Origin of the sequence: Levilactobacillus suantsaii (assembly GCF_004115745.1) — a bacterium.
In the GTDB taxonomy this organism is placed as follows: domain Bacteria; phylum Bacillota; class Bacilli; order Lactobacillales; family Lactobacillaceae; genus Levilactobacillus; species Levilactobacillus suantsaii.
Genome location: NZ_QXIL01000002.1, coordinates 57,672 through 173,014, shown reverse-complemented (window position 1 = coordinate 173,014; position 115,343 = coordinate 57,672). Strand labels below are relative to the sequence as shown.

Sequence of the window (115,343 nt, the reverse complement as noted above, 5' to 3'; positions counted from 1 at the left end):
GACCGGTCAATCTTTGAAGATTCCCTGTTGTTCCATCTGAACGCGGACCTCGGCCGAGCGACCAACACGGAAGTTGATATTTACGACTCTTTGTTGCAAAACATGATGCAAGAATTACCAGAGGGGACTTACCAAAAGAACCCAGACCTGTTGATTCACATCAACATCTCGTTTGAGACCATGCTAGAACGCATCAAGAAGCGGGGGCGGTCGTACGAGCAGATTGCTAACGACCCGAGCCTATATGACTATTATAAGCAGTTAGACCAACGCTATACGGCTTGGTATGCTGACTACGACAAGTCGCCGAAGATGCAGATCAACGGGGATGAACTGGACTTTGTCGAGGATCCCAGTGCCCGGCAACAGGTCTTACACTTAATCGACGAGAAAATTGCGTCGCTCTAGGACTTGTTTCCTAACAAAAAGTGGGGTATGATAACGGTACTTCAAACACGAGGTGCCTAATCCTAGTAGACGACCAGAGAAGCGGGGAAAGCTGGAAACCGCGACGTCGAATCATTCCAGCACTAATCACGTGGGCGGGTAATGCCGCACGGTGCAAACCGTTATCATGTTCAAGGGTGTTATTGAGGCGACTTAATGACGAACTTGGGTGGTACCGCGAAGGTCTTCGTCCCATGTGACGGAGGCTTTTTTTGTACCATTTGATCAGTAGAAGGGAGAACTAAAATGTTAGATTTAAAGATGATTCGCCAAGAGACCGACATGGTCAAAGAAAAGTTGGCAACTCGCGGTATTCCGGCTAAGGAAATTGATGACTTATTGGCCTTAGATGCCAAACGGCGGGAATTGATTGCGAAGAGTGAGACCATGAAGGCCCAACGTAACCAGGTATCCGATGACATCTCTAAGATGAAGCGGGCGCACGAATCAGCTGACGACCAAATTGCCCAAATGCGACAAGTCAGTGCAGCCATCAAGCAAGCAGACGCCGAACTAGAAACGTTACAAACACAGGTTCACGATGCAGCGGCACAGTTGCCGAATATTCCTAACGATAACGTTCCGGTCGGTCTGGACGAAACAGGGAGTGTGGAAATCCGGAAGTGGGGCGAAAAGCCGAACTTGGACTTCACGCCGAAGGCCCACTATGAACTGGGTGAAGACTTGGACATCCTGGACTTCGAACGGGGAGCCAAGGTCTCTGGTAGCCGGTACCTTTACTATTTGGGTGCTGGGGCGCGCTTAGAACGGGCCGTGTACAACTTCTTCTTGGACCAAAACACCGCAGCGGGCTTTAAAGAAGTTCTGCCACCATACATCGTCAATGACGACTCGATGTACGGGACGGGGCAATTCCCGAAATTCAAGCAAGACGTTTACTCCTTGGAAGGCCAGGACATGACGTTGATTCCCACGGCCGAAGTTCCGTTGGTCAACTATTACCGTGATGAAGTCATCCCGGAAGAGAAGCTACCCGTCTGGTTTACGGCGTTAACGCCCGCTTTCCGGTCTGAGGCTGGGAGTGCCGGCCGAGACACCCGAGGGTTGATTCGGTTGCATCAGTTCAACAAGGTCGAAATGGTGAAGTTCTGTAAGCCGGAGGATTCTTGGAACGAATTGGAATCCTTAACGAAGCACGCTGAAATGTTGTTACAGAAGCTAGGCTTGGCCTACCATGTGATTACCCTGACTACCAGTGACATGAGCTTTACGGCGGCCATGACGCATGATCTGGAAGTTTGGTTCCCTGCACAACAAACGTACCGGGAAATCTCTAGCTGCTCCAACACGACGGATTTTCAAGCCCGGCGCGCGCATATCCAGTACCGAGATGAAAATGGTAAGCTCCAATACGTACACGCTTTAAATGGGTCTGGCTTAGCTGTCGGCCGGACTGTTGCGGCAATTCTGGAAAACTACCAAAACGAAGATGGTTCCATTACCGTTCCAGAAGTCTTAGTCCCTTACATGGGCGGAATGACAAAAATTACGAAGTAAGACAAGAGCTTAAGGGCTGCGGCGTGAGCCGCGGCCCTTTTGCCGTCTATTTAGGGCTCAGTTACGGGCAAATAACGAAAAAAGGGGGGGATTTAGAAGATGGTGCACAGTTTTTTGCAAAAAAATGCAAAAAAGGGGTAGCTTTTTTGCGATGGTTACGCTATGATATTAAATGTTGTTAAGGCAGTAGTTATTCAGCAAACGAATAATTATTCAAAAAGTTTTCAAAAATAAGTTGACAACATTTCCACGACATGGTAAATTGTAATAGTTGTCACGGCGATGTGAAAGTGACAAGCAACGGATTGAATTGAAGAACGGATATTTATTCAAAAACATTTCAAAAAGTTGTTGACAATTCCCGAATCAAATGTTACATTATAATAGTCGCTTCAAACGAGTTATCAAAAACTTGATTGAACATATGGAGGATTAGCTCAGTTGGGAGAGCGTCTGCCTTACAAGCAGAGGGTCACAGGTTCGAGCCCTGTATCCTCCATCGGGACTCCGGTTCCCAAGGGAACTATCGTCACTACGCAGGTGTGGCGGAACTGGCAGACGCGCTAGATTTAGGTTCTAGTGTCTTATGACGTGGGGGTTCGAGTCCCTTCACCTGCATTCATCATCGTAATTGCAAAATCTTAAATGATTTTGCCGACTTAGCTCAGTTGGCAGAGCATCTCACTAGTAATGAGGAGGTCGGAGGTTCGAATCCTCTAGTCGGCATGGCACCATTAATTGAATTTGCCAATGCGGAAGTAGTTCAGTGGTAGAACATCACCTTGCCATGGTGGGGGTCGCGGGTTCGAATCCCGTCTTCCGCTTTTGCCCTTTTGCCGGGGTGGCGGAATTGGCAGACGCACAGGACTTAAAATCCTGCGGTCAGTGATGACCGTACCGGTTCGATCCCGGTCCTCGGCATTTAACTTAATATTGACTATGCACCCATAGCGCAATTGGATAGAGTGTCTGACTACGAATCAGAAGGTTGTAGGTTCGACTCCTACTGGGTGCATTTTTGTCGCTTGTAAATCTAGTTTATGGGCAGACTCGGGAAGTAGCTCAGCTTGGTAGAGCACCTGGTTTGGGACCAGGGGGTCGCAGGTTCGAATCCTGTCTTCCCGATTAACCGGTGATTGCCGATTAATCAATAGCATAGTAAGGCTTATTATCGGGAAGTAGCTCAGCTTGGTAGAGCGCCACGTTCGGGACGTGGAGGTCGCAAGTTCGAATCTTGTCTTCCCGATTTTTTAGTCTTATAATTCAGAAAAGCCCCCTTAATCATTAATGTTATGCGTCAAGGCACCGACCTTCCATCGAATTGTTTGGAAGCCGGGGCCTTTTTTGGTATCATAGACTACCAGGGCAAAGCCCGTTTAGTCCGTTAAGTGGACCAGCGGGTAAGGATTAGTAAAGACTAATCCATTGCATTTTTATGGGAAGTTCGTATAATATTAGTCAACATTAGTCAAAAGAACTGCTGAAGGGGGATGCGAATAATGGAGAATCAAAATATTTCGGATATTATTGAAGCTTACCTCAAGCAGATTCTCGCCGAATCGCAAGAAGTTGAGATTCGGCGCTCGGAGATTGCGAATCAGTTCAATGTTGTGCCCTCACAGATTAACTACGTGATTAAGACGCGGTTTACGATTCAAGATGGGTACGTGGTTCGGAGTAAGCGTGGTGGCGGTGGCTATATTCGGATTGAGAAGGTCAAGTTACTGGATAACCTAGACTTTATCGACTCGTTGGTCACGGCTGTGGGTGATCGCATCACCCGCCACGATGGCTTGGCAGTGGTGCGCAGCCTATTTGAAGCGGGCACCATCAATCGCCGAGAGGCCAATATCATGTTAGCGGCCATTGACAAAACCGCAATCAATACTGGGAACCGTGATTTGGACGAACAGTTACGGGCGCGGATCTTAATCTCAGTTTTAGACCATTTACGTTACGAGAGTTAAGAAAGTGAGGAGTTGCAATGGATAACCTATTTACGCCAAGTGCTAAGAGCGTGTTAGTCTTAGCCCAAGAACAGGCAAAGTATTTTAAGCATCAAGCGGTGGGTACAGAACACTTGCTGCTGGCCCTCACCATTGAAAAAAACGGAATCGCCAACAAGGTCTTACAACAATTTTCTGTCAGCGACGATGATGTTCGTGAGGAAATTGAACGCTTTACGGGTTATGGCACTCTAGATAACACCGACAAGGACAGCTATTTACCGTACTCCCCGAAGGCTAAGGCGATGCTGGCCATTGCTGGTGACGAAGCGAAACGCTTAGGCGCCACCAAGATTGGGACGGAACACCTGTTATTAGCGCTGCTCAGTGACGAAACGATTCTGTCTTCACGGATCTTGAAGAACTTGAACGTGGAACTGACAACGGCACGTAAGGTCGTTCTGCGGAAGCTCGGAGTCACTGAGACACCTAAGCGGCGCAACGAGACCCGTTCTCGGCGCGGTCCGGCTCAAGGGACGCCAACGCTGGATTCCTTGGCCCGGGACCTGACCCAGTCGGCTCGTGACGGTAAAATGGATCCTACGGTGGGCCGTGACAAGGAAGTTAAGCGGGTCATCCAGATCCTGAGTCGGCGGACCAAGAACAACCCCGTCTTGATTGGGGAACCCGGCGTTGGGAAAACGGCGATTGCCGAAGGCCTGGCGCAACGGATCATCAAAGGTGACGTTCCGGAAGACATGCAACGCAAGCGGTTGATGATGCTCGATATGGGTTCATTGGTCGCAGGAACCAAGTACCGGGGCGAGTTTGAAGACCGCTTGAAGAAAGTTATTGAAGAAATTTACAATGATGGGCAAGTTATTCTGTTCATTGATGAACTGCACACCTTGATTGGTGCGGGAGGCGCAGAAGGTGCTATTGATGCATCGAACATCTTGAAGCCTGCCTTGGCTCGGGGTGAACTGCAAACCATCGGGGCCACGACGCTGGACGAATATCAAAAATACATTGAATCCGACGCAGCGTTGGAACGGCGGTTTGCGACGGTCCAAGTCGATGAACCAACGAGTGACGAAGCCTTGGAAATCTTGAAGGGGCTGCGGCCACGGTATGAAGACCACCATCACGTGAATATCACGGACGAAGCGTTGTCCCAGGCGGTCAAGTTGTCCGTTCGCTACATTAGTGATCGGTTCCTGCCTGATAAGGCTATCGATTTGATGGACGAAGCGTCAGCCAAGGTTCGTATCGACCAGATGGATAAACCAACGCCTGAAAGCAAATTGTCTCAGCAACTGACTCAGTTGGCTAAGGACAAGGATACAGCTATCGAACAACAAGACTTTGAAAAGGCAGCCCAACTGCGGACGGAAGAGATTACGTTGCGTAATAAGCTGGAGACGCGTAAGGCCAAAGTAGCGGCTGCTAAGCCGGATGAAGGCCAGCAATACCAGTTGGACGTTACGGGTGAGGACGTTGCCCAGGTCGTCGCAGAATGGACCGGTGTGCCGTTGACGCAGTTGAAGCAGACGGATGCCGAACGACTGGTCAACCTGGAAAAGATCTTGCACGAACGCGTTATTGGTCAAGAAGAAGCCGTTTCGGCGGTTGCCCGAGCGATTCGGCGGGCCCGTTCCGGGTTGAAAGACCCGAACCGGCCAATTGGGTCGTTTATGTTCCTGGGCCCAACCGGGGTCGGAAAGACTGAATTAGCCAAGGCTTTAGCGGCCGCGATGTTTGGTTCTGAAGACAACATGATTCGGGTCGATATGAGCGAATACATGGAGAAGTACTCCACGAGTCGTTTGATTGGGTCGGCCCCAGGTTATGTTGGGTACGACGAAGGTGGTCAGTTGACCGAAAAAGTACGGCAAAAGCCATACTCCGTCGTTCTCTTTGACGAAGTGGAAAAGGCGCACCCGGATGTCTTCAACCTATTATTGCAAGTCTTAGATGATGGGTATTTGACCGATTCCAAGGGTCGACGCATCGACTTCAGAAACACGATCTTGATCATGACATCAAACTTAGGGGCCACGAAGCTACGGGACGAAAAGACTGTGGGCTTTGGGGCTGAGAACGAAGCGAACGATTACCGGGCCATGGCGACGACGATTCGTCAGACCTTGAAGCAATCTTTCCGGCCAGAGTTCTTGAACCGAATCGATGAGACCGTCATTTTCCACGCCTTGAAGAAGCCTGAATTGCACCAGATCGTGAAGCTGATGGCGCAACGCATTACCAAGCGGGTGGCTGACCAAGACATTAAGTTGAAGTTCACGCCAGCAGCCTTGGATGCGGTGGCCCAAGCAGGTTATGACCCAGAGTACGGGGCCCGGCCGTTACGGCGGGCGTTGCAGACACAAGTCGAGGATAAGCTGAGTGAGGCTCTGTTATCGGGTGAGGTAAAACCACACGAACAGGTTACTATTGGAGCGACTCGCGGTAAGATTACGCTGAACTCTAAAGCATTGACGCCTCGGAAGGCCGTTACCAGCAAATAAGTAAGGATTAATCAGACACAACGAGAGCAGTGTGGTGGGTGTAAGCCTACTAACACTGCTCTTTTGGTCAGTGTTGAGGTGTGGTAAACTGACATTATTGAGAAACGAAAGGAACGAATGGCGTCATGAAGAGAAAAGAGCAACTGACCCAAACCCATGCGGCAATATTAGCGGCGGCCCGCGAACAATTCTTGACCCAGGGCTACCAGGCAACGTCGACCCGGGAGATTGCTCGGCAGGTGGGGATTACCCAACCAGCTTTGTATCACCATTTCAGCGATAAAGAGGCCATCTTCCTAGCGGTCGTGGCAGAAGTGGGGCACGAGACGCAGACCGGTATCTTGGCGGTCAATGCCCGGGTCAAGGCAGAGAAGCTGACCGACCCGGTCGAGGCGCTAGCCGCTGTGACTGAAGTTTTATTGACCGTTCATCCTCGCGATGTCTTCACCGTGTTGCACGCTAGTTTTCGTTACCTGGCGCCCAGCAATAAAGGTCAACTCGGCAAGATCATGATGCAGGATTACCTGGGACCACTGGCAGCGTTCTTTGACCAGGGCCTCGTCACCCTCCAGCCGCACCTGACGTCACAGGAAGCAGCCTCGTTTTATTTGACCAGTCTCAGTCCACTGTTTAATAATTTTCATCACGTAGGACCGGCCGACGCGTCGAAACACGATCAAATCGTCATTTTGCTGCGATTAATTTTATTTGGCATCGCCACAAAGAATTAAGGGTTAAGTATTGACAGATAGACAATAGTTTTGTATTATATCATCTGTATGCAACTGTGAACTGAAATTGGGGTAACCGATCTATTGTCCGGGGCACCCACTATAAGAAGCCAAAAGCAAATTTTGATTTTGTTTTTGGGTTTTTTTTGCCAAAAAACCGTTAAAAAGTGCATTTGTAATCAAAATGTAACATTCGGTTTGGCCAGTCACAGAATAAATAGGAGAGGTGAACAACTTGGCAGGACACTTAGTGAAATACGGGAAACACCGTACGCGTCGTAGCTATTCACGGATCAAGGAAGTTCTTGACTTACCAAACTTGATCGAGATCCAAACCAATTCTTACAACTGGTTCCTCGATGAAGGGTTACGTGATATGTTCGATGACATCATGCCAATCGAGGATTTCCAAGGAAACCTTTCGTTAGAGTTTGTGGATTATCAATTATTGGAACCCAAGTATACGGTCGACGAAGCACGGGAGCATGATGCTAACTACTCCGCGCCGTTACACGTCACCTTACGGCTAACGAACCACGAGACGGGCGAAATCAAGTCACAAGATGTCTTCTTCGGCGACTTCCCATTAATGACCCATCAAGGGACGTTCATTATTAATGGGGCAGAACGGGTAATCGTTTCTCAATTAGTTCGTTCGCCAGGCGTTTACTTTAATGAAGATACCGATAAGAATGGCCGGACTATTTTTGGTGCCACGGTCATTCCTAACCGCGGGGCTTGGTTGGAATTCGAAACCGACGCCAAGAACATTTCTTACGTGCGGATTGACCGGACACGGAAGATTCCAATGTCCGAATTAGTGCGGGCCTTAGGATTTGGTTCTGACGACGAAATCTTGGATATTCTAGGTGACAACGAAAGTCTGATGGCGACGTTGGAAAAGGATATTCATAAGGATACCGACGACTCCCGGGTCGAAGAGTCCTTAAAGGATATTTACGAACGCTTGCGGCCAGGTGAACCGAAGACGGCGGATTCTTCACGGAGTCTGTTAACGGCCCGGTTCTTTGACCCGAAGCGTTACGACATGGCCCCTGTTGGTCGTTATAAGACCAACAAGAAGCTCAGCTTAAAGACCCGGCTGTTAGGCCTGACTTTAGCTGAAACGTTAGCGGATCCAGACACTGGTGAAGTCATTGCGCAAAAGGGAACGACGGTCGACAAGGACGTCATGAAGACTTTGGCACCTTACTTGGACCGCGATGACTTTAAGATGGTCACTTTCCAACCATCCGATGAAGCCGTTGTAACGGAACCGTTGAAGTTACAAATCGTGAAGGTGCAATCACCGGATGACCCTGAACAAGACGTTCCGGTTATCGGTAACGGCAATATCGATTTGAAGCTGAAGCATATTCGCCCAGCTGACATCATTGCCTCGATGAACTACTTCTTCGATCTGCAATTAGGTATCGGCAACACTGACGATATCGACCACTTAGGGAACCGGCGGATTCGTTCTGTGGGTGAATTGCTTCAGAACCAATTCCGTATCGGGTTATCCCGGATGGAACGGGTCGTTCGTGAACGGATGTCGATTCAAGATGCTGCGACGGTGACGCCACAACAATTGATCAACATTCGTCCAGTTGTGGCTTCCATCAAGGAATTCTTTGGGTCCTCACAATTGTCACAATTCATGGACCAAACCAATCCGTTAGGTGAACTGACGCATAAGCGGCGGTTGTCTGCCTTAGGACCTGGTGGGTTAACGCGTGACCGGGCCGGTTATGAAGTCCGAGACGTGCACTACACCCACTATGGTCGGATGTGCCCAATCGAAACCCCTGAAGGCCCGAACATTGGGTTGATCAACTCGTTGTCCAGCTATGCGCGGGTCAACAAGTACGGGTTCATCGAAACGCCATATCGGCGGGTTTCATGGGACACTCACAAGGTTACCGACAAGATCGATTACCTGACCGCTGATGAAGAAGATAACTATGTTGTAGCGCAAGCTAACACGCCGTTGAATGATGATGGTTCTTTTGCCACGGATACAATCATGTCCCGGGCAAAGTCCGAAAACATTGAAACGACGCCAGACCGCATCGACTACATGGACGTTTCGCCAAAGCAAGTTGTTTCTGTGGCGACAGCCTGCATCCCATTCTTGGAAAACGATGACTCCAACCGGGCCTTGATGGGTGCGAACATGATGCGTCAGGCGGTGCCATTGTTGAACCCACACGCCCCATTGATTGGGACTGGGATTGAATACAAGGCGGCCCATGACTCCGGTGTTGCGCTGATTAGTGAACACGCCGGAACCGTTGAATACGTTGATGCTCGTGAAATTCGGGTGCGGCGTGAAGACGGTGCTTTAGATAGCTACAAATTAATGAAATTCCGCCGGTCAAACGGTGGGAAGAACTACAACCAACGGCCAATCGTTAAGGTGGGCGACCACGTTGACAACGACGAAGTCATTGCCGATGGTCCTTCCATGGAAGGTGGAGAATTAGCCTTAGGGCAAAATCCACTGGTTGCCTTCATGACTTGGCAAGGGTACAACTTCGAAGATGCCATCGCCATCAACGAACGGTTGGTTCGCGATGACGTTTATACGTCAATTCATATTGAAGAGTATGAATCCGAAGCCCGGGATACTAAGCTCGGACCGGAAGAAATGACGCGTGAAATCCCTAACGTGGGTGAAGACGCCTTGAAGAACTTGGACGAAGATGGGATTATCCGCATCGGTGCCGAAGTTCAAGACGGCGACATCTTAGTTGGTAAAGTCACGCCTAAAGGGGTCACGGAACTCTCCGCTGAGGAACGGCTATTACACGCTATCTTTGGTGAAAAGGCCCGTGAAGTTCGGGATACTTCCCTGAAGGTTCCTCATGGTGGCGGCGGTATCATCCAAGACGTTAAGATCTTTACGCGTGAAAACGGGGATGAATTATCACCAGGTGTCAACATGATGGTGCGGGTCTACATCGCGCAAAAGCGGAAGATTCAAGTTGGTGACAAGATGTCTGGTCGGCACGGGAACAAAGGGACCGTTTCGGTCGTTATTCCTGAAGAAGATATGCCATACATGCCAGACGGTACACCAATCGACATCATGTTGAGTCCCATGGGTGTGCCTTCCCGGATGAACATCGGGCAAGTGCTCGAATTGCATTTAGGGATGGCTGCCCGGAAGTTAGGCATCCACATGGCCACGCCGGTCTTTGATGGGGCCCGTGATGCTGATATCTGGGACGCCGTTAAGGAATCTGGCATGTCTACGGACGCTAAGACGATCCTTTACGATGGCCGGACTGGTGAACCGTTCGATAAGCGGGTTGCCGTCGGGGTCATGCACTACTTGAAGTTGGCCCACATGGTCGACGACAAGATGCATGCCCGTTCGATTGGACCTTACTCCTTGGTTACGCAACAACCCCTTGGTGGGAAAGCGCAATTTGGGGGCCAGCGGTTTGGTGAAATGGAAGTCTGGGCCTTGGAAGCTTACGGGGCTGCTTACACCTTGCAAGAAATCTTGACTTACAAGTCTGATGACGTTGTGGGTCGGGTGAAGACTTACGAGGCCATTGTTAAGGGCGAACCAATTCCTAAGCCGGGTGTTCCAGAATCCTTCCGGGTACTGGTTAAGGAACTTCAATCCCTTGGTTTGGATATGAAGGTCTTAAACGGTAACAACGAAGAGATCGAATTACGCGACATGGATGATGAAGACGATGACGTGGTGAACGTTGATGCGTTGAGCAAGTATGCCCAACAACAGGAAGAACAACGGAAGGCCCAAGCTAGTGATAGCAAGGAAACCAAACCCGCGGCAACGACAAATCAAAACGAGAGTCAACCGAATACGCAAGATTAATTCATAAGGGAGGTCGCTTCTTTGGTCGATGTCAATAAGTTCGAAAGTATGCAAATCGGACTCGCCTCACCAGATAAGATCCGCAGTTGGTCTTATGGTGAAGTCAAAAAGCCAGAAACCATCAACTACCGGACGTTGAAACCGGAAAAAGACGGTCTGTTCGACGAACGCATCTTCGGTCCTACTAAGGACTGGGAATGTGCTTGTGGGAAGTACAAGCGCATCCGTTACAAGGGTGTCGTTTGTGACCGTTGTGGGGTCGAAGTTACCCGCTCCAAGGTACGTCGGGAACGGATGGGCCACATTGAACTGGCTGCGCCAGTAACGCACATCTGGTACTTCAAGGGAATCCCAAGTCGGATGGGCTTGGTCCTTGATATGAGTCCCCGGGCGTTGGAAGAAATTATCTACTTCGCTTCCTACGTTGTCTTAGACCCAGGTGACACTGCGTTGGAACGCAAGCAATTGCTGTCCGAACGCGATTACCGGGATAAGGTTGCCGAATACGGCTCCAAGGCCTTCAAGGCTGAAATGGGCGCCGAAGCCATTAAGAAGTTATTGATGGCTGTCGATTTGGATAAAGAAGTTAAAGAATTAAAAGAAGCTTTGAAGGAAGCCACTGGCCAAAAGCGGACGCGGGCCGTTCGTCGTTTGGACATCTTGGAAGCCTTCGTGACGTCGGGTAACCGTCCGGAGTGGATGGTTATGGATGCCATTCCGGTCATTCCGCCTGACTTACGGCCGATGGTTCAGTTGGAAGGTGGCCGGTTTGCCACGTCCGACTTGAACGACCTGTACCGTCGGGTCATCAACCGGAACAGTCGACTCAAGCGGTTGCTTGATTTGAATGCCCCCGGCATCATCGTGCAAAACGAAAAGCGGATGTTGCAAGAAGCTGTCGATGCGTTGATCGATAATGGTCGGCGCGGTCGGCCAGTGGCTGGACCGGGTAACCGGCCGTTGAAGTCACTGTCCCACATGCTAAAAGGGAAGCAAGGTCGGTTCCGGCAAAACTTGCTGGGGAAGCGGGTTGACTACTCTGGTCGTTCCGTTATCGACGTTGGGCCTTCTTTGAAGTTCAACCAAATGGGCTTGCCCGTTCCGATGGCGCTGGAACTCTTCCGGCCGTTCATCATGAAGAAACTGGTTGCTCGGGGTTTGGCGTCGAACATCAAGAACGCTAAGCGGCAAATCGACCGGGAAGACGATGACGTCTTTAACGTTTTGGAAGATGTTATCAAGGAACACCCCGTTCTGTTGAACCGGGCCCCTACGCTTCACCGGTTAGGGATTCAAGCCTTTGAACCCGTCCTGGTCAGTGGAAAAGCGATGCGGTTGCACCCGTTGGCGTGTGAAGCTTACAACGCCGATTTCGATGGGGACCAAATGGCCATCCACGTGCCGCTGTCTGACGAAGCCCAAGCGGAAGCACGGTTGCTGATGCTTGCGGCGCACCATATCTTAGCCCCAGCTTCTGGGAAACCAGTTGTGGCGCCTTCTCAAGATATGGTTATCGGGAACTACTACCTGACGATGGAAGAATCCGGTCGGGAAGGTGAAGGCATGATCTTCACCGACTTGAACGAAGCCGTCTTGGCTTACCGTAACGGGTTAGTGCACTGGCACACCCGGGTTGGGGTTCAAGTTTCCTCCATGCCAGACAAGCCGTTCACCGACGAACAACGGCAAAAAATCATGGTGACGACCGTTGGGAAGTTGATTTTCAACAACATCCTGCCGAAGTCGTTCCCATACTTGAACGAACCGACGGACACGAATTTGAACGGTTACGTTCCGGACAAGTACTTCTTGGCACCGGGCGAAGACATTCATGATTACCTGCAAAATGCAGAACTCATCGGGCCATTTAAGAAGGGCTTCTTGAGTGACATCATTGCGTCGGTTTACCAACAATACAAGGTTACCGCGACGTCCGAACTCTTGGACCGGATCAAGGACTTAGGGTACGATGAATCTACTAAGTCTGGGTTGACTGTGGGGATTTCCGATATCACTGACTTGAAAGAAAAGCCAGTCATCATCGACGAAGCCCACAAGAAGGTCAAGACGGTCACGAAGCAATTCCGGCGTGGTTTGATTACCGACCATGAACGTTACGAACGCGTTATTGGCATCTGGAACGACGCCAAGGACGACATTCAAAACGCCTTGATTCACAGTTTCGAGCAACAGAACCCAATCTTTATGATGAGTGATTCTGGGGCTCGGGGGAACATTTCTAACTTTACCCAGTTAGCCGGGATGCGTGGTTTGATGGCGGCGCCAAATGGTGAAATCATGGAACTGCCTATCACCTCTAACTTCCGTGAAGGACTCTCCGTCATGGAAATGTTCATTTCGACCCACGGGGCTCGTAAAGGGATGACCGATACGGCCTTGAAGACTGCCAACTCAGGTTACCTGACGCGGCGGCTGGTTGATGTGGCCCAAGACGTGATTATTCGGGAAAAGGACTGTGGGACTGACCGTGGTTTGAAGATTCGGGCCATCACCGATGGTAACGAAATGATCGAACCATTGTACGACCGGATTCTTGGTCGTTACACCCAGAAGTCCGTCATTGATCCACAAACTGGTGATGTGATTGTACCGAAGAACCAAATGATTGTTGAAGACACCGCCCAGAAGATCGTTGATGCTGGGGTTCAAGAAGTCACGATTCGGTCTGCCTTTACTTGCAACACAGAACACGGGGTTTGTGAACGCTGCTACGGTCGGAACATGGCTACTGGTGATGAAGTTGAAGTTGGTGAAGCTGTCGGAACGGTTGCCGCGCAATCTATCGGTGAACCAGGGACGCAGTTAACCATGCGGAACTTCCATACCGGTGGTGTGGCTGGTAACGAAGATATCACCCAAGGGCTTCCCCGGGTTCAAGAATTGTTTGAATCTCGGAACCCTAAAGGTAAAGCTGAGATTACTGAAGTCACCGGGACGGTTGAAAAGATCGAAGAAAATCCGGCTGAACGGACTAAGGAAGTCACCATTAAAGGTGAATCCGATACGCGGAGCTACACGTTGCCAATTACGGCCCGGATGCGGGTTTCCGAAGGCGACTTTGTGCACCGTGGGGCAGCCTTGAACGTCGGGTCTGTCGATCCGAAGGAACTGCTCCGAGTTCGGGACGTCTTGTCTACTGAGACCTATATCTTAGGTGAAGTTCAACGGGTTTACCGGATGCAAGGTGTGGCTATCAGTGATAAGCACGTGGAAATCATGGTTCGGCAGATGCTCCGGAAGGTTCGCATCATGGATCCAGGTGACACCGATGTCTTACCAGGTACCCTGATGGATATCCAGGACTTCCGGCGCGCTAACTACCAGACGTTGATTTCTGGTGGCATTGCGGCAACGGCTCGTCCGGTGATCCTCGGGATTACCAAGGCTGCGTTGGAAACGAACAGTTTCTTATCTGCAGCTTCCTTCCAAGAAACGACGCGGGTTCTGACCGACGCGGCTATCCGCGGCAAGAACGACCCGTTAGTTGGGTTGAAGGAAAATGTTATCATTGGGAAGATTATTCCTGCCGGGACTGGGATGCCAGATTACCGACAGATCAAACCCAAGGAAGTCGGCAGTGCTTCAACGGAGGGCGTTTACTCAATCAGCGACCTCGAAAAGCAAATGCAAGAAGACTCCCAAGCTTAATTGAACAATTAAGTGAAAGATAAAAGAGCAGGTTGGCCTTACGGCTGACCTGCTCTTTGTCTTATAATGGGGACGGAATCCAGGTTGACCAGCCCCACCAAAACCAAGCACTAAGGGTCAATGCTGGAATGAATGCAAAACGTGCACGTGGCGTCTTGCGGGTGGTTGCTAGAGCGAGCCCGCAAGCGACCACTAACCACTGACTGGTCGCCCAAAGTCCCCAAGTAATCAAATAGCTGATAATGAATTCGAGATCACCATCCCCAATCCAGGGACGAGGCCACCGGGGCCAAAGTACGTGAATCAAGAAGTAGCTCCCCAACAACCAGGCGCCAGTACTAAATGACCAGATGTGCGGTGCCACTAAAAGGTTCGCGACCCCAATCCAGGCGGGAAACGTCAGGTTGGTTCGGTCACAAAGGGCGGCGTAGCCCCAAAGAAGGAGCCACGCGATGGGGTGCCAGTCAGTGGGGGTGTGGTAGGTCGTAAGGAGTAGCCCACAACCTAACTCGACCAACACGGTCGTTGGGGGGATTGGACTATGACAGTAGAAGCATCGGCCGCGAAGTAGCCAGTAGCTGACTCCCGGTACCAGTTGCCAAGCGGCTAATGGCGTTTGACACCAGTCGCAGTGTGAAGCCGGAAAGAGTAGTGATTCGTGGGTTGTGTAGCGGTGGGCGGCTGCCACGATAAAGGAGCCCATGCAACACCCGTAGATAAAAAGAATTAACGTCATGATTATCACCTCAGAATCATTTCCGCAAACTCCGACGAAAAGTTTGAGGGATTTTGAAAACGGCAAGTTGACAGTCTTTGACGTGCGTGGTATTCTATTCAAGGTGCTTTTCGCAGACAGGTCTTTGGTATTATTTTTACCGGACATGCTGACTGGACGGCGAGGAGGACACTTCAATTGACAGACACCATTGTGGTGGCTTTTTCTTTAAAGAAAAATGAACCACCTGGATGTGTGGACTTAAAAATCTAGCAAAGATATGGAAAGGAGGACTATTTAGATGCCTACTATCAACCAATTGGTACGTAAAGGTCGTAAATCTAAAAGTTCGAAATCAGATGCCCCAGCTTTAAACTATGGGTATAACAGTTACAAGAAGGCGCAAGTTAAGAATCCTGCTCCGCAAAAGCGGGGCGTGGCCACTCGTGTTGGAACGATGACGCCAAAGAAGCCTAACTCAGCTTTACGGAAGTACGCGCGTGTGCGTTTATCTAACTTAATTGAAGTGACTGCTTACATTCCAGGGGTTGGACACAACTTGCAAGAGCATAGTGTTGTCTTAATCCGTGGTGGCCGGGTAAGGGATTTACCTGGGGTTCGTTACCACATTGTTCGTGGTGCGCTTGATACGGCCGGTGTGACTGACCGTCGTCAAGGCCGTTCCAAGTACGGTACTAAGAAGCCTAAGAACTAAAAGAATCATGTTAGCAGCTGCACGGTTGCCGTCAGCTTCTAAACAAGTTACTTCAAGGAGGATATTGAATAATGCCTAGAAAAGGAAACGTACAAAAGCGTGAAGTCCTTCCTGATCCAATCTACAACTCAAAGCTGGTTACTCGTTTGATTAACCACACGATGATGGATGGGAAACGTGGAACTTCCACTAAGATTATTTATGGTGCATTTGACATCATCAAAAACGAAACGAACAACGACCCCGTAGAAACGTTCGAAGAAGCAATGAAGAACGTTATGCCTGTCTTGGAAGTCAAGGCACGGCGGGTTGGGGGTTCTAACTACCAAGTCCCAATCGAAGTTCGCCCAGACCGGCGGACGACGTTAGGCTTGCGTTGGATCGTGCAATACGCACGGCTCCGGGGCGAACATACCATGGTTGAACGGCTTGCTCGTGAAATCATGGATGCCGCTAACAACACTGGTGCTGCGGTTAAGAAGCGTGAAGACACTCACCGGATGGCTGATGCTAACCGGGCCTTCGCCCACTACCGCTGGTAAGCGAGCAGTTTTTAAACTGCACGTCCGTCAGTGTGCTAGAATACTGGGGCAAAACGTGCTAGCCACGTTTACCGCTCTAGTTTAAAGGAGTAATCCTTTAATTTAGAGGTGGCTACAATCTATAGATGATGGTAGCCACCTTTTGTTCAAACGACGATCATTTTGAGAGGAGTTACACATTAATCATGGCTAATACTCGTGAATTTCCGCTTGAGAAGACGCGTAACATCGGTATCATGGCCCACATCGATGCCGGGAAGACGACGACTACTGAGCGTATCCTGTATTACACTGGTAAGATCCATAAAATTGGTGAAACCCACGATGGGGCTTCACAAATGGACTGGATGGAACAAGAACAAGAACGTGGGATCACGATCACGTCTGCCGCAACTACGGCGGAGTGGAAGGAACACCGGATTAACATCATCGATACCCCAGGACACGTGGACTTCACCGTTGAAGTTGAACGTTCATTACGGGTCTTAGATGGTGCCGTTGCCGTTCTGGATGCTCAAGCCGGAGTTGAACCACAGACTGAAACGGTTTGGCGTCAAGCGTCCGACTTTAGTGTTCCCCGGATTGTGTTCGTCAACAAGATGGATAAGATCGGGGCTAACTTCGACTTCTCCGTTCAATCCTTACACGACCGTTTGGATGCCAACGCCGTAGCCTTACAAATGCCAATCGGGGCCGAAGACAACTTTACTGGGGTCGTCGACTTGATTGAAATGAAGGCCTACGTTTATGACATGGACGACTTAGGTTCCAAGTGGGACACGGTCGACATTCCAGATGACATGAAGGAAGAAGCTCAAAAGCGCCATGAAGGCATCATCGAAGCCGTTGCTGACGTCGATGACGAAATCATGGAAAAGTACCTGGAAAACGAAGAAATCACTAAGGATGAATTGAAGGCTGCCATTCGGCGGGCAACGTTATCCCTAGAAATGTTCCCAGTTTTCGCTGGTTCTGCCTTTAAGGATAAGGGTGTTCAGATGTTGATGGACGCCGTTGTGGACTACTTACCATCTCCATTGGATGTTAAGCCTTACAACGCCACGGATCCTGATACTGGTGACGCCGTTGAACTTCGGGCTAACGACGAAGATTCCTTCGCTGCGTTGGCCTTCAAGGTGGCCACTGACCCATTCGTTGGTCGGTTGACTTACATCCGGGTTTACTCCGGAACCTTGGAAGCTGGTTCTTACGTGCTGAACTCCACGAAGGACAAGCGTGAACGGGTTGGACGGTTGCTGCAAATGCACTCCAATCACCGTCAAGAAATCCCTGAAGTCTTCTCCGGTGATATTGCCGGGGCCATTGGGTTGAAGAACACCACTACTGGTGATTCTTTGACTGACCCTGATCACCCACTGCACTTGGAATCCATGGACTTCCCAGATCCAGTTATCCAGGTTGCCGTTGAACCGAAGACTAAGGCTGACCAAGACAAGATGAACACGGCCCTCCAAAAGCTTTCTGAAGAAGACCCAACTTTCCAGGCGGAAACTAACCCTGAAACTGGTGAAACTCTGATTGCCGGAATGGGTGAACTTCACTTGGACATCATCATTGACCGGATGAAGCGTGAATTCAAGGTTGAAGCCAACATTGGTGCGCCACAAGTGGCTTACCGTGAAACCTTCACCAAGGACACGTCCGTTCAAGGTAAGTTCGTTCGTCAATCTGGTGGTAAAGGTCAATATGGTGACGTTTGGATTGAATTCACCCCTAACGAACGTGGTAAGGGTTACGAATTCGAAGACGCCATCGTTGGTGGGGTTGTTCCACGTGAATTTATCCCATCTGTCGACCAAGGGTTACAAGAAGCGATGGCCAACGGGGTCTTAGCTGGTTACCCATTAGTTGACGTTAAGGCTAAGCTCTATGATGGGAGTTACCACGAAGTCGATTCTAGTGAAGCAGCCTTCAAGGTTGCCGCTTCTCTGGCTTTGCGGAACGCCGTTAAGAGTGCCGGTCCAGTGATCTTGGAACCAATCATGAAGGTTGATATCCAAGTTCCTGAAGAATACATGGGTGATATCATGGGTCAGGTTACCGCACGTCGGGGCCGGGTCGATGGTATGGAAGCCCGCGGTAACGCACAAATGATTCACTCATTCGTGCCGTTAGCCGAAATGTTCGGTTACGCCACTACTTTACGGTCTGCTTCGCAGGGTCGTGGGACGTTTACCATGACGTTCGACCACTACGAACCAACGCCTAAGAGTGTTCAAGCTGACATTATCAAGAAGAATGGTGGCACTCCAGTCGAAGACTAAGCGCTAATTGTTCTTAGTGCGAGGAAACTCGGACGCAAAGCGTCGTCAAACCCAATTTGGGCTTGGCGACGTTTTTTTGCTATTTTTTAAAATAATTTATCCATTGCCGATAAAGTGATTAAAGAGCTGGAAAATCCTGCTACCAGCTTCGTCCTTGATGAAGTGGTGCCGCTTATTGATGGCGAACGTCTTGTGAATTGTGTAGATGAACTGTGGGGCGGGTGACGCCCATGTTCATTCAAGAACCATTCGGAGCGTCCGGGGCGTATGCTATGATGGTCAAGCGGGATTACCAGTTCTTATCCCGGCAGATTGAAAACAAAGGCCAAGTCATCAAAGGCGATATCGACTAGATTTTAGCCGACGTTCGAGCGGTGCTTTAAGTCTAATAATGATTAACTTGAATCGGAATGTAAAACCGTAGGGATTTTAAAAATAATTAGTGGCGTGAAAGCTTGATTTCACGCCATTTTTTGCGCCTGATACGGGAAAAAGTAGCTAAAATGATTTACAAATCGCGCAACATTACTATAATAATGAAAGCAATAAACTAATGGGGGTGCAGATTTGGCATATTTTGAAACGGAACGACTCGTGCTACGGCCGATTCAGCCGACCGACCACGACCAGTTACAGGCATTGATTTTAGATCCACAAGTGGTCGCGTACGTGCGCTACCGGTCGATTCAGACCCCGGCCGCTTTTGATGCGGCGTTCACGACGCACTTTTTAGCGGAACCACGGACCGTCTTTGGGCTGGAAACGAAGCGTGACCATCAACTAATCGGCTTTTATGAATTTCACATGACTCAAACGACCGGTGAACTGACCTATGCTTTGCGACAGTCCGCGTGGGGCCACGGGTACGTGGCGGAAGCGGGGACGACTCTAATGGCCTATGGTTTTGACAGCTTGGCGCTAGAGCGGATTGAAGCGCACTATGCCAGCGTGAATCCCAATTCTGGCCGGGTCATGGCCAAGATGGGTATGCACGATGAAGGGGAATTACAGACCCACACCCTGGATAATGGGGAGACCGTGCACGTGATGATGTATGGGTTGAGCCGTTCGGACTGGCGGGGGCAACGTCACAGTCAAAGTGCCTAAGCCGACTAAATTGAATAGGAAGTCGAGTCATAAAAAACGCGTTAGCAAGAAGCTAGATTTTTGCAGCGCGTTTTTGTGGTTAAAGACTGGCGGGATGGGAGTTAAACGGACAGTTGATCGAATAAATGAGAAACTTTGCTACCATAATAATAGACTTCACTTAAGGTAAGCAGGAGCTTGGCCGTTTGACTTACTAAATCCAAGTAACGAAATGATTGACAAACACCTTAATTTCGCGGTATTCTAAAACGCGAATTTATAAAAGTTTTTGCGGACCCTAACACGGGAGAATCCCCAAAAAGTTTGAGGAATTCTACGAATGCCCTTGTCATACGGCGCTTTATTTAGTATGATATTTAAGTGCTGATCTTCAGGGGTGTCTTTTTGTACGCCTGTTAGCGGCCCAAAAGTTTAAGCGATGATGTGGGAGATTGCGACACGCCCGGCCGCATTGCCATGAGGGCGTGGCGGGAATTCACACGGAGTTAGTCTTATTTTTAAAATAGACGAAGGAGGGAACACAATGGCAAAACAAAAAATTCGGATTCGGTTGAAGGCTTACGAACACCGTATCTTGGATCAATCAGCAGAAAAGATTGTTGAAACGGCGAAGAGAACTGGTGCTGGCATTTCTGGCCCAATCCCATTGCCGACTGAACGGACGGTCTACACTGTCTTACGTTCACCGCATAAGTTCAAGGACTCGCGTGAACAGTTCGAAATGCGGACGCACAAGCGTCTGATTGATATCGTTAACCCAACGCCAAAGACGGTCGACTCATTAATGAAGCTTGACCTGCCTAGCGGTGTGGACATCGAAATCAAGTTATAATTTAGTACCAAAATCTAAAAAACATTAAATCGGAGGTGTACTCATGACCACTAAAGGAATCTTAGGGAAAAAGGTCGGGATGACGCAAGTCTTCACTGATGCTGGTGAATTGATCCCCGTGACTGTTGTCGAAGCAACGCCCAACGTTGTGTTGCAAGTTAAGACGATGGAAAACGACGGTTACAATGCCATTCAACTTGGCTACCAGGACAAGCGTGAAGTTCTTAGCAACAAGCCCGAACAAGGTCATGTAGCAAAAGCAAACACGACTCCTAAGCGCTTCATTCGTGAATTCAAAGATGTTGAGCTGGGAGATTACAAGGTAGCTGACGAAGTTAAGGTCGACGTCTTCCAGACGGGCGACATCGTTGACGTCACTGGTGTCACTAAAGGTCATGGATACCAAGGTAACGTCCACAAAGACGGTCAAAGCCGGGGCCCTGAAACCCACGGTTCTCGTTATCACCGTCGTCCAGGTTCTCTGGGTGCCATCATCAACCGGGTTTTCCCTGGGATGAAGCTTCCAGGTCGGATGGGTAACAAGCGTGTTACGATCCAAAACCTGCAAATCGTTAAGGCTGACGTTGACAACAACGTTCTGCTGATCAAGGGTAACGTGCCAGGTGCTAACAAGTCACTCGTTGTTGTCAAGAGTGCTGTTCGTCCGCCACGTCCTAAGCAATCTGAAAAATAAATCGGAAGGGAGGATAATTAAATGACAAGCGTAGCATTATACAAACAAGATGGTAGCCAAAACGGCGACGTAACCTTGAATGCTGATATCTTCGGCATCGAGCCTAACGAAAATGTCGTTTTCGACACGATTTTGATGCAACGAGCTTCCTTACGTCAAGGAACCCACGCCGTTAAGAACCGGAGTGCTGTTCGTGGCGGTGGTAAGAAGCCATGGCGTCAAAAGGGTACTGGTCGGGCACGTCAAGGTTCCATCCGTTCCCCACAATGGGTCGGTGGTGGTGTGGTCTTTGGCCCTACCCCTCGTTCCTACAGTTACCGCCTTCCTAAGAAGGTTGGTCGTTTAGCACTTAAGTCCGTTCTTTCCCAAAAGGTTCTGGATGAAAGCTTGGTCGTTGTTGACGGCTTGGCCTTCGATGCACCTAAGACGAAAGAATTTGCTGCTGTGCTGACTGGTTTGAATGTCACGACCAAGACGTTAGTGGTCTTAGAAGACGACAACACGACGGCTGCTTTAGCTGCTCGTAACTTGGCTAACGTTAAGGTTATCCCAGCGAAGAGTTTAAACGTCTTAGACGTTGCGAACGCGGATAAGTTAGTGATTACTCAACCAGCTCTTTCTCAAGTAGAGGAGGTGCTCGCATAATGGAAGCACGCGACATTATCTTACGTCCCGTTGTCACTGAAGCAACGATGGCAACCATGGACGACAAGCGTTACACTTTCGATGTTGATGTCCGGGCAACCAAGACGCAAGTCAAGCACGCCATCGAAGAAATCTTCGACGTGAAGGTTGTTAAGGTCAACATCATGAACTTAAAGGGTAAGAAGAAGCGTCAAGGACGTTACGAAGGCTACACTAAGAAGCGTCGTAAGGCCATTGTCAGCTTATCTGCCGACTCAAAAGAAATCAAATTATTCAACGAAGAATAATATCCTGATAAATATAGGAGGGAAATAACGTGGCGATTAAGAGATACAAACCAACAAGTAATGGTCGTCGGAACATGACGAGCTTGGTTTACAAAGACGTCATCACTAAGACGACTCCTGAAAAATCATTGCTTGCTTCACAAAGCCACACCGCTGGCCGGAACAACGCCGGTCGGATGACGGTTCGTCATCGTGGCGGTGGTAACAAGCGCCAATACCGGATCATCGATTTCAAGCGAATCAAAGATGATGTTCCTGCAACGGTTAAGGCCATCGAATATGATCCTAACCGGACGGCTAACATTGCTTTACTGGTCTATGCTGATGGGGTAAAATCCTACATCTTAGCACCTAAGGGCTTAAAGGTGGGCGACCAAGTTCAATCTGGTCCCGAAGCTGATATCAAGACTGGTAACACGTTACCATTGAAGAACATTCCGTTTGGAACGGTTATTCACAACATTGAATTGAAGCCAGGTAAGGGTGGCCAATTGGTCCGCTCCGCTGGGACTTCCGCACAACTTTTAGGTAAGGCCAACGATGACAAGTATGTCTTGGTTCGTTTATCTTCCGGTGAAGTTCGGATGATCTTAGGCGCTAACCGGGCAACCATCGGTGCAGTTGGTAACGAAGAACACGAATTAATCAACGTTGGTAAAGCCGGCCGGACTCGTTGGGCTGGTCAACGTCCTCACGTTCGTGGGTCTGTTATGAACCCTAACGATCACCCTCATGGTGGTGGTGAAGGTAAAGCACCAGTCGGGATGCCATCTCCTCTGTCCCCATGGGGTAAGAAGACGGTTGGTAAGAAGACTCGTAAGAAGAAGAACCGGACCGACAAGTTTATTGTTCGTCGTCGTAAGGGTTCTAAGATGTAATTATCCGTTTCAACGGATAATTGATACCGGGTGTCATCGTTTAAACGATGCGCCACAAGTAGAGGAGGTTTCATAAATGGGTCGTAGTTTAAAAAAGGGACCTTTCGCCGATGCGCACTTGCTGAAGAAAATCGATGCGCAAAAGGATCAAGATAAGAAGGCCGTCATTAAGACCTGGTCCCGCCGGTCTACTATTTTTCCTAGCTTCATTGGTTACACCATTGCTGTTTATGACGGACGGAAGCATGTCCCAGTTTACATCCAAGAAGACATGGTGGGCCACAAGTTAGGCGAGTTCGTACCAACGCGGACCTTCCATGGTCACGGTGGCGACGACAAGAAAACTGCACGATAAGGAGGATTAACTAATGGCTGAACAAGTTACATCAGCACAAGCGACTGCTAAAACGGTGCGCATTGCTGCTCGTAAGGTCCGTCTGGTTATCGACCTTATCCGCGGTAAGAGCGTTGCTGAAGCACTAGCTATCCTTAAGTTCACACCCCGTGGTGCTTCACCGGCTGTGACTAAGGTTTTAAACTCTGCAATTGCGAATGCAGAAAACAATTTTGACTTAGATCGTCAAGATTTAGTTGTTAGCGAAGCCTATGTCAACGAAGGACCAACCCTCAAGCGGTTCCGTCCTCGTGCCAAAGGTTCTGCTTCACCAATCAACAAGCGTACGAGTCACATTACGGTTGTTGTATCTGAAAAAGAGGAGGGATAACGCGTGGGTCAAAAAGTAAATCCAACCGGATTACGGGTCGGTATTATTCGTGACTGGGAAGCAAAGTGGTATGCTGAAAAAGATTTTGCTGCTTACTTACGAGAAGACCTTCAAATTCGTAAATTCATCGAAAAGCGTCTTGAAGATGCTTCCGTTTCAACTGTTGAGATCGAACGGGCTGCTAACCGGGTCAACATCTCGATTCACACTGCCAAGCCAGGAATGGTCATTGGTAAGGGTGGTTCCGAAGTTGAAAACCTGCGGAAAGAATTAAACGCCTTGACTGGCAAGCGAGTTCACATTAACATTGTGGAAATCAAGAAGCCAGACTTGGATGCCAAGTTAGTTGGCGAAAACATTGCTCGTCAATTGGAAGGCCGGGTTGCTTTCCGTCGGGCAATGCGTCAAACGATGCAACGCACGATGCGTTCTGGTGCTAAGGGTATCAAGACGCAAGTTTCAGGCCGGTTAAACGGTGCTGATATGTCCCGTGTTGAATCCTACGCTGATGGTACGGTTCCGTTGCACACGTTACGGGCCGACATCGATTACGCTTGGGTAGAAGCGCACACGACTTACGGTTCCATCGGGGTTAAGACCTGGATCTACCGTGGTGAAATTTTACCTGAAAAGAAAGATAACGGACAAGGAGGGAAATAAGCATGCTGGTACCTAAGCGAGTAAAGTTCCGTCGTGTCCACCGTGGTAAGCTTCGTGGTGAAGCTAAGGGTGGCAAGAGTGTTGCCTTTGGTGACTACGGTTTGCAGGCTCTGGATTCCCATTGGATTTCCAACCGTCAAATTGAAGCTGCCCGTGTTGCGGTCACGCGGTATATGAAGCGTGGTGGGAAAGTTTGGATCAAGATTTTCCCTCACAAATCCTACACTGAAAAAGGTGTTGGGGTTCGGATGGGTAATGGTAAAGGTGCGCCAGCTGGCTGGGTTGCCCCAGTTAAGCGTGGTAAGGTAATGTTCGAAGTTGGTGGCGTTGATGAAGCGACTGCCCGCGAAGCCTTACGTCTGGCTGCCATGAAACTTCCCGTTCGTACTAAGATTTTAACCCGAGAGGAAGTAGGTGGCGAATCTAATGAAGACTAAAGACATCAATGAATTAACCACTGCTGAAATGCTCGATAAAGAAAAGAGCTACAAGGACGAATTGTTTAACTTGCGGTTCCAATTAGCCACTGGTCAGTTGGAAAACACCGCTCGGTTGAAGCAGGTTCGGAGAAACATTGCACGCATCAAGACTGTTCTGCGTCAACAAGAGCTGAACAAGTAGAATACGATAAAGGGAGGCCAATAATACATGAGTGATGTACGTAATCACCGTAAGGTATACCGCGGTCGCGTTGAATCCGACAAGATGGACAAAACGATCACGGTCGTCGTTTCAACGACGAAGACTGATGCACGGTACGGCAAGCGGGTCAAGTACTCCAAGAAGTACAAGGCACATGATGAGAACAACGAAGCCCAAACTGGCGACATCGTTGAAATCATGGAAACGCGGCCACTGTCTGCCACTAAGCGGTTCCGTTTAGTTGACATTGTTGAAAAAGCAGTCATTATTTAAGTGTCGTTTTTATCGTATTCTGAACTAGAACTGAAGGGAGGACACTAGCTGTGATCCAACAAGAAAGTCGCTTAAAGGTTGCCGATAACTCCGGCGCCCGGGAAATCCTGACGATCAAGGTTCTGGGTGGCTCTAAGCGTCGCTACGCCGGAATCGGTGATGTCATCGTTGCTACTGTCAAACAAGCAACACCAGGTGGCGTTGTCAAAAAGGGTGATGTGGTTAAGGCTGTTATCGTACGGACGAAGTCTCGTGTTCGGCGGACTGACGGAACTTACATCAGTTTTGATGAAAATGCTGCAGTGCTGATTAAAGACGACAAGAGCCCACAGGGGACTCGGATCTTTGGCCCAGTTGCTCGTGAATTACGGGACAACGACTACATGAAGATCATCTCATTAGCACCCGAAGTACTATAATCAAGAAACGTGTAAACAAGGAGGTGCCTACAGGAATGCTTATTAAAACTGGTGACAAGGTCCGCGTGATCGCTGGCAAGGATAAGGGCAAGGAAGGAACTGTGTCCAAGGTCTTATTTGCTAAGAACCGCGTGATTGTCAAAGGCGTCAACATGATTAAGAAACACCAAAAGGCTTCACAAACGAACCCTCAAGGCGGAATTCTTGATGTTGAAGCACCAATTCACGCATCCAATGTTATGTTTATCGATCCATCGAACAACGAACCAACCCGGCTTGGCGTTCGCATCGAAGATGGTCACAAGGTCCGGTTTGCTAAAAAATCCGGCGAAACCATCGACAAATAAATCCACGGAAGGAGGAATAACATTTCATGTCAGCTCGTTTAAAAGAAAAGTACGTAAATGATATCACACCATCTTTGGTGGAGAAATTCAACTACAGTTCTGTGATGCAAACCCCTAAGATCGACAAGATCGTCTTGAACATGGGTGTTGGTGACGCGGTTGCCAACGCTAAGAACCTGGACGAAGCCGTTGAAGAACTCGGATTGATTTCTGGTCAAAAGCCATTGGTTACTAAGGCCAAGAAATCCATCGCGACCTTCCGTCTTCGTGAAGGTATGTCCATTGGGGCCAAGGTTACCCTTCGTGGTGACCGGATGTATGAATTTCTGGATAAGTTGATCAACGTGTCATTGCCACGTGTTCGTGACTTCCACGGTGTTAGCACCCGTTCTTTTGATGGACGTGGGAACTACACGTTGGGGGTTAAGGAACAATTGATCTTCCCAGAAATCAATTTCGACAACGTTAACCGTGTTCGTGGTTTGGACATCGTTATCGTTACGACGGCAAACACTGATGAAGAGTCTCATGAATTACTGGCTCAATTCGGCATGCCGTTTGCACACTAATATAAGGAGGTTCACACAAATTGGCTAAGAAATCTCAAATTGCTAAGAACAAGCGTCCTGCGAAGTTCTCTACTCAGAATTATACTCGTTGCGAACGTTGTGGACGTCCACACTCTGTTTATCAAAAGTTCCATCTTTGCCGGATCTGCCTACGCGAATTAGCCCACAAGGGTCAAATTCCTGGCATGAAGAAGGCTAGCTGGTAAACCGATTTTTAAACAAAGGGAGGGAAAACGTTAATGTCCATGACTGATCCAATTGCAGACTTCTTGACGCGGATTCGTAACGCCAACATGGTTCGTCACGAATCACTCGAAGTACCTGCATCAAAAATTAAACGTGACATCGCTGAAATCCTGAAGCGTGAAGGATTTATCCGCAACGTCGAATACATCGACGACGACAAGCAAGGCATCATTCGTGTCTTCTTGAAGTACGGTAAGGATAACCAACGCGTCATCAGTGGTTTGAAGCGTATTTCGAAGCCAGGTTTACGTTCATACGTGAAGTCTGACGCCGTACCAAAGGTATTGAACGGTTTAGGTATCGCCATTATCTCCACCTCTGAAGGGGTTATTACTGATAAAGAAGCGCGGGCCAAGAAAATCGGTGGCGAAGTTCTCGCCTACATTTGGTAAAAATCTTATAAAGACAGGAGGTGCCTTATAGTGAGTCGTATTGGTTATAAAACAGTTGTCATTCCTGCTGGTGTAGAAGTTAAGCGCGATGGCGACGAAGTTACGGTCAAGGGTCCTAAGGGTTCCTTAACGCGGACTTTCGCAACTGAAATTTCGATGAAGATCAGTGACGGTGAAGTTAACTTTGACCGTCCTGATAATGACAACAAGACGCGGGCTATGCACGGAACTCAACGTGCGAACTTAAACAACATGGTCGAAGGAGTCGTTAACGGCTTTGCCAAGACCTTGAAGCTTGTCGGTGTTGGGTACCGGGTTCAATTGAAGGGTTCAGACCTGATCTTGAGCGTTGGTTACTCCAACCCAGTTCACATGGAAGTTCCAGAAGGCCTGGACGTTAAGGTTCCAGACAACACCACCATCAACATTGCTGGTATCAGCAAGCAAGGTGTTGGTGACTTCGCTGCCGAAGTTCGTGCCGTTCGTTCCCCAGAACCTTACAAGGGTAAAGGGATCCGTTACGAAAACGAATACGTTCGGATTCGTGAAGGTAAGACCGGTAAGTAAACTTAAAGCAGCTTAATTGCTGAAATTTTTCAAAGAGGTGACTATTTTGATTACGAAACCAGATAAAAACAAGACGCGTCAAAAGCGTCATGGACGTGTCCGGAACAAAATTTCTGGTAATGCAGAACGCCCACGCTTAAACGTTTTCCGCTCTAACAAAAACATCTACGCTCAAGTAATTGATGACGTAGCGGGTGTAACGCTTGTTAGTGCCTCGACGTTAGATGACGGTGTTAGTGGCGACAACAAGACCGAACAAGCTGCGGCTGTTGGGGCTTTAGTTGCTAAGCGTGCCGTTGAAAAGAAGATTGAAAATGTTGTGTTTGACCGTGGCGGGTACTTGTACCATGGCCGTGTTCAAGCGCTTGCGGAAGCTGCTCGTGAAAACGGGCTTAAATTTTAATAGGTAAGGAGGAATAACCACACATGGCAAAGTTTATTGATCCCGATAAGTTGGAACTAGAAGACAACGTTGTTGCTATCAACCGGATTACTAAGGTTGTTAAAGGTGGTCGGCGTCTGCGTTTTGCTGCCCTGGTCATTGTCGGCGACAAGAACGGTCACGTTGGCTTCGGTACTGGTAAAGCACAAGAAGTTCCCGAAGCAATCCGGAAGGGCGTTGAAGCCGCTCGGAAAAACTTGATCGAAGTTCCAATCGTGGGAACGACCATTCCTCACGAAGTTATTGGAAACTACGGTGGTGGGAAGACGTTATTGAAGCCTGCTGCTGAAGGTTCTGGAGTTGCTGCTGGTGGTGCCGTTCGTTCCGTCATGGAATTAGCCGGTGTTTCCGATGTAACGTCCAAGCGTTTAGGATCCAACACGCCAGTTAACGCTGTTCGTGCAACGTTTGAAGGCTTGGCCCAATTAAAGCGTGCTGAAGAAGTAGCTGCCCTCCGGGGTGTCTCCCTTCAACACTTAGCTGAATAAGGAGGAGTTTTAAGATGGCTCAATTGAAAGTTACTTTAATTCATAGTGCTGCCCACCGCCTCCCTAAGCAGCGGAAAATCGTTGAGGCTTTAGGTTTGAAACGAATCAACAGTTCTGTTTTACAACCTGATAACGAAGCGACTCGCGGTGCGCTTTTCCCAATCGCACATTTAATTAAGGTTGAAGAAGTTAAGTAGTATTCATATCATTAAATAAGGAGGTGCGCAATAGCATGAAGTTGAATGAACTAAAACCTGCTGAAGGCTCACGGAAGGTTCGTAACCGAGTTGGCCGTGGTGATTCTTCTGGTAACGGTAAGACCTCTGGTCGGGGCCAAAAGGGTCAAAAAGCGCGGAGCAAGACTCGTTTGGGCTTTGAAGGTGGCCAAATGCCATTGTACCGTCGGATTCCAAAGCGTGGGTTTACCAACATTAACCGTAAGGAATTTGCTGTCGTAAACCTGTCTGCTTTGAACGTTTTTGATGACGGCGCTGAAGTTACGCCAGCTGCCTTAGTTGAAGCTGGTATCGTGAAAAACGAAAAGGCTGGCATCAAGGTCTTGGGTAACGGAGACTTGACGAAGAAGTTGACGGTTAAGGCCGCTAAATTCTCCAAGTCCGCCGCTCAAGCCATTGAAGCTGCTGGTGGTAAGACTGAGGTGATTTAATGCTATCAAGCTTGAAAAACGCCTTTAAGATTAAAGACATTCGTAATAAGATTCTCTTTACTCTACTGGTTTTGATCGTCTTTCGTCTCGGAACGTATATTACGGTTCCGGGCATCAATGCGGAGGCCCTTCAAAGCGTTGCGTCTTCTGGATTGGTTAGTATTTTAGATACCTTTAGTGGTGGTGGGTTGACCAACTATTCCATCTTTGCGATGGGGGTCTCCCCGTACATCACGGCACAAATCGTTATTCAATTGTTACAAATGGACATCGTTCCGCGTTTCGTGGAATGGAGTAAGCAAGGTGACGTGGGTCGCCGGAAATTAAATCAAGCCACGCGATACCTCGCGATTGTCTTGGCTTTCTTTCAATCTATTGGGATCACGGCCGGTTTCAGTGCGTTAAGCTCACTGAAATTGGTTGAAAGCCCCAGCGTGACAACGTACGTTTCTATCGGGATCATTTTGACCGGTGGGACGATGTTGACCACTTGGATGGGGGATATGATTACCGACCGCGGATTAGGTAATGGGATTTCGATGATTATCTTCGCCGGGATTATTGCCCGGACACCGAAGTCGGTGTACCAAATTTACCAAACTTACTTCGTCGATGCCGATAAAGGAACGTTATGGAAGAGTGTCTTGTTCATTGTTGCTATGATTGTTCTGGTCTTGATCATCGTGACGTTTGTCACCTGGGTCCAACAGGCCGAACGGCGAGTGCCAATTCAATACACGCGGCGGGTGTCTGGGTCACCAGATAGCAGTTACCTTCCATTAAAGGTCAACGTGGCCGGAGTTATCCCCGTTATCTTTGCGAGTTCGTTTATTGCCACGCCGCAAACTATTTTGATGGCGTTCCAAAATGCACACTCTCAAGACACGTGGTACCAAGTTCTTTCCGACGTCTTCAACATGCAAACGTTAGATGGTGCGATTTTGTACACCGTTCTGATCATTGTGTTCACGTTCTTCTACGCGTTCGTTCAAGTTAACCCCGAGAAGTTATCTGAAAACTTGCAAAAGCAAGGCAGTTACATTCCTGGTGTTTGGCCTGGTCACGAAACGCAATCATATGTTTCCAGTTTGTTGATGCGCCTGAGTACCGTTGGGTCGCTCTTCCTTGGATTCATATCCTTAATTCCGTTGTTAGCCCAAAACCTATGGGACTTAGATGAGTCGATTGGGTTAGGGGGTACTAGCCTCTTGATCGTGGTTGGTGTGGCCATCGAGACGATGCGTCAAGTTGACGGATTGATGATGAAGCGCGAATACGTTGGCTTTATCCAAGGTCCAGAACCAGCTTAATGAGTTTCCAGCGGGTGTGTTGAATCCTTTTGGCACACCTGCTTGTGTTTTTCAGGCTAAGTTAACGAATAAGGAGAGCGAACATGACAGCAATGAACTTAATTCTAATGGGTCTGCCGGGTGCCGGTAAGGGCACACAGGCTCAAAAGATTATCGATGAATTCCATTTACCCCACATCTCAACGGGAGATATCTTCCGCGATGCGATGAAGAATGAGACCGAGATGGGTGTGGCCGCGAAGAAGTACATCGATAAAGGTGAATTGGCTCCCGATGAAGTGACAAATGGAATCGTGCGTGATCGGTTAGCCCAGGATGATACCCAAGCAGGTTACATGTTGGATGGCTTCCCGCGTTCCCTGGCTCAAGCTCAAGCCCTTGACAGCTTTGGTCCTGAATTGGACCGGACCGTCAACGGGGTCATCAACATTCACGTTGAACCTGACGTGTTAGTTGAACGCTTGTCCGGACGGTACATTTGTCGGACTTGTGGGGCCACGTACCATAAGCTCTACAATAACCCGAAAGTTGCAGGCACGTGTGATGTTTGTGGCGGACATGATTTCTATCAGCGCGAAGATGATAAGCCGGCAACGGTGAAGAATCGCTTGGCGGTAAACCTGAAGGCCAACACGCCGTTAGTTGATTACTACACCAAGAAGGGGTTACTCTACACGGTTGATGGTAACCGCGACATCGATGACGTTTACGTCGACATCGAAAAAATCCTTAAAGCGTTGAAGTAAACCTGAATCTTGCTTTGTTAAAGCATGTATGGTAAGATTATTCAGGTTTAGCCTGTAAATGGCGCACTGCCGCAATTCGCAGGTGCTCGGTGAGGGCAAATTGGTGTTCTCACCGCTTTTCCGCGTAGTTGATACGCAATTATTAAGGGAGGTACTTTCGTGGCGAAAAGCGATGTCATTGAGGTTGAAGGTAAAGTTACCGAAACATTACCTAACGCGATGTTTCGGGTAGAATTAGAAAACGGTCATGAAATTCTCGCTCACGTTTCGGGTAAGATTCGGATGCATTACATCCGCATTCTGCCTGGTGATCGAGTAACTGTTGAAATGTCACCGTATGACTTGTCTAAGGGCCGGATTACGTATCGTTTTAAGTAACCGGTAGGACAAAAGTAGGAGGGTTATTCATGAAAGTAAGACCATCAGTTAAGCCAATGTGCGAACACTGCAAGGTTATCAAGCGTAAGGGTCGAGTAATGATTATTTGCTCTGCCAACCCAAAGCACAAACAACGTCAGGGTAAGTAATTTAATTTAATAGGAGGTGCAAGTAATGCCACGTATTGCAGGAGTGGATTTACCACGTGATAAGCGTATCGCTTATGGTTTGACCTACATTTTCGGAATCGGAATCAACACGGCACATAAGATTGTTGCTGATGCTGGGGTTGCCGAAGACGTTCGGGTTCGTGATTTAACGCCGGACCAAGAAGATAAGGTGCGGGCCGAAGTTGATAAGTACCGTGTTGAAGGTGACTTACGTCGTGAAGTTAGCTTGAACATCAAGAACTTACAAGAAATCGGGTCATACCGGGGTATGCGTCACCGTCGTGGATTGCCCGTTCGCGGTCAACACACGAAGAACAACGCGCGGACTCGTAAGGGTAAAGCCGTTACGATTGCCGGCAAGAAGAAGTAATTCAGTAAGTAAGGGAGGTCAAACACTTTTATGGCAACTAGAAGAACTAGTCGCAAGCGTCGGGTCAAAAAGGATATTGAATCCGGGGTTGCGCACATTCATGCTACGTTTAACAACACTTTAGTGATGATCACTGACGTTCAAGGGAACGCAATTGCTTGGTCATCTGCAGGTGCTTTAGGTTTCAAAGGTAGTCGGAAGTCAACGCCATTTGCTGCTCAAATGGCTGCTGAAGCCGCTGCTAAGGCTTCGATGGAACACGGGGTTAAGTCCGTGGAAGTCGCTGTTAAGGGTCCAGGTTCAGGACGTGAAGCCGCTATTCGGGCTATCCAAGCAGCTGGTATCGAAGTTACGGCTATTCGTGATGTGACGCCAGTGCCACATAACGGTACTCGTCCTCCAAAGCGTCGTCGGGTCTAACGTGAGCGTTTCATTTATGAAGATTGCCTTCATGATGGGATTGACTTATAGGAGCTCAACGCGGTTTGAAAGGGGTAAACGATAAGAATGATTGAATTTGAAAAGCCTAACATTCATAAAATTGACGAGAGCAGTAACTACGGCAAGTTTATTGTTGAACCGTTGGAACGGGGCTATGGGACGACCTTAGGGAACTCATTGCGTCGGATTCTGCTTTCTTCATTACCTGGTGCAGCCGTCACCAGCATTCAAATCGACGGGGTTCTGCATGAATTTTCGACTATCGAAGGTGTCGTTGAAGACGTTACGCAGATCATCTTAAACGTCAAGAAGATCGCGCTGAAGCTTAACGGGGCCGATGATCAAGAAGAAACCATGGAGATCAACGTTAAGGGGCCTGCACAAGTTACTGCTGGTGACATTGTTGCGGGAGCGGATGTCGATGTGTTGAACCCAGACCTGTACATTGCGACGGTCGCTGACGGGGCAACCTTCCACATGCGCATGACGGCCGATAAGGGTCGCGGTTATGTTTCTGCGGACGAAAACAAGACGCGGAATACGGAAATGCCAATTGGCGTTTTAGCCGTTGATTCGATTTACACCCCCATCGAACGGGTTAACTACCAAGTAGAGAATGCACGGGTCGGCCAACGGGCTGACTATGATAAATTGACCCTGGATGTTTGGACAAACGGTTCAATCAATCCGAGCGAAGCCATTTCTCTGGCTGCAAAGATCTTGACTGAGCATTTAGCGATGTTCGTTGATTTGACCGACGAAGCCAAGAACGCTGAAATCATGGTTGAAAAGGAAGAAACTCATAAGGAAAAGATGCTCGAGATGACCATCGAAGAGCTCGACTTATCCGTTCGTTCTTACAACTGTTTGAAGCGGGCTGGCATCAACACGGTGCAAGAATTGACTAACAAGACCGAAGCGGACATGATGAAAGTTCGTAACCTGGGTCGCAAGTCTCTGGAAGAAGTTAAGACTAAGTTAGCTGATTTAGGCTTATCACTTCGGAAAGAAGACTAATTTTAGATACTCAAAGGAGGGTTTCTGGTTATGAGTTACCGTAAATTACAACGGACTAGTTCTCAACGGAAGGCTTTGTTGCGTGATTTGACCACTAGTTTAATTTTAAATGGTCGGATCGAAACGACTGAAGCACGTGCCAAGGAAGTTCGCAAGTCGGCGGACCAAATGATCACCTTGGGTAAGCAAGGCGACTTGCACGCACGGCGTCAGGCGGCAACGTTCATTCGTAACGTGGTTGCCGATGTTAAGGAAGATGGCGATGACATCAAAATCACTAGTGCATTGCAAAAGCTATTCAGCGAATTAGCACCGAAGTACGCGGATCGTAACGGTGGTTACACGCGGATCTTAAAGACGATGCCTCGTCGCGGTGATGGTGCTGCAATGGCAATTTTGGAATTTGTTGACTAATTTTTAATTAATCGCGAGTCCGGGCTGGTCACGCCACCGTAGTGTGTGACAACTGGTAACACATAAATCACTAGAACCATGTGGTATAGAGCGCTATGATGATGGAGTTTCCTAGTCTAGCTTGAATGGGGGCGAAAGCCTCAGCGCCGCTGGTTTGTTAGTGATTTTTTTTGTACGCTTTTTTATGATGCGGGCAAAAATTGCGTTGATGAAGAATTCTTTGGTATAATTAGCGGTGACTTTTTCAAAGGGAGCGACGGACCAACGGATGGAAAATATAATTGAAGTACATCAGCTATCATATCAGTACCCCGATGCCAGTGAGCGCCCCGCCTTGAATCAAATCAGTTTTGACGTTCGGGCGGGGGAGTGGTTGGCCATCGTCGGCCATAATGGGAGCGGCAAGTCCACCCTGGCCAAGGCAATTGACGGGCTCTTACCGTTCACGGAAGGAGAAGTTATTGTCGGCGGGGTCGCACTCACGGCGGACACGGTCTGGCAAGTTCGTCACCAAATTGGGATGATCTTTCAAAATCCAGATAACCAGTTCGTGGGGGCCACGGTCGAAGACGACGTGGCGTTCGGGCTGGAAAACCGGCAGGTCCCGCGTGATCAGATGATCAAACAAGTGGCCGAGGCCTTACAACGGGTCGGCATGGCCGACTTTGCCCAACGGGCGCCCAGTTCGCTTTCGGGGGGGCAGAAGCAACGGGTGGCTTTAGCGGGAATTGTGGCCGTAGCGCCGAAGATTTTAATCTTAGACGAGGCGACAAGTATGTTAGATCCGCAAGGTCGCCAAGCGATGCTAGCGTTGGTACGCGAGTTACACGAGACGCAACATTTGACCGTGATTTCGATTACCCATGATATTGATGAAGCGGCGAGTGCCAACCGAATCCTAGTGGTCGATGACGGTCGACTGGTCCAAGAGGATTCCCCGGCCGCTATCTTCGCTCAAGGGGAACGCCTCATCGAGTTGGGGTTGGACGTCCCCTTCACCGCAAAATTAGCCACGGCATTACGACAACGTGGCATCACGCCGCCCAGTGGCTATCAGACAACTGCAGAAATGGAGGAATGGTTGTGGCAATCACTTTCGAACACGTCGGCTACACCTACCAAGCCAACACACCCTTAGCGACTCCGGCTTTGACTGACGTGTCATTCACGGTCCCTGACCATGGCTATTTGGCCATCATTGGCCATACTGGGAGCGGGAAGTCGACTTTGATCCAACAGCTCAACGCGCTGTTGAAACCCACCACGGGGCAACTCACGGTCGACCAGTTCACCGTGACGCCTACGACCACCAACGCCGATTTAAAACCGTTGCGGCGGCACGTGGGCATGGTCTTTCAATTTCCTGAAAGTCAACTCTTTGCGGAAACCATCCGCCAAGACATTGCCTTTGGGCCACAGAACTTCGGCTTAGACCCGGATAAAGCGTTAAAGTTAGCCGATGAGATGTTAGCCTTAGTGGGTTTAGACGCTAGTTATGCTCAACGTTCGCCCTTTGAGCTATCGGGAGGACAGATGCGGCGGGTCGCTATCGCCGGTGTTTTAGCGATGCATCCCAAGGTGTTGGTCCTCGATGAACCCACGGCGGGCCTTGATCCCCAGGGGCGGCAAGAAATGATGTCTCTGTTTGAACGCTTGCACCGTGAACAGGGGTTGACCATTGTTTTGGTGACCCACCAAATGGAAGACGTGGCTCAGTACGCCGAACAGGTCGCCGTGATGCAACACGGGACCTTGTTACGGGTCGGAACACCACAGGAGATTTTTAGCGATGTGGCGTGGTTACGGACTGCTGATTTGGATCTTCCTCGAGCGGCGCAATTTGCCCAAAAATTGGCACAACGTGGCGTAAATTGGCCGCAGGGGCTACCGTTAACTGCGGACGATTTAGCAGCTCAGCTGGCCGCGCAGTGGTCAACCAAGGGGGTGGACCATGTCTAAGTTTCTTTTTGGGCGGTATTTACCGCTCAACTCCATCGTTCACCGCTTAGACCCCCGGAATAAGCTATTATTGAGTTTTTGTTATATTATTCTGGTTTTCCTGGCGAACAATTGGTTAAGCTACTTGATTTTGATTGCGTTCACCCTGGGGGCGATTCGGGCCTCGACGATTCCATTACGGATCTTTGTCCGGGGGATTCGGCCGTTGATTTGGTTGATTCTCTTTACCGTGGCGCTGCAATTGCTTTTTAGTCCAACGGGGGGCCACGTCTACTTTCATTGGACCTTCATCAACGTTACGCAATACGGGGTCGTCAATGCGGGGTACATCTTCATTCGGTTCTTACTGATTATCACGATGTCCACGCTGCTGACCCTGTCGACGCAACCGTTGGACATTGCGACTGGCTTAGCGTCACTGATGAAGCCATTACGGTGGGTACGCGTCCCAGTCGATACACTAGCGATGATGCTGTCGATTGCTTTGCGGTTCGTGCCTACCTTGATGGATGAAGCCCAAAAGATTATGAACGCTCAGCGGGCCCGCGGTGTCGATTTCGGTGAGGGAGGCTTGATCAAACAGGCCAAAGCCCTATTACCCTTGATGGTCCCGCTGTTTATCAGTGCTTTTAACCGCGCTGAAGATTTGTCGATTGCGATGGAAGCGCGGGGATATCAAGACAGTGAGCATCGCAGTCAGTACCGTATTTTAACTTGGCAACGACGGGATACGGTGACCTGGCTGATTTTTGCCTTAGGCTTAGCCTTGATTTTGATTTGCCGTCGTTGGTAGGAGAAAAAATGCAACGTTACAAAGTGACATTAATGTATGACGGGACCGCTTTTGCGGGGTTCCAACGTCAACCAAATAAACGGACCGTGGAAGGCGTTTTGACCAAGGTCGTCAATAAGATGGCCAAGAACCCGACCCCCGCCATTGGCGTTTATGGGTCTGGGCGCACCGATGCGGGTGTCCACGCCTTAGCGCAGGTGGTCCACTTTGATTTGCCGTTTAATATTCCGGCAGAGAGTATGCGTAAAGGACTCAACAGTCTATTACCGATGGACATGGAAGTGACCCACGTTGACCTCGTGGCTGCCGATTTTCACGCCCGTTATGATGTGTCGGGGAAACGCTACCTGTACCGGATGGATTTGGGTGAATTTCGTAATCCGTTCAAACGTAACTACACCGGTCACTGGAAGTTTCCCATTGATTTGGCGAAAATTAACACGGCCCTCCAGGATTTAGTGGGGGAACACGATTACACCAGTTTCGTGGCATCGGGGGCGCAGACCCGGACCTTCGTGCGCACCATTTACGAAGCCACCTGTCACGTAGATCAGCACAACAACGAATTGATTTTTGAGTTCTACGGGAACGGCTTCATGTACAACCAGATTCGGATCATGGTGGGTGTGTTGGTCGAGATTGGATCCGGGACCCGCCCGGTGCACGATGTGTTGCGACTGTATCAGGTCAAGGACCGCAAACAGGCGCAACGGACCGCCCCGGCGGCGGGCTTGTATCTCAAACATGTCTATTACATGGGTGAGGACCCGCAACACCCAACGAAATTACCGCCACACCAACGCTAAATTTAGCTAAGGGACCAAACAATCATTGACTTTAAGGTGAAAACTTTGTATCATAGTCGTTGGTATTGTTTGCCCCACGATAAGCCCCGGAAAGTTTACTTGGTGTCAGACAAACACAGATTTATGGAGGAATTTAACGTGCGCACAACATATATTGCAAAACCCGGCGACATTGACCGTAAATGGTATATCGTCGACGCAACCGACGTTAGCTTAGGTCGGCTTGCTTCCGTCGTCGCAACTGTCTTACGTGGTAAGAATAAGCCAACGTTCACCCCTAACGTGGACACTGGTGACAACGTGATTGTAATCAACGCCAGCAAGATTGCCTTGACTGGTCGGAAAGCAACTCACAAGATCTACTACCACCATACGCAATTTGCTGGTGGCTTGAAGTCACGGACTGCCGGTAACTTCCGGGATGAAAACCCAGAAAAATTGATCGAAACTTCTGTTCAAGGCATGCTTCCTAAGGGTTCATTAGGTCACCAAATGGCATTAAAGCTTCACGTGTATGCTGGTGAAGACCACAAGCACGAAGCCCAAAAGCCAGAAGTATTAGACATTACGAACCTAATTTAAGGAGGAAACCCAATTGGCACAAGTTCAATATCGCGGCACTGGCCGTCGTAAAAACTCTTCTGCCCGTGTACGTTTAGTACCCGGTTCAGGTAAGATTGTCATGAACAACAAGGCAATTGAAGACTACATTCCATTCGCAAGTATCCGTGAAGTGGTTTTACAACCATTCAACGTAACGGAAACGCTTGGTAACTACGATGCATTAGTTACTGTTCGCGGTGGTGGATTCTCCGGTCAAGCCGGTGCAACCCGTCACGGTATCGCTCGGGCATTGCTCGAAGTTGATCCTGATTTCCGTGGTCCGCTGAAGCGTGCGGGTCTCTTGACTCGTGACGCCCGGATGAAAGAACGGAAGAAGCCAGGTCTCAAGAAGGCCCGGAAAGCTTCACAATTCTCCAAGCGTTAATCTTTGGATTTATCTTGGATTATGGAAAGACACTCACAGCAATGTGGGTGTTTTTTTTATGGGTAAAAAGTGACACGACAGGGAAAACGAATGGATGAAGAATTTTGAAAGCGTTGTCTGAGCTGTCTAAAAATGGTAATCTTAGAGTATGGTTTTATAAAATAACTAATTATCGTCTGATATTTTAAATTTTGTAATTAAAGATAGTAAGTGAAGGAGATGGATTCTTGGAGAATTATCGACGTTATCCGTTAGGACCCGATATCGCTAAATATGGTGGAATTGTGTTAGTCTTCTTGGTTACAGGAATAATGTTAGCGGTTTCTTATATGCGACAGTACCCGGCGCTATTATCTATGGCAGTCGTAGCCTTTACGTTAGGCTTACAACATGCTTTTGATGTAGATCATATCACGGCTATAGATAATATTACGCGAAAGATGATTAATGAAGGACGGAATACGCACGGCGTAGGTTTTGCTTTTTCTCTGGGTCATTCATCCGTCGTTATGTTGATGGCCGTAGCAACTATTTTATTTGTGACCTGGTCGAAACGACGGTTACCAGATTTTCAGCGTCTCGGCGGTGTGATTGGCACAACTTTTGCAGGAATCACCTTAATTTTATTAGCAGTGGTTAACTTAGTTCTTTTGCATCACATTTGGCACGATTTTCGGCGAGCCAAACATCCACAGGCTTCAGTTCAGGTAAAAAAATCGATTATTTATCGAATTTTTGAGCGGGGATTACATTTGATTAATCATAATTGGCAAGTAATCGGTATTGGCTTTTTATTCGGATTAGGGTTCGATACGGCATCGCAAATTGCGGTATTGGCGACGTCTGCCATTACGACTAGTCAGGGGGTTCCTTGGTATGCGGTCCTCTCCTTTCCCTTATTGTTTATGGCGGGGATGTGTCTTTTGGATACTAGTGATGGCCTATTTATGAGTACTGCTTATGCCTGGGTATTCGCGTCTCCAATACGGAAAGTCTACTATAACTTGGTTTTAACAGCGGTGTCCGTCGGAGCAGCGTTGTTTGCAGGCAGTGTGAATCTCTTGTTAGCGGCTAAGCTAGTGTTTAAAGTCCATAGTCCATTAATTTCTTGGGTATCAGGGCTTAACTTCTTTCACTTAGGAGTAGGCCTTGTCAGTTTGTTTATTGTTTTGTGGGTGGTTGCACTACTTGGGTGGCATTACCTTGGTGTTGGGAAAAAGGATGATGCAATACAAAATTAGTACAGATTAAGGAGATGGTTTTTTGCAAATTAAAGTGCCTTATGGAAAATCAGATGCTTTTCACGTTGACATTGCTGACAATCAACTGACGGGGGTGTTTAACCCGAATCATGTGGATAAGGTTGATGCTGATACCGCAATCGATCAAGCCTTGGCTAATCCATTTGAAACGGATTCCTTCGAGAAATTCATGGATACGAATGAACGAGTAGTTTTTATTGTTAATGATGGTACGCGGCCGACCCCTACAGCACAAGTTTTACGGCATATTTACCCCAAGATTAAGGATAAAAACATCTATTTTATTGTTGCGACTGGGGTGCATCGGGAACCGACTGAAGAGGAGTATAATTTCATTTTTGGTGCTGATATTTACCAGGACTTAAAGGCAAAAGGTCGTATCCATAGTCATGATTGTCATCATGATGCTATGACGTACTTGGGGAAGTCTTCGAATGGTACAAAAATGTTGCTAAATAAAATTGTGGCAGATGCGGCTAAGGTGGTTCCCATTAGTTCGATTGAACCTCATTATTTTGCTGGTTATACTGGCGGGCGTAAATCATTTTTGCCCGGAGTAGCGGCTTATGAAACGATTTCAGAGAATCATTACCTGGCTCTAAAGAATTCCGCTAGAGCGTTAAAACTCAAGGGAAATCCAGTTCATGAAGATATGATGGATGCCATGCAGGTCTTAAAAGATATTGATATTTTTGCAATTGAAATGGTGTTGGATAGTCAGCATGACATTTATGCTGTCACGACGGGAGACCTATCCCAGTCGTTTTATGCGGGAATTGATAAAGCCAAGGAAGTTTATGGCGTTCGGATTCCACATAAAGCAGATATTGTGATTTCAGTAGCCCCATACCCGATGGACGTAGACCTGTATCAGGCACAAAAAGCCCTGGATAACGGTAAGTTAGCTCTTAAACGCGACGGTATTTTAATTCTAGTGGCGAAGTGCCGAACGGGTATTGGCCCCAAACCTTTTTATGATCTTTTGAGTTCAGAAAAGGATGCTCAGGCAGTACTTGATAAGATTCATCATAGTTGGAAACTCGGCTATCATAAGGCAGCCAAGATGGCGCAGATTGATACTTGGGCGCAAACTTGGGCAGTCACGGACTTGACGGACCAACAGATGCGTAACGTGCACTTTAAGCCATTCCATGAGTTAACAGCGGCTTATCAAGCTGCAGTTGCGGAAAAGGGGGACCAAGCTAGTGTAATTGTGTTGCCAGCTGGGTCGATGACTGTACCAGAGGTTCAAGCTTAGGAGGAATGCTCGGTGACTGAAGAAGATCAGAAAAAGTTGTTGCAAGCGGTAGCAAGTCATCAATTAGATGTTGCCACAGCGTTAAAACAACTAACGGCGTCGCCGACAATGGCAGAAATAACTAATCTGGATTTTGATCGTCAACAGCGGACTGGGTACCCAGAGACCGTATTTGGTGAAGGGAAAACAGCGGACCAAATTATTGATATTATGCGGCAGTTTACCCAGCAAGGCCAAACCGTTTTGGGCACGCGAATAACGGCCTCTAAAGCTAAATTAGTGAAACGGCAATTGCCTAATTTATGTTATTTTCCAATAGCACGTTGCTTAGTAAACGGAGCATTACCGACTGAAGTTACCCCAACGACGATTGCTATTGTGACGGCTGGAACGTCGGATCTATCTGTTGCCGAAGAGGCGGCAGTGACCGCAAAAGTCTTCGGTAATCAGATTGAACGTGTGTATGACGTGGGTGTTGCGGGTATTCACCGGCTATTTGCTAAGTTAGATGCAATCCGGCAGGCCAAGGTCGTCATCGTTGCTGCTGGAATGGACGGAGCTTTTGCTAGTGTTGTTGGCGGTTTAGTTGCCAGCCCAGTTATTGCGTTACCCACGAGCGTTGGGTATGGTAGCAGTTATCATGGGTTAAGTGCACTCTTGACTATGTTGAATAGTTGTGCGGAGGGCGTCACCGTTGTCAATATCGATAATGGCTTTGGTGCGGCCTACGCGGCAAGTGTGATGAATCATTTGAAGGGGTAGATGAAATGCGAACACTTTACTTAGATGCTTTTTCTGGCGTGAGTGGTGACATGTTTATTGGGGCTCTTTTAGACTTAGGGGTGAAGTTAAGCGACCTGGAAGTAGCTCTAAAACAGCTGCATGTGACGGGGTATACTTTGCAGGCTGAACGGACAGCTAAAAGTGCCATTTACGGGACTAATTTTGATGTAGTCCTTGACCGTGGTACCAAGGATCATGGGTTTGTTGAGGGGCCACATAATCACCATGGTCGTCACCTGAGTGACATTGTCCAACTCATTCAGTCTAGTGATTTAAAAGCTACGGTGAAGCAACATGCAATTGCAATCTTTCAGGATATTGGACAGGCGGAATCGCAGGTCCATCAGGTCCCACTAACGAACGTTCATTTTCATGAAGTGGGGGCTTTGGATTCCATTGTGGATATCGTAGGGTCGTGTATTTGTTTAGATTTATTGCATGTTGACCAGATCAAATGCTCAACGATTGCCGATGGTAGTGGGTTTATCAATGTTGCACATGGCGAAATGCCGGTACCAGTACCAGCAGTTGCACAAATGTTGACGGAACGACCGATACCGGTTCAACAACATCCGGAAATTCATACGGAATTGTTGACGCCCACAGGATTAGGCCTAGTTAAGGAATTTGTGACAGAGTTCGGGCCGCTTAATTCACAAATGGCAGTTCAAAAAGTTGGCTATGGTTTTGGAAAGCGGGAAACGGGCCGCTTCAATGCGTTACGAGCCATGGTAGTAACGACTGCGCAGTCACAAAAAGAGACAGTTGCGACTCAAGATCAGGTATGGGTCTTGGAGACGAATCTCGATGATCAGACAGCTGAGGGTATTGGTTTTGCCCAGTCACAATTACTGACGGCGGGAGCATTGGATGTTTACGTGACGCCAGTTCAGATGAAAAAAGCCCGGCCCGGTGTCTTACTCACCGTTTTAGCGGCTGAAAATGACCGTGAACGACTCGTAACAGCGATGTTAAAGTACACCACAGCTAAGGGAATTCGGTATACTCAGATGGCGCGAACCGTCATGAAACGACACTTTACAACCGTGTCTTACAAGGGGATGCCTATTCGATTAAAGGTAGCAACTTATCATGATATTCACCGAGTGACGCCAGAATACGAGGATTGTCAAACGGCAGCTCAGAAATTGGACGTCGCGTTAGAAACGGTAATGGCAGGGGTTCAAGCCCAATTAAGTTAGGAGGAATTTTCATGGACGTAGTTACAAATAAAACAGAACAATTGCAAACAGTGTTAAGTCAATATCGCTCAGCTTTGGTGGCTTTTTCTGGCGGAATTGATAGTACCGTGGTCTTACAGGCAGCAATTACAGCTTATGGGACTAAAAATGTCGTTGCCATAGTGGCTAATTCAGAGCTCTTTAGTGATGTAGAATTTACCCAGGCAGTTGCCCTCGGAAAGCAACTGGGTGTTCAGGTTGTTCCCACAACGCTGGCTTATTTGAAAAATGAAGATGTCCGGCAAAATACACCAAATAGTTGGTATGCCGCTAAAAAGCTGTTCTATCAACGAATGAATGGTTTAAAAGCCCAGTATCCGGCTGATGTCATTTTTGATGGGATTATTGCAGATGATTTGCAGGATTACCGTCCAGGACTTAAAGCTCGAGATGAAGAAGGAATCGTTAGTCCACTAGCTCTTGCAAACTTTACTAAAGTCGATGTGCGACAATTGGCACAAGATTATGGTTTGAGTAATTGGAACAAAGTTCCGTCGAGCAGTGTATCATCCCGTTTTCCTTATAATACAACGCTGACTCAGACAGCAATTGACCGGGTCATGCAAGCTGAAAGCTATCTTCGCCAGTTGGGTTTCTCGACCGTGCGAGTGCGGGTTCATGGTGACTTGGCCCGGATTGAGGTGCCTAATCAGCAGATGAGTGCTCTAATGGCACAACGGGAAGCCATTAATACAAAGCTAAAGCAATTAGGCTACGATTATGTTTCTGTGGATTTAGGTGGTTTTATCAGTGGGCATATGAATGACGTATTGGCAACGACTACCACTTCAGAAGATTAACAAGTAGAGGCTCTGGACCTTAGTTTGGAGCCTTTTTTGACTAAAAAAACACCTGATGATCATCGGCAACGCTTCCATCAAAAAAGTCACGTCGTCAGTATGGTATGATATTGAAGATGAAATTTTTCTGAAAGAAGGCCAACCGTGAGTAAGTCGGAGACAGGCAGCACCAAATTATTTTCACGTGATATTATTCTCTTGTTGATTTGTACCTTTTGTTATATGTGTTCCTCAATGTTGATCAATCCAATCATCGTTGGGTTCACTAGAAGCCTGGGGGCCAGTACCTTGATTGCTGGTGGCGTGACGGCCGCAATGAACGTGTGCTCGTTGATTTTTCGCCCGTTTGCCGGCCAAATCGTCGACAAGATTACCAAGTATAAAGTGGCGTTTATCGGTAGTGGCCTCTTAGTCGTGGCCACGGCTGGCTACGCAGTAGCTACGGCCCCGTGGATGGTAGTTTTCTTCCGAATCGTTCATGGGTTCGGCTTTGCGTTAAGTTCCATTTGCCTGGCTACCTGGTTTTCAAGTCTCTTGCCGCGCGAACGAATGGGGGCGGGGATGAGCTACTATGGCATGATGAACGCCTTGGGGATGGCCGTGGCGCCCGCTTTGGGTATCTGGGTCTACCATCAGGTCAATTATCGGGTCGCCTTTCTGTGTTCTACAGCGTTTAGTGCGGTCCTTTTAATCCTGATTCAATTTGTGATCAATCGTGGTCGCCCGTACCAACCACGGACTCAAGTAACGAAAAAGGCGGCAGAACCTCGGTTTCGAATTGTTCAACCGAAAGTCATCCCGATAGCCATCATCTTGATGTTGTTGTCGATTCCGTATTTTGCGACACAATCCTATATCGTCGAGTACGTGGCGGCTCGGCAGTTACCAGTCTCGTCCGGAAGCTTCTTTATCATCTACGCCATCATTCTCTTGGTGGTACGACTGGTCTTTAAGGACTATTTTGATCGGGTCGCTTTTAAGTGGTTTCTGTTGATTGGAAGTATTTGTAACTTGATTGGTATGATGGGACTGACCTATCTGACGAATAATTGGTGGATGGTTTTGGCCGCGGCGGGATTAGCTGGGGGCTACGGGGTCATGTACTCTGTGTGTCAGGCTACCGCTTTGCTGATTGCCCCGTTAGACGAACAGGGACTTGCTAACAGTACCTTTTATATCGGCATGGATACGGGGATGATTTTAGGGCCAGTCATTGGCGGGGCGTTGTTTGATGCCTTACCATTGCCTACTTTTTATCCCGCGTTGATGATTACGGTGCCGTTGACCGCCTTAGTCTACCTGATTTTCCACCGGCAGTTAGCCGTCAAAGCCCAAAATAGTTAAGAATAAACCGGTTGTTTTTCGACTTTTAGTCGGAGCAACCGGTTTTTGAGATACGGTTTAGTTGCGGGGAACAACGTTTCAGTTATACAATCAACGATGTAATCTAATTTGAGGAGGAATTGACGGATGACAAATTCGGTATTAACGCAACGGGTTACCTTGAATAATGGCTACACCATGCCACGACTAGGCTTAGGCGTTTGGAAGACCTCGAACACGGATGCTGCTCAATCAGTTAGCCAAGCGATTCAACATGGCTATCGGTTGATTGATACGGCTAAACAGTACGGGAATGAACCAGGAGTTGGAGCCGGGATTCAAGATGGCCTGCTTCAAACCGGGTTGAACCGCAAGGATTTGTTTGTGACCACCAAGGTCTTAAATGATGATCAGGGTTATGATTCCACGCTCCGGGCTTTTGAGGCCAGTTTGAAACAATTGCGGTTACACTACGTAGACTTATACTTGATTCACTGGCCAGTCGACGGGCGCTTCATTGATACTTGGCGGGCATTAGAAGAGCTTTACCGTAACGGTCAGATCCGTGCAATCGGCATCTCTAACTTTGACCGGGACCGGTTGAGTGAGTTGCTGGACAAAACCAGTATCACGCCGGTAATTAACCAGATGGAGTTTAATCCGTTAAACCAGGAAAAGGACATTCGGCAATTGATGCAGTTAGCGGGCATTCAATTGGAAGCTTGGTCTCCCTTAGGCGGCGGTGAAGCGCTCAATAATCTGGTGATCACTAAGTTGGCCGCCAAGTATCAGCGCTCGGCTGCTCAGATTATTCTCCGTTGGGATTACCAGCAAGGGATTGTCGTGATTCCAAAGTCGACGCACGTCAAACGCATTATTGAAAACAGCCAATTAGGCGACTTTGAATTAAGTGATGAGGACGTGGCTGCCATTCAAGCGTTAGACCAAGGCAAGCGGGGGCTCTGGTATGATGATTTTACCTGGCATAACCCAACCAATCCACAAGCAATCGCTGGTGGTATTGAAACTTGGGACGATACGGCAAAATTTTTACAGAAATAACTAAACAATGAGCGAATAAAAGGCGAGCCCGGTTATTCGGGCTCGCCTTTAATGTGTCAAAATTTAAAGCCGGTCACGATTATAGTAATCGATCTTCAGGTGTAAATCGGGGTCATGTTGCAACGTTAGCCGGGTAATCTTGCTGTTTTCGGGGGTGAGGGGGTCCAACAACATGGGGGCGTAACGTGCAATTAGGGCCCGCAGGTTTGAACTGTGAGAAATCAGCAACACGGGTTGGTCACCGGTGTTCTCGTGGTAGATTTGGTCTAAGCCCATTAAGAAACGTTCCCAAAAGTCCTGACTAGTTTCCGCCAATTGGGCAGGGTCGGCGGTATGCAGTAAATCTTGAGCGGTGTCGACTGAAGTGTGAGCAACTAAATCGGCGTAATCGGTCCAGCCGTGAGCCTGGGCAATCAAGTGCCAGGTATAAGCTACTGGTTGACCTTCAAACGCGCCGTAAAAGTGTTCTCGCAAGCTGGCAAGAGACGTCACGGGGAGGTGCCAATCGTTAGTCGCTTGAATTTGCGTGGCGCTACTAATCGCCCGGCTGGTATCACTAGTGTAGATACGGGCAAACGACAATGGACGCAAAGCTACCGCCGTTTGGGCCAACTGCCGGTGGCCCCGATTAGTCAACGGGGTATCACTCCATCCCTGGAATTCATGGAACACGTTGAAGTAGGTTTCGCCGTGGCGAACAAGGTACAACGTGATGGTTTTCATAGGCGTTTCCTCCTTAAAAGTAACCTCTCCTGTAGTGTACGACCTTTTGGCTCTTAGTAGGCATACAAACGGGGGACTTAGGACGGTGACCAAGAAAGCCGGCAAGTGACGCCCAAAAACTTGCCTTCGAGGCTAAAATCCCCTTGCTTTTAAGCGGGTTTCGGGCTTAAGCTGAGAGGAGCAGATTTTGGGATTTAGGAGGTGAAGTGAGGGGCTCAATCGCTAATTTGGGTGTGAGTGTCTTGCTTGGGTTTGATGAAGATTTGGCACATGCGATTTTTAGATACGCTTTCGAAAAAAATGGTCTTTGGGTTCGTGCTGATTATTGCCCTGGGAACCATCTTATTAAGTTTACCCGCGGCGACCCGTACCGGCCAAGAGACATCCTTTCTGAACGTCGTCTTCACGGCCTCGTCAGCAACCTGTATCACGGGCTTGACTGTGGTGAACACAGCCACCCACTGGTCGATTTTTGGTCAGGTGGTCATTTTGGGGATGGCCGAAGTCGGGGCCCTAGGATACATGACCTTTGCCGTGTTGTTGTTTAACTTGATTCGCCGCCATCGTAATATGGGGTTATCAACGCAACTGATGGTCAAGGAATCTTTGAACCTAGAAACACTGAGTGATACTAAGAGCGTGATGAAATACGTCATTGGGTTATCTGCAGCGTTTCAAGTGGGTGGCGTGGGACTTTTGGCCCTAGATTTCGTCCCCCGGTATGGTTGGGGACGCGGCCTTTATGTATCGGTCTACCACTCAGTGATGTCCTTTTGTAACGCCGGTTTCGACGTTTTCGGTAATAGTCTCGAAGGATTTCGTCACGACCCGTACTTACTCATCGTGACCATTATTTTAATTATTAGTGGGGGCCTGGGCTTTTTGGTCTGGCGCGATCTCTTGCTCTACCATGAGCGTAAGCGCCTCAGTTTAAACTCAAAATTGACCCTGGTGACCACGGGAACGTTGTTCGTGGTTGGTTTTGTGGCCCTATTAGTGACCGAGGGGAACTTGAGCCGCTTTGCGGACCAAATGGCGTGGCCCAATCGGGTTTTGAACACTTTATTTTTGAGTGTGACGCCCCGGACGGCGGGAATTATTACTTTACCGACACACTCACTACATGCTGGGAGTATTTTCTTAATTATGATTTTAATGTTTGTTGGGGGGACGCCCGGGTCAACGGCCGGTGGGATTAAAACCACGACTTTTGGGGTGTTGATGCTCCAAAGTATCGCCCAGTTGCGAGGTAAGGACGACGTTGAATTCAGTCACCGGCGCTTCAGCCAGGCCAACATCAGCCGGGCGCTATTGTTAGTCTTTTTGGCTAGTATCGTGATTGCCGTTGCAACGCTGATCTTGACGCAGACCGAGAAGATTCCGCGCGGGTATGGACTAGAATACATTGTGTTTGAAGTCCTCTCCGCATTTGGGACCGTAGGCTTAAGCATGGGCTTGACCCCGGATCTAAGTGCTGTGGGCAAAATCGTGATTATTTTATTGATGTTTATTGGCCGGGTCGGTATCTTTACCTCGTTGTACTCACTGTCGAAGCGGCAGACGCGGGTCAACCGTATCCGGTATCCGGAAGAAAACATTTTAATTGGTTAAGGAGTGGCAAAATTGCGAAAAAACTGTGCGGTATTGGGCTTAGGACGCTTTGGCGAAGCAGTCGTGCGAACGTTGGTCGATATGCACCAAGATGTATTAGCCGTTGATGTTGACGAGGAACGGGTCAACGAGTTAGTCGATGTGGCCACACAGACTCTAATTGCGGACACGCGTGACGAAGAGGTCTTACGGCGGTTGAATATCGATACCTTTGATTACGTCATCGTTGGGATTGGGAACAACATGGAGGCCAGTATCCTCACCACATTATTGGCTAAAGAACAGGGGGCCAAGAAAGTGATAGCCAAGGCCGAAACGGCCGACCATGACGAGTGGGTGCCGACCAGGTTGTGTTCCCCGAACGGGACATGGGCCGGGGCATCGCCCGTAAACTCTTGTCGAACCATATTCTGAATTTTATTGACTTGAGCAAGGATTACACCCTTGCCGAAGTTGTCATCACGGATCCGACCTTCGTCAACCAAAATTTGATTCAGTTGAATTTACGCCAACGCTTCGATTTAACGGTGATTGCGATTCAACGGGGCCAAAAGATTGACATCTCCCCGGACCCCACGGCAATCGTGCAATTACACGATATTTTGACCGTGGTGGGACCGGTCAAACAAGTCGAGGCCCTTGACGAAACATTAAAGAAATAATACACTAGTCAGCTCCTAGGAAAACGAGCTGACCGACCACGTGGTTAGAGTAGCCGTTTTTAGCAGGACGGTCAGCTGACGACGTGGTTTTTTGATAGCCCAATGGTGCTTGACAACTGGTTAAAATATAATTAAAATATTATGATAATCTAATCATTTTATCATTGTTTTAGAAACCTTGGAATTTGATTAAGGTCAGGACAAGCTTAGGAAGACTTAAGGAATCCCGCTTATAATGGACGGGTTCAATCATTTTTAGATTATGTGTACCCCGGTGGTCGCAAGCCGGTGGTTGAAAGGATGGCAACATGCAACGTAGACGAAGAAATCGACACCCCTGGCTCAAAACATTTTTAGCACTCATCTTGGTGCTGGTCGTGGGTGGTGTCGCGTACGGCGCCCATCAATATCAAAACTTGCAAAGTTCCGTCAAGAAGTCGTATAAGGCGTCGGGCGTTACTAAACTGCGGAACGTGAGTCAACAATTGGCGAAGAAAAAGCCGATTTCGATTTTGTTGATGGGGACCGACACCGGTGCGTTGGGCCGAAACTTTCAGGGCCGAACCGATAGTATGATGGTGGTGACCATCAACCCTAAGACCAAGAAGACCACGATGACCAGTTTGCCCCGTGACTTAGCGGTCAATATTCCGGGGTACACCAGCCAGTCACCCGCTAAATTGAATGCGGCGTACGCTTGGGGCAAGTCCAAGACCGCCATTACCACGGTCCAAAAGATGCTGAACGTCCCCATTGATTTCTACGCCATTATCAACATGGGCGGAATGAAAAAAATCATTAACGAAGTCGGTGGTGTGACTTTGAAGCCAACTTTGAGCTTTAGTTATGGCGGGTACACCTTTAAAAAGGGTGTCAAGACCCACATGAACGGGAAGAAAGCGTTGGCTTATGCCCGGATGCGTGACGATGATCCGCAAGGGGATTATGGTCGGCAGACGCGGCAACGAAAGGTCATCATGGCCCTGTTGAAGCAAAGTAAATCAGTATCGACACTACTGAACGAATCGTTTATCCAATCGCTGTCGAAGCAAACGCAAACTGATTTGACCTTTAATGATTTAACGGCGTTGGCGCAGAATTACCGTACGGCGCTTAAGCACATCAAGACGACCCATATCCAGGGAAGCAGTCAAACGATGAACGGGCAAAGTATGGAAGTTGCGACGAAATCGGAACTCCAACGGGTCACGAACTATATTCGTAACGGTCTTAGCTTGGCCTATGCCAAAACAGGAAAAATCGCTATTATGACCACCGCCGATACCACTACGACGACGGGGTCGACCGCTATCTCACCAGGCAATAGTACTGGTACCGGCACCACTGGGGGGGCTGGAGGTACCGGCGGCCCAGGTGGTGGCCAATAACAAGCTACTAAAAAGTTAATGAGTTTAGACTAAATACGAAAGTGCACCGCTTTTAAATGGAAGATCCATTTGAAGGCGGTGCACTTTTAAGTTATTCGTTGTCTACAAGGGGGCCAAAACGGACGGTCAAAGTCAATTAGGGGGGGACGCTTGGTTTACAGTCTAATCAGTAGACGTTAATTTGAAAAGATGGGGCTTGCCGTAATACCATCCCTGGCGGAGATTAAGTCCCAATTGATTAGCCATGGCGTCTTCGGCGGGGGTTTCTACACCTTCTAAGATAAAGCGTAAATGCTCACGAGTGGCGACTTCTTGCCAAAATTTTAAAGCTGTGGGAATTTCGGCTTCACGGTGAGCTTGCCGGAAGTTCTGGAGGGCAAACTTCACCTCGCTGGCAGCGCCCAGGATTGGTTTCAAGTGTGGGTAAGTGTTGAGGCCGGTCCCCACGTCATCGAGGCTGAGCTGGATGCCGCGTTGGTGAAAGAAGCGTACCTGATCGATAATCTGCTGGGTGGTGACGGCTACGGTCGTGGGTTCCTCGGTGACTTCTAAGACGAGGGTCACGGGATAGATTTGTTGTTGCGCCGTTAAAATGGCTTGGGCAATCTGGGGATCGATAAACTGGGCTTGGTTCGTGTTGAATGAGACCGAGCCAATCTTTAAGCGCAATTTCTGCGCGGTCTGGCGAATCAAGTCGCTCTGAACGGCAATCGGAATGGCACCAAAGTCGTGGGGGAGGACCCATTGACCGGCCCGCTTTTGACGAATGAGTAATTCGTAACCAACCAGTGATTGGTTGGAAACGTCCAGTTGCGGTTGGATAAAGTAACGATACATGGGACTTGATTCCTCCTTGTATGGCTGTTCAGTAACTATCATACTGTACTTGGCCGTTAAACCATAGAGCTGGCTGATGATTTGATTAGAAAACAGGCTCATTGTCAGCTAATGGTCTATTTAATATAGTCCGTTATATAATTCTTTATGGCTTTATTATATGAATTGATTTATAGTAAATGTAATCAGTAAACTTACCTATTTTGGCCTTAAAATCAGTTGGGCGCTGATTGCCAGTGAATGAGGTAAGAAATTGAACGACAATACACGGGGAGTCTGATGAAATGACCTGGTCAATGTGGTTAGTGCCACCCTTTATAACAAGTGTCTTTTTTGTCCTCGGGGTCATCACACTCTATTGGTCAATCTACAATTGGACTACAGCTTGGTATGAAGCCCGTAATCGCCCCGTCAATACCAAGCGGGTGCAGACCTGGATTGGGGCGGGGTGTGCAGTTATTGCCGTTTTTGCACTCCAATTATTGGTCCGAGACAGCCAGCTTTCTTGGACGTTCACTAATTTTCAACTGTTGATTTTAATGTTTACGGCTTACTTCTTGCAATTACGGGTCCCGTACTGGATGATCTGTGTGTTGGGAGTCGGCTTTATGTTTTTGAACGGCAACGTTGCCCAGCCGCTGTCGTGGGTGTACATGATCGTTTTTGCGGCGTTTTACGTGGAATCCTATATTCAAGGGGTCCATATGTGGCGCTGGCCGTTTACCCGCTACATTGCGTTGGCCATGATCAATGGTGCCATTCTTTGGGGAATCGTTAAGCTACGGCTTAATCTGTCCTGGTCAACGGTGATGGAAGAGTTGATTAACTTTTTCTTGCTTGCCGTGTTGATGTATGGGTACTTTCGGATTCAAAATCAGGATCGGCACATCAAAGATCGGCTTTTTCGTTCGGCAAACTGGGATGCATTGACCAAGGTGCAAAATTATGCCGCCTATGACCGCGCCATCGGCCGGCAGTTCTACCGCAGTGTGTCCCGGCACCACGATTTGTCGATGATTATGTTCGATATCGACCATTTTAAGCACGTGAACGATACCTACGGGCATTTGGCCGGGGATGAGGTGTTGCGGGCCGTGGCTAAGACGGTCAGCGTGACGTTGAAACGTTTGGACCCGGGGATTGCGCTTTACCGAACTGGAGGCGAAGAATTTAACATTATTCTTCCTAATTATACAGCCAGTCAAGCGCATCCCGTAGCCCAACAAGTCTTTAACAGTATCGTCAACCAAGCAGTGGCTTATAATGGACAGGAGATTAGTGTGACTTTGTCGCTGGGAGTCTCCGAACTGACGGTCAAGGACCAGACGCCACTCGACTTCTACAAGCGGGTGGACGCCAACCTCTACCATTCTAAACGGAATGGCCGGATGCAGATTACAACAACACCGTGGCAAACGGACATCTCGGAATAACTTTTGACTTGAAGTTTAAGGTAAAGGGGGACTAGAATGATTTTTGGTTTTTTAATGCTTTTATTACTGTTTCCAATTTTACGGCTAGTCTTTGGTCTGGCCGGCTGGCTCTTAGGGCTGGTAGGGACCCTAGTCATTGGAGCCATCGTGCTACTGGCCTTTGCGGCGCTATTGAAATTTGTCGTGATTGCCGCTTTGATTGCCGGTGGTATCTGGGCCTCTAAAGCCCTCTTGAGTTAAAATTAACGCACCAAGGGCCCGGAAATAAATTTCCCGGGCCCTTTTATTCACAGCGAGATTGAATTTGGATTACTCAAAGGACAGCTCGACCAAGTAGGCGTGTTGGGCAGCCACATAACCCGTGGTGATCCACACGTTTTGGTAATCGGGCTTGGAACTGGTTGTTCGGTCAAAGAAATCATCAAGGAGTTCCCCGTGCATGGCTAAAAAATCCTCGTTTAATCGGTTAACGACTAAACGTTCCGTGGGAAAGTAGATTTCTGGATTGGCCACGGGAACTGTATCGGGAACGCTGATGGAAACGACGTTACTGTTGCGTTGCGCGATGAAGCCTACCCGGTTAGGATGGCGATGAATATACGTCAATACGTTGTAAATCGAATCAGAATTACTAGCCACAAGTCTCGGCTCCCTTCAGTGGTTACATTGTACCAAATTTCAACTAAATTATCAGCCTAGCCCAAACGGTCAATGATTGCAAACGGTAAAGAGACGAGTATAATCGTCGCATATGTAGTTTTATCTATTAGTTTATTTATCATACGAGAAAGAAGGCCAAAATCAAATGATGCGACTTGCCCGAAAACACCTTAATTGGTGGGCAGTAGCCCTCGCGGTAGGGTTTTTGATCATTCAGGTCGCCTGTGACCTGTCGCTTCCCACATTAACCTCCAATATTATTGATAAAGGGATTGCGAATAACGATATTGCGTACATCTGGCGAACTGGTGGTCAAATGTTGCTCTTAAGCTTCATCGGGGTACTGGGGGCGGCTGGTAATGTGTATTACGCAGCGACTCAGTCTCAAAAGATGGGCCAACGGATTCGGACGGACTTGTTCCGCAAGGTCACGTTGTCCTCAACGGAGGAATTTGAAACCATTGGGAACGCGTCTTTGATTACGCGGACCACTAACGATGTGGTCCAGATTCAAAACGTCATGGTGCAAATGCTGCGGATGATGCTGATGGCGCCCATTATGTTAGTGGGAGCGGGCATCTTAGCCTATCTGAAGAGCCCGCGGTTAACGTTGGTCTTCTTAGTGGCGTTGCCAGTCTTAGCAATTTTTACCATCGCGATTATGTATTTTGCGGTACCACTGTTTAAGAGCCTGCAAAAGAAGATTGACCGGATCAACCTGATCTTTCGGGAAGGCCTGACCGGGGTCCGGGTCATCCGGGCATTCAACCAGGATAAATTTGAACAGGACCGTTTTGAAGGGGCTAACCAAGACTACACCCAAACCGGGATTAAGGTCTTCATGATTGTCTCCTTGATGTTCCCGATTATCACTTTGATCATTAGCGGGACCAATATTGGAATCGTCTGGTATGGTGGCCAATTGATTGCCCACCAGGCCTTGGCCGTGGGGAACTTAGTGGCCTTCATGACGTATGCGACTCAGATTCTGATTAGCTTTATGATGGTTTCCATGGTCTTCGTCTTCGTGCCACGGGCGCAAGCTTCAGCGGCCCGGATCAACGAAGTGATGGATTTGAAGTCGAAGATCAATGACGCCGACCAGCCGATGACGTTTGCGGACCAGACGGCTAGTTTAACGTTCGATCACGTGAACTTTCGGTATACGGGTGCGGAAAAGCTGGCTTTAGCTGACGTCAACTTTGCGGCTAAAGCGGGCCAAACCGTTGCCATCATTGGGGGGACCGGTTCCGGAAAATCGACGTTGGTTAACCTGATTCCGCGCCTCTTTGACCCAGAAAGTGGCCAAATCCGCTTAAACGGGACCGCGTTGCCGGCGGTTAGTCAAAAGGAACTACACGCCGCCGTTTCGATCACGCAACAGCAAGCCGTACTCTTCTCCGGGACGATTCGCAGCAACATGCTAACTGCCAAAGCAGATGCCAGTGACGATCAGATGTGGCATGCCTTACAGGTTGCCCAAGCCGCTGACTTTACACAGGAAGCCGGTGGACTGGATGCAACCGTGGAACAAAACGGGGATAACTTCTCTGGAGGGCAACGACAACGACTAGTGATTGCTCGGACCATTTTGAAGCAGGCCAGCGTCTATGTCTTTGACGACTCGTTCTCGGCACTGGACTTCAAGACCGATTCTGTCTTGCGGCAAGCGTTGAAGAAGGATCAACAGGTTCAAAACGGCGTGACAGTGATTGTCGCGCAACGGGTCTCGACCGTCGCCGATGCTGATTTGATTCTGGTCATCGATGGGGGTCGCATTGTGGGCCAAGGAACGCATGCCGAATTAAAGGCCAACAACCAGACTTACCAAGAAATTCTTGAGTCACAATTACGGAAGGGGGATGCCGTCGATGCGTAATGGACGTGGATCGGCCACCAAGCAACGGCCACAAAGTTTCTGGAAGACGACGGGCCGCCTCTTTCGGTATATGAAACACTGGATTCCCGGTATCATCGTGGTTCTGATTTTTGCGGCGGCTTCCGTGATTTTACAGATTCGGACACCGAAAATCTTAGGCCAAGCCACTACAGAACTCTTTAAAGGGGTCATGAAAGGGACCGCACAATTGAAGGCGGGCATTGGGATGGACAGCCTACCGATTAACTTTGGGAAGATTGGCCACATTCTGCTAGTCGTAGCGGCCCTTTACGTGGGCGCGGCCATTTTCGGGATTATCCAGCAAGTCATCATGAACTGGATTGCCCAAAAGGTGGTCTACCAATTACGGCGTGATTTAAAGGACAAGATGCAACGCCTCTCCCTTAGCTTTTACGACACCCATAGTAACGGGGATTTAATGTCGCGGATGGCCAATGATATGGATAATATCGGTGGGACGCTACAACAAACGTTGTCCCAAATGGTCACCAGTATCTTGACCTTCTTCGGGGTGCTGTACATGATGCTCACGATTAGTGGCTGGTTGACCCTAGTGGCGTTGGTTTCCGTGCCGCTGAGTTTACTGGTCGTAGGAATCGTGGCACCGAAATCACAACGCTTCTTTGCCAGTCAACAGAAGAACCTGGGGTTATTGAACAACACGGTCGAAGAAACTTATGCTGGTCATACGGTGGTCAAGACCTTTAACCAGGAAGACAACGTGCAAAAACAATTCGAAGACCATAACCGGAAGTATTACAAGTCGGCCTGGAAGGCACAGTTTGTTTCCAGTCTGATCTTCCCGTTGATGAACTTCGTGAAGAATTTGGACTACCTGGCCGTTGCCGTTATCGGGGGGATTCAGGTCGCTAACGGAACGGTTAGCTTAGGGAACGTGCAGGCGTTTCTACAATATACCAACCAGTTCTCGCAACCCATCACCCAGATGGCTAACTTGACCAACACCATTCAGGCCACAATTGCTTCTGCCGAACGGGTCTTTGCCGTTTTGGATGAAGACGACATGGTCGAAACGGCCCACAATCAGTTGCCGGCGAAGACCGCGGCAAGTGGGAACGTCATCGAGTTTGATGACGTGAACTTCCGCTACGTGGAGAACCAACCACTGATTGAAGACTTTAATCTCGCGGTCAAACCGGGTGAAATGGTAGCCATTGTCGGACCAACCGGGGCCGGGAAGACTACCATCATCAACTTATTGGAACGGTTCTACGACGTGGACTCGGGACAAATCAAGTACCGGGGTCAAGCCACCAATACGGTGCCGCGGCGCGACTTACGGCAACATTTTGCCATGGTGCTCCAGGATACCTGGTTATTTACTGGAACCATCTTCGACAACATCAAGTACGGTCGGGAAGACGCTACGGCGGACCAAGTTTACGCGGCGGCTAAGGCGGCCCACGCGGATGCCTTTATTCGGCAATTGCCGGATGGCTATGATACCATCTTAAACGAAGCAGCCAGCAACGTTTCGCAGGGGCAACGGCAGCTTTTGACCATTGCGCGGGCCTTTGTCGCTGATCCAGATGTCTTGATTTTGGATGAGGCCACTAGTTCCGTCGATACCAGAACGGAAATGCTGATTCAACATGCCATGACGCGGTTACTGGCCGGTCGGACTAGTTTCGTGGTGGCCCACCGGTTGTCGACGATTCAAAATGCCGAAAACATCGTGGTCATGAACCACGGGCACATCGTTGAAACGGGGAACCACGACAGTCTGTTAGCGGCTAAGGGCTTCTACGCCGACCTGTACAACAGTCAGTTTGCGGGTAACGAATTAGCTTAAGCTATGAACTAAATAGGGTTACTCTGGGAGGCTCGCGCTAGCGGGGCTCCCTTTTTTGACCCGGCGTTGCGTTTTCTAGCCGGTTGCGGTTAAATGGAAACCAGAGGGAAGGGATTAGATGGCCTATCAGGCAACGAAAGCGGCTTTACGGCAACTGGTGGCGCACCGGGTGGTTCCCGGGGTGAGTTACGCCTTTGTCGATGGCGATTGCGTTGAGAGTGGCGTCATGGGCCAAGCGGCTTGGGTACCCCAAGTTGAACCGTTACGAGCGGGAATGACCTATGACGTGGCGTCATTGACCAAGGTCGTGGGGACGCTGAGTGTGACCTTACAACTCTTGGCGCAGGGGCGCTTGCATCTAGAGGACCCCGTGACAATTTGGTTACCGGCTTTTCGAGACTCACGGGTTACGATTCGCCATTTGTTGACCCACACGTCGGGTATCACGGGCTACATCCCGAACCGAAACCAATTGACTGCGGCCGATTTGACTGCGGCCTTGCTGGGCCTTCATGTAGGGCCGACCTTTAACGTCAAGATGGTTTATGCCGACGTGAATTATATCTTTATGGGCTGGATCATCGAGGCTATTTTGGGTGTTCCCGTGCAGGTAGCCGTGCAACGGCGAGTCCTAAATCCACTGGGGATGACGCACAGCACCTTTACCCCGACGGATCCGTTAGCGTGCATCCCGACAGCGGTAACCGCCACTCGCGGTCTCGTACGGGGAAGTGTCCACGACCCCAAAGGGTATGTGTTGCAACGCCGGTGTGGATCGGCGGGCTTGTTTAGCACGGTGGCCGATTTAGTCCGGTTCTGCCAGGCCTACTGGCACCCCGAGCAATTCGCCAGCGTATTACCCCCGACCTGGGTGCACCGGTTGATTGCTGATTGGACGCCAACGGGTCAGGATGGTCGGTCGCTGGGCTGGGCATTGACCGCGACCCAGTGGCCACAAGCCCACCGGGTGTTATGGCACTCCGGCTTTACCGGGACCTATCTGGCCATCGATCCGGCTACCCAGCAAGCCATGGTTTTCTTGACCAACCGGGTGCACCCCAAGGCACCGAACCTACCGTACCTGGATCAGCGTAACGCGGTCTTAGGGACTTATTTGGCTGAAAAACAGGGGCGGCGGTGACAAAACTAGTGACTAATAAAGGCACCAAGTTCAATGCGAACTTGGTGCCTTTATTGTGAAAGTTAAGGGTTAGAAGGTCGCTGGAATCGGCAACGCTTCTTGTTGACTGAAGTCGTCGTCTGGGAACTTGCGTTTCAACGCGGCGACTAGTAAGTGTTTGGCAATGTCGCCGTTACGGGTCAAAATCGGACCGTGGAAGTAAGAGCAGTAGACGTTTTTGTAGATGGCACCTTCCGTACCGTCTTCGCCGTTATTCCCTTTACCTTTGACCACATCGCCGAGCGGGCGTTCGCCCTTGCCGATGAAGGTTCGACCCTGGTGATTTTCAAACCCGTGGTAGGTCTCACCGGTCTCTTGGTTCTTGATGACAATGTTACCGATAAACCGGTTGTGATCCTGCGCTAAGGTGTAGTGGTCTAACGCCCCGATACCTGGGAGCTTTTCACCGTCCGCTCCGATGTAGTAGTGACCTAGTAATTGGAAACCGCCACAAATCGCGAGTAGGGGACCGCCGGATTCGATGAACTTGATTAGTTCGGCCTTTTTGGTTTGGATATCTTGGGCGACGATGGTCTGTTCAAAGTCTTGACCCCCACCGAAGAAGGCTAAGTCGTAGTCGGCGGCGTGAAACGTTTCTTCCAGGCTGATGACTTTGACGTTCAAGTGGACGTCCATTTGTTTGGCATAGTAGTTTAACGCCAGAATATTACCGATGTCACCGTACGTGTTCATCAAGTCGCCGTATAAATGGGCGACGTTCAACTCATAAGTCATACGCCGAGTCCCTCCTTAATGAAGCCCTTTGAAGCTAAAATCTTTCGTAACTGGAGCATCGCTGTGTAGGTGGCGAGCACGTATACCCGGTCCGTTGGCACTTCCTGGATACGGTCGACGACCTTTTCCAAGCTTGGCTCAACGATATGCCGGTCATCGGGGACACCCGCGACTTTCAGCCGGAAGGTGATGTCCTTGTACCGCTCACCCCCGGTGATAAATGTGGGGATGTTTGCGTTGGCGAGCTGTTCGAAGTCGCCGTCCCAGATCCAACTGGTATCGATTCCGTCGGCGTAGTTGGCGTTCAACAAGCCCACGAACGAGAAGGGATGCTTGTCGGTCCCAATCATGTGCAACACTTGGTCTAACCCCACGGGATTCTTGACCAGTACAATGGTGACCTGTTTGCCGTTGACGTTGATGACTTCTTGACGGCCAAAGACCTGCGCGTTTTCGGTGAAAGCGTGGGCGATCTTTTCGGGGGCTACGTCAAGAAAACGACCGACAGCGTAAGCGGCTAAGGCGTTGTAGATGTTGTAGGTCCCACCGACAGAAATTTTGAACGGCTGACCATCCAGGTCAAACTGTGAGGATGTTGGGGTCTGTTCTCCTAGCTTAGTTAGCCGATAAGTCAGGTCTGGCCGGTGGAAGCCACAGTTCGGGCAGAAGTACTTGCCTTGGTTACTGTAAGTCAACGAGTGGTAGTGTAGGATGTGTTGACAGTTGGGGCAAAGCACCCCGTCGGTATTCGGCTTGGCTTTGAAGTCGCGATCCGGCTGATCGTCGAAACCGTAATATTGGATGGGATTGGGTAATTGTTTAGAATTAAAGATGGGTGAGTCCCCGTTGGCGATGATGGTAGCTTCGGGAGCCAAAGCTACTCCGTCAAGAATTTTTTGATAGGTCGTGTAGATTTCACCGTAGCGGTCCATTTGATCGCGGAAAATGTTGGTGAAAACGAAGGCCTTGGGGTGGATGTACTCGGTGACCTTGATCACGTTGGCTTCATCCACTTCCAACACGGCAAGTGGGCGCCCGGTCTTAGGCCGTTTGGCGTTTAAAAAGGTCGTGACGATTCCTTGTTCCATGTTGGAGCCCGTCGGATTGGTCAAAATCGCGGGATATTTCTCGTGTAAGACCGAGACAGTCAGGGCGGTGGTCAAGGTCTTCCCGTTGGTCCCGGTAATGACGATGACATCGTACTTCGCTCCCAAGGACCGGAGAATTTGTGGATCTAATTTTAACGTGATCTTACCCGGAAGAGAGCTTCCCCCGTGTAAGAAGGTGTGAAGAAACCAGTAAGATGATTTCCCCGCAAAAGTGGCAACACCGCTTCGCAATGACATGGACATTTCGCTCCTTAAACAAGACTAGATTGAACCTCAAACGTTAATTTTAGCATTTTTTGGTAGAATAGGGGAGCGCACACCTTGAACTTTGCGAAAATGCAAGAAAAATCAAGCTTAAACTGGAGCTAAATCGCCTTCAAACGGGATGGTCAAAAGTTTCCTTGCGCGCGAGTCGAATTTTACCTAGTAATCAGCTATAATAGATTAGAAACTGTCAAAAAGGTGGGAGTAACGTGGCACAGCTCTTTTTTCGGTACGGTGCAATGAATAGTGGTAAGTCAATTGAAATTTTAAAAGTTGCCCATAACTACGAGGAGCAGCAAAAACGCGTCATCATTATGACCAGTGGCCTGGATACCAGAGATGGGGTCGGGTCGATTGCCAGTCGCATTGGGTTGAAGCGCGCTGCGCAACCAATCTTTGCAACGACGAATATTTACCAAGAAGTGTTGCGGGTGGACCCTAAAGCCAATTGTATCTTGATCGATGAGGCCCAGTTTTTGACCAAACAGCACGTATTGCAGTTGGCCAAGATCGTGGATGAATTACAGATTCCGGTCATGACCTTCGGCTTAAAAAACGATTTTCGCAACGAGTTGTTTGAAGGGTCTAAGTACCTGCTTTTATACGCGGATAAAATTGAAGAAATGAAGACGATTTGTTGGTTTTGTACCAAGAAGGCCATCATGAACTTGCGCTTTCACGAAGGCCAGCCGGTCTACGAAGGTGAACAGGTTCAGATTGGCGGGAACGAAGCCTATTACCCGGTCTGTCGACGGCACTATTTCAACCCGCCGTTGGATCAAATCGGAAAATAATGGAATGAGGTTAAATCTAAATGGATGAAATGTTTGACAAGCTCCAGGCGGTCGCAGACCGTTACGACGAGCTGAATGAATTGATCAGTGATCCGGAAATCATCGCGGATACGCAGAAGTTCATGGCCCTTTCGAAGGAAGAGGGAGAACTGCGGGATACGGTGGCGAAGTACCACCAGTACCAAAGTGTCACTAAGCAAATCAAGGATGACGACGAATTGCTACGGGAGAAACTTGATGATGACATGGAGAGCATGGTCAAGGATGAACTCAAGGATTTGAACGACCAAAAGGAAAAGCTGGAAGACGAGATCAAAGTCTTACTGTTACCAAAGGATCCGAACGATGATAAGAACATTATCATGGAAATTCACGGGGCCGCCGGTGGGGATGAAGCTAGCTTGTTTGCCGCGGACCTCTTTAGCATGTACTCTAAGTACGCCGAACGTCAAGGCTGGAAGACGGAGATTATCGACGAGAACGCCACCGAAGTCGGGGGCTTTAAGGAAATTGTCATGATGATCACCGGTGACAAGGTCTACTCCAAACTGAAGTACGAAAACGGCGCACACCGGGTCCAACGGGTGCCCGTTACCGAATCGGCCGGCCGGGTCCACACCAGTACGGCGACCGTGGGCGTGATGCCGGAAGAACAGGACGTGGACATCGACATTGACCCGAAGGACATTCGGACTGACGTTTACCGCTCTTCTGGAGCTGGGGGCCAACACATCAACAAAACTTCGTCGGCCGTGCGGATGACCCACTTGCCAACGGGTATCGTGGTCGCCATGCAAGACGAACGGTCACAGCAACAGAACCGGGCGAAGGCCATGCAGATTTTAAAGGCGCGGGTCTACGACTACTACAAACAACAGGAAGAAAGTGCCTATAACGCGGAACGGAAGTCGGCCATCGGGACCGGGGACCGTTCCGAACGGATTCGGACTTATAATTACCCGCAAAACCGGGTCACGGATCACCGAATCGGTTTGACACTGAATAAATTGGACCGTGTGATGAACGGGGAACTTGACGACATCATCGATGCCTTGATTCTCTCGGACCAGGCGGCTAAGCTGGAAGACCTTAAAAATAATGGGTAGTTCAATCACTTACTGGGCGGCACTAACGGCGGCAAAGCAGACCTTAACGGCGGCTGATCAGGACCCAAGTGCCGCCCAGTTTCTTTGGCAAGAAACCCAGAACTGGACCTTTACCCAACTGGTCCAGCACTACCGCGAGCTGGTTCCGGCAACGCAATTGGCGACTTACCAGCAACAGGTAGCGCGGGTGGCCCAGGGGGAACCCGCCCAATATGTCTTGGGCCACGCGCCGTTTTACGGCCGAGAATTTCGCGTCACGGCGGCTACGTTGATTCCGCGGCAAGAAACTGAAGAATTGGTCGAATGGATTCTGACGACCACGGTGAAGACCCCACAAACAGTCCTCGATGTGGGGACCGGCAGTGGTGCAATCGCCGTGACGCTTAAGGCAGAACGCCCACAATGGCAGGTGATTGGTACCGACATTTCACCAGCAGCGGTAACGGTGGCGCAACAGAATGCGTTAAGGTTAGCGCCCCAGGTGAAGGTCGTCAGTGGTGACTTGTTCGCGCCGGTGGTGGGGCAACATTTCGACCTCATCGTGTCCAACCCGCCGTATATCGACCATACAGAACTCGCCGCGATGGATGAGTCCGTCAAACGCTACGAACCGCAAACGGCGTTGTTTGCGGCTGACCACGGATTAGCCTTTTACCGGCGTTTTGCCGCGAATCTGCCCACTTACCTGACGCCACACGGCACCTTTTTTGCGGAACTTGGCTACCAGCAAGGCACCGCGGTCCGGGCCATTTTTGAAGCGGCATTACCCAAGGCCCAAGTGACCATTCGCCAGGACCTTAGCGGCCATGACCGGATGGTTCGGGTCCAACTTACAGAATAATGGGAGAATAATATGGAAACAAAAATTTTTAAACCAAATCAAGTCGAGGCGGCCGCAGCGCTTCTGCGTGCGGGCCAACTCGTGTCATTTCCGACCGAAACGGTTTACGGCTTAGGGGCCGACGCAACGAACGAAGCGGCAGTCAAACAAGTTTACGCGGCCAAGGGTCGGCCGAGTGATAATCCGTTGATCGTTACGGTGACCGGACCGGCGATGGTGGAACAGTATGCCCAACCGTTGTCCACCAAAGCTCAGGCGTTGATGAAGGCCTTTTGGCCGGGGTCATTGACGTTGATTTTGAATCTCCAACCAAACGCCCTTTCTCAGGCAGTCACCGGGGGCTTGAAAACCGCGGCTTTCCGGAACCCGGCTAACCAGACCACGTTGAATCTGATTCAAGCGGCTGGCGTGCCGCTAGTGGGGCCTTCGGCGAACACCTCAGGAAAACCTAGCCCCACGTTAGCGGAACACGTCTATCACGATTTAAAGGGTAAGATTGCCGGTATCGTGGACGATGGGCCCGCCCAAGTCGGGGTTGAATCGACCATCCTCGACCTAACGGCAGACGTGCCAACGATTTTGCGGCCGGGGGCTGTAACTGAAGCGGATCTGGAGCCAGTTATCGGTCAAGTACGGTCGAACCACCACAAAGTGGGTAAGACTGAAGTTCCCAAGGCACCGGGGATGAAATATAAGCACTATGCGCCGGACGCCCAAGTCTACATCGTCGATCACGAGACGGATTGGGACGCGGCTTTCAAGTGGGCCCAAGCGCAGGACTATTCAATCGGGGTAATGGCCCTCGACAACGTTTTAGCGGCTCATCAATTGCCGACTAACGTTGAGGCTTATTCATTAGGTCAAGACCTAAGTAGCGCTAGTCACCGCTTGTTTGCGGGATTGCGACACTTTGACCCGGAATCATCCGTGAAGGGCATCCTGACCCAGGGATTTGCCGACGATGGGCTGGGTTCAGCTTACATGAACCGACTCAACAAATCGGCGGGGCAGGTCCACTTTGACCCAACTCAAGCTTAATTCAGGACTAAATGATTTTTAGGGGCCCCCGGCGTGATGCCTGGGGGCCTTTTAGTCACTTTCAAGTGAGATCATAGCCGTTAGTTCGCATAAAAAACAATGAAAAAGCGATTTCATTCACAAAAAGTGCGGTATCGAGCCTTAGATAATGGTACAATTGTAAGAAATAATAAAGGAGCGTTTATTCATGGGGAAGTTTCAAGTTCTCGACCATCCGCTGATTCAGCATAAATTAACGATTATTCGTAACAAAAACTGCGGGACTCGCAGTTTTCGGGAAGTCGTTAACGAAATCTCGACGTTAATGGCTTACGAGGTCTCTCGTGATATGCCACTACAGGACAAGGAAATTGAGACGCCAGTCGCAAAAATGACGGCGAAAGAATTAGCCGGTAAGAAAGTGGCCATCGTGCCGATTCTGCGGGCCGGTATTGGTATGGTAGATGGTATTTTGGAGTTGATCCCGGCCGCTAAGGTGGGACACATTGGGATGTACCGTGACGAACAGACCCTGCAGCCTCATGAATACTTTGTTAAGTTGCCGTCAGATATTGACCAACGGCAAGTCTTTGTGGTCGACCCGATGCTTGCCACCGGTGGATCAGCCATTATGGCGATCGACGCGTTAAAGAAGCGTGGCGCCAGCAACATTAAGTTTGTTTGCTTGGTTTCGGCACCAGAAGGGGTCAAAGCCTTACAAGCTAAGCACCCAGATATCGATATCTATACGGCCGCATTAGACGACCACCTGAACGAGGACGGTTATATTGTGCCTGGTTTAGGGGATGCCGGTGACCGGTTGTTTGGGACCAAATAATATGATATGAAGGGCCTGGAAGGCGATTTCCAGACCCTTTTTGTGACTGCACGGGGTGGCCCGATTTAGACGGGAAGTTGGGGGCCACGAAAAAATCGCAAATATTTTTGCTGATTGCGCACGCAATTAGCATATGGAAGCGGTCGCATCCCCGGGATGGCCCTAGATTACGCTTTTTGTCGAAGGTTACAGTGGTGTGATATTTTCGTGAAATTTGTTTTGTTTTTTACGAGGATTGGTGGTATCATGTCCTGTGTATTTGAATGGAGCACTCGCTTCGTTCGCTATTCCGTAAACTTCAAGAGTTTAGCGGGTTTTGCCGGTCGCTACATTGTTGAGGGATACGTTCATATAGTGTGAAAAGAGGTGATATTCGGTGAATGATGGTCCAGTTTCGACCTTCCAATTTCTGGGATTGACATTTAGTACCGCAAATGTCGTCTCTGGGTTAGTGGTTTTTCTATTAGTCTTGGCAGTGGTCTTCTTTACCTCACGGCATTTAGCCATGAAGCCAACTAAGGGACAAAACTTTCTGGAATGGCTGATTGAATTTACCAACGGAATTTTGAAGGGATCAATTCCTTCCAATGAGGTGAGTGGATTTGGACTTTACGGGTTTACCCTGTTTCTGTTCCTTTTCCTGTCTAACCAACTGGGGCTATTTATCCAATTGGCAATGCCTAATGGTGCAACGGTTGTCCGCAGTCCAACGTCTGACCCAATCGTCACGTTGACGTTCTCGCTGATGACGTTAATGATTGCACAATTCTCAGGTGTCCAAAAGCTGGGGTACAAGAAGCATTTTGCGAACTACCTCAAGCCGTTCGTTGTTTGGTTGCCAATTAGTATCTTCGAAGAATTCACAAATTTCCTGACGTTAGGTCTTCGTATCTTTGGGGTAATCTTCTCTGGTGAAATGTTGCTTAAGCTCATCTGGGGCTTGGCAACGTCACACGGCCTAGTGACAATGATTGTCGCGATTCCAATTGAAATGGTCTGGCAAGGGTTCTCTGCATTCTTGGGGGCCATCCAGGCGTTCGTCTTTGTCACGTTGTCGTCAGTTTATATTTCTCAAAAGCTCGAAGTTGAGGAATAAACGTATTTTTTTAAATTTAAGGAGGAAACACGAATTATGGGAGCTATTGCAGCTGGTATTGCTATGGCCGGAGCCGCTATCGGTGGTGGTGTCGGTGATGGTATCGTTATTTCAAAGATGCTTGAAGGTATGTCACGTCAGCCTGAACTGTCAGGTCAATTACGGACGAACATGTTCATCGGTGTTGGGTTAGTTGAAGCTATGCCAATCATCGCCTTCGTTGTGGCCTTAATGGTTATGAACAAGTAGTTGAACTTATTTCTCATTATTTGACAGTAAAAGGAGGTGTCAATAGATGCTCTCACATTTAGTAGTTGGTTCTTCATTATACTTTGGTGACTCACTATTCTACGCGATTTGCTTTATCCTCTTATTATGGGTGGTTAAGGTTTTGGCTTGGAAGCCAGTCACGAAGATGATGCAAGATCGGGCCGACAAAATTTCGAACGATATTGATTCTGCGGAAAAGTCACGGAGCGATGCCGCGAGCTTAGTTGAAAAACGCCAAGCAGCGTTGAATGCGTCCCGGGGTGAAGCCCAAACGATCGTTCAAGATGCCAAGACGAATGGTCAACAACAACGTGACCAAATCGTGGCCCAAGCGCAAACTGATGCCCAAACGTTAAAGACCAATGCCCAAAAGGATATTGATCAAGAACGTGAAGACGCTTTAGCTGGTGCGCGCAACGATGTGGCGGACCTATCTATTGAGATTGCTTCCAAGATCATTCAAAGAGAATTAAACGCTGATGACCAAAAGGCATTGATTGATTCTTACATTGAAGGGTTGGGGAAGCATCATGAGTCTTGATAGGACAACCGTAGCTAAGCGCTACGCACGCGCATTATTTGAATTGTTGTCCGAAAAAGACCAACTGGAGGACGGCTATGCTGAACTTCAGGAGCTTCGACGTGTCTTCCAGGACAACCCACAATTGGGTACTGTACTCTCAGACGCTAGTTTACAAGCGGCAGATCGCGAAAAACTGGTCGACCAATTGGCCGAACAAGCTTCGCCTTACATTCAGAACCTGATTCACATGGTCTACGACTACGGGCGTATGGACGCCATGGTCGCCATCGTTAATCAGTTTCAAAGCTTGTACGACGAAAAGCACCACATTGTTTATGCCCACGTAACTACGGCGATTGATCTTTCTGCTGAGCAAAAAGATCAAATCTCGACGGCTTACGCGCAACGAGTTGGTGCTCAGAAAGTTATTTTAAACAGTCAGGTCGACCCAACGATCTTGGGCGGTGTGATTGTCGAATCCGCCGGCATGATCCTTGATGGCAGTCTTAAGACGAAAATCAACAAGTTGCGGCGTCGACTGTTGGCATAATAAATCTGTAGGTAAAGAGGTGAAACTTTCATGAGCATTAAAGCTGAGGAAATCAGTACTCTAATTAAGCAACAATTAGAAAGCTACAAAGATGAACTCTCAGTTGAAGAAACTGGTACGGTAACTTATGTTGGTGATGGGGTTGCCCGGGCCCACGGCTTGGACAACGCCTTACAAGGTGAGCTGCTTTTGTTTGATAACGGGGTTTATGGGATGGTCCAAAACCTCGAAACTAGTGACGTTGGTATCGTTGTTCTTGGTGATTTTACTGGAATCACTGAAGGCGACACCGTTAAGCGGACTGGTCGAATCATGGAAGTTCCCGTTGGAGATCAATTAATTGGCCGGGTATTGAACCCGTTAGGCCAACCAATTGATGGCAAGGGGGACATTAAAACTGATAAGACACGGCCAATCGAACATAAGGCACCGGGTGTTATGGACCGGCAAGGGGTTAACGAACCTCTACAAACCGGGATTAAGGCCATCGATGCTTTGGTTCCAATTGGACGTGGTCAACGTGAATTAATCATTGGTGACCGGAAGACCGGGAAGAGTTCCATTGCGTTGGATACGATCATTAACCAAAAGGGTCAAAACATGATTTGTATCTACGTAGCCATTGGGCAAAAGGAATCTACGGTTCGGGCCCAAGTCAACACGTTGCAAAAGTTTGGTGCGATGGATTACACGATTGTCGTTTCGGCCGGTCCTTCCGACCCAGCGCCATTACTGTACGTTGCGCCATATGCTGGGGCAGCGATGGGTGAAGAGTTCATGTTCAACGGCAAGCACGTGTTGATCGTTTATGATGATTTAACCAAGCAAGCCGATGCTTATCGTGAACTTTCATTGATTCTTCGGCGGCCACCAGGTCGTGAAGCTTACCCTGGTGATATCTTCTATACCCACTCTCGTTTGTTGGAACGGGCTGCGAAGTTGAACGATGACTTAGGTGGGGGGTCGATGACCGCCTTACCAATCATTGAAACCAAGGCTGGTGACGTGGCGGCTTATATCCCAACCAACGTTATTTCCATCACCGATGGTCAAATCTTCTTGAATAGTGATTCGTTCTATTCTGGGGTTCGGCCAGCCATGGATGCCGGGACGTCTGTTTCCCGGGTTGGTGGGGACGCCCAAATCAAAGCCATGAAGAAGGTTGCCGGGACCTTGCGGTTGGACTTGTCCTCCTACAAGGAACTGGAATCCTTCGCTCAATTTGGTTCTGATTTGGATGCGGCCACCCAAGCGAAGTTAGCGCGTGGGGCACGGACCGTGGAAGTCTTGAAGCAAGGCTTGCATGAAGCCGTCCCCGTAGCTAAGGAAGTTATCATTCTGTTTGCGTTGACGCACAGTCACCTCGACAAGTTAGCCGTGGAAGACGTTCTGCGTTACCAAAACGAATTATTCGACTTCATGGACAGTTCGCACAAGGACATCGAAGACACGATTACGAAGACGGGGAACTTGCCAGAAGGCGACGCGCTCGAAGACGCAATCAAAGAATTCGACCAGACTTTCCAACCGTCCAAGCACGATGACGAAGCCGCAACTAACTCTGAAAACTAAGATTGCTTGAAGGAAGGATGGTGAGGAACAATGGCTGAATCGATTCATGACGTTCAGCGTCGGATTAACTCGACCAAGGCGACCCGCCAAATTACGGCGGCCATGCAAATGGTCTCGACGGCGAAGTTAAATAAGATTCAGAAACATACGACCGGTTACCAAGACTACGTGTCGAAGGTCAAAGCGGTTGTGATGCACCTTTCGCAGTCTCATCTGTTGGATAATTCCTCAAGCAACCTGCAGTCAGACCGTCCAGTGAAGAAGACCGCTTATCTGGTCATTACCTCTGATCGTGGTATGGTGGGGAGCTACAACAGCAGTATCCTACGGGATGCTAACCGCTTTATCGACGACCGGACCCCCAACCAAGACGACTACATGATTTTAGCCGTCGGGGGGACCGGTGCGGACTTCTACAAACGGCGGGGGGTCAATGTCGCATATGAATACCGGGGAGTCAGTGACGTGCCTGAATTCAACGAAGTTCGGGAAATCGTCAAGACGGTCACCACGATGTTCAATAACGAAGTGTTCGATGAACTCTTCGTATGCTACAACCACTTTGTTAACCGAATTTCATCCCGGTTCCGGGCTGAAAAGATGTTACCGGTCGATAAGGAAACCTTAACGACCGACGCTGCGAATGACACGCCAACTAAGCCGTTGACGGCGGAGTACGACACGGAACCTTCTGAAGAAGAAGTGTTGCAGGTCGTCTTACCACAATACGCGGAAAGCTTAGTTTATGGTGCCATTCTGGACGCTAAGACTTCTGAACACGCATCCAGTACGAATGCGATGCAATCGGCCACTGATAATGCCGATGATTTGATTGGGACGTTGCAACTGCACTATAATCGTGCACGTCAAGCGGCGATCACCACTGAAATCACCGAAATTACCGGTGGGCAAGAAGCCTTAAAGAACTAATGACGGGAGGAATTAACGAATAATGAGTACTGGTAAAGTTGTTCAAGTTATCGGACCAGTCGTTGACGTTGAATTCCCATTAAACGATGAATTACCTGATATCAACACCGCCTTAAACATCAAAAAAGATGATGGTAGTGCGCTTGTGACCGAAGTTGCCTTGGAATTAGGTGACGGGGTCATGCGGACGATTGCCATGGACGGGACCGATGGTCTTCGCCGGGGCATGGAAGTAGAAAACACCAAAGCTTCTATTTCTGTTCCCGTTGGTGACGACACGTTAGGTCGGGTGTTCAACGTTTTAGGGGATCCAATCGACGGCGGCGCCGAATTTGGTCCGGATGCTGAACGGATGCCAATTCACCGTGACGCACCAAAGTATGACGAATTAAACCCAACGACCGAAATCCTGGAAACGGGAATCAAGGTCATTGACTTACTCGAACCTTACGTTCGTGGTGGGAAGATTGGGTTGTTCGGTGGTGCCGGTGTTGGTAAGACCGTTTTAATTCAAGAATTAATTCATAATATTGCCCAGGGCCATAACGGGATTTCCGTCTTCACCGGTGTTGGTGAACGGACCCGTGAAGGTAACGATATGTACTGGGAAATGAAGGGGTCCGGCGTTTTGAAGCAAACCGCCATGGTTTACGGACAAATGAACGAACCACCTGGTGCCCGGATGCGGGTTGCCTTGACCGGCTTAACCATCGCGGAATACTTCCGGGATGTTAAGGGCCAAGATGTGCTGTTGTTTATCGACAACATCTTCCGGTTTACGCAAGCTGGTTCTGAAGTTTCCGCCCTGTTAGGTCGGATTCCTTCAGCCGTTGGGTACCAACCAACGTTGGCCACTGAAATGGGTCAGTTACAGGAACGGATTACGTCGACGAAGAAGGGGTCTATCACCTCGATTCAAGCCGTCTATGTCCCAGCCGATGACTACACCGACCCAGCGCCAGCGACGACTTTCGCCCATTTGGATGCCACGACTAACTTGGAACGTTCTTTAACGCAACAAGGGATTTATCCCGCCGTGGACCCATTGGCTTCGACGTCAACGGCTCTGGCCCCAGAAATTATCGGCCAAGAGCACTATGACGTGGCGACGAGTGTGCAACACGTCTTACAACGCTATCACGAACTCCAAGACATTATCTCCATCTTAGGGATGGATGAACTGTCTGAAGAAGAACAAACGATTGTTAACCGGGCTCGGCGCATTCAGTTCTTCTTGTCGCAACCGTTCTCCGTGGCTTCTCAGTTTACGGGCTTGGACGGAAAGTACGTGAAGTTGGAAGATACCATTCGGAGTTTCAAGGCTATCTTAGACGGGAAGTACGACGACCTGCCAGAAGATGCCTTCCGGAACTGTGGGAGTATCGAAGACGCCGTCGCTAAGGCTAAGCAAATGAACGAATCGCTCGAAAACAACTAGGGAGGGATTCTAATTGGCTGATAATTCATCAGTTCTATCCGTTAGTATCGTCACTCCCGATGGTCGTGTCTATGATAACGATGGCACCTTCTTGGCCGTAACGACCAAGCTGGGGCAACTCGGGATCATGCCTAACCACGTGCCCGTCATCTCTTCTTTGGAGGTTGACGTGGTCCGGGTCAAGCATGATGATACTGAGGACAAAATCGCCGTCAACGGTGGTTTTCTCGAATTCTCGAACAATACGGCTACCATTGTTGCTGACAGTGCGGAACGTCAAGATGACATTGACGTTGCCCGGGCCGAAAATGCCCGGCAACGCGCCGAGAAATCGATCAAGCAGGCTCAATCTGCGCACGATGCTGATAATTTGGCACGGGCCCAGGTGGCTTTGCGGCGAGCGGTCAACCGGATCAATGTTGCCAAGCACTAGGCGTCATAATTTAAACGTCTCTTATGAAACGGTAATCTCCATGTGGGAGATTACCGTTTTTTTGCGGCAATGGCGTCGCCGCTAAATCACTAGTGGATAAATGTAATATTACAACTGGGCGTTTTAAGGGAATTCCAAGGGACAGCGTGCATAAATTATGCTATAGTTAATGGGAATGTTCGGGAAGGATTGAGCGAATGAAGTTACTAGGTATCCAAGGCATCTTAACCATTACGAGTCACCTATGCTTCATCGCATTGGCCTTTTGGTCGATTTCTGCGTTACACATTGAACGGTTAATGCCGTTTTATCCCCGGCAGGCCCGCGTATTGATTGTAATGCTCGCGGTGGCGGTCGGTTTTGGCTGCAGTTCATTCTTCTTGGACTTCATTGATAATGTTCGTAATCTGGGCTATCTCGTACGGTAGCGTAGACCTATAAAAAATCTCTGGAGGTATCCCATGGAAAAAATCATTGTTCATGGTGGGAACCGCTTATCTGGTGTAGTTCAAATCGAAGGAGCAAAGAATGCCGTGTTGCCCATTTTGGCAGCGTCGATTCTAGCCCGTGATGGGATTACGCATTTAGCAAATGTTCCGGTTCTATCTGACGTTTACACAATGAATAAAGTTCTACGCTTCTTGAATTTAAGTGTGGACTTTGATGAAGCAAAGCGACAAATCACGATTGATGCGACGAAGCAACTGTCGAGTGAAGCGCCCTTTGAGTATGTGTCGAAGATGCGGGCCTCGATTGTCGTGATGGGACCACTCCTGGCCCGCTTGGGTCATGCCCGGGTGGCATTGCCTGGCGGATGCGCAATTGGGACGCGACCGATCGACTTACACCTGAAGGGCCTGCAAGCTTTGGGTGCCCGCATCGAACAACATGATGGGTACATTGAGGCGTTTGCCGATCACCTGACGGGAAGCCACATTTACCTTGACTTTCCGAGTGTGGGAGCGACCCAAAACATCATGATGGCGGCTTGCTTAGCACAGGGAACCACTGAAATCGATAACGTGGCGCGCGAACCCGAAATTGTGGACCTCGCTAACATTTTGAATAAAATGGGCGCTCACGTTCGGGGTGCGGGGACCGAAACGTTACGGATCGATGGAGTCTCTGCCATGCACGGAACCGACCATAACGTGGTTCAAGACCGCATCGAAGCCGGCACTTTCATGGTGGCTGCAGCGTTGACGCAAGGGAACGTCTTGATCAAGGACGGTATCGTTGAACATAACAAGCCCCTGATTTCCAAGTTACAAGAAATGGGTGTGCAAGTCACGGAAGAAGCTGGCGGGGTCCGGGTCATTGGCCCGAAGACTTTACGCCCAACTGACGTGAAGACCATGCCATATCCAGGTTTTCCCACGGACATGCAGCCGCAGATGACCATTCTGCAGCTCGCAGCTGAGGGGACTAGCACCATGACTGAAACGGTTTTTGAAAACCGCTTTATGCACTTGGAGGAACTCCGGCGGATGAACGCGCAATTCCAAATCAGTGGCCGAACAGTTGTCATGCACGGCCCAACTGACTTTAACGGGGCCGAAGTCGCAGCGACTGATCTCCGTGCCGCCGCCGCGTTGGTTTTGGCGGGCTTGGTTGCGGATGGTTATACGCAAGTCACTAATCTCAAATACTTAGATCGCGGCTATTACGACTTCCATAAGAAGCTGACCGCCTTAGGTGCTGAGGTCAAACGCATTACCGTGCCAGATAATGATACGGTCGTGTTGGCAAACAAACGCGTAAACAACGAAATCTAAACACGAGAGCGTTTAGTGGTTTCCCGCTAAATGGCGCCCGCAAGGGGATCTGGGACTAAGGCCTAGGTCCCCTTTTATTATGATGGGGCGGTGGCTCAAGTTAGCCTTGACAAACCGTTTAGAGTTTGGGTGGAGTATGGTATAATAAAATGTTGAAAATTGGCATAAAATCAGGAGGAAACAACAGTATGGCGAAAGACATTGGAATTGATCTGGGGACTGCGAACGTTTTAATTTACGTGGTCGGCAAGGGTATCGTATTGAACGAACCATCCGTGGTCGCGATTGACACGAAGACCGATAAAGTATTGGCGGTGGGGTCTGAAGCCTACCGAATGGTGGGACGGACACCCGGCAATATTCGGGCGATTCGGCCGTTAAAGGACGGGGTCATTTCTGATTTCGACATCACCGAAGCCATGCTATCTTACTTTATTAATAAGTTGAGTGTGAAGGGCTTTTTGTCCAAGCCCAACATCATGATTTGTGCGCCAACCAACATTACGGAAATCGAACGGAAGGCTATCATTCAGGCGGCTGAAAAGTCGGGTGGCGCCAAGGTCTACTTGGAAGCTGAACCGAAAGTCGCAGCGTTAGGTGCCGGCATGGACATCTTCAAGCCAAGTGGCAACATGGTCATCGACATGGGTGGTGGAACCAGTGATATCGCCATCTTGTCGTTGGGTGACGTCGTCTCAAGTCGCTCTATTCGGGTGGCTGGTGACCGGATGAACTCGGAAATCGTCAACTTCCTTAAGCACAAACATAATTTGATCATTGGGGAACGGACGGCCGAAACCATTAAAATCAAGATTGGGACGGCTTACCCCGAGCCAGGTAACGATGACAAGACCATGGCCGTTCGGGGACGGGATTCCGTTTCGGGGATGCCGACCGAGACCACAATCACGGCCACGGAAGTTGAAGAAGCCATTCATGACTCCGTGGACCAAATCGTTGAAGCCGCTAAGTCCGTATTAGAGACGACACCGCCAGAATTGGCCTCTGACATCATCGACCGGGGCATCATGCTGACCGGTGGGGGCGCTTTGTTAGACGGTATCGACAAGCTCTTCTCCCAACGACTGACGGTCCCCGTCATCATCTCAGAAGATCCGTTGGATAACGTGGCCAAGGGTGCCGGTGTCTTACTAGAGCACATGAACACCAAGACGGCTAAACAAAACAACTAGACTCTTTAGTCAGGGGGGATGAACTGATGCGTCGTTTATTAATGTTGCTGGTCCGGGGCTATCAGCGCTGGATCTCGCCACTATTTCCACCGACCTGTCGGTACTATCCCACCTGTTCAACGTATATGTTGCAGGCGTTGACCAAACACGGTGCGGTGAAAGGAGGACTAATGGGCTTGGCCCGGATCTTACGGTGCCATCCCTTGGTTCGTGGTGGCATCGACCCAGTTCCTGATCATTTCACCCTGCGGCGCAACGTCGCGGCAGAGCGCGCTTATCGCCAAAAAATGGGCTTAGATAAGTCGCAACCCACGATTAAGTAAAAGGAGAAATCGGCATGAGCAAACGAGAAAAAGCGGTGCAGGTCACCGTGGATGAGCAAAAGTTACCAAACGGGGAAACGATGTCCGTTTTAAAGATTGGCAAAGAAACCATCGGCACGGTCCAACCCTTAGAGGGCCGCTTTGCCGCTCAGTTAACGGATGGTGACGTTTACCACGTCAAGACCGTTGACGAAGGTGTCGAAGTGTTATTGCGGGACTATCATTTGCACCGCGGATAATAATTTTTGGTAAAATTGGCCGTAGGGGCAGTTCACGTTTTCCCTACGGCCTTTATAATTGAAACAAAATATGAGTTTGATTAAGGAGCAATTTATTGTGGCAAAAAATGCGACGAGACAGCAAGACGAGGTGGATTCCCGAATCGATTGGGGGATTATCTTTTGCGTGTTGATGTTGGCCTTGATTGGGTTGGCGTCGATTTATGTTGCGGCAACGCACGATTCGAGTGCGACCAGTGTGACCTCGGCCGTCGTGTCTCAATTGGTCTGGTATGTGATTGGGACCGTGGCCATTATCATTATCATGCAGTTTGATTCTGAACAGTTGTGGAAAGTTGCCCCGTTACTTTACGGGATTGGGCTTTTTCTGCTTTTCGCCGTGCTGATTTTTTACAGCCGGTCGTACTATGCTAATACCGGGGCGCGAAGTTGGTTTGCGATTGGGTCGTTGACCTTCCAGCCCTCTGAAGTGATGAAACCGGCCTTCATCTTGATGTTGGCGCGGGTCGTAGCGGACCATAATAATAATTTTCCGGTCCACACGTTTAATTCCGATTGGCGGTTGATTGGGAAAGTTATCTTATGGACCATTCCGGTGGCCGTTGCCTTGAAACTTCAAAACGACTTCGGTACGATGTTAGTGTTCTTCGCCATTGCTGGGGGCGTCATCTTAGTTTCTGGTGTGACCTGGAAAATTTTAGTCCCATCATTTAGTTTGATTGCTGTTATCGGGGGGACCGCCCTGACGCTGGTGACGACTGGTTGGGGTCGAAAAATTTTGGAGAAGGTCGGGTTCCAATCTTACCAATTCTCTCGGGTCGACACCTGGTTACATCCTTCAGCCGATACGTCTGACCAGGGATACCAACTCTGGCAGAGTATGAAGGCCGTTGGTTCTGGCGGTATCTTTGGGACCGGGTTCAACACGTCACACGTTTACGTGCCCGTGCGGGAGTCCGATATGATTTTCTCCGTCATTGGTGAAAATTTTGGGTTTATTGGTGGTTGTGTGCTGATTTTCCTGTACTTCCTGTTGATCTACCAAATGATTCGGGTCACGTTCGATACGAAAAACGTCTTCTATGCTTATATCTCGACGGGGGTCATCATGATGATTCTCTTCCACGTGTTCGAAAATATCGGGATGAGTATTGGGCTGTTGCCCCTGACTGGGATTCCATTACCCTTCGTGAGTCAAGGGGGGTCGGCGTTGATTGGAAATCTGATTGGGATTGGATTAATTATGTCAATGCGGTATCATTATAAGAGTTACATGTTTAGTCGTAACGAATCGTTTAAATAAAGGAGCTTTTGCATTATGAGTGAAATGGTAAAGTATTTCTGGACGAAGGCCACCGCTGATGGGACCCGGATTGGTTTGACAACTGAGGGTCAAGACGAATTAGGGACCATCAAGTTCGCTAAGTTACCAGCCGTTGGCGACCAAGTAAAGAAGGGCGACAACTTGTTGAACGTTGAAGCCGACAAAGCTGTTTCCGATATTCCTAGCCCAGTTACGGGTAAGGTCACGGCAGTCAACCCCGCTTTAGCCGATAGCTTTGATGCGTTAAATGGCAGCGATGCAGATGCTGCTTGGTTTGTTGATGTTCAAGAATATTAATTCTTAAGACATCCGGAAGCTTAATTAAACGACTTCTACATAAAACGACGGGACAAGCCCTAATTGGCTTGCCCCGTCGTTTTAGTTGGGCGACTTTGTGGGACCTACTAAGTCAGGTATAATGGAGTTGAAAAGTGCTAGCCTCTTTAACGAGGCAGTTGGCACGGTCACCGGTTAATTGAAGGCCTAATAGTATCGTTTAAAAGCGGTTGGCCGGTAAAATATAGGGTGTTGAAAGGAATGGGTCACATGACGGAGAAAAACGTGTTTCACATTAATGGCTACTTAGGGTTGATTCTGGTCCTGGCCTTGTTGGCTGGTGGGGGCTACTGCCTGTTTCTAACAGCGGGCTCGCGGGCCTTAGGGGTCCTGGGTGTACTCTTGATTGTAATCGCTATCTTAGGAGCCAGCAGTCTCACGATTGTGAGTCCTAACCAGTCGAAGGTGCTGACGTTTTTTGGCCGGTACATCGGGACGATTCGCGAAGCCGGTTTGTACTTGACGGTGCCTTTGACTAACAAGACCACGGTCTCCTTGCGGGTGCGCAACTTCAACAGTACGATCCTCAAGGTCAACGACTTACAAGGGAATCCCGTAGAGATTGCAGCGGTGATTGTTTTTAAGGTAGTCGATACCAGTAAGGCTCTCTTTTCCGTGGAAGATTACGAGCAATTCGTGGAGATCCAAAGCGAGTCGGCTATCCGGCACGTGGCGTCCGAGTATGCCTATGACAACTTCGATGACCAACAGGCCGTCACGTTGCGTAGCAATCCCACGGAAGTTTCCACGCATCTGACCGAGGAGTTACAGGAGCGGTTGACGGTGGCCGGGGTCAAGATTGTTGAGACCCGCTTAACGCACTTGGCTTACGCCACAGAAATTGCGTCCGCCATGCTCCAGCGGCAACAGTCGCAGGCCATTCTATCGGCCCGAAAAATTATCGTTGAAGGGGCGGTTTCTATTACTGAGGGGGCGATCAGTCGCTTGACGGCCGAAACGGATCTGAATTTAACTGACGGCCAAAAGCTTCAATTGATTAATAACATGATGGTTTCGATTATTAATGAGCGGGGATCACAGCCGGTCATTAATACTGGTAAAGTGGACGCGTAAGACAATAGCTGTGGGGGGCTAAATGATGACTAAAAAAATTGAAATGGATGCGCAGATTATTGCTGTCCGAGACCAATTACAAAAGCTACGCGATGAGCTACACGATGGGAACGTGTACCAGACGTTGGGCCAACGGGTCAGCCATATTATTTTGAACACTCGTCGGCGGCAGCGGACGACCGTGACGTTACCGCCCGATGTCGCCCAACTTGAGGAATGGTTGGCGCCGTTAATAGCAAAAGACTATCACGTGACACACGTGTCTCAAGCCGATTTGGATTTGGTCTTACCCTACCTACGGTCCACGGATTATCGGACCCGCTATGGATTGGCCCTACCAACGCTTATTCGGTTTGTGGATAGTGGGGTATTATCAGCGGACCAGTTTCGGTGGTTAGCATTGCAGCTTTTGGGACCTGATTATTTATTTAATCATATTTTGGAACCCGTCAATCGCGGCGCATTCGGGCGAGCAGCCGCGACGCGACTATTGGCGGTGGTGATGGAATACGAAAACAATCATCCCGGGACCGTCCATTTGAATGTAGACCACTTTGTCATCCAAATTGCCACTTATATTTGTTTAGAAACGGATACTCGCGGGTTTGTCACGCACAGTGGCCAGTTGACGACCTTTAGTGAGATGGCTTTTTTGATGGATCGCTTGGGGGCGGGGGATTGGTTACCACGAGCCGATAAGATTTTCTTGATGGTAATTTTGTTTGAACGCCTAAAGCAGCTGAAAACGCCCTTGTACAACGGAGAATTGACCCAGATTAGTTCGTATTTGACGACTTTGGCTAATCGAAATGTCCTTTACGAATCAGCACTCCTTGACGCTTTAAATCAATGGCCAGATTTAGGTGGCTTTCCAAGCCTTGAAGATAGTAACACTAGCCGGTGGAACCTCATGTTTAATGGTCGCCGACTGGCTGGGGACCTGTGTTTTCAGTTAGATCTCCCCAAACGCATCCAAGATAATTTGATGCGCCGGATGGTTTTATAGCATAAAATTATTCTAATATTCAGAGGGAAATGGTATACTGAAGGCTAACCGAAATACACACGTTAGGATGAGTGACATCATGGAAAAAAACAAGTTACACGTCGGTTTATTATTCGGTGGTAATTCCTCCGAGCACGACGTTTCGAAACGCTCTGCTCGTAACATTTACGATGCAATGGACAAGACCCGCTATGCTGTGAGTTTATTCTTACTGACCCGCGACGGTTTCGTCCTGAGTGACGCAGCTTCTCGGCGCGTTTTTGACGGCGAAGATGAGGCGCAAGTTGCCGCGGAGGAACAGGCCCAAGTTGACCCGGCAAACCCATTGGCACCCATTTGGAATCTCTCTGAAGCAAAGGATATTGATGTGTTCTTCCCGATTATTCATGGTAATTTGGGTGAAGACGGGACTATCCAGGGGCTTTTCCGGTTGTTGAAAAAACCCTATGTTGGTAGTGACGTCTTGGCATCGGCCACGTCCTTTGATAAGGACCGCACGAAGCAGGTCTTGACGGCGAACGGCATCCGCAACACCAAGTATGTGGTGGTCACGCCGGCAAACCGGGAAAACTACGATTACGCCACGGTCAAAGCGCAGTTGGGCCAGGATGTCTTCATCAAGCCCGCCAACCAAGGCTCTTCGGTCGGTATTCATAAGGCTAGCAACGAACAGGAGTATCTGGAGGGGCTAGAAGATGCTTTCCGGTACGATTACAAGGTGTTAGTCGAGGAGACCATTGCGGGCTTACAAGAAGTCGAGATTTCCATTTTGGGTAACGAGCATCCCCAAGCGTCCAAGCTCGGGGCGATTCGGGTCCCAGAAAAGGACGTTTTCTACGATTACAATAACAAGTTCGTGGACGCCAGTGGGGTGACCTTCGAGGTTCCCGTGAAGTTGCCTGAAAAGTTGACGACGGAAATCACCACGATGGGTCTACAGACATACGTTGCCTTAGGCCTTAAGGGGATGGCCCGCATCGACTATCTGGTTTCCAAGGACGGTGTGCCGTACGTGGGTGAAGTCAATACCTTGCCTGGTTTCACCAACATTAGTTTGTATCCACAATTGTGGGAGGCTTCTGGCATCAGCTATACTGAATTGATCGACCGTTTGATTGATTTAGCACTAGCAGAATTTAAACGCCAGGACCAATTAGCTTACGACTTTGTCCCGTTGGATAACCACTCGGCCGCTTCGACGTACAAGTTAAAGAAACAACAGTAGATTGAGAGTTTGAGTCGGTGAGACGCTTTGGCGGACTCATCGGCTTTTTTTGTGGAGGGGAGTCTTTAGGGTGATACGATGGCGAGAACTAAAAGCGGTTTGGCGCGTGGGGATGCTGACGCCGCGGTTAACATGGGGCTGGGCCGGCCTTATTTTGGAACTGGGCTTATTGCGATGGTGCGGTCAGTTTCCCGGCTGGGCTGTTGGCCAGGTGGCCTTAGTAGTCCTCTTATTGGCTAATGTGGTTTGGCAATTCCGCCAAGTTGCCCAAAGCTATCGTGCCACGCCGTTCTTTCAGCGCGGTTGGCGCGTGGGACTGGCCTGGTCGGGCCTGTTGGTCAGTCTAGTAGGACTCGCTTTACCCTGGGGCTTGTGGGGTTTAGGCAGCCGCTTCTTAGTTCGTCTCAAATTACCTGCTGCGTGGGTCAACGACATCAGCCTGTACCGTCACCCGTTATTGGGGGCCGTTGCCGTCGTCTACCTGGTCTTAGTGGCGTACAGCCTGATTTGGGGACCGCAGCATTGGCGGTTGACGACTGTTATTGGCACGCCCCGACAGATGCTTCAAGGACTGGGCTGGTTAGCTGGTCTGATGCTAAGTTGGGGGATGATGAGCGGGGCCTTAGTGGTTGGTAACTGGGCCGTTGATCAGTGGCTATCGCCGAGTGGTGCGACGGCGTTTGCGTTGGGGTCTTTAAGCCTCATCTTAGCGGGATATACCATGGCGAGTCTCTTAGGCACGGTCACCCTTATTTGGTGTTGGTGTGGTCAGCCTGCGGTGGCAGTACCGCGGATGCAACGCTCACGGTGGTCACTGGGTGGTCTGGTGTTAGTTTGGGTCGTGATCAGTGGGGCGGTCATCGTGCAGGCTTGGCAGATGCCCCGTTTTTTAGCGACCACGGTCATCAGTCACCGGGGATTGGATGCTGGTGTGGGGGTTCAAAATACGTTAGGCGCGTTGCGTCACACCAAGCGGCTCCACCCCCAATACGTGGAAATGGATCTGCACGAGACCCGGGACCATCGCTGGGTCGTCCTCCATGATGAAAATTTAAAGACCCTCGCGCATCGTAACGTGACGCCGCACCAGTTGACCCAAGCTCAACTTAGCGGGCTGACATTGCGAGAAAATGGCCAACGTGGGCGTCTAGTGAGTTGGCCAAAATATTTGAAGACGGCTGAACGGCTTCACCAGCCGCTATTGGTCGAGCTCAAGACCACCCCAACGGATTCGCGGGGGATGGTGCGGCGGTTCGCTCACTTGTACGGGGCACGCTTACGACGAGACCATTCGGCCGTGCATTCGCTAGATTACCGAGTGGTGGCGCAATTACGCCGGGTTGCGCCCCGGTTGCGGGTGGGGTTCATCACGCCCTTTAATTGGGTGGATCCAGCCTCGGTCCCAGCAGATTTTTATTCGTTTCAGCAACGTTCGCTCAGTGATCAGTTCATCTTGGCAGCCCATCGGCAGGGCGCCGCAACGTATTTGTGGACGCCGGACGCCACGACAGCGATGAGTCGGGCGTGGGCCTTAGGGGTCGATGGCCAGATTACGGACCAAGCCGGGCGCTTACAACGGGTAGTGGCCCAACGCCCTAATCGGGTGTTCTGGGCGATTGTGGCCAACTTTACCTTAAGCTATATTTGAATTATCAAGTAATTGACTAAATGGATAAAATACGAACATTAATAAAATATTCGGTAAACGATAGTTGTGTGAATCGGGCGGTTAACAAAAAAATGATAAAATGGTATAGACAGATTAAAGTTCATTAATAAAGCGGTAAATTGCTTGTGTTTCCTCATAAATCACTTATTATAAGAATTAATGATAAAGAGATTGGGGATCGTTGATGGGAATATCGGTGACGGGGTATGAAAAAGGTTACCGAATATATTAATCGATTTTTAAAGAAAGGTTCGTCTTTATCATCAATGCTGAGGATTAGAACTGACTTAAGAGGAGATATGAGATGCGCTTACTAGGGGACAAGCTCAAACAATACCGCAAGCAAAAGAATTTATCGCAGCAGGAATTGGCTGAAGGCATCTGCACGCAGGCCACGGTTAGTCTGATGGAGAAAAAGAATAAGGTACCAAGTATCAAAATCATTTTGGAAATTTGTCGTCGACTGAATATTTCGTTTGAAGATGTCTTGACCGGAATGGGGAACGGATTAGACGAGCAATTCAGCCGTTTATCGCGGGCCTTGCGCTTCGGCGACTTTCATGGCGCCGACCGGATTCTGGTCCAAATCGATTTGGCGAGCATCCAGAATTCCTTTGACCGGGAACGCTACCACTATTTCCGGGGTTTCGTGGAGATCTTCTCGCGGCAACGGACGGACGAAGCGATTTTCCACTTCAACTTATTGTTACACCGGTCTTACCGGATGCCATGGGACCTGTACGCTATCGTCAGCAACTTAGGGATGGCCTTAGCCTACGTTGACCGTAAGGAGTACGACCAGGTTCACTATTACTTACGCGAAGCCATGGCTTACTTAGATGGTTACGAGTGGCATGAGGAAGGGGAGTTCAAACGCTTGATTTGGGCCCGTTACCGGATTGCACAATTATACACACAATTGGAACAACCCCAACTGGTCAACGAAAACGTGGATGCCGCTTTGCGGTTGGTAAAGCAAGAAGATTCCTTATACTTAATCGATGTTTTGTACGAATTGAAGGGGCAAGCGGAACAAGCCTTGTTGGCAACGGCTGCGGCTAAGCAGAGTCTGGAGATTGCTAAGACGCTGGCTGTGGTGACCCACAACGAAGCCCTACAGCAGCGTTTAGGTCGGACCACGGGGTCCATTTTAACCGATTAGAGCGGTAGTTGAATCAACCTCAATAAGTAAGGGGTGAAACTATCGATTTATGGGGCTTATGGTGGCTACTCTTCGTGTTCTCGATGTGGTTTGGAACAGAACACTTAGATAATTTCTATCGAACCCATCTAAATATAGTCAATAATATTTGGTTGAATATGGTCGTAGTGGGGGTGTACTCGATCATCATCTATTTTACACTGGGGCGTCGGTTAGTTTTGATCGTTATGCTCTGTGTTGCCAACCTCCTAGTAGACGTTGGGCTTCTTAGGCGGAACTAGGACAGTCCGCTTAAACGGTGTGATAGTAATTTACAAATTTTGAAACAAGACGTTAAAGTGCACCGCCTTTAAATGGAAAAACCATTTGAAGGTGGTGCACTTTTTAAGTTATTCAGGGCATGGTCATGACCATGGCAAATCCAAGATGATACAAAAAAAGACCGTGAAAAATCAGCCACTAACGAGTGACGGAAGACCGTTAGTAACAAAAAAAGAGCCCGGGAAGACTCCCGGACTCGGATAATGGCTTGGTTAAGAATTACTCTTGGTTGGCAATGGTGGTTTTGGCCGGCTTGTTGTTCAAGTCGGTCCGGACCACAATCACATCGCAAATAGCGGTTCGAGTCACGTATTCGGTTACGGATCCAATTAAGAGCCGTTCCACCGCGTTTAACCCGGTGGCCCCAATCATGATCAAATCGGTATCGTTGTCGCGCGGCACGTCGCGGGCAATGATGGTCTTAGGCGCTCCGTATTCGATGGCGTAGTCCACTTTTTCGAGGCCTTCCGCCTTGGCATCTGAGATGTACTTATCGAGCGTCTTCTTTGCCGTCTCGGTCACTTGTTCCACCATACTGGTATCGAAGCTCGAGATGTTTTGGAAAGCGCGGGTATCGACAACGTGAACGAGATGTAAATCAGCATCGTTACGCTTAGCCACGGCCACGGCTTTTTTGAAGGCTAATTCCGCCTCGTAGGAGCCATCAACTGGGACTAAAATGTGCTTGTATTGTTGTAACATATATGTTCACCTCTCATTACTTGATACTTTCATGATACGTTATTTGCGTTGAAATAAAAAGTAAAATGGCAAAAAAAGCGGCAAAATTTGTAACCGGTTACTCACCTTTAGGGAACCAATGGACCAAAATCAATTGTAAGCTGATGATGGCAATGACCCCCACCAGCAAGATGATCGAGATGAAAACGAAGTTGTTCATGATGGTAGCTACGGCAGCGATGAGACCGATAATCATGAGGATGATGCCCCCCCAACTGAGGACGTGACTTAAGGCTGGGGTACTTTCGGGATGAAAGACTAAAAAGGCTCGGCGCCGGTGACTGTAAAAGTACCAGCCGATACCAAAAGATAATAGGGTGTAGCAAATCATAAGTATGGTGATTAACACAACACATTTCCTCCTTGACACCGCATGGGTGCGACTGAGCACTAGTTTACTAGGACGCCGACGAAACCGCAAGCGGGAGTTAAGCCCAAAAGAAAAGGACCACTCAAAGGAATGGTCCTCAAAGCACGGGGCTTTGATGTTCTAAGTGGTGCCGTTAATTGTCCAGTCATGTTGACCCGCGATGACAATGCAGGGGGGAAAGCGAGATAACGATTCTGACTACCAAGTGAAAAGGCCTGTCATAGGCGTTATCATTGGCGATCCCTTATAAGAATTACTTGTTCGGCAACTTGTAGTAAGACAACACGTACACCTTAGAATCACTTGTATCTTAGCATATAAATATTTAAATATCAACGCTCAGGCTTGTTCGCTTGCCGCAGGCGCCGGTACTGTTCACCCAGCTTTTGTTCGAAGCGCCCGTTGGCCTTAGGGTGGTAGTATTGTGCGTGCCGTAAGGTGTCCGGGAGGTATTGTTGCGCGACCCAATCATTGGGGAAATCGTGGGGAAACTGATAGTTAGTCCCGTGACCCAACTGCTTGGCGCCGGCATAGTGGGCATCCTTCAAGTGATCGGGGACGACGCCACTGTGACCGTTGCTGACATCGTCTAAGGCGGCGTCGATGGCGCTGATCCCTGAGTTGGATTTTGGCGACAGGCAGAGGTCGATGACTGCATCGGCTAAGGGAATCCGGCCTTCAGGAAGACCCAACTGTTGGGCAGCGTGGACGGCTTGAACGGTCCGTGCCGCTGCTGGAAGGTTGGCCATCCCCACGTCTTCGTAAGCAATGACCATGAGTCGTCGACAAATCGACGGCAGGTCACCGGCGGCCACCAGTTGGGCCAGGTAATGCAACGCCGCGTCGGTATCGCTACCCCGAATCGACTTTTGAAACGCGGAGATGACGTCATAATGGGCGTCGCCATGCTTGTCACCGACCAAGGCCTTACGTTGGAAACATTCTTCGGCGATAGCTAAAGTCACGTGGATTCGGTCGTCATCGGCAGTTGGTGGCGTGGACTGGGCGGCTAGCTCCAGGCCATTCAAGGCGCTCCGTAAATCACCGTTGGTCGCATCCGCCATGAAGTCCAGGGCGTCAGCTGCTACATCTAAGGGGAGTTTGCCCAGACCCCGGTCGTTATCGTGTAATGCCCGTGTTAAGGCGGTCACGATATCAGCGTGGGTCAGGGGATGCACCTCAAAGATCTGGGTTCGGCTCCGAATGGCCGGGTTGATGTTTAAGTAGGGGTTCTCGGTGGTTGCCCCGATTAGGATGATGCGCCCGCTTTCAAGGTGGGGCAACAGGAAGTCCTGTTTAGTTTTATCGAGCCGGTGGATTTCGTCGAGCAGTAAGATCACGGTGCCACTCATCTTGGCTTCTTCGGCGACGACTTGGAGATCCTTTTTAGAATCGGTCGCGGCGTTCAGCTTGTGAAAAGCGTACTTGGTCGAGCCGGCAATCGCACTGGCAATGCTCGTTTTTCCGGTACCGGGTGGGCCGTATAAGATCATGGACGACAGGAGCTTAGCGCTGACCATCCGGGCAATGATCTTGCCGGGGCCAACTAAATCCTGTTGGCCCACGACGTCTTCGAGGCGTTGGGGCCGCATCCGGTAGGCTAAAGGTTGTGCCAAAATTTAAAAACTCCTTTATGAACTGGACGTTAATGGTCAAGCAAGCGGCCCAACCAGCTAGTTTTCTTAGATGTGTCGTCCGCATCGTTTGCTTGTGTGGTCGTGTCGTCAGGGTACTTCTTGGTCAAATCGATTGGCGACTGATTAATAGCCGTATCACTAGCTACGATAAGGCCATAGTCACTGTCATTGATGCCATAAATGGTATCTTGACGAATCGTGAACTGGACGTTGTGCTGACTCGCCACTTTGAGGTAGGGGCCCAAGTCGCTTTGGTCGATGTGACCGTTTAAAATAACCTGGTAATCCGGGTGTGCGGTAATCTCGGTAATGAAAGCTGATAAGTTTTGATGATCCACGACTTCCGCAATGGTCATCGCAAGTGAGACCCGTTCCCGGAAAGTTCCGAGATAACGCCGCTGTTCGTCAGGTTTAACCTTAGGCGTGCCATACATGGCTGCATCCATATGTTGTTCCATCGAACTCTTATCCGACATGTTAATCCCTCTTTTCAACGTAGTGGCATTAGTATAACATGTAATCACGAGCAAGCAGTACTAGGAGGTGCTGGGATGTACCTGAACAGTGACTTTGACATTTTCAACGACACCACGTTGGCGGGACGATTGGAGAAAATCAAGACCCAAATCGACCCGAAATTCATGGCGACCGTGACGGCCGTGCAACCGCAGTTGGCAACGATTGGCGGACCGGTGTACGCTCATGTTGCCCAACACCGCCGTCGTAGTAAGAACCCACCACCGGATACCTGGGTCGCGTGGAGCACGTCCAAACGGGGATACAAAATGTTACCGCACTTAGAACTGGGTCTGTGGGACGACCGGTTGTTCATCTGGCTGGTCGTTCTCCAAGAAGTTCGCCAGCGGCAGGCCACGGTAGCTCGGGTTTCGACTGAGTTGTTGACCGCGTTGCCCGCTAATTTTGAGTGGGCCATAGATCATACGGATAAGACGGATCACCAGCCGTTGACCTTGACCGGTGCGCAACAACTGATGACGGCACAACGCCACCCCCACGCCGAGTGGCTGGTGGGGCGGACGTTTCCTCGGGGGTCGGCTTTCTTTACCGGTCACGCAGCGCGCCAACTCCAAACGATTCAGGCCACGTTGGCGGCGTTAATCCCGTTGTACCGGGCACTTTTGGGGTAAACTTGGCTAGCTGACGCAGTTGACGAAGTCCTAAATAGAAATTTTGCGTTTGGGCCTCATTAGTGCCGCTAAGCTGCTAAACTAAGTCATAGGAACCCCGCCAATGTACCGGGGAACCTAATACGCCGAATCAAGATTATCAGGAGCTCCCATGTGGTGGAATACATGGGAGTTTTTTTGTGGGGATAATTTCACGCAAAAAAACATCCCCGCCAATCAGCGGAGATGTCTTTTTAGCGTACCCAACAGGGTCGCCAGCCGTTAAAGTGAGGACTAAACCTCGCGTTAATTAACGGTTGTAGTATTCAACGATTAAGGAGTCATCGAGTTCAGCATCGAGTTCTTCACGTTGTGGGAACCGAGTTAATGAACCTTCCAACTTGTCAGCGTTGAAGTCAACGTATTGTGGGCGACCCACAACGGCTTCAACGGCACCCTTGATAACGGCTAAGTCCTTGGACTTTTCGCGAACGCTGACCACTTGGCCAACTTCAACTTCGTATGAAGGAATGTCCACACGCTTGCCATCAACAGTGATGTGACCATGGTTAACCAATTGACGAGCTTGACGACGAGTCGTTGCCAAACCTAAACGGTAAACCACGTTGTCTAAACGACGTTCGAGTAAGATCATGAAGTTAGTCCCGTGGGTTCCTTCCTTGATCTTACCAGCGCGCTTGAACAGGTTGTAGAATTGACGTTCCGTCAAGCCGTAGGTGAACCGTAACTTTTGCTTTTCGCGTAATTGCGTTCCGTATTCGGAAAGCTTTTGACGACGGCCTTGACCGTGGTCACCAGGGGCGTAAGGACGCCGTGCTAATTCTTTACCAGTGCCGGAAAGGGAAACCCCTAAACGACGAGAAATCCGCCAACTTGGGCCAGTATAACGTGACATAAATTGAGTCCTCCAATAAATTTATTTGGAGTAAAATAAGGCCATTTATAGGCTTAGTATTCGTGCAGATCATTTTGCAAGTTTCACCCTATGCAGCCGCAGGTTACTCCTTGAGCTTTCAAACGCAATGATCTGTTGACGAGCTTACCGCCCATTGCTGCATTATTTTACACGACGATCAGTATAACCGGAAACCTTAGGCTTTGTCAACATGCGTGAGTAAAACCCGGGCGAATTCTTCTAAGACGTGTTGGTCGTCGACTGAGAAACGGTCGATCGATGGGGAATAGATGTCCATAACACCGAGCTTGGTGCCGTCGGCTAAAGTCAATGGCACTACGATTTCGGCGTTGCTGGCCGAGTCACAAGCGATGTGGCCAGCAAATTGGTGGACGTCAGCGATTCGTTGTGTCGTTTGGGTGCTCAGAGCGGTCCCGCAAACGCCACGATTGTTTTCGATGTGCACGCAGGCGACGTTACCCTGGAAAGGGCCGAGGATTAAATCATCAGTTTGGGGTTGGTAGAGGTAAAAGCCAGCCCAGTTGATGTCTGCAACGGTTTGCTTTAAAAGGGCTGAAGCGTTGGCCAAGTTGGCCGTGAGGTTCGTTTCACCGTGGAGCAAAGCGTCGAGTTGTGCGGTGATTAAAGTGTTGATTGGTTCCGTCATGCAAAAACCTCCAGTAGTTAAAGTTCAAAATAGATAGGTAGAAAATCCTAATAGGATAGCAAAATCTAGTGAAGCGTTGGGGACTTATGCTATAATTGGGATTAGATTAAATTGTAAATTAGACCGAGCGTTTTTACAACTCGTTGAGCGTTTAAATGTGGATGAAGGATGGGGTCAATCATGGTAACTGTTGTGCTCGTAGGAATCGTTATACTCGCGATTATCGTCTATGTAGGCATTCTCGCTTATCAGCAACGGATTCGTCGGCAAGTCACGGCCTTGGCGGATAAAAAAGCATCACTCGTCGCTATTCCGCTTGCCGACGAGGTTAAACTTGTGAGTCAACTCAGTTTGACGGGGCAATCGTTGACCCAGTTTGAGGAACTCCAAAACGACTATGCGGACATTACCCAGGACCGCTTCAAGCGGATTGACGCCCAGTTAGCGCAGCTCAAGAATGATTCACGTGGGCTGAACTTGATTCAGTTACGCCGCGATTTGGCCAAGGATACGTTGCTGGTCAGTCAAACGGACGAGTTGGTGCAAACCGTTCAGACCAAATTAGCTGCCTTACAGGAAGTCGATAAACAACATCGACAGGCCGTGCGGGATTTGGAACAGAAATACCAGGATCTCCGCAAGACGCTTTTGGCCAAGAATTTTGCCTTTGGCCCGAGTATCGACGGCTTGGAAGAGCGGTTGGGTCAATTGGAAGATAACTTCGATACCTTCACCCAGTTGACCCAAACTGGGGACCACGAACGGGCCTCGGATGTATTGGGCCAATTAAAGGCCGATACGGCATCACTGGAAGATTTGATCAAAGCCATCCCACCACTATATAAAGATTTAACAGCCGTTTATCCTGATCAAATCAGTGAGTTGAAGAGCGGTTACGAACAACTGTCAAACGAGGCTTATCACTTTGGGGATGCGGATATTCCCGGATTAATCCAAAAGGTAGCTGACCAGGTCAACGGTAATTTAGCTGCCTTAGCGGATCTGCGGCCAGACGACGCAAAGGTGATCAACCAGCGCATCGCCGACCAGATCGACCATTTGTATGATTTGATGCAAACAGAAATCGACGCGAAAAAGCCGGTCGATGAGAACTTGGATAACGTGGCGCGATTCATTGCCCACGCCCAGAACCAAAATCAAAGCCTAATGGCCGAGTTGGACCGCTTGAAACAAAACTACACGTTGGACCACCAAGAGTTGGAAACGGCCCGGGAACTTAGCGAACAGTTGCGCAACATCGATGGTATCTACCAGCGGGATGTGCAGAACTTGACTGGTCAAGCGGCAACCTATTCCATTGTGTTGGCTCATCAACAACAGCAAGAAAAAGATTTAAAGCAAATTGAAGAACAGCAGGCGAAAGTTTTAAAGAGTGTGGCTGGATTAGCTGACGAAGAACGACAGGCGCGGGAAACATTACGACAATTTGATTTTAAACTACATAGTTTACGGCGGCAGGTCGAAAATCTAAACTTGCCGGGCGTCCCGCAGAATTACCTGGATTACTTCTTCGTGGTCCGTAATGAGGTCGAACAGTTGGCGACCGACATGGACCAGCCACAAATCGACATGGAACAGATCACCAAACAGCTGCTGATTATCCAGACCGACCTCGATAGTTTAAGTGAACGGACAGACGATTTACTCGACAGTGCCGAATTGTCAGAGGAACTGATGCAGTACGCAAACCGTTACCAGGCTAGTCATGAAGATTTGGCTAAAGCCAGTCAAGAGGCTAAAAAATTATTTGACGAGGACCATGAGTATGCAAAAGCGTTGGAAACGATCGCTACGGAGCTGGATAAGGTGGAACCAGGATCGTATAAACGCCTGGAAGATGCCTATTATCAGCGTAAAGGTCGTGAAAAACCGAAACATGATGATGAGTCGCAAAAGTAAGGTTCTAGCGTCACTTTTTCCGGCGTAAGCCGGCAAAAAGGGCGCTTTTTGCTTGCAGAAATGCGGGTAAGGCTTGTGGGATTTTCAGAATGTGTTTATAATGAGTGAGAATTTCTATCGGAGTCGAACCAATAGAAAAAGATAAGAGGGTTCAGCATGATTTATTTTGATAATAGTGCGACGACCAAAGCCGCACCGGAAGCTGTCGATACCTACGCCAAGGTTAGTGCCAACTACTGGGGCAATCCCTCTAGCTTGCATAACTTTGGGGAACAGGCCTTCAACCTCCTCGAACAATCGCGTCAACAAATTGCCGACCTGGTCGGAGCTAAGCTGAGTGAAATCTTATTCACCAGTGGTGGTACCGAGGGTGACAACTGGGCCATCAAAGGGACCGCGATGGCCAAACGCGAATTTGGCAATCATTTGATTACGACGGCAGTCGAGCACCCTGCAGTGCATAATTCAATGGAACAGCTCAAGCAGCTGGGCTTTGAAGTCACGTACCTGCCGGTCGATGAGAATGGACGCGTCTCCGCGGATGATTTGCGGGCTGCCATCCGGCCGACTACGATTCTGGTGTCGACCATGGCGGTCAACAACGAAATTGGGGCGGTTCAACCGTTGGCTGAAATTGCAGACGTCATGCGTGATTTTCCCAAGATTCACTGGCACATCGATGCTGTTCAAGGCATTGGCAAGGGCCTGGGCAAGTTGATTTTCAACGACCGGGTCGATTTCGTGACCTTCTCCGGGCATAAGTTCCACGCGCCTAGAGGAATTGGGTTCATGTACAAGCGCCAAGGGCGGAAGATTGCACCGTTAATGGCCGGTGGTGGTCAGGAATGGAACTTGCGGTCCGGAACAGAAAATCTGCCGGCCATTGCCGCGATGGCGAAGGCCTTGCGGATGTTGCTGACGGACGAGGCCCAAAAGGTCGAGCGGCAACGCGCCATTCGCTTGGCAATTCTGCACCATATCGAACAGTTTGCCCACGTGACGATTTTCTCGAAGGACTTACCGGTCTTTGCGCCCCATATTCTGTGCTTTGCGATTGCTGGAGTCCGGGGGGAAACCATCGTCCACGCGTTTGAGGAACACCAGATTTACATTTCGACGACGAGTGCTTGCTCGTCGAAGAAGCACGTCGAATCGAGTACGTTGCAAGCCATGGCCGTGGATGACGACATTGCGACCAGCGCTGTACGGATCTCGTTAGACGGACACAACACCATGGAAGAGGCCAAACAATTCAACCAGGTCTTCGACCAACTTTATCAACAATTTGCGAAATTACGCTAATCACGAAAGGGGTCGCGCAATGGAATATAGCGAAATCATGGTCCGCTACGGTGAATTGTCGACGAAGGGCAAGAACAAAAAAGACTTCATCAAGCAATTGGGTCACAACGTGCGTAAAGCACTCAGTGAGTTCGATGGCTTGGAAGTTCGTGCCCAACACGATCGATTACACGTGACCTTGAACGGGGCTGATTCGACGGCGGTCATGGACCGGCTGAAGGGGGAGTTCGGCATCGAAAACTTCTCGCCGTCCGTGAAGGTCGACAAAGATATCGACGCCATCAAGGCTACCGTTTTAGCGTTAGCGCAGGCGGACTTTAAACCGGGGATGACCTTTAAAATCAACACCCGGCGCCAAGATAAGTCGTTTGAATATGACACCTATCAACTAAACGATATTTTAGGGAGTCACGTTCTTGAAAATGTACCCGGCATCCAAGTCAAGATGAAACATCCTGATTTGGAGATTCGCGTGGAAGCACGGATGAACGGGGTCTACATCTCGGGACAGACCATTCCAGGAGCCGGTGGGTTACCAGTCGGCACCGGTGGCAAGGCCGTCATGATGTTATCCGGCGGCATCGATTCACCGGTTGCGTCCTACTATGGGATGCGCCGGGGCGTCAAGCTGGACATGGTCCACTTCTACAGTCCGCCGTACACGTCTGAACAGGCGTTGGCTAAGGCCAAGGAATTGACCGCTAAGTTGGCCAAGTACTCCGGGGGCATCCAATTCATTCAGGTGCCGTTCGCTAAGATTCAAGAAACCGTCAAAGAATCCGTGCCGGAAGGGTATCTGATGACCATTCAGCGGCGGATGATGTTGCGGTTGGCCGTGGCAGTCGCACACATGCGGCACGCCAAGGGGATCTTTAACGGGGAGTCGCTGGGCCAAGTGGCTTCACAGACTCTGGAAAGTATGGAAGCCATCAACGACGTCACGACGATGCCGATTTTACGACCGTTGTTGTCGATGGATAAAACGGAGATCATCAAGGTGGCTAAGAATATCGACACCTATGACCTGTCGATCCTGCCATACGAGGACTGCTGTACGATTTTCACGCCACCGGCACCGAAGACGCGGCCGGACTTGGAGAAGTCCCGGAAGTACGAAAAGCATCTCGACGTGGAAGGTTTGATGAAAGAAGCGCTCGACGGTATCACCATTACAGAGATTCGCCCGGGAGACAACTTCTTGAACCAAAATGAAGACGTCTTTGCGGAATTACTGTAAGTTATCTAAATTAAGCATGAGGCTACGACTTTGGTCGTGGCTTTTTTTTGTGGTCGCTAGACGAGTTATGAGAAAACAGTGAAAAATGGGTTTGTCGGTCATGGGGCCTGATAACTGCTATTAGTGACTACCTAGACAGCTAAACTTTTCTCTTGACAAATCCGGTAAAACCCCTAAAATGAATTTAAATTAAAAATGCTATGAGTAGTCAAAGTAAATTCTAATTTAAGAGATCGTCCGCAAGGCTGAAAGGGCGAACCTGAATTGAAACACAGCTACTAGCAGTCCACCTGAACGGGTCACGCTAATTAGGAGGGGCCGGCGCTCGCCGTTAATCGAGCCAAGTTTACTTAAACTTACTGAGGTAACGGTTGTGAAGCCGTTATAAATCAGAGGTGGAACCACGATATCGGTCGTCCTCGCAAAGAATTTTCTTTGCGGGGATTTTTTTATACAGAAAGGAAGCTGATCGAAATGTTTCAATTGATGATGCGTCATTCAACGAATACGGTAACGGAGCTGCAGCGACATCATCGGCATATGAGCCAGCGGCAATTTGTTTAGGTGTGGCGCCTGATTGGGCGTTGCTCAATCGCGTGATGCTCGGGATAGCTCGGGTGTTGAGGAGGACTTCATATGCAAAAATTATTGAAACGTTTCACCAGTTTTACAGTTATTATCGGCAGTGGTTTAGCGTTAGCGGGTTGTGGTCAAGCGGCCGATGCCAGTCCGCAACAGACGGCGACCATCATGGAACCGGTCGACATCTCGTCGTTAGATTCGACCATGATTACGGACATTGGGGCCCAAGAAACGGTCAACAACGCTCAAGAGGGCCTGTACCGGATGAAGGACAGCACCACGGTCGAACCCGGCTTGGCAACAACCTTGGTCAAGCCGACGAATGACCAGACCGTCTACACTTTCAAACTCCGGCGGAACCTGAAATGGAGTAACGGCGATCCGTTGACCGCTAAAGATTTCGTCTTTGCTTGGCAACGGGCGGTGACGCCGAAGACCAAAGCGGCCAATGCCTACCAATTTTTACCGATTAAAAATGCCAAGGCAATTGAAGCGGGGAAAATGGCAGCGACGAAACTCGGGGTGACGGCCGTAAACGCCACGACGCTGAAAGTTCAATTGACGCAACCAACGCCGTATTTCAAATACTTAGTTGCGTCGGTGCCTTTCTTACCGCTAAACGAAAAGGTCGTGACCAAGTACGGTCAAGCTTACGGGACTTCCGCCAAGAAGACGGTCTATGACGGACCGTTTACCGTACAAAATTGGACGGCGGCTTCGTCGAGTTGGACGCTCAAGAAAAATCCTAATTACTGGGATCACAAGAACGTCAAGCTGACGACCGTGAAGTTTCAGGTGGCTAAGTCACCGCAGACCGCGTTGGCGTTATATCAATCTAAGAAGTTAGACAACATCACATTATCCGGACAACAGGCCGCTCAAGAAAAATCTCAACCAGGCTACTTGAGTTACCCAAGTGGTGAGACCGACTACTTAGCGTATAACTTTGCCCACAAGGCGATGCGTAACCGTAACATTCGCCGGGCAATCTCGTTAGCCATCGACCGGAAGACCTTGACGGCTAACGTGTTGAAAAATGGCGCCAAGGTGCCTTACGGGATGGCACCGGAAGATATCGCGAAGAATCCACAAACGGGCAAGGACTTCGCTTTAGATTCCACCGTTAAGTCCGCCGTTGCCTATGATCCGCAATTGGCTAAGAAGTATTGGGCCAAGGGGATGCGTCAATTAGGACTGAAAAAATTGAATTTGACGCTGGTCTGCTACGACGTGGACACCTTCAAAAATACCGCCGAGTATGTCCAGGCCAATACGGAAAAATACTTAAAGGGCCTCAGTCTCAAGGTCAACGTGCAGCCCAAGGTCCAAGCCATCACGACCATGCAGAAAAAACAAGGCTATGACCTCGGCTTTAGTAATTGGATTACCTCTTATCCGGAATTGACCGAGTTCTTCCAGCTACTCAACACTGATAATTACAATAACGCGGGAAACTATTCCAATGCCAAATTTGACCAGGCTTACACCCGAGCGAACGGGGTGGACGCCGATAACGCCCAAAAACGGTACGCCGATTTCAAACAAGCTAACCAGATTGCGATGCGTGACCAGGCTGTGGCGGTCCTGAATCAAGGACAAGTCACCCGCTTGAATAGCCCGCAACTCAAAGGCGTCACCTACGCGGCGGCGCAAGGCATCACGTTGAAGACGGCTTATAAGACCAGTAAGTAATGGGGGAATGATTATGGACACACAAACGATTACGGTAGATGCACAACAGTTACAAACCGATTTTGATGAACTTGCCAGCCGAGCCGAAACGGCCTTCAATGAAGTTCAAACGACGGCTTATTTGGCGCAGCGTTTAGACGAATTGGGTGTGGCGTATCAGAAGTTTGCGCACATGACGGGCTTGGTGGCCACGTTAAATCCCGGCCACCGGTTCGTGATGGGGATGCGGGCTGACATCGACGCTTTAAAACAGGTCTATCAAGGCCGACCACAAGTCCTTCATTCTTGTGGGCACAACGCGCACATGGCCATTGTTTTAGCGGTTGCGGCCTACTTTAAGACCCACGAAGCAGAACTACCAGGAACGTTGAAACTTATTTTCCAGCCGGCTGAAGAGACTGTGACTGGCGCCGAAAAGGTGATTCAAAGTGGTTTAGTACCGCCGCTAGACGTGTTATATGGGTTGCACGTCTGCCCCCAAAGTGAACTCGCGTTAGGTCAGGCCGAAGCCTTGCTCCCAGATATTGCCACGCGGACCTACTGGGTGACCATCACGGGGCGAACGGCCCACGCTGGACGACCCTGGTTAGGAGCCAACGTGATTGATGCTTTCAGTACCTTGAATGAACGGTTCAAGCAATTGAAGTTGGCCACGACCACGCCCTACTCGATCACTACGACCATGTTTCAGGCCGGCGAGTCGTCGAACATTGTGCCCGACAGGGGAACCTTCGCCGTTGACTTGCGGGCCCGGACCAACGAGTCGATGGATCAGTTGCAGGACCAGGCGTTTACGGCCATGCGGGCGGTAGCCGTTGACGGGATCGACATCCAAGTAGACGAAAACGACTTATCGCCCGCAGCAATCCCCAGCAAGCCGGCCGTAGCGGCGATGAGCCAAGCCGTTACCACCGTGTTGGGAACGGCTGGATTGGTGGCACCAGTGCCCACGCAGGGCGGTGATGATTTTCACTTTTACGCTTACGATGGCTTGGCTAAAGAGAGTACGATGTTGGGGTTAGGCTGTGACCTGACACCCGGCCTGCACGTGCCGGGGATGACCTTCGACCACCAGGCGTTAGTCACCGGTGCACAGATTATGATCGAAGCCATCAAGTTGAGTGGGAAGATGCCAGGCTAGTTCCCCCGAACTTATCCGGCAAATTACTTGTTTTTTAGGGGGCGACTGCGCCATAATTAACCTAATAGCTAGTTTTTTGACCTGGCTAAATATTAAGGAGTGATCTGTGTGGATGTCACAAGACTCGGTAAGAAGATGGCCTTAGCGGGCGAGCTCCCTGAAGTGGGAACCCAATTACCTAAATTCAAGCTGTTTGATCAACAGAATAATAAGGTGAAGACGGCAAATCTGATTGGGCAAGTGAGCTTGATCAGCGTCGTTCCGGATCTGGATACCCCGGTCTGCACGTTGCAGACGCGTAAATTTACGCAACAGGCGGACCACTATCCGGCAGCCAAGTTTTACACGGTATCGAATAATTCCGTGGCCGAACAAACGGGTTGGTGTGCAGCTGAAGGGGTCACCAACGTAGACTTATTGTCAGACGAGGGGTTGTCCTTCGGGTATGAGACTGGGTTGTATATCCCAAACGCCGGCAATCTAGCCCGTTCTATCTGGATTATTGATGCCACGGGGAAAATCACTTATCGACAGGTTGTGACGGAACAGTCCGAAGAACCCAACTACTTAGCGGCTCTGGCGGCTTTGGAAAAGTTAGTGCCACGTGTTGACGCTTAGCTTAAAATTGGGTAAACTACAGAGTAAATAGCTGTGAGCAAGCGAGTAAGTCGTTACGGTCGAGACAGAGAGTCACGAGAGCTGGAAAGTGGCCGACCGTGGCGGGTGAAAGTAACTTGTGAGCTGATCGACTGAAATTAAACGTAAGTCGGTACCGGAGCACACTCCGTTAACAACGAAGATAAGTGGGGTAGCAATTACCCAATTTAGGTGGTACCGCGAATGACTTCGTCCTAATTTTGAATTAGGACGAAGTTTTTTTGTACCATTGTGACCGGTAAAGAGAAAGGAAATGAGAGGTATGGCAGATAAAACAGTAGACATGCCCACGAAGTATGATCCGACCGCCGTGGAAGCGGGCCGGTACCAGACTTGGTTGGACGAAGACGTCTTCAAACCCAGTGGGGACCCACAAGCAAAACCGTATTCAATCGTGTTACCCCCACCGAACGTCACCGGGAAACTACATTTAGGACACGCTTGGGACACCACGTTACAAGACATGTTGATCCGGCAAAAACGGATGCAAGGGTACGATACGCTCTGGTTACCGGGGATGGACCATGCCGGTATCGCGACGCAAGCCAAGGTGGAAGCTAAGCTCCGCGAGCAGGGCATTTCCCGGTACAACTTAGGTCGCGAAGCCTTCATTAAAAAGGTCTGGGAATGGAAAGACGAATACGCGGACACGATTCACCAGCAATGGGCCAAGATGGGCTTATCATTAGACTATTCACGTGAACGGTTTACTTTGGACGACGGGCTATCGGATGCTGTTAAGCGGGTCTTCGTCTCACTGTACAAGCAGGGCTTGATCTATCGGGGCGAATACATCATCAACTGGGATCCGCAAGCCCGGACGGCGTTGTCCGACATCGAAGTGATTCACAAGGACGACAAGGGTGCCTTTTACCACGTTAAGTACCCGTTCGTGGATCCTAACCAAACCTTTAACGGTAACCACTACATTGAGATTGCGACCACGCGGCCTGAAACCATGATGGGAGACACCGCCGTGGCCGTCAACCCGAGTGATGAGCGCTACAAGGAACTGGTGGGGACCAAGGTTGTTTTGCCGTTAGCTGACCGCGAGATTCCGATCATTGCGGACCAATACGTCGACCCCGACTTCGGGACCGGGATGGTGAAGATTACGCCGGCCCACGACCCGAATGACTTCCAGGTTGGGAATCGCCATAATTTGGAACGGATCAACACCATGAACGAAGACGCCACCATGAACGAGAAGGCCGGTAAGTACAACGGCATGGACCGCTTTGAAGCGCGTAAGGCCATGGTCGCGGATTTGGATGAACAAGGTTTACTGTTGCAGGTCAAACCAATCGTTCATTCCGTCGGTCATTCCGAACGGACCGGGGTCCAAGTCGAAGCCCGCTTATCCACCCAATGGTTCGTGAAGATGCAACCACTGGCGCAAAAAGCGTTGAAGAACCAACAGAGTGATGGGGCCGTGGACTTCGTGCCGAAACGGTTCGAACACACCTTCACACAGTGGATGGAAAATGCCCATGATTGGGTCATCTCTCGGCAACTTTGGTGGGGGCACCAGATTCCAGCTTGGTACCACAAGCAGACCGGTGAAATCTACGTGGGCGAAACGGCCCCGAAAGATCCGGAAAATTGGGATCGCGATCCCGACGTCTTGGACACCTGGTTCTCCAGTGCCTTGTGGCCGTTCTCAACGTTGGGGTGGCCGGATGAAGACAGTGCTGATTTCAAGCGCTACTTCCCAACCAATACGTTAGTGACCGGTTACGACATCATCTTCTTCTGGGTTTCCCGGATGATTTTCCAAAGTCTTGAATTTACTGGCGAACGGCCGTTTAAACACGTGCTGTTACACGGGTTGATTCGTGACGAAGAGGGTCGCAAGATGAGCAAATCCCTGGGGAATGGGATTGACCCGATGGACGTTATCGACAAGTACGGGGCCGATGCTTTGCGCTGGTTCCTCTCAACGGGGTTGACGGCGGGGCAAGACGTCCGGTTCAGCTACAAGAAGATGGACGCGGCTTGGAACTTTATCAATAAGATTTGGAACGCCAGTCGGTTCGTCATCATGAACTTGGGTGACCAGACCAAGCCTGTCGTTCCCGCGGCAGAGAAGTGGGATTTGACCGACAAGTGGATCTTGAGCCGCTTAAATGCCACGGTCAAGCACGTTACGACCATGTTCGACAAGTTCGATTTCGGTGAAGCCGGACGAGCCTTGTACAACTTCATCTGGAACGACTTTTGTGACTGGTACATCGAAATGAGTAAGCAAGTCTTGACGGGTGACGACGAGGCGGCCAAGGCAGATAAGCAGGACTTATTAGCCTACGTCTTGGACCAAACGTTACGGCTCTTGCAACCGATTATGCCGTTCGTCACGGAAGCCATCTGGCAAGCGATGCCCCATGACGGCCAATCGTTAGTCACGGCGGCTTATCCAGTCGACCATCCAGAATTCGACAACGCCACAGCTGAAAGCGACATGACCAGTCTGATTGACTTGATCAAAGCGGTCCGGAACATTCGAGCTGAGGCCAATGCACCAATGTCCACGCCAATCGACTTACAGATCAAGACCGACGATACTAAACTCCAGACCGTCTTTGAGACCAACCGCGAGTATATCGACCGGTTCGTACACCCGAAGAACTTGGAAATCGGCGCAGATCTAGTCGCACCGAAGTTAGCCATGACGGCGGTCATCACTTCAGCCGAAATCTCGGTACCGTTAGCTGAACTGGTAGACTTAAACGATGAAGCCGCGCGATTGACTAAGGAAGCGGCTAAGTATACTGCCGAAGTAGAGCGGGCGACGAAGAAGTTAGGCAACGACCGCTTCGTGGCCAACGCTCCTGAAGACGTGGTTAACGCCGAACGGGAAAAGCAGACGGACAACCAAAAGAAGTTGGCCGCAACGCAGGACCGCTTAGCGGAAATCAAAGCCCAACTTTAAGCCATTAAGGGGCCTTTAAGGTTCCCAATTGGTCGGGCGATAGTAGCTGGTCAGCGCTGTCGCGCGGTTGAGCGCCATTTAAATGAATGATGAGTTAAAGCGTGTGCCGACAAAACTGCCGGCACACGCTTTTTGGACCTAACGGTTTGGGTCAAAATTTGGTACAGTAAGAGACAGAGAATTTAGCGGGAGAGTGGTATTTTTTGATCACAACGTATACCGAAGCATTGAATTTTATTCATGGCCGCGACCAATTTAAAAAGGCACCGACCTTGGACCGGATGCGGCATTTTATGGCGTTGCTGGGCAATCCGCAAGATAAGTTAACCATGATTCACGTAGCGGGGACCAACGGGAAAGGGTCGACAGTGGCGTTTTTGCGGGACCTTTTAATGGCGGATGGGCAAACGGTCGGGACTTTTACGTCGCCTTTTATCACCCGGTTCAACGAGCGCATCAGTACGGACGGCCAGCCTATCGGCGACGATGAGTTGATCCAGTTGGTCAACCGGGTCCCACCGGTAGTCGCCCAACTGGATGCCGAACTCGACACTAAGGGCCCGACCGAATTTGAAATCGACACGGCACTGATGTTTTGTTACTTTGCCGCTCATCCGGTCGACGTGGTGGTGGTCGAAGTGGGCTTAGGCGGCCTCTACGATTCCACCAACATCATCACCCCGGCAATCTCGGTGATTACGACCATTGGGCTGGACCACATGCGGATTCTAGGGGACACGATTCCCGAAATCGCCCACCAAAAGGCCGGTATCATCAAGGCGCAGGTACCAGTAGTTTGTGGCCGGCTGTCACCGGACGCTTTGGCCGTGATGGACCAGACGGCACAAACTAAGCAGACACAGGTCGTAGCGTTGGGCCGTGACTTCGACGTCACTAATCAGCCAGAAGACCAGTGGGGCGAACGGTTCACGTATCAGTATCAAGCCTTCCAGTATCAGCGCCTGCAGATTGATCTACTGGGGCAGTACCAGATCGATAATGCCGCTACAGCGTTGACCGCCTTTATCCAGTTTCAGCAGTTGCAACACGGTCAGGTCGTTGCGGCGACGATTCGGCGGGGGTTAGCCCATACGGCTTGGCCGGGGCGGTTCGAACGGTTAACGACTCAACCATTGATTGCAATTGACGGCGCGCATAACGAACCGGCGATGGTTGAGTTGGCCCAGCTCTTACACCGCCACTTTGCGACCAACGAGGTGTACATCATCCTCGCCGTTTTAGCCGATAAACAGTACACTAAGATGGTGCACACGCTACTGACACTTCCCAACGTCCATTTGATTGTGACCCAGTTCAACGGACCGGCCAACCGGGTAGTGGCAACACCGAGTGAACTAGAAGACGTGGTGACAACACATGACCGTATCAGTATGGCTAAGGACTGGCCAACCGCATTGCAGCAAGCGTTACGGCAGATGTCGGCTGAAGACCTGTTGTTGTTAACGGGATCGTTATATTTTATCTCGGAGGTTCGGCATTATTTCAAAGACGATGACCCTGCTGATGCCAATTCTAAGGGCCGTTAAGCCCCGTATACCGGGAATTGGGCGTGGAAGTCTTAAAATCTAATTAAAATCATCGGTAAGTGTTCCTTTCTCCCTAAAAGTTCGGTATTCTTATCGGTGACGACGTGTTTTCACGCAGATAGGTATGTTATAATACGTCTATCAATGACTAAGACAAAAAACATAAATAATTTTGTTGACAATGAAGGGATGAAACACAGTGTTCGGATTAGGAACGAAAAATATTGGAATCGATTTGGGTACCGCCAATACGATTGTCTACGTTGACGGTAAGGGAATCGTTCTACGCGAACCTTCCGTTGTCGCCAAGAACACAAAGACGGGGGAAATTGTGTCCGTTGGTGAAGATGCACGGGCAATGATTGGTCGGACGCCGGCTAGCATTGTGGCCATTCGGCCCATGAAAGATGGGGTCATTGCGGATTACGATACCACGGTCGCCATGATGAAATACTTCATCGAAAAAACAGTAGGGCGCTCCAGTGGGAAGCCATACGTGATGGTCTGCGTTCCAAGTGGTGTGACTGAAGTTGAAAAGCGGGCCGTCATCGATGCGACCCGGGTTGCGGGTGCACGTGACGCATACGTGATTGAAGAACCATTCGCTGCCGCGATTGGTGCGGGTCTCCCCGTGATGGACCCGACCGGGAGCATGGTGGTCGATATGGGTGGTGGAACCACCGACGTGGCCACGATTTCATTGGGCGGCATCGTGTCCAGCCGCTCGATTCGGGTTGCTGGTGACAAATTGGATGACGCGATTGCGACGTACGTCCGGACGAACTTCAATCTCTTGATTGGGGAACGGACGGCTGAAAAGTTAAAGATGGATATTGGGTCAGCTTCCGTTGAGGATGCAGCCAAAATCGAGGGGGCCACGATTCGGGGCCGGGACCTCGTGACGGGCTTGCCTAAGGGTGTCGAAGTTTCGGCGACCGATGTGGCGAAGGCCATCCAAGAACCCGTTCAAAGCGTGATTACGGCTATCCGCGAGACCTTGGAAGAAACGTCGCCCGAAATTGCGGCTGACGTGATCGACCACGGAATCGTCTTGACGGGTGGCGGTGCACTGCTGAAAAACTTATCAGAAGTGATTGCGGAAGCAACTAAGGTTCCCGTCTCCATCGCCAATGATCCGTTGGATTGCGTGGCTTCCGGTACCGGTGAGTCCTTAAAGAGTATCGATGTCATGAAGAAAAAATAGGGACTAGCGGGAAGGCGGCTTCCCGCTTCTTTATTGTTACCAGCTAACACCTCGCCGTTAGCCGGATAAACAAGATGGAGGTCAAACATGCAAAAATTTTCTTTCAATCGCCGGCTGGTCATTGTGATCGTCTGCGTGATTGTTGCTTTTGCCTTGATGACGGTATCTGTAGCGGTTCGTAACAAGAAAGCCACCCCGCCACTCGTGCAACAGTTTGGTAATGATATTGTTGGTTTAGCTGACCGGGTAGTCGCCTTACCAGCGAACGGTCTACGTGGTTCTGTGAGTGCTGTGTCGGAGCTTTTGAACACCTATCAGGAAAACCAACAGCTCAAAAAACAGGTGAGTGAGCTGGCCCAGACGAAGGTCCGCGACCAAACTCTGGCTAAAGAAAACAAACAGTTGAAGAAGCAGATTAAGCTGAATGATTCGTTGACTGATTACTCCGCCATTTCGGCGGCGGTCATCACGCGGACGCCTTCATCTTGGCAGAACCAAGTCATCATCAACAAGGGATCTTCGGCGGGTGTTGTTAAAAACATGCCCGTTATGTCTGGTTCTGGCTTAGTGGGGCGAATCTCCGAAGTGAATAAGACCAATTCCAAGGTGGAACTGATCACGGACAATAATGATTCGGCTAACCGGTTCGCGGTATCCATTACCACCAAGTCGGGCAAGACCGTCAACGGAGTCTTGAGTGGTTATAACGCGGATACCGGCGAAATCACCATGAACAACTTGACTACCAAAGCCAAGATTAGTAAGGGTGATAAAGTTGTGACCAGTGGTTTAGGCGGCGTTACGCCAAAGGGCTTATACGTAGGTAAGGTTGCCAAAGCTAGTGGTGACGATTACGGGTTATCGACGAAGTTACACATTACGCCAGCCACGGATTTGAGTGAATTGAACATCGTGACGGTTGCCGTAACGAAACAGTAGGGGGGATCGAACGTGTATCGATTATCTAAATTACGGTTCGGGTTTCCCATTGGGTTAATCCTCATGTTGTTTCTGGACGGGTCGATTAGCCAAATCTTTGGCGCACAACTCTTTCAGCCTACGGCGACCATGGTCAGTCACCTGGTCGTCTTGTGGTTGATTTGTGCAGTTTTGTTTGAGGACCGTTACGAGATTCCGATTGCTCGTTGGGGGGCAATCGCCGGTGCGGTATTTGACCTCTACTACACAGGAATTTTTGGGGTTTACGTCTTTATCTTTCCCCTGGTGGTCTATTTGACTCGCCAGGTCATGGGTTACATTAGTCCCAACTTTTTAAGCGGCTTGTTGATTTACTTTATTGACATTACGGTCATTGAAGCGCTGAGCTATCTGGCAAGTCGGATGGTACATTTGACCAGTATGGCCGGCAGTGCTTTCTTAGTAAACACGTTAGGCCCGACGTTGGCTCTAAATCTCGCCCTGTTTGTTGTTTTATATTTCCCCATTCGTTGGGTGTATAATTGGTTAAAATAGGTTGAAGGGAACGAACGCTATGCAAGCTGCCGTATTACGTGGAACACAAAACGGTTATGACTTGGTCATTAAACAGTCTGCAGGTCTGGACCAAGTGATGATTGATTTGAAAACATTGTTGGAGAATTTAAGGGTGGACCCCAAAGCCGATGCGGGCAAAATCTCGTTAGACGTCCTCACGGAGGACCGGATTCTAACGGCCGAAGAAAAGCAACGGATCGAGCATTTGGTGAGCCAATACCCGCGTTTTGAGATTCACAAAATGACGGCCAACGTCATGACTATCGCGGATGCCCTACAACTCAAGGAACGCGACAACGTTCACTTATTGAGTAAGGTCATTCGTAACGGTCAAGACGTGGAAATGCAAGGCGACGTTCTTTTTTTGGGGACCATCCATGAGGGTGGGAAACTCTGCACTACGGGGAATATTTTCTCGATGGGCAACGTGAACGGTATTTTACAAGCGGGTTATCCCGAGGATGAAACCAAGTTGATCATGGGGAACCTGCAGACGGCACAACAAGTGCGCATCGCGGAGCAATTCGACATCGTGGAAGCAAACGAATTAGCGGCTTCCAACCAGACGATTGCGTACGTCAATGACTTACACGTGCTGTCTTACGGGCAATTAGATCAACTGAAAAAGATTAACCCGAAGCTCTATAACCAGATCGGAGGAATTTAGAATGGGTAAAGCAATTGTGATCACCTCTGGTAAGGGCGGCGTTGGTAAGACTACGACCAGTGCCAATATTGGAACCGCCCTGGCCTTGATGGGCAAGCGGGTCTGCTTGATGGATTTAGATATTGGATTACGGAATTTAGACGTCGTGTTGGGGCTAGATAACCGGATTATCTACGACATCGTGGATGTGGCCGAGGGTCGCGCCAAGTTACCGCAGGCGTTGGTCAAAGACAAACGGTTCGACGACAAGCTATACCTGTTGCCAGCCGCCCAAAACACGGACAAAACGGCGTTAAAACCAGAACAGGTCAAAGCCATCGTCGATGAGCTGAAACCGGAATACGACTATGTCTTAATCGACTGCCCAGCGGGAATCGAACAAGGTTTCATGAACGCCGTGGCGGGGGCCGATGCGGCCATCGTCGTGACGACGCCGGAAATCTCTGCCGTGCGTGATGCGGACCGAGTTGTGGGCCTGTTGGAGCAGCACCCATTGACGGAAGCCCCGCGATTATTGATCAACCGGATTCGCCGTAATATGATGCAGGACGGTACCATGATGGATATCGATGAGATTACGCACCATCTGGGGATTGAACTATTAGGTATCATTTTTGACGATGATGCGGTCATTACCACCTCGAATCAAGGGGAACCCATCGTGATGAACACGGATAACCCCGCTTCGCAAGGTTACCGCAACGTCGCCCGGCGAATGGAAGGCGAGACTGTACCGTTGATGAAAATCGAGGATCAGGGTCAACCTGGCTTCTGGCACCGCGTCAGCAGTTGGTTCCACCGTGGCTAAATTCCCGGATACCTTTTTTCAATATGGGGTTGACGGTTGCGCCAAAAAATCGTAGTATGTTGTCAATGAAGTAAAACATTGAGCAGAAGAGTAGCTGGCTGTGCGGACATTAGAAAGCCCGGATGATGGAAAAGGGTGTCGACAGTTACGCGAAGCACATCTGTGAGTTGGTCGTCTGAATTTGAGTAGGATGATTCGGGTTAGCCCGTTATCGCTGGAGTTGCTTGCAACTCACTGAGGTTAAACCAGTGATGGTTTAACGAACAGGGGTGGAACCACGATGTGATCGTCCTCTTAGGCCTACGGGTCTGAGGGGACGTTTTTTAATGGTAAAGTTGCGGGGAACTCCCTGAGTCGGCGTGGCGTGAGCCCGTCGAAAATTGAGGTGGCACCGCGGTCAAACGTCCTCTTGGATTAAGTTCCAAGTGGACGTTTTTTAGTTGAGAAGGAGGAGTCAAAATGCACTACGTTAGCGAAATTTTACCGTCATTGATTTCCGGAACGGGAATGACGTTATCGATATTCTTTTGGACCATTATTATTTCCATTCCCCTCGGGATTCTGATTGGGTTAGGGATGCTGACCAAGTTTAAACCGTTGACCTGGATCATCAACCTGTACGTCTGGTTGATGCGGGGAACCCCGTTACTGTTGCAATTGATTTTCGTTTTTTACGGGTTACCGATTATCGGCATCGTTTTTCCCCGCTACGAAGCGGCGCTTTTCGCCTTTATCCTCAACTACACGGCGTACTTCGCGGAAATCTTTCGGGGCGGTTTGCAAGCCATCCCCGTGGGCCAGTATGAAAGTGCGCGGGTCTTGCGGTTGACTAACTGGCAAACGCTACGCAAAATCGTGATTCCGCAAGTGGTCAAGATTGTGTTACCTTCCATTGGGAACGAAGTCATCAACCTGGTTAAGGATTCGTCTTTAGTTTACGTTATCGGGTTGGGTGACCTTTTGCGGGCTGGTAACGTGGCCATGGCCCGGGACGTGACGCTTTTGCCGATGGTACTCGTGGCCATTATCTACTTACTGTTGACGGCTGTTTGCACGTTGGTCTTACGGCGGTTGGAGAAACACTATAGTTACTGGCGTTAACGAAAGGAAGGGAACAAGATGTTAGAGCTGAAACAAATTACCAAGAAGTTTGATGGCAAGGTCATCTTGGACGGCGTTGATTTGACTGTAGCTGACGGTCAGATCTTAACCATCGTCGGGCCTTCCGGGGCCGGGAAAACCACCTTGTTACGGTGTATTAGTGGATTGACCCCTGTTGATGGCGGAAAATTCTTCCTTGATGGTCAAGCGTTCGATCCCGCCACTAACCGTGATAACGATGCCGTGATTGGCGTCGTTTTCCAGGACTTTCAACTGTTTCCGAACTTGACGGTCCTACAAAATGTAACGTTAGCGCCCACCATGATGTTGAAAAAGGATATCAAGTCCGTGAATCAGGAAGCTCAGACCTTACTAGAGCGACTGAACCTGGGGGGCAAAGCGGACCTCTATCCTTACGAACTCTCCGGGGGCCAAAAGCAACGGGTGGCTATTGTGCGGGCACTCGCGATGCACCCCAAGTTATTGTGCTACGATGAACCAACGTCGGCGTTAGACCCCGACTTACGGCACGAAGTCGAACAAATTATTTTGAACTTGAAACAGCAGGGGATGACACAAATCGTGGTCACCCATGACATGCCCTTTGCTGAAACGATTGCAGATCAGATGTTACGGGTTGAACCCAAACAGGCTTAAGAGGAGGGATGCGTCATGAACATGCGACGATTAGTGCGCTGGGTTTTGGGCGTCAGTCTTCTGATTGGTCTCGGCGTGAGCTTAGCTGGTTGTAGTAACGTGACTCAACGCGCCAATACGCAAGATACTTGGCCCAAGCTGCAAAAGCGGGGGCGGGTCGTCGTCGGCTTGGACGACACGTTCGTGCCCATGGGCTTTCGCCAGAAGAGCGGTAAACTAGTCGGGTACGATATCGATTTGGCCAGAGCGGTCTTTAAGTTATACCACATGAAAGTTGACTTCCAGTCCATCGACTGGTCGATGAACGCCACCGAACTGCACAACGGAACCATTGATTTGATTTGGAACGGGTTCTCTATCACGCCACAACGGGCTAAAAAGGTGGCCTTTTCGGACGTTTACTTGAATAACGACCAGGTCTTGGTCACCCTGAAAAAGGACCACATCAACTCATTTAAGGACATGACCAATAAGGTCTTAGGTGCCCAAAGCGGGTCGTCGGGATATAACGACATTGAAAGTCACCCGAAGTTATTGAAGGACCGGATCAAGGACCACAACGTTATTCAATACGATTCCTTCACCAATGCCTTTATCGACTTGAACGCGGGGCGGATTCAGGGACTGTTGATTGATAGTACCTACGCCAACTACTACGTCAAGCACCAAGCGCACCCGGAAGACTATAAGGTCATTACCGGGAGCTTCCCCAAGGAACAGTTTGCCGTTGGATTGCGTAAGGGGGACACCACCATGCGTAAGAAGATCAATGCGGGCCTTAAACGCTTAGCGGCTAACGGCACACTGGCCAAAATCAACGAGAAATGGTTTGGTCAAAACGTGGATACGCCGTTGTTGAAAAAATAACCATTGGATGAAATCAAACCGGGTTCTGGCGCAGGTCAGCCCGTTTTTTTGATTGCCGACTAGCTTGTATTTAGCCGGCACTTCCCTTATCATTAAACACCGTTAGGAATTAGCTAAGGAGGCAGTTGCGTGTGCAGTTACGCAGTCAAAACGGGGTAACTTTGGACCTGTTACCCACGAAACAATTCAAAACCATTGGCATCAAGGTAGATTTTGTGACGCCGCTGAAAGCCACAGCGATTACGGCACGTGCCTTGATGGCCCAGGTCTTAGAGACCAGCACCGCGGCGTATCCCACCCAAACGGCTTTGGCCCGACAGCTTTCGGCGATGTACGGCGCCAACTTTGGCATCTCAGTCTTGAAGGCGGGCACCCAACACATCGTTCGGTTGACCTGCTCGGTGGTCGATGAGCAGTATCTCGCCGACTACCCGGACACCACACCGCTCTTTGAACGGGGGATGGCCTTTTTAAAGGCAGTTTTGTTTGAGCCGTTATTGCCCCACGGACAGTTCGACCCGACCACGTTCACTCAGCAACGCCAAAACTTGTTGACGGCCATCAAGTCGCTAGACGACGATAAACAGTATCTGGCTAACCGTCGTTTGCAGGAATTGTTGTTTGCTGGGCAACCAACCCAGGCAATGAGTGCGTTAGGCGACATCACGACTTTAGGCCAACTGACGGCTGCGGATATCTTAGCCACGTACCACGACATGTTGGCCCACGACGCTGTTCACGTGGCCATTATTGGTGACGTGACGGCCGACCGGGCCCAAGCGGCCCTGGCGACCTGGCCATTAGCCGAACGGTCCACCCAGGCGGAGCTGCCGTACTATCACTGGCAACCCCGTACGACGGTCCAGGCTGGTGATGATTGGGCACCCGTCACGCAAGCTAAGTTGAACTTGGCTTACCGGGTACCGGTTTACCGCAACAGCGCGGACTTCATGGCGACCGTGGTCTTTAACGCCCTCTTCGGTGGCACGCCGCTCTCGTTATTGTTCACAACGGTGCGAGAAAAGGCGAGTCTAGCTTACTACGCCAGCAGCAGTTACAATCCCTATACGGGAACCATCAGTGTGCAAACGGGAATCCAAGCCGAAAACCAGCAACGGGTGCTAGCCATCATTGCGGACCAAGTTGCGGTCTTACAGCGTGGTGAGATTCCGGGCAATCAGCTGGCGGAAGTCAAGGCCAGTCTGTTGAATGCGCGGTTGACCATCCTGGATAGCCCGCAACGATTGTTGAATGGCCGCCTTAACGCCCAGTTGACGCAGGTTACGACGTCACTAGACCAATGACGTCAAGCTTTAGCGGCAGTCACGGTAGCCGACGTGCAACGGGTCGCCCAACAGGTCACGCTGCAAGCGACCTACTGCTTACATGGAGGTGCACATAATGCTGACTAAACAAACCTATGCCCGGTTAGGAGAGGCCGTTTACCGGACCACTTTAGCCAACGGCTTGAAGGTGGTCTTGGTACCTAAGCAGGGGTTCCACAAGACTTTTGCGATTATGACGACCGATTACGGCTCCGTTGATAACCATTTCGTACCACGTGGCCAGACTGAACCGGTCCGCTTTCCGGATGGGATTGCCCACTTTTTGGAACATAAGCTCTTTGAAAAACAAGATCACGATGCGTTTGACCTGTTCGGAAAGTACGGTGCCAGTGCCAACGCCTTTACCAGCTTCACCCAGACCAGTTACCTCTTTGCGACCACGAGTCAGCTGCGAGCTAATTTGGAGATCCTGTTAGATTTCGTGCAGGATCCATACTTCACGCCGGCCACAGTCAACAAGGAAAAGGGCATCATCGGCCAGGAAATTCAAATGTACGATGTTGACCCAGGCTGGCAGAGTTATTTCGGGATGATTGGTAATCTTTATCCTAAAGAGCCGTTGCATATCGACATTGCCGGGACGGTTGATTCCATCGATAAAATCACGGCAGATAATCTATACGCGGCTTACCAGACCTTTTATCACCCCAGCAATATGGATTTAGTTGTGGTGGGGGATTTGGATCCTGAGCAAACGTTAGCGTGGATTGAGGCTAATCAGGCCCGCAAGACTTTTGCTCCAGTCACACCACTTAAGCGCATCGCCAGCCCACAAACGGCTCCTGATCAGGTCGTGGCCCACACGACCAAGTCATTGACCGTTGTTCGGCCTAAGGTTAGCTTGGGTCTGCGAGGCTACGATACCGTCCCGACTGGTCGTGAAGGCTTGCGGTATAACGTGGCTGTCTCGTTAGCCTTTGATTTGCTGTTCAACGATACCAGTGATAATTACTTACGCTTGTACGATGCTAACGTGATTGATGATAGCTTTGGGTACGATTTCGTGACGCAACGAGGGGCACACTTCGGGCAACTGGCAACGGATACCGACCAACCGGAGCTGTTCGTTGCGGAAATGCAGGCCATCTTGGCGGCTGTCCCGCAACAGTTACAAGCCGCTCAACCTCAGTTTGATCTGGTCAAACGGGAAGCGATTGGCCGGTTGATTGGCGCTATCAATTCGCCGGAAGCCATCGCCAATCAATATTCAGGGCCGCTATTTGCGGGGTCGACTTTGTTCGATGAATTAGCCATCCTGGAGGCCTTACGCTTCGAGGACCCGGAAACACTCGCCACGGCGTTCTTTGCGCAGAGTCAATCAACCGTCGCGACCATCCTGCCGAAGGGTTAAGAAAGCGTTAAATCCGGGATTCTGACCGCTAACGCTGAAAATCTGGGGAAGCCTATGCTATACTGCAATAGAGAATACTGAAATTAAATGGAGAGTTTAAACATGAGCGAGAACAACAAAATTACACTGGGAAAAACGCTGAAGGACGCGCGGATTGCCAAAGGGTTCACGTTGGACGACTTACAACAGGCAACCAAGATTCAAAAACGGTACTTGATTGCCATCGAGGACCAGCAATTCGATGAACTTCCGGGGGATTTCTACGTGCGGGCCTTCATCAAGCAATACGCGGACATGGTTGATTTAGACGGTGCCGAACTCCTTAAACAGTTCGACAGTGCGTTACCAAGTACCCAGACTCAAGAATACGCGGACAAGGTCAACGAAAGTAATCCAGAGACCCGTTCACAGCAACGCAAGGATGACGATCGCTACTTAAAGATGCGGCGGATCATTCCGATTACCGGGATCGTGATTGTGGTCCTGTTAGTATTGGTTGGCATCTGGGTCGCGGCGGCTAAAAGTGGTCACTCGACGGAAAAGCAAAACGTGGACAGCAGCGCCGTGAGCGTCTCAGGGAGCAGTTCATCCAGCAGTAGCTCGTCCAGTAGCCAGTCGTCGTCGAAGAAGTCATCATCGAAAAAGAAGGCCGCAACGGCGAGCTTTAAGCAACTGAGCTCAACGTCGTCCGGGTCGACTTGGGAACTGAAGAACGCGCCAAGTAAGCGGACCGTTAAGTTGTCGGCAACTGGGAGCAGTTGGATTGCCGTTTCAGTTGGGGGGTCTACGACTTGGCAAGGGACGTTGTCGTCATCGACCACACACACGCTGACGATTCCCAGCTCAGCATCGAGTGTGACCTTTAAGTTCGGAAACGCACCAGTCACAACGGTCACGTTGAATGGTAAGAAGTTTAACTTTAATTCGGCCACGAGTACCAGTTCAGCCTCGAGCAGTAGTTCGAGCACGACTGGGGCCACGACCAGCAGTAGTTCCAGCACCAATAGTACGCAAGTTCAAGACGTGACGTTGAAATTCAAATAATGCACAGGGGGGAGCGGGTCGGTCCGTTGACGACCGGGACGCTTTTTTTGTGTCAGTGAGTGAGCTAAAGGAGGAATAGGTTGTGAACGTTCCAAATCGTTTGACCTTAATACGAATCATTATGATTCCCATTTTCTTGTTAATCCTAGTGTTGCCCCTTAATTGGGGAACGGTAACGTGGTTGGGGACCACCATTCCGGTGACTCAAGTGTGGGGGGCGCTGATCTTTGCGGCGGCGTCAATCACGGATTTTTTGGACGGGCAGATTGCCCGGCGTCAACACCTGGTGACGAACTTTGGGAAGTTCGCTGACCCGTTGGCGGATAAGATGATTGTGATGACGGCCTTTATTCTGTTGGTCGCGATGGGTGCCGTCCCGGCTTGGGGCGTGGCCATCATCGTCTGCCGAGAACTTGCCGTGACCGGCTTACGGTTAATCGTCGTGGAGACTGGCGGTCGCGTTTTAGCGGCGGCTTGGCCGGGTAAGATCAAGACCACGACGCAAATGGTTGGGATTATCTTGCTGTTGCTGAACAACATTGGGTTCAGTACATTGAATATTCCCATGGCGTTAATTTTCTTTTATATTTGCCTGTTCTTCACGATTTACTCGGGAATCGACTACTTCGTGCAGAACCGGGAAGTTTTTGCGGACTCTTCCGCAGAATAGCGGTGCACCGGGACCGATTTCTCGGTGGACTGCGCCAATTCGAAATGAGTCTGAGAATTCTCAGACTCATTTTTGGCGCGGTCAGAAAAAAGAATGTTACGCTTAACGGAGCTTACTAAGATTGTTTAGGAGGGGTGACCATGCAAGCAGAGATTATTGCAGTGGGAACGGAAATTTTATTAGGGCAGGTCGTCGATACTAATTCGGCGTTCATTGCCCGTGAACTGGCAGGAGCCGGGATTGAGGTCTATTATCATTCCCTAGTCGGCGATAATGCGGACCGGTTGACCGGTGTGGTGAAACAGGCACGTTCGCGCAGTGATTTAGTCGTCATCAGTGGTGGCTTGGGTCCCACGAAAGATGATTTGACCAAACAGACTGTTGCCCACTTGCTGGGCGTGAAGCTAGTTGAAAACGAAGCGGCCATGACGAAGATTAAAAACCACTTTGCGACGACTGGTAAACCCTTGACGCCGAACAATCGCCTTCAAGCACTGTATCTAGCAGGGAGTCAACCCCTGAAGAACAGTACGGGGATGGCCGTGGGGGCCTTTTACCAGGCTCCGGATGACGAGGCCGACATGTTACTGTTGCCCGGTCCACCAAGTGAGATGCAACCGATGATGACGCACGAAGCCGTGCCAGCGTTACGAGCGGCTTACCAACGCCACGAATACCTAACGTCGCGGGTCCTCCGTTTCTTTGGTATCGGGGAGAGTCAGCTGACCACTAAGTTGGGCGACCTCATCGAGCACCAGACTAATCCGACTATTGCCTCCTACGCCAAGCGCAACGAGGTAACGTTGCGTTTGACGGCCAGCACTACGGGAAGTGCTGAAGCGCAGACGTTGCTCGACCAAATGACGGCCACCATCAAGGAACGAGTCGGTGACTACCTGTATGGGTACGGCGACGACAATAGTTTAGCCAACGTGGTGGTTCAGCGATTGATCGACCAGCATCTGACGATTACCGGTGCCGAAAGCTTAACGGCTGGTGAATTCCAGAGTACTATCGGATCGATTCCCGGGGTGTCGGCTGTCTTTCCCGGAGGATTCGTGACCTACGCCAACCGGGCCAAACACGACTTGTTGGGGATTCCGCAACGGATTATCGATAATGACGGGGTCGTTAGTGAAGCCACAGCTAAGGAAATGGCCGAACGGTCGCGGAAGTTGCTCGACACGGACTTAGCCCTTAGTTTCACCGGTGTTGCGGGTCCCGATAGCCTCGAAGGGCAACCAGCGGGAACCGTTTGGTTAGGGTTAGCCCAACGGGGACAGGCTCCCCAGGCCAAATTGATGCACTTTGCGGGCACCCGCGGAGACATCCGGATGCGATCGGTTTTGACC

General features: G+C 49.6%; 120 protein-coding genes, 8 tRNA genes, 1 pseudogene and 2 other annotated features (2 of these 131 cut by a window edge). Of the genes and pseudogenes, 117 read left to right on the top strand and 12 right to left on the bottom strand.

From position 1 onward, the window contains the following. From DXH47_RS01890 to rpoC, 15 genes are all read left to right on the top strand, one after another. Window positions 1-408, top strand: partial view of a deoxynucleoside kinase gene (locus tag DXH47_RS01890; protein ID WP_129031381.1) — the 3' portion only. It extends 225 nt beyond the left edge of the window; the window shows 408 of its 633 coding nt (coding positions 226-633); its start codon lies beyond the left edge, outside the window; it ends in the stop codon at window positions 406-408. 285 nt (window positions 409-693) lie between these two features. Next, window positions 694-1,965 carry a serine--tRNA ligase gene (gene serS, locus DXH47_RS01885; RefSeq protein ID WP_129031380.1) on the top strand — a complete coding sequence of 424 codons (1,272 nt, stop codon included), beginning with the start codon at window positions 694-696 and terminating at the stop codon, window positions 1,963-1,965. Window positions 1,966-2,391: 426 nt separating this feature from the next. After that, window positions 2,392-2,464 (top strand) — tRNA-Val (locus DXH47_RS01880). A 37-nt stretch (window positions 2,465-2,501) separates the two neighbouring features. Further along, window positions 2,502-2,583 (top strand) — tRNA-Leu (locus DXH47_RS01875). Window positions 2,584-2,618: 35 nt separating this feature from the next. Further along, window positions 2,619-2,691: transfer RNA gene (locus DXH47_RS01870), tRNA-Thr, on the top strand. Window positions 2,692-2,717: 26 nt separating this feature from the next. Then, window positions 2,718-2,789: transfer RNA gene (locus tag DXH47_RS01865), tRNA-Gly, on the top strand. 11 nt (window positions 2,790-2,800) lie between these two features. Continuing rightward, window positions 2,801-2,886: transfer RNA gene (locus tag DXH47_RS01860), tRNA-Leu, on the top strand. Window positions 2,887-2,906: 20 nt separating this feature from the next. Next, window positions 2,907-2,980 (top strand) — tRNA-Arg (locus tag DXH47_RS01855). A 36-nt stretch (window positions 2,981-3,016) separates the two neighbouring features. Next, a tRNA-Pro gene (locus tag DXH47_RS01850) sits at window positions 3,017-3,090 on the top strand. Window positions 3,091-3,137: 47 nt separating this feature from the next. Continuing rightward, a tRNA-Pro gene (locus DXH47_RS01845) sits at window positions 3,138-3,211 on the top strand. Window positions 3,212-3,464: 253 nt separating this feature from the next. After that, window positions 3,465-3,932: a CtsR family transcriptional regulator gene (locus tag DXH47_RS01840; RefSeq protein WP_129031379.1), complete on the top strand. Its 468-nt coding sequence runs from the start codon at window positions 3,465-3,467 to the stop codon at window positions 3,930-3,932. 17 nt (window positions 3,933-3,949) lie between these two features. Next, the gene (locus DXH47_RS01835) at window positions 3,950-6,436 is read left to right on the top strand and encodes an ATP-dependent Clp protease ATP-binding subunit (protein WP_129031378.1); all 2,487 of its coding nucleotides are present in this window, start codon (window positions 3,950-3,952) and stop codon (window positions 6,434-6,436) included. Between the two features lie 125 nt (window positions 6,437-6,561). Then, window positions 6,562-7,167 (top strand): TetR/AcrR family transcriptional regulator, encoded by a 606-nt coding sequence (locus tag DXH47_RS01830; RefSeq protein WP_129031377.1) that lies wholly within the window; start codon window positions 6,562-6,564, stop codon window positions 7,165-7,167. 235 nt (window positions 7,168-7,402) lie between these two features. Then, window positions 7,403-11,020 (top strand): DNA-directed RNA polymerase subunit beta, encoded by a 3,618-nt coding sequence (gene rpoB, locus DXH47_RS01825; RefSeq protein ID WP_129031376.1) that lies wholly within the window; start codon window positions 7,403-7,405, stop codon window positions 11,018-11,020. A gap of 21 nt (window positions 11,021-11,041) precedes the next feature. Beyond that, complete coding sequence (gene rpoC / locus DXH47_RS01820) at window positions 11,042-14,689, top strand: DNA-directed RNA polymerase subunit beta' (RefSeq protein WP_129031375.1); 3,648 nt, start codon at window positions 11,042-11,044, stop codon at window positions 14,687-14,689. Window positions 14,690-14,750: 61 nt separating this feature from the next. Here the strand turns inward: rpoC and DXH47_RS01815 are convergent, their stop codons facing one another. After that, entirely contained in the window at window positions 14,751-15,425 is a 675-nt protein-coding gene (locus DXH47_RS01815; protein ID WP_129031374.1) for a prepilin peptidase, read from the bottom strand. Between the two features lie 280 nt (window positions 15,426-15,705). Here DXH47_RS01815 and rpsL point away from each other — a divergent pair, with 280 nt between their 5' ends. The 47 genes from rpsL to DXH47_RS01580 all read left to right on the top strand — a co-directional run bounded on the left by rpsL (window position 15,706) and on the right by DXH47_RS01580 (window position 46,947). Beyond that, complete coding sequence (rpsL, locus tag DXH47_RS01810; protein WP_129031373.1) at window positions 15,706-16,119, top strand: 30S ribosomal protein S12; 414 nt, start codon at window positions 15,706-15,708, stop codon at window positions 16,117-16,119. Between the two features lie 71 nt (window positions 16,120-16,190). Next, window positions 16,191-16,661, top strand: a complete 471-nt coding sequence (gene rpsG / locus DXH47_RS01805; RefSeq protein WP_129031372.1) for a 30S ribosomal protein S7 — start codon at window positions 16,191-16,193, stop codon at window positions 16,659-16,661. Window positions 16,662-16,846: 185 nt separating this feature from the next. Continuing rightward, window positions 16,847-18,946, top strand: coding sequence for an elongation factor G (gene fusA / locus DXH47_RS01800; protein WP_129031371.1), 2,100 nt, complete (start codon window positions 16,847-16,849; stop codon window positions 18,944-18,946). Window positions 18,947-19,176: 230 nt separating this feature from the next. Further along, the gene (locus DXH47_RS11960) at window positions 19,177-19,299 is read left to right on the top strand and encodes a hypothetical protein (protein ID WP_263853889.1); all 123 of its coding nucleotides are present in this window, start codon (window positions 19,177-19,179) and stop codon (window positions 19,297-19,299) included. A gap of 214 nt (window positions 19,300-19,513) precedes the next feature. Next, on the top strand, window positions 19,514-20,053 hold the full coding sequence (locus tag DXH47_RS01790; protein ID WP_129031370.1) for a GNAT family N-acetyltransferase: 540 nt from the start codon (window positions 19,514-19,516) through the stop codon (window positions 20,051-20,053). A 523-nt stretch (window positions 20,054-20,576) separates the two neighbouring features. Then, window positions 20,577-20,885: a 30S ribosomal protein S10 gene (gene rpsJ / locus DXH47_RS01785; RefSeq protein WP_129031369.1), complete on the top strand. Its 309-nt coding sequence runs from the start codon at window positions 20,577-20,579 to the stop codon at window positions 20,883-20,885. Between the two features lie 43 nt (window positions 20,886-20,928). Then, window positions 20,929-21,579, top strand: coding sequence for a 50S ribosomal protein L3 (gene rplC, locus DXH47_RS01780; RefSeq protein ID WP_129031368.1), 651 nt, complete (start codon window positions 20,929-20,931; stop codon window positions 21,577-21,579). Window positions 21,580-21,600: 21 nt separating this feature from the next. Further along, complete coding sequence (gene rplD / locus DXH47_RS01775; RefSeq protein WP_129031367.1) at window positions 21,601-22,224, top strand: 50S ribosomal protein L4; 624 nt, start codon at window positions 21,601-21,603, stop codon at window positions 22,222-22,224. After that, the gene (rplW, locus tag DXH47_RS01770) at window positions 22,224-22,511 is read left to right on the top strand and encodes a 50S ribosomal protein L23 (RefSeq protein ID WP_129031366.1); all 288 of its coding nucleotides are present in this window, start codon (window positions 22,224-22,226) and stop codon (window positions 22,509-22,511) included. The genes rplD and rplW overlap by 1 nt, the downstream gene beginning before the upstream one ends. A 29-nt stretch (window positions 22,512-22,540) precedes the next feature. Then, window positions 22,541-23,389, top strand: coding sequence for a 50S ribosomal protein L2 (rplB, locus tag DXH47_RS01765; protein ID WP_129031365.1), 849 nt, complete (start codon window positions 22,541-22,543; stop codon window positions 23,387-23,389). Between the two features lie 76 nt (window positions 23,390-23,465). Further along, window positions 23,466-23,744, top strand: a complete 279-nt coding sequence (gene rpsS, locus DXH47_RS01760; RefSeq protein WP_129031364.1) for a 30S ribosomal protein S19 — start codon at window positions 23,466-23,468, stop codon at window positions 23,742-23,744. A gap of 13 nt (window positions 23,745-23,757) precedes the next feature. After that, window positions 23,758-24,114, top strand: a complete 357-nt coding sequence (gene rplV / locus DXH47_RS01755) for a 50S ribosomal protein L22 (RefSeq protein WP_129031363.1) — start codon at window positions 23,758-23,760, stop codon at window positions 24,112-24,114. Between the two features lie 3 nt (window positions 24,115-24,117). Then, window positions 24,118-24,774 carry a 30S ribosomal protein S3 gene (gene rpsC / locus DXH47_RS01750; RefSeq protein ID WP_129031362.1) on the top strand — a complete coding sequence of 219 codons (657 nt, stop codon included), beginning with the start codon at window positions 24,118-24,120 and terminating at the stop codon, window positions 24,772-24,774. Window positions 24,775-24,776: 2 nt separating this feature from the next. Continuing rightward, complete coding sequence (gene rplP / locus DXH47_RS01745; RefSeq protein WP_129031361.1) at window positions 24,777-25,211, top strand: 50S ribosomal protein L16; 435 nt, start codon at window positions 24,777-24,779, stop codon at window positions 25,209-25,211. Continuing rightward, entirely contained in the window at window positions 25,201-25,395 is a 195-nt protein-coding gene (gene rpmC, locus DXH47_RS01740) for a 50S ribosomal protein L29 (RefSeq protein ID WP_129031360.1), read from the top strand. Before rplP ends, rpmC begins: the two co-directional genes overlap by 11 nt. A 27-nt stretch (window positions 25,396-25,422) precedes the next feature. Beyond that, window positions 25,423-25,689, top strand: coding sequence for a 30S ribosomal protein S17 (gene rpsQ / locus DXH47_RS01735; protein ID WP_129031359.1), 267 nt, complete (start codon window positions 25,423-25,425; stop codon window positions 25,687-25,689). Window positions 25,690-25,739: 50 nt separating this feature from the next. Beyond that, window positions 25,740-26,108: a 50S ribosomal protein L14 gene (gene rplN / locus DXH47_RS01730; RefSeq protein WP_129031358.1), complete on the top strand. Its 369-nt coding sequence runs from the start codon at window positions 25,740-25,742 to the stop codon at window positions 26,106-26,108. Between the two features lie 35 nt (window positions 26,109-26,143). Further along, on the top strand, window positions 26,144-26,455 hold the full coding sequence (gene rplX / locus DXH47_RS01725) for a 50S ribosomal protein L24 (RefSeq protein WP_129031357.1): 312 nt from the start codon (window positions 26,144-26,146) through the stop codon (window positions 26,453-26,455). Window positions 26,456-26,481: 26 nt separating this feature from the next. Then, window positions 26,482-27,024: a 50S ribosomal protein L5 gene (gene rplE / locus DXH47_RS01720; RefSeq protein WP_129031356.1), complete on the top strand. Its 543-nt coding sequence runs from the start codon at window positions 26,482-26,484 to the stop codon at window positions 27,022-27,024. A gap of 20 nt (window positions 27,025-27,044) precedes the next feature. After that, window positions 27,045-27,230 carry a type Z 30S ribosomal protein S14 gene (locus DXH47_RS01715; protein ID WP_010621638.1) on the top strand — a complete coding sequence of 62 codons (186 nt, stop codon included), beginning with the start codon at window positions 27,045-27,047 and terminating at the stop codon, window positions 27,228-27,230. 33 nt (window positions 27,231-27,263) lie between these two features. Next, a complete protein-coding gene (rpsH, locus tag DXH47_RS01710; protein ID WP_129031355.1) occupies window positions 27,264-27,662 on the top strand; it encodes a 30S ribosomal protein S8 in 399 nt (132 codons plus the stop codon). A 30-nt stretch (window positions 27,663-27,692) separates the two neighbouring features. Beyond that, the gene (rplF, locus tag DXH47_RS01705; protein ID WP_129031354.1) at window positions 27,693-28,229 is read left to right on the top strand and encodes a 50S ribosomal protein L6; all 537 of its coding nucleotides are present in this window, start codon (window positions 27,693-27,695) and stop codon (window positions 28,227-28,229) included. A 37-nt stretch (window positions 28,230-28,266) separates the two neighbouring features. Then, window positions 28,267-28,632, top strand: a complete 366-nt coding sequence (rplR, locus tag DXH47_RS01700; RefSeq protein WP_318531335.1) for a 50S ribosomal protein L18 — start codon at window positions 28,267-28,269, stop codon at window positions 28,630-28,632. 23 nt (window positions 28,633-28,655) lie between these two features. After that, on the top strand, window positions 28,656-29,159 hold the full coding sequence (gene rpsE / locus DXH47_RS01695; RefSeq protein ID WP_129031352.1) for a 30S ribosomal protein S5: 504 nt from the start codon (window positions 28,656-28,658) through the stop codon (window positions 29,157-29,159). 14 nt (window positions 29,160-29,173) lie between these two features. Then, the gene (gene rpmD / locus DXH47_RS01690) at window positions 29,174-29,356 is read left to right on the top strand and encodes a 50S ribosomal protein L30 (RefSeq protein ID WP_129031351.1); all 183 of its coding nucleotides are present in this window, start codon (window positions 29,174-29,176) and stop codon (window positions 29,354-29,356) included. A 35-nt stretch (window positions 29,357-29,391) separates the two neighbouring features. Beyond that, window positions 29,392-29,826, top strand: a complete 435-nt coding sequence (gene rplO, locus DXH47_RS01685) for a 50S ribosomal protein L15 (protein WP_129031350.1) — start codon at window positions 29,392-29,394, stop codon at window positions 29,824-29,826. Then, complete coding sequence (secY, locus tag DXH47_RS01680) at window positions 29,826-31,136, top strand: preprotein translocase subunit SecY (protein WP_129031349.1); 1,311 nt, start codon at window positions 29,826-29,828, stop codon at window positions 31,134-31,136. Before rplO ends, secY begins: the two co-directional genes overlap by 1 nt. 92 nt (window positions 31,137-31,228) lie before the next feature. Then, window positions 31,229-31,882, top strand: a complete 654-nt coding sequence (locus DXH47_RS01675) for an adenylate kinase (protein WP_318531334.1) — start codon at window positions 31,229-31,231, stop codon at window positions 31,880-31,882. Window positions 31,883-32,041: 159 nt separating this feature from the next. After that, window positions 32,042-32,260, top strand: a complete 219-nt coding sequence (infA, locus tag DXH47_RS01670) for a translation initiation factor IF-1 (protein WP_011668477.1) — start codon at window positions 32,042-32,044, stop codon at window positions 32,258-32,260. A gap of 29 nt (window positions 32,261-32,289) precedes the next feature. Further along, window positions 32,290-32,409, top strand: a complete 120-nt coding sequence (rpmJ, locus tag DXH47_RS01665) for a 50S ribosomal protein L36 (protein ID WP_008855781.1) — start codon at window positions 32,290-32,292, stop codon at window positions 32,407-32,409. A 25-nt stretch (window positions 32,410-32,434) separates the two neighbouring features. Then, on the top strand, window positions 32,435-32,800 hold the full coding sequence (gene rpsM, locus DXH47_RS01660; RefSeq protein WP_129031347.1) for a 30S ribosomal protein S13: 366 nt from the start codon (window positions 32,435-32,437) through the stop codon (window positions 32,798-32,800). A gap of 30 nt (window positions 32,801-32,830) precedes the next feature. Further along, window positions 32,831-33,220, top strand: coding sequence for a 30S ribosomal protein S11 (gene rpsK, locus DXH47_RS01655; RefSeq protein WP_129031346.1), 390 nt, complete (start codon window positions 32,831-32,833; stop codon window positions 33,218-33,220). A gap of 87 nt (window positions 33,221-33,307) precedes the next feature. Beyond that, a complete protein-coding gene (locus DXH47_RS01650) occupies window positions 33,308-34,258 on the top strand; it encodes a DNA-directed RNA polymerase subunit alpha (RefSeq protein ID WP_129031345.1) in 951 nt (316 codons plus the stop codon). 30 nt (window positions 34,259-34,288) lie between these two features. Beyond that, the gene (gene rplQ, locus DXH47_RS01645; RefSeq protein WP_129031344.1) at window positions 34,289-34,672 is read left to right on the top strand and encodes a 50S ribosomal protein L17; all 384 of its coding nucleotides are present in this window, start codon (window positions 34,289-34,291) and stop codon (window positions 34,670-34,672) included. A gap of 268 nt (window positions 34,673-34,940) precedes the next feature. Then, entirely contained in the window at window positions 34,941-35,810 is an 870-nt protein-coding gene (locus DXH47_RS01640) for an energy-coupling factor ABC transporter ATP-binding protein (RefSeq protein WP_129031343.1), read from the top strand. After that, window positions 35,756-36,631 carry an energy-coupling factor ABC transporter ATP-binding protein gene (locus DXH47_RS01635; protein WP_129031342.1) on the top strand — a complete coding sequence of 292 codons (876 nt, stop codon included), beginning with the start codon at window positions 35,756-35,758 and terminating at the stop codon, window positions 36,629-36,631. The genes DXH47_RS01640 and DXH47_RS01635 overlap by 55 nt, the downstream gene beginning before the upstream one ends. Then, on the top strand, window positions 36,624-37,424 hold the full coding sequence (locus DXH47_RS01630; RefSeq protein WP_129031341.1) for an energy-coupling factor transporter transmembrane component T family protein: 801 nt from the start codon (window positions 36,624-36,626) through the stop codon (window positions 37,422-37,424). Before DXH47_RS01635 ends, DXH47_RS01630 begins: the two co-directional genes overlap by 8 nt. 8 nt (window positions 37,425-37,432) lie before the next feature. After that, a complete protein-coding gene (gene truA, locus DXH47_RS01625; RefSeq protein ID WP_129031340.1) occupies window positions 37,433-38,230 on the top strand; it encodes a tRNA pseudouridine(38-40) synthase TruA in 798 nt (265 codons plus the stop codon). 138 nt (window positions 38,231-38,368) lie between these two features. Next, window positions 38,369-38,812, top strand: coding sequence for a 50S ribosomal protein L13 (gene rplM / locus DXH47_RS01620; RefSeq protein WP_129031339.1), 444 nt, complete (start codon window positions 38,369-38,371; stop codon window positions 38,810-38,812). A 13-nt stretch (window positions 38,813-38,825) separates the two neighbouring features. After that, window positions 38,826-39,218, top strand: a complete 393-nt coding sequence (rpsI, locus tag DXH47_RS01615) for a 30S ribosomal protein S9 (RefSeq protein ID WP_011668466.1) — start codon at window positions 38,826-38,828, stop codon at window positions 39,216-39,218. A gap of 227 nt (window positions 39,219-39,445) precedes the next feature. Continuing rightward, the gene (locus tag DXH47_RS01610) at window positions 39,446-40,459 is read left to right on the top strand and encodes a HoxN/HupN/NixA family nickel/cobalt transporter (RefSeq protein WP_225423480.1); all 1,014 of its coding nucleotides are present in this window, start codon (window positions 39,446-39,448) and stop codon (window positions 40,457-40,459) included. 22 nt (window positions 40,460-40,481) lie between these two features. Beyond that, window positions 40,482-41,738, top strand: a complete 1,257-nt coding sequence (locus tag DXH47_RS01605) for a lactate racemase domain-containing protein (protein ID WP_129031338.1) — start codon at window positions 40,482-40,484, stop codon at window positions 41,736-41,738. Window positions 41,739-41,750: 12 nt separating this feature from the next. Continuing rightward, window positions 41,751-42,500, top strand: a complete 750-nt coding sequence (gene larB, locus DXH47_RS01600) for a nickel pincer cofactor biosynthesis protein LarB (protein WP_225423479.1) — start codon at window positions 41,751-41,753, stop codon at window positions 42,498-42,500. Between the two features lie 5 nt (window positions 42,501-42,505). Further along, window positions 42,506-43,723 carry a nickel pincer cofactor biosynthesis protein LarC gene (gene larC / locus DXH47_RS01595; RefSeq protein ID WP_129031337.1) on the top strand — a complete coding sequence of 406 codons (1,218 nt, stop codon included), beginning with the start codon at window positions 42,506-42,508 and terminating at the stop codon, window positions 43,721-43,723. A gap of 11 nt (window positions 43,724-43,734) precedes the next feature. Next, window positions 43,735-44,562 carry an ATP-dependent sacrificial sulfur transferase LarE gene (gene larE / locus DXH47_RS01590; RefSeq protein ID WP_129031336.1) on the top strand — a complete coding sequence of 276 codons (828 nt, stop codon included), beginning with the start codon at window positions 43,735-43,737 and terminating at the stop codon, window positions 44,560-44,562. A gap of 144 nt (window positions 44,563-44,706) precedes the next feature. After that, window positions 44,707-45,906 carry an MFS transporter gene (locus DXH47_RS01585; protein ID WP_225423478.1) on the top strand — a complete coding sequence of 400 codons (1,200 nt, stop codon included), beginning with the start codon at window positions 44,707-44,709 and terminating at the stop codon, window positions 45,904-45,906. A gap of 126 nt (window positions 45,907-46,032) precedes the next feature. After that, window positions 46,033-46,947 (top strand): aldo/keto reductase, encoded by a 915-nt coding sequence (locus DXH47_RS01580; protein WP_170954922.1) that lies wholly within the window; start codon window positions 46,033-46,035, stop codon window positions 46,945-46,947. A gap of 63 nt (window positions 46,948-47,010) precedes the next feature. Here DXH47_RS01580 and DXH47_RS01575 read toward each other — a convergent pair whose 3' ends face one another. After that, on the bottom strand, window positions 47,011-47,670 hold the full coding sequence (locus DXH47_RS01575; protein WP_129031335.1) for a histidine phosphatase family protein: 660 nt from the start codon (window positions 47,668-47,670) through the stop codon (window positions 47,011-47,013). A 270-nt stretch (window positions 47,671-47,940) separates the two neighbouring features. On the opposite strand from DXH47_RS01575, the gene DXH47_RS01570 reads away from it, so the two are divergent. From DXH47_RS01570 to DXH47_RS01560, 3 genes and pseudogenes are all read left to right on the top strand, one after another. Continuing rightward, window positions 47,941-49,281 carry a TrkH family potassium uptake protein gene (locus DXH47_RS01570; protein WP_225423477.1) on the top strand — a complete coding sequence of 447 codons (1,341 nt, stop codon included), beginning with the start codon at window positions 47,941-47,943 and terminating at the stop codon, window positions 49,279-49,281. Between the two features lie 12 nt (window positions 49,282-49,293). Continuing rightward, a pseudogene (locus tag DXH47_RS01565) lies at window positions 49,294-49,943 on the top strand (potassium channel family protein). Between the two features lie 308 nt (window positions 49,944-50,251). Beyond that, complete coding sequence (locus tag DXH47_RS01560; protein ID WP_129031334.1) at window positions 50,252-51,331, top strand: LCP family protein; 1,080 nt, start codon at window positions 50,252-50,254, stop codon at window positions 51,329-51,331. Window positions 51,332-51,493: 162 nt separating this feature from the next. On the opposite strand, the gene DXH47_RS01555 is transcribed toward DXH47_RS01560, so the two are convergent. Continuing rightward, complete coding sequence (locus tag DXH47_RS01555; RefSeq protein ID WP_129031333.1) at window positions 51,494-52,168, bottom strand: EAL domain-containing protein; 675 nt, start codon at window positions 52,166-52,168, stop codon at window positions 51,494-51,496. A 284-nt stretch (window positions 52,169-52,452) separates the two neighbouring features. On the opposite strand from DXH47_RS01555, the gene DXH47_RS01550 reads away from it, so the two are divergent. Together DXH47_RS01550 and DXH47_RS01545 are read left to right on the top strand one after the other, a co-directional pair. Further along, window positions 52,453-53,601 (top strand): GGDEF domain-containing protein, encoded by a 1,149-nt coding sequence (locus DXH47_RS01550; protein ID WP_129031332.1) that lies wholly within the window; start codon window positions 52,453-52,455, stop codon window positions 53,599-53,601. Between the two features lie 36 nt (window positions 53,602-53,637). Next, window positions 53,638-53,841 carry a hypothetical protein gene (locus tag DXH47_RS01545; protein ID WP_129031331.1) on the top strand — a complete coding sequence of 68 codons (204 nt, stop codon included), beginning with the start codon at window positions 53,638-53,640 and terminating at the stop codon, window positions 53,839-53,841. A gap of 69 nt (window positions 53,842-53,910) precedes the next feature. Here DXH47_RS01545 and DXH47_RS01540 read toward each other — a convergent pair whose 3' ends face one another. Continuing rightward, window positions 53,911-54,240 carry a hypothetical protein gene (locus tag DXH47_RS01540; RefSeq protein WP_129031330.1) on the bottom strand — a complete coding sequence of 110 codons (330 nt, stop codon included), beginning with the start codon at window positions 54,238-54,240 and terminating at the stop codon, window positions 53,911-53,913. 166 nt (window positions 54,241-54,406) lie between these two features. On the opposite strand from DXH47_RS01540, the gene DXH47_RS01535 reads away from it, so the two are divergent. The 3 genes from DXH47_RS01535 (at window position 54,407) to DXH47_RS01525 (ending at window position 59,115) form a co-directional block, all read left to right on the top strand. Next, window positions 54,407-56,140 carry an ABC transporter ATP-binding protein gene (locus DXH47_RS01535; RefSeq protein WP_129031329.1) on the top strand — a complete coding sequence of 578 codons (1,734 nt, stop codon included), beginning with the start codon at window positions 54,407-54,409 and terminating at the stop codon, window positions 56,138-56,140. Next, on the top strand, window positions 56,133-57,974 hold the full coding sequence (locus tag DXH47_RS01530; protein ID WP_129031328.1) for an ABC transporter ATP-binding protein: 1,842 nt from the start codon (window positions 56,133-56,135) through the stop codon (window positions 57,972-57,974). Before DXH47_RS01535 ends, DXH47_RS01530 begins: the two co-directional genes overlap by 8 nt. Window positions 57,975-58,092: 118 nt before the next feature. After that, window positions 58,093-59,115, top strand: a complete 1,023-nt coding sequence (locus tag DXH47_RS01525; protein ID WP_129031327.1) for a serine hydrolase domain-containing protein — start codon at window positions 58,093-58,095, stop codon at window positions 59,113-59,115. Window positions 59,116-59,184: 69 nt separating this feature from the next. Here DXH47_RS01525 and DXH47_RS01520 read toward each other — a convergent pair whose 3' ends face one another. Then, entirely contained in the window at window positions 59,185-59,889 is a 705-nt protein-coding gene (locus DXH47_RS01520; RefSeq protein WP_129031326.1) for a type 1 glutamine amidotransferase, read from the bottom strand. After that, on the bottom strand, window positions 59,886-61,235 hold the full coding sequence (locus DXH47_RS01515; RefSeq protein ID WP_129031325.1) for a Mur ligase family protein: 1,350 nt from the start codon (window positions 61,233-61,235) through the stop codon (window positions 59,886-59,888). Before DXH47_RS01515 ends, DXH47_RS01520 begins: the two co-directional genes overlap by 4 nt. Before the next feature lie 236 nt (window positions 61,236-61,471). Here DXH47_RS01515 and DXH47_RS01510 point away from each other — a divergent pair, with 236 nt between their 5' ends. The 25 genes from DXH47_RS01510 (at window position 61,472) to DXH47_RS01390 (ending at window position 83,996) form a co-directional block, all read left to right on the top strand. Next, on the top strand, window positions 61,472-62,056 hold the full coding sequence (locus tag DXH47_RS01510; RefSeq protein WP_129031324.1) for a thymidine kinase: 585 nt from the start codon (window positions 61,472-61,474) through the stop codon (window positions 62,054-62,056). A 20-nt stretch (window positions 62,057-62,076) separates the two neighbouring features. After that, window positions 62,077-63,162, top strand: coding sequence for a peptide chain release factor 1 (gene prfA / locus DXH47_RS01505; RefSeq protein ID WP_129031323.1), 1,086 nt, complete (start codon window positions 62,077-62,079; stop codon window positions 63,160-63,162). Next, window positions 63,155-64,003 carry a peptide chain release factor N(5)-glutamine methyltransferase gene (gene prmC, locus DXH47_RS01500; RefSeq protein WP_129031322.1) on the top strand — a complete coding sequence of 283 codons (849 nt, stop codon included), beginning with the start codon at window positions 63,155-63,157 and terminating at the stop codon, window positions 64,001-64,003. The genes prfA and prmC overlap by 8 nt, the downstream gene beginning before the upstream one ends. A 12-nt stretch (window positions 64,004-64,015) precedes the next feature. Beyond that, window positions 64,016-65,041 (top strand): L-threonylcarbamoyladenylate synthase, encoded by a 1,026-nt coding sequence (locus DXH47_RS01495; protein WP_129031321.1) that lies wholly within the window; start codon window positions 64,016-64,018, stop codon window positions 65,039-65,041. Window positions 65,042-65,228: 187 nt separating this feature from the next. Next, complete coding sequence (gene upp, locus DXH47_RS01490) at window positions 65,229-65,858, top strand: uracil phosphoribosyltransferase (RefSeq protein WP_129031320.1); 630 nt, start codon at window positions 65,229-65,231, stop codon at window positions 65,856-65,858. 376 nt (window positions 65,859-66,234) lie between these two features. Next, window positions 66,235-66,954, top strand: a complete 720-nt coding sequence (gene atpB / locus DXH47_RS01485) for a F0F1 ATP synthase subunit A (RefSeq protein ID WP_129031319.1) — start codon at window positions 66,235-66,237, stop codon at window positions 66,952-66,954. A gap of 36 nt (window positions 66,955-66,990) precedes the next feature. Next, complete coding sequence (atpE, locus tag DXH47_RS01480) at window positions 66,991-67,203, top strand: F0F1 ATP synthase subunit C (RefSeq protein ID WP_024746921.1); 213 nt, start codon at window positions 66,991-66,993, stop codon at window positions 67,201-67,203. A 46-nt stretch (window positions 67,204-67,249) separates the two neighbouring features. Beyond that, window positions 67,250-67,765 (top strand): F0F1 ATP synthase subunit B, encoded by a 516-nt coding sequence (atpF, locus tag DXH47_RS01475; RefSeq protein WP_129031318.1) that lies wholly within the window; start codon window positions 67,250-67,252, stop codon window positions 67,763-67,765. Next, window positions 67,755-68,297 (top strand): ATP synthase F1 subunit delta, encoded by a 543-nt coding sequence (atpH, locus tag DXH47_RS01470; protein WP_129031317.1) that lies wholly within the window; start codon window positions 67,755-67,757, stop codon window positions 68,295-68,297. The genes atpF and atpH overlap by 11 nt, the downstream gene beginning before the upstream one ends. 30 nt (window positions 68,298-68,327) lie before the next feature. Next, a complete protein-coding gene (gene atpA / locus DXH47_RS01465) occupies window positions 68,328-69,869 on the top strand; it encodes a F0F1 ATP synthase subunit alpha (RefSeq protein ID WP_129031316.1) in 1,542 nt (513 codons plus the stop codon). 30 nt (window positions 69,870-69,899) lie between these two features. Further along, window positions 69,900-70,799 (top strand): F0F1 ATP synthase subunit gamma, encoded by a 900-nt coding sequence (locus DXH47_RS01460; RefSeq protein WP_129031315.1) that lies wholly within the window; start codon window positions 69,900-69,902, stop codon window positions 70,797-70,799. Between the two features lie 22 nt (window positions 70,800-70,821). Continuing rightward, window positions 70,822-72,237 carry a F0F1 ATP synthase subunit beta gene (atpD, locus tag DXH47_RS01455; protein WP_129031314.1) on the top strand — a complete coding sequence of 472 codons (1,416 nt, stop codon included), beginning with the start codon at window positions 70,822-70,824 and terminating at the stop codon, window positions 72,235-72,237. Window positions 72,238-72,250: 13 nt separating this feature from the next. Then, the gene (locus DXH47_RS01450; protein WP_129031313.1) at window positions 72,251-72,670 is read left to right on the top strand and encodes a F0F1 ATP synthase subunit epsilon; all 420 of its coding nucleotides are present in this window, start codon (window positions 72,251-72,253) and stop codon (window positions 72,668-72,670) included. A 197-nt stretch (window positions 72,671-72,867) separates the two neighbouring features. After that, on the top strand, window positions 72,868-73,098 hold the full coding sequence (locus DXH47_RS01445) for a DUF1146 family protein (RefSeq protein WP_129031312.1): 231 nt from the start codon (window positions 72,868-72,870) through the stop codon (window positions 73,096-73,098). Window positions 73,099-73,131: 33 nt separating this feature from the next. After that, window positions 73,132-74,445, top strand: a complete 1,314-nt coding sequence (gene murA, locus DXH47_RS01440) for a UDP-N-acetylglucosamine 1-carboxyvinyltransferase (protein ID WP_129031311.1) — start codon at window positions 73,132-73,134, stop codon at window positions 74,443-74,445. A 188-nt stretch (window positions 74,446-74,633) separates the two neighbouring features. Then, on the top strand, window positions 74,634-75,638 hold the full coding sequence (gene mreB, locus DXH47_RS01435; protein ID WP_129031310.1) for a rod shape-determining protein: 1,005 nt from the start codon (window positions 74,634-74,636) through the stop codon (window positions 75,636-75,638). Between the two features lie 26 nt (window positions 75,639-75,664). Continuing rightward, window positions 75,665-75,961 carry a membrane protein insertion efficiency factor YidD gene (gene yidD / locus DXH47_RS01430; RefSeq protein ID WP_129031309.1) on the top strand — a complete coding sequence of 99 codons (297 nt, stop codon included), beginning with the start codon at window positions 75,665-75,667 and terminating at the stop codon, window positions 75,959-75,961. A 14-nt stretch (window positions 75,962-75,975) separates the two neighbouring features. Continuing rightward, window positions 75,976-76,200 carry a DUF2969 domain-containing protein gene (locus DXH47_RS01425; protein ID WP_129031308.1) on the top strand — a complete coding sequence of 75 codons (225 nt, stop codon included), beginning with the start codon at window positions 75,976-75,978 and terminating at the stop codon, window positions 76,198-76,200. Window positions 76,201-76,297: 97 nt separating this feature from the next. Continuing rightward, the gene (locus DXH47_RS01420; protein ID WP_225423476.1) at window positions 76,298-77,503 is read left to right on the top strand and encodes an FtsW/RodA/SpoVE family cell cycle protein; all 1,206 of its coding nucleotides are present in this window, start codon (window positions 76,298-76,300) and stop codon (window positions 77,501-77,503) included. 15 nt (window positions 77,504-77,518) lie between these two features. Next, a complete protein-coding gene (locus DXH47_RS01415) occupies window positions 77,519-77,821 on the top strand; it encodes a glycine cleavage system protein H (protein WP_129031306.1) in 303 nt (100 codons plus the stop codon). A 249-nt stretch (window positions 77,822-78,070) separates the two neighbouring features. Further along, window positions 78,071-78,934: an SPFH domain-containing protein gene (locus DXH47_RS01410; RefSeq protein ID WP_129031305.1), complete on the top strand. Its 864-nt coding sequence runs from the start codon at window positions 78,071-78,073 to the stop codon at window positions 78,932-78,934. 25 nt (window positions 78,935-78,959) lie between these two features. After that, entirely contained in the window at window positions 78,960-79,940 is a 981-nt protein-coding gene (locus DXH47_RS01405) for a DUF2785 domain-containing protein (protein ID WP_170954921.1), read from the top strand. Window positions 79,941-80,019: 79 nt separating this feature from the next. Continuing rightward, a complete protein-coding gene (locus tag DXH47_RS01400) occupies window positions 80,020-81,165 on the top strand; it encodes a D-alanine--D-alanine ligase family protein (RefSeq protein WP_129031303.1) in 1,146 nt (381 codons plus the stop codon). 70 nt (window positions 81,166-81,235) lie between these two features. Then, window positions 81,236-82,813, top strand: a complete 1,578-nt coding sequence (locus tag DXH47_RS01395) for a glycerophosphodiester phosphodiesterase (RefSeq protein WP_129031302.1) — start codon at window positions 81,236-81,238, stop codon at window positions 82,811-82,813. A gap of 325 nt (window positions 82,814-83,138) precedes the next feature. Next, complete coding sequence (locus tag DXH47_RS01390) at window positions 83,139-83,996, top strand: helix-turn-helix transcriptional regulator (RefSeq protein ID WP_129031301.1); 858 nt, start codon at window positions 83,139-83,141, stop codon at window positions 83,994-83,996. Between the two features lie 540 nt (window positions 83,997-84,536). On the opposite strand, the gene DXH47_RS01385 is transcribed toward DXH47_RS01390, so the two are convergent. From DXH47_RS01385 to DXH47_RS01370, 4 genes are all read right to left on the bottom strand, one after another. Continuing rightward, complete coding sequence (locus tag DXH47_RS01385) at window positions 84,537-85,019, bottom strand: universal stress protein (RefSeq protein WP_129031300.1); 483 nt, start codon at window positions 85,017-85,019, stop codon at window positions 84,537-84,539. A gap of 97 nt (window positions 85,020-85,116) precedes the next feature. Continuing rightward, window positions 85,117-85,407 (bottom strand): hypothetical protein, encoded by a 291-nt coding sequence (locus tag DXH47_RS01380; protein WP_129031299.1) that lies wholly within the window; start codon window positions 85,405-85,407, stop codon window positions 85,117-85,119. A gap of 353 nt (window positions 85,408-85,760) precedes the next feature. Next, window positions 85,761-87,044 carry a replication-associated recombination protein A gene (locus DXH47_RS01375; protein ID WP_129031298.1) on the bottom strand — a complete coding sequence of 428 codons (1,284 nt, stop codon included), beginning with the start codon at window positions 87,042-87,044 and terminating at the stop codon, window positions 85,761-85,763. Between the two features lie 29 nt (window positions 87,045-87,073). Beyond that, window positions 87,074-87,541 carry a YueI family protein gene (locus DXH47_RS01370; RefSeq protein ID WP_129031297.1) on the bottom strand — a complete coding sequence of 156 codons (468 nt, stop codon included), beginning with the start codon at window positions 87,539-87,541 and terminating at the stop codon, window positions 87,074-87,076. Window positions 87,542-87,616: 75 nt separating this feature from the next. Between DXH47_RS01370 and DXH47_RS01365 the strand changes: the two genes are divergently transcribed. Then, the gene (locus tag DXH47_RS01365; RefSeq protein ID WP_129031296.1) at window positions 87,617-88,213 is read left to right on the top strand and encodes a DUF1054 family protein; all 597 of its coding nucleotides are present in this window, start codon (window positions 87,617-87,619) and stop codon (window positions 88,211-88,213) included. 289 nt (window positions 88,214-88,502) lie between these two features. On the opposite strand, the gene rpsD is transcribed toward DXH47_RS01365, so the two are convergent. Both rpsD and DXH47_RS01355 read right to left on the bottom strand, forming a co-directional pair. Next, window positions 88,503-89,108: a 30S ribosomal protein S4 gene (rpsD, locus tag DXH47_RS01360; protein ID WP_129031295.1), complete on the bottom strand. Its 606-nt coding sequence runs from the start codon at window positions 89,106-89,108 to the stop codon at window positions 88,503-88,505. Window positions 89,109-89,304: 196 nt separating this feature from the next. Beyond that, window positions 89,305-89,775 carry a GAF domain-containing protein gene (locus DXH47_RS01355; RefSeq protein WP_129031294.1) on the bottom strand — a complete coding sequence of 157 codons (471 nt, stop codon included), beginning with the start codon at window positions 89,773-89,775 and terminating at the stop codon, window positions 89,305-89,307. 180 nt (window positions 89,776-89,955) lie between these two features. Between DXH47_RS01355 and ezrA the strand changes: the two genes are divergently transcribed. From ezrA to DXH47_RS01250, 21 genes are all read left to right on the top strand, one after another. Further along, window positions 89,956-91,695: a septation ring formation regulator EzrA gene (ezrA, locus tag DXH47_RS01350; protein WP_225423475.1), complete on the top strand. Its 1,740-nt coding sequence runs from the start codon at window positions 89,956-89,958 to the stop codon at window positions 91,693-91,695. 156 nt (window positions 91,696-91,851) lie between these two features. Continuing rightward, on the top strand, window positions 91,852-92,997 hold the full coding sequence (locus DXH47_RS01345) for a cysteine desulfurase family protein (RefSeq protein ID WP_129031292.1): 1,146 nt from the start codon (window positions 91,852-91,854) through the stop codon (window positions 92,995-92,997). A 19-nt stretch (window positions 92,998-93,016) separates the two neighbouring features. Further along, window positions 93,017-94,234: a tRNA uracil 4-sulfurtransferase ThiI gene (thiI, locus tag DXH47_RS01340; RefSeq protein ID WP_129031291.1), complete on the top strand. Its 1,218-nt coding sequence runs from the start codon at window positions 93,017-93,019 to the stop codon at window positions 94,232-94,234. 636 nt (window positions 94,235-94,870) lie between these two features. After that, window positions 94,871-96,508 carry a peptide ABC transporter substrate-binding protein gene (locus tag DXH47_RS01335; protein WP_129031290.1) on the top strand — a complete coding sequence of 546 codons (1,638 nt, stop codon included), beginning with the start codon at window positions 94,871-94,873 and terminating at the stop codon, window positions 96,506-96,508. Window positions 96,509-96,521: 13 nt separating this feature from the next. Beyond that, entirely contained in the window at window positions 96,522-97,649 is a 1,128-nt protein-coding gene (locus DXH47_RS01330; protein WP_170954920.1) for an amidohydrolase, read from the top strand. A gap of 108 nt (window positions 97,650-97,757) precedes the next feature. Continuing rightward, window positions 97,758-98,267 (top strand): thiol peroxidase, encoded by a 510-nt coding sequence (locus DXH47_RS01325; protein WP_129031288.1) that lies wholly within the window; start codon window positions 97,758-97,760, stop codon window positions 98,265-98,267. A 24-nt stretch (window positions 98,268-98,291) separates the two neighbouring features. Further along, window positions 98,292-98,506 (top strand) — a binding site (T-box leader). A 62-nt stretch (window positions 98,507-98,568) separates the two neighbouring features. Next, window positions 98,569-101,235: a valine--tRNA ligase gene (locus tag DXH47_RS01320; RefSeq protein WP_129031287.1), complete on the top strand. Its 2,667-nt coding sequence runs from the start codon at window positions 98,569-98,571 to the stop codon at window positions 101,233-101,235. A 203-nt stretch (window positions 101,236-101,438) separates the two neighbouring features. Next, entirely contained in the window at window positions 101,439-102,782 is a 1,344-nt protein-coding gene (locus tag DXH47_RS01315) for a bifunctional folylpolyglutamate synthase/dihydrofolate synthase (RefSeq protein WP_129031286.1), read from the top strand. A 199-nt stretch (window positions 102,783-102,981) separates the two neighbouring features. Then, window positions 102,982-103,986 carry a rod shape-determining protein gene (locus DXH47_RS01310; RefSeq protein WP_129031285.1) on the top strand — a complete coding sequence of 335 codons (1,005 nt, stop codon included), beginning with the start codon at window positions 102,982-102,984 and terminating at the stop codon, window positions 103,984-103,986. Between the two features lie 87 nt (window positions 103,987-104,073). Continuing rightward, the gene (gene mreC, locus DXH47_RS01305) at window positions 104,074-104,925 is read left to right on the top strand and encodes a rod shape-determining protein MreC (protein WP_129031284.1); all 852 of its coding nucleotides are present in this window, start codon (window positions 104,074-104,076) and stop codon (window positions 104,923-104,925) included. Window positions 104,926-104,937: 12 nt separating this feature from the next. Further along, on the top strand, window positions 104,938-105,459 hold the full coding sequence (gene mreD / locus DXH47_RS01300) for a rod shape-determining protein MreD (RefSeq protein ID WP_129031283.1): 522 nt from the start codon (window positions 104,938-104,940) through the stop codon (window positions 105,457-105,459). 19 nt (window positions 105,460-105,478) lie between these two features. After that, a complete protein-coding gene (locus tag DXH47_RS01295) occupies window positions 105,479-106,147 on the top strand; it encodes a septum site-determining protein MinC (protein ID WP_129031282.1) in 669 nt (222 codons plus the stop codon). A gap of 1 nt (window position 106,148) precedes the next feature. Continuing rightward, on the top strand, window positions 106,149-106,955 hold the full coding sequence (minD, locus tag DXH47_RS01290) for a septum site-determining protein MinD (RefSeq protein ID WP_129031281.1): 807 nt from the start codon (window positions 106,149-106,151) through the stop codon (window positions 106,953-106,955). 69 nt (window positions 106,956-107,024) lie between these two features. Further along, window positions 107,025-107,252, top strand: a binding site (T-box leader). 162 nt (window positions 107,253-107,414) lie between these two features. Then, on the top strand, window positions 107,415-108,056 hold the full coding sequence (locus DXH47_RS01285; protein WP_129031280.1) for an amino acid ABC transporter permease: 642 nt from the start codon (window positions 107,415-107,417) through the stop codon (window positions 108,054-108,056). Window positions 108,057-108,074: 18 nt separating this feature from the next. Next, complete coding sequence (locus tag DXH47_RS01280) at window positions 108,075-108,713, top strand: amino acid ABC transporter ATP-binding protein (RefSeq protein WP_129031279.1); 639 nt, start codon at window positions 108,075-108,077, stop codon at window positions 108,711-108,713. A gap of 21 nt (window positions 108,714-108,734) precedes the next feature. Further along, window positions 108,735-109,580: an amino acid ABC transporter substrate-binding protein gene (locus tag DXH47_RS01275; protein WP_129031414.1), complete on the top strand. Its 846-nt coding sequence runs from the start codon at window positions 108,735-108,737 to the stop codon at window positions 109,578-109,580. A 131-nt stretch (window positions 109,581-109,711) separates the two neighbouring features. Beyond that, window positions 109,712-110,884 carry an EF-P 5-aminopentanol modification-associated protein YfmF gene (gene yfmF, locus DXH47_RS01270; RefSeq protein WP_225423474.1) on the top strand — a complete coding sequence of 391 codons (1,173 nt, stop codon included), beginning with the start codon at window positions 109,712-109,714 and terminating at the stop codon, window positions 110,882-110,884. A gap of 100 nt (window positions 110,885-110,984) precedes the next feature. Then, entirely contained in the window at window positions 110,985-112,277 is a 1,293-nt protein-coding gene (yfmH, locus tag DXH47_RS01265; RefSeq protein WP_404819999.1) for an EF-P 5-aminopentanol modification-associated protein YfmH, read from the top strand. A 102-nt stretch (window positions 112,278-112,379) separates the two neighbouring features. Next, complete coding sequence (locus DXH47_RS01260) at window positions 112,380-113,321, top strand: helix-turn-helix domain-containing protein (protein WP_129031277.1); 942 nt, start codon at window positions 112,380-112,382, stop codon at window positions 113,319-113,321. Between the two features lie 82 nt (window positions 113,322-113,403). Further along, a complete protein-coding gene (pgsA, locus tag DXH47_RS01255) occupies window positions 113,404-113,991 on the top strand; it encodes a CDP-diacylglycerol--glycerol-3-phosphate 3-phosphatidyltransferase (protein WP_129031276.1) in 588 nt (195 codons plus the stop codon). A gap of 140 nt (window positions 113,992-114,131) precedes the next feature. Continuing rightward, a protein-coding gene (locus tag DXH47_RS01250) for a competence/damage-inducible protein A (RefSeq protein ID WP_129031275.1) crosses the window boundary here: on the top strand, window positions 114,132-115,343 show its 5' portion. It continues 42 nt past the right edge of the window; only the first 1,212 of its 1,254 coding nucleotides appear in the window; the start codon lies at window positions 114,132-114,134; its stop codon lies off the right edge, out of view.

Excerpts from the sequence above, each read along its gene's own strand:
- serS (WP_129031380.1), top strand. The coding sequence starts at position 694 with ATGTTAGATTTAAAGATGATTCGCCAAGAGACCGACATGGTCAAAGAA.
- DXH47_RS01840 (WP_129031379.1), top strand. The coding sequence starts at position 3,465 with ATGGAGAATCAAAATATTTCGGATATTATTGAAGCTTACCTCAAGCAG.
- DXH47_RS01835 (WP_129031378.1), top strand. The coding sequence starts at position 3,950 with ATGGATAACCTATTTACGCCAAGTGCTAAGAGCGTGTTAGTCTTAGCC.
- DXH47_RS01830 (WP_129031377.1), top strand. The coding sequence starts at position 6,562 with ATGAAGAGAAAAGAGCAACTGACCCAAACCCATGCGGCAATATTAGCG.
- DXH47_RS01815 (WP_129031374.1), bottom strand. The coding sequence starts at position 15,425 with ATGACGTTAATTCTTTTTATCTACGGGTGTTGCATGGGCTCCTTTATC.
- rpsL (WP_129031373.1), top strand. The coding sequence starts at position 15,706 with ATGCCTACTATCAACCAATTGGTACGTAAAGGTCGTAAATCTAAAAGT.
- rpsG (WP_129031372.1), top strand. The coding sequence starts at position 16,191 with ATGCCTAGAAAAGGAAACGTACAAAAGCGTGAAGTCCTTCCTGATCCA.
- fusA (WP_129031371.1), top strand. The coding sequence starts at position 16,847 with ATGGCTAATACTCGTGAATTTCCGCTTGAGAAGACGCGTAACATCGGT.
- DXH47_RS11960 (WP_263853889.1), top strand. The coding sequence starts at position 19,177 with ATGTTCATTCAAGAACCATTCGGAGCGTCCGGGGCGTATGCTATGATG.
- rpsJ (WP_129031369.1), top strand. The coding sequence starts at position 20,577 with ATGGCAAAACAAAAAATTCGGATTCGGTTGAAGGCTTACGAACACCGT.
- rplC (WP_129031368.1), top strand. The coding sequence starts at position 20,929 with ATGACCACTAAAGGAATCTTAGGGAAAAAGGTCGGGATGACGCAAGTC.
- rplD (WP_129031367.1), top strand. The coding sequence starts at position 21,601 with ATGACAAGCGTAGCATTATACAAACAAGATGGTAGCCAAAACGGCGAC.
- rplW (WP_129031366.1), top strand. The coding sequence starts at position 22,224 with ATGGAAGCACGCGACATTATCTTACGTCCCGTTGTCACTGAAGCAACG.
- rpsS (WP_129031364.1), top strand. The coding sequence starts at position 23,466 with ATGGGTCGTAGTTTAAAAAAGGGACCTTTCGCCGATGCGCACTTGCTG.
- rplV (WP_129031363.1), top strand. The coding sequence starts at position 23,758 with ATGGCTGAACAAGTTACATCAGCACAAGCGACTGCTAAAACGGTGCGC.
- rplP (WP_129031361.1), top strand. The coding sequence starts at position 24,777 with ATGCTGGTACCTAAGCGAGTAAAGTTCCGTCGTGTCCACCGTGGTAAG.
- rpmC (WP_129031360.1), top strand. The coding sequence starts at position 25,201 with ATGAAGACTAAAGACATCAATGAATTAACCACTGCTGAAATGCTCGAT.
- rpsQ (WP_129031359.1), top strand. The coding sequence starts at position 25,423 with ATGAGTGATGTACGTAATCACCGTAAGGTATACCGCGGTCGCGTTGAA.
- rplX (WP_129031357.1), top strand. The coding sequence starts at position 26,144 with ATGCTTATTAAAACTGGTGACAAGGTCCGCGTGATCGCTGGCAAGGAT.
- rplE (WP_129031356.1), top strand. The coding sequence starts at position 26,482 with ATGTCAGCTCGTTTAAAAGAAAAGTACGTAAATGATATCACACCATCT.
- rpsH (WP_129031355.1), top strand. The coding sequence starts at position 27,264 with ATGTCCATGACTGATCCAATTGCAGACTTCTTGACGCGGATTCGTAAC.
- rpsE (WP_129031352.1), top strand. The coding sequence starts at position 28,656 with ATGGCAAAGTTTATTGATCCCGATAAGTTGGAACTAGAAGACAACGTT.
- rpmD (WP_129031351.1), top strand. The coding sequence starts at position 29,174 with ATGGCTCAATTGAAAGTTACTTTAATTCATAGTGCTGCCCACCGCCTC.
- rplO (WP_129031350.1), top strand. The coding sequence starts at position 29,392 with ATGAAGTTGAATGAACTAAAACCTGCTGAAGGCTCACGGAAGGTTCGT.
- secY (WP_129031349.1), top strand. The coding sequence starts at position 29,826 with ATGCTATCAAGCTTGAAAAACGCCTTTAAGATTAAAGACATTCGTAAT.
- DXH47_RS01675 (WP_318531334.1), top strand. The coding sequence starts at position 31,229 with ATGAACTTAATTCTAATGGGTCTGCCGGGTGCCGGTAAGGGCACACAG.
- rpmJ (WP_008855781.1), top strand. The coding sequence starts at position 32,290 with ATGAAAGTAAGACCATCAGTTAAGCCAATGTGCGAACACTGCAAGGTT.
- rpsM (WP_129031347.1), top strand. The coding sequence starts at position 32,435 with ATGCCACGTATTGCAGGAGTGGATTTACCACGTGATAAGCGTATCGCT.
- rpsK (WP_129031346.1), top strand. The coding sequence starts at position 32,831 with ATGGCAACTAGAAGAACTAGTCGCAAGCGTCGGGTCAAAAAGGATATT.
- DXH47_RS01650 (WP_129031345.1), top strand. The coding sequence starts at position 33,308 with ATGATTGAATTTGAAAAGCCTAACATTCATAAAATTGACGAGAGCAGT.
- rplQ (WP_129031344.1), top strand. The coding sequence starts at position 34,289 with ATGAGTTACCGTAAATTACAACGGACTAGTTCTCAACGGAAGGCTTTG.
- DXH47_RS01640 (WP_129031343.1), top strand. The coding sequence starts at position 34,941 with ATGGAAAATATAATTGAAGTACATCAGCTATCATATCAGTACCCCGAT.
- DXH47_RS01630 (WP_129031341.1), top strand. The coding sequence starts at position 36,624 with ATGTCTAAGTTTCTTTTTGGGCGGTATTTACCGCTCAACTCCATCGTT.
- truA (WP_129031340.1), top strand. The coding sequence starts at position 37,433 with ATGCAACGTTACAAAGTGACATTAATGTATGACGGGACCGCTTTTGCG.
- larC (WP_129031337.1), top strand. The coding sequence starts at position 42,506 with ATGCGAACACTTTACTTAGATGCTTTTTCTGGCGTGAGTGGTGACATG.
- larE (WP_129031336.1), top strand. The coding sequence starts at position 43,735 with ATGGACGTAGTTACAAATAAAACAGAACAATTGCAAACAGTGTTAAGT.
- DXH47_RS01580 (WP_170954922.1), top strand. The coding sequence starts at position 46,033 with ATGACAAATTCGGTATTAACGCAACGGGTTACCTTGAATAATGGCTAC.
- DXH47_RS01575 (WP_129031335.1), bottom strand. The coding sequence starts at position 47,670 with ATGAAAACCATCACGTTGTACCTTGTTCGCCACGGCGAAACCTACTTC.
- DXH47_RS01570 (WP_225423477.1), top strand. The coding sequence starts at position 47,941 with ATGCGATTTTTAGATACGCTTTCGAAAAAAATGGTCTTTGGGTTCGTG.
- DXH47_RS01560 (WP_129031334.1), top strand. The coding sequence starts at position 50,252 with ATGCAACGTAGACGAAGAAATCGACACCCCTGGCTCAAAACATTTTTA.
- DXH47_RS01555 (WP_129031333.1), bottom strand. The coding sequence starts at position 52,168 with ATGTATCGTTACTTTATCCAACCGCAACTGGACGTTTCCAACCAATCA.
- DXH47_RS01550 (WP_129031332.1), top strand. The coding sequence starts at position 52,453 with ATGACCTGGTCAATGTGGTTAGTGCCACCCTTTATAACAAGTGTCTTT.
- DXH47_RS01545 (WP_129031331.1), top strand. The coding sequence starts at position 53,638 with ATGATTTTTGGTTTTTTAATGCTTTTATTACTGTTTCCAATTTTACGG.
- DXH47_RS01535 (WP_129031329.1), top strand. The coding sequence starts at position 54,407 with ATGATGCGACTTGCCCGAAAACACCTTAATTGGTGGGCAGTAGCCCTC.
- DXH47_RS01530 (WP_129031328.1), top strand. The coding sequence starts at position 56,133 with ATGCGTAATGGACGTGGATCGGCCACCAAGCAACGGCCACAAAGTTTC.
- DXH47_RS01525 (WP_129031327.1), top strand. The coding sequence starts at position 58,093 with ATGGCCTATCAGGCAACGAAAGCGGCTTTACGGCAACTGGTGGCGCAC.
- DXH47_RS01520 (WP_129031326.1), bottom strand. The coding sequence starts at position 59,889 with ATGACTTATGAGTTGAACGTCGCCCATTTATACGGCGACTTGATGAAC.
- DXH47_RS01515 (WP_129031325.1), bottom strand. The coding sequence starts at position 61,235 with ATGTCATTGCGAAGCGGTGTTGCCACTTTTGCGGGGAAATCATCTTAC.
- prfA (WP_129031323.1), top strand. The coding sequence starts at position 62,077 with ATGGATGAAATGTTTGACAAGCTCCAGGCGGTCGCAGACCGTTACGAC.
- prmC (WP_129031322.1), top strand. The coding sequence starts at position 63,155 with ATGGGTAGTTCAATCACTTACTGGGCGGCACTAACGGCGGCAAAGCAG.
- DXH47_RS01495 (WP_129031321.1), top strand. The coding sequence starts at position 64,016 with ATGGAAACAAAAATTTTTAAACCAAATCAAGTCGAGGCGGCCGCAGCG.
- upp (WP_129031320.1), top strand. The coding sequence starts at position 65,229 with ATGGGGAAGTTTCAAGTTCTCGACCATCCGCTGATTCAGCATAAATTA.
- atpE (WP_024746921.1), top strand. The coding sequence starts at position 66,991 with ATGGGAGCTATTGCAGCTGGTATTGCTATGGCCGGAGCCGCTATCGGT.
- atpF (WP_129031318.1), top strand. The coding sequence starts at position 67,250 with ATGCTCTCACATTTAGTAGTTGGTTCTTCATTATACTTTGGTGACTCA.
- atpH (WP_129031317.1), top strand. The coding sequence starts at position 67,755 with ATGAGTCTTGATAGGACAACCGTAGCTAAGCGCTACGCACGCGCATTA.
- atpA (WP_129031316.1), top strand. The coding sequence starts at position 68,328 with ATGAGCATTAAAGCTGAGGAAATCAGTACTCTAATTAAGCAACAATTA.
- DXH47_RS01460 (WP_129031315.1), top strand. The coding sequence starts at position 69,900 with ATGGCTGAATCGATTCATGACGTTCAGCGTCGGATTAACTCGACCAAG.
- atpD (WP_129031314.1), top strand. The coding sequence starts at position 70,822 with ATGAGTACTGGTAAAGTTGTTCAAGTTATCGGACCAGTCGTTGACGTT.
- DXH47_RS01445 (WP_129031312.1), top strand. The coding sequence starts at position 72,868 with ATGAAGTTACTAGGTATCCAAGGCATCTTAACCATTACGAGTCACCTA.
- murA (WP_129031311.1), top strand. The coding sequence starts at position 73,132 with ATGGAAAAAATCATTGTTCATGGTGGGAACCGCTTATCTGGTGTAGTT.
- mreB (WP_129031310.1), top strand. The coding sequence starts at position 74,634 with ATGGCGAAAGACATTGGAATTGATCTGGGGACTGCGAACGTTTTAATT.
- yidD (WP_129031309.1), top strand. The coding sequence starts at position 75,665 with ATGCGTCGTTTATTAATGTTGCTGGTCCGGGGCTATCAGCGCTGGATC.
- DXH47_RS01425 (WP_129031308.1), top strand. The coding sequence starts at position 75,976 with ATGAGCAAACGAGAAAAAGCGGTGCAGGTCACCGTGGATGAGCAAAAG.
- DXH47_RS01415 (WP_129031306.1), top strand. The coding sequence starts at position 77,519 with ATGAGTGAAATGGTAAAGTATTTCTGGACGAAGGCCACCGCTGATGGG.
- DXH47_RS01410 (WP_129031305.1), top strand. The coding sequence starts at position 78,071 with ATGACGGAGAAAAACGTGTTTCACATTAATGGCTACTTAGGGTTGATT.
- DXH47_RS01405 (WP_170954921.1), top strand. The coding sequence starts at position 78,960 with ATGACTAAAAAAATTGAAATGGATGCGCAGATTATTGCTGTCCGAGAC.
- DXH47_RS01400 (WP_129031303.1), top strand. The coding sequence starts at position 80,020 with ATGGAAAAAAACAAGTTACACGTCGGTTTATTATTCGGTGGTAATTCC.
- DXH47_RS01390 (WP_129031301.1), top strand. The coding sequence starts at position 83,139 with ATGCGCTTACTAGGGGACAAGCTCAAACAATACCGCAAGCAAAAGAAT.
- DXH47_RS01385 (WP_129031300.1), bottom strand. The coding sequence starts at position 85,019 with ATGTTACAACAATACAAGCACATTTTAGTCCCAGTTGATGGCTCCTAC.
- DXH47_RS01370 (WP_129031297.1), bottom strand. The coding sequence starts at position 87,541 with ATGTCGGATAAGAGTTCGATGGAACAACATATGGATGCAGCCATGTAT.
- DXH47_RS01365 (WP_129031296.1), top strand. The coding sequence starts at position 87,617 with ATGTACCTGAACAGTGACTTTGACATTTTCAACGACACCACGTTGGCG.
- rpsD (WP_129031295.1), bottom strand. The coding sequence starts at position 89,108 with ATGTCACGTTATACTGGCCCAAGTTGGCGGATTTCTCGTCGTTTAGGG.
- DXH47_RS01355 (WP_129031294.1), bottom strand. The coding sequence starts at position 89,775 with ATGACGGAACCAATCAACACTTTAATCACCGCACAACTCGACGCTTTG.
- ezrA (WP_225423475.1), top strand. The coding sequence starts at position 89,956 with ATGGTAACTGTTGTGCTCGTAGGAATCGTTATACTCGCGATTATCGTC.
- DXH47_RS01345 (WP_129031292.1), top strand. The coding sequence starts at position 91,852 with ATGATTTATTTTGATAATAGTGCGACGACCAAAGCCGCACCGGAAGCT.
- thiI (WP_129031291.1), top strand. The coding sequence starts at position 93,017 with ATGGAATATAGCGAAATCATGGTCCGCTACGGTGAATTGTCGACGAAG.
- DXH47_RS01335 (WP_129031290.1), top strand. The coding sequence starts at position 94,871 with ATGCAAAAATTATTGAAACGTTTCACCAGTTTTACAGTTATTATCGGC.
- DXH47_RS01330 (WP_170954920.1), top strand. The coding sequence starts at position 96,522 with ATGGACACACAAACGATTACGGTAGATGCACAACAGTTACAAACCGAT.
- DXH47_RS01320 (WP_129031287.1), top strand. The coding sequence starts at position 98,569 with ATGGCAGATAAAACAGTAGACATGCCCACGAAGTATGATCCGACCGCC.
- mreC (WP_129031284.1), top strand. The coding sequence starts at position 104,074 with ATGCAAAAATTTTCTTTCAATCGCCGGCTGGTCATTGTGATCGTCTGC.
- DXH47_RS01295 (WP_129031282.1), top strand. The coding sequence starts at position 105,479 with ATGCAAGCTGCCGTATTACGTGGAACACAAAACGGTTATGACTTGGTC.
- minD (WP_129031281.1), top strand. The coding sequence starts at position 106,149 with ATGGGTAAAGCAATTGTGATCACCTCTGGTAAGGGCGGCGTTGGTAAG.
- DXH47_RS01285 (WP_129031280.1), top strand. The coding sequence starts at position 107,415 with ATGCACTACGTTAGCGAAATTTTACCGTCATTGATTTCCGGAACGGGA.
- DXH47_RS01280 (WP_129031279.1), top strand. The coding sequence starts at position 108,075 with ATGTTAGAGCTGAAACAAATTACCAAGAAGTTTGATGGCAAGGTCATC.
- DXH47_RS01275 (WP_129031414.1), top strand. The coding sequence starts at position 108,735 with ATGCGACGATTAGTGCGCTGGGTTTTGGGCGTCAGTCTTCTGATTGGT.
- DXH47_RS01260 (WP_129031277.1), top strand. The coding sequence starts at position 112,380 with ATGAGCGAGAACAACAAAATTACACTGGGAAAAACGCTGAAGGACGCG.